The 112797-nt window shown below is 66.2% G+C and carries 105 protein-coding genes, 1 tRNA gene and 1 other RNA gene (1 of these 107 cut by a window edge); 63 read left to right on the top strand and 44 right to left on the bottom strand.

Annotated features, from left to right (window positions below; translation table 11 throughout):
* The 5 genes from G6N77_RS02190 to G6N77_RS02170 form a co-directional block, all read left to right on the top strand.
* Nucleotides 1-220, top strand: partial view of an ABC transporter substrate-binding protein gene (locus G6N77_RS02190; protein WP_165180359.1) — the 3' portion only. The gene continues 1061 nt to the left of window position 1, outside the view; only the last 220 of its 1281 coding nucleotides appear in the window; its start codon lies off the left edge, out of view; its stop codon occupies nt 218-220.
* A gap of 93 nt (nt 221-313) precedes the next feature.
* Nucleotides 314-1249, top strand: coding sequence for a carbohydrate ABC transporter permease (locus tag G6N77_RS02185; protein WP_240901600.1), 936 nt, complete (start codon nt 314-316; stop codon nt 1247-1249).
* Nucleotides 1250-2122, top strand: coding sequence for a carbohydrate ABC transporter permease (locus tag G6N77_RS02180; protein ID WP_165180358.1), 873 nt, complete (start codon nt 1250-1252; stop codon nt 2120-2122). It abuts the gene before it with no gap.
* A gap of 11 nt (nt 2123-2133) precedes the next feature.
* Nucleotides 2134-3285, top strand: coding sequence for a galactonate dehydratase (gene dgoD / locus G6N77_RS02175; RefSeq protein WP_165180486.1), 1152 nt, complete (start codon nt 2134-2136; stop codon nt 3283-3285).
* 46 nt (nt 3286-3331) lie between these two features.
* Entirely contained in the window at nt 3332-4324 is a 993-nt protein-coding gene (locus tag G6N77_RS02170; RefSeq protein WP_165180357.1) for a zinc-dependent alcohol dehydrogenase, read from the top strand.
* 60 nt (nt 4325-4384) lie between these two features.
* Here the strand turns inward: G6N77_RS02170 and G6N77_RS02165 are convergent, their stop codons facing one another.
* A complete protein-coding gene (locus tag G6N77_RS02165) occupies nt 4385-5053 on the bottom strand; it encodes a response regulator (protein WP_165180356.1) in 669 nt (222 codons plus the stop codon).
* Complete coding sequence (locus G6N77_RS02160) at nt 5046-6635, bottom strand: ATP-binding protein (protein ID WP_165180355.1); 1590 nt, start codon at nt 6633-6635, stop codon at nt 5046-5048. Before G6N77_RS02160 ends, G6N77_RS02165 begins: the two co-directional genes overlap by 8 nt.
* Nucleotides 6636-6862: 227 nt before the next feature.
* Between G6N77_RS02160 and G6N77_RS02155 the strand changes: the two genes are divergently transcribed.
* From G6N77_RS02155 to G6N77_RS02135, 5 genes are all read left to right on the top strand, one after another.
* Nucleotides 6863-7738, top strand: a complete 876-nt coding sequence (locus G6N77_RS02155) for an ABC transporter ATP-binding protein (protein ID WP_205677903.1) — start codon at nt 6863-6865, stop codon at nt 7736-7738.
* Nucleotides 7735-8607, top strand: a complete 873-nt coding sequence (locus G6N77_RS02150) for an ABC transporter permease (protein WP_165180354.1) — start codon at nt 7735-7737, stop codon at nt 8605-8607. Before G6N77_RS02155 ends, G6N77_RS02150 begins: the two co-directional genes overlap by 4 nt.
* A 66-nt stretch (nt 8608-8673) precedes the next feature.
* Nucleotides 8674-9762 (top strand): ABC transporter substrate-binding protein, encoded by a 1089-nt coding sequence (locus tag G6N77_RS02145; RefSeq protein WP_165180353.1) that lies wholly within the window; start codon nt 8674-8676, stop codon nt 9760-9762.
* 126 nt (nt 9763-9888) lie between these two features.
* Nucleotides 9889-10455, top strand: a complete 567-nt coding sequence (pyrE, locus tag G6N77_RS02140; protein WP_370875225.1) for an orotate phosphoribosyltransferase — start codon at nt 9889-9891, stop codon at nt 10453-10455.
* 161 nt (nt 10456-10616) lie between these two features.
* Entirely contained in the window at nt 10617-11240 is a 624-nt protein-coding gene (locus G6N77_RS02135; protein WP_165180351.1) for a thymidine kinase, read from the top strand.
* 122 nt (nt 11241-11362) lie between these two features.
* On the opposite strand, the gene G6N77_RS02130 is transcribed toward G6N77_RS02135, so the two are convergent.
* Nucleotides 11363-12157, bottom strand: a complete 795-nt coding sequence (locus G6N77_RS02130) for an HAD-IIA family hydrolase (protein WP_165180350.1) — start codon at nt 12155-12157, stop codon at nt 11363-11365.
* Between the two features lie 124 nt (nt 12158-12281).
* Here G6N77_RS02130 and G6N77_RS02125 point away from each other — a divergent pair, with 124 nt between their 5' ends.
* From G6N77_RS02125 to G6N77_RS02110, 4 genes are all read left to right on the top strand, one after another.
* Nucleotides 12282-12959, top strand: a complete 678-nt coding sequence (locus G6N77_RS02125; RefSeq protein ID WP_165180484.1) for a TrmH family RNA methyltransferase — start codon at nt 12282-12284, stop codon at nt 12957-12959.
* A gap of 134 nt (nt 12960-13093) precedes the next feature.
* Nucleotides 13094-15106 (top strand): S53 family peptidase, encoded by a 2013-nt coding sequence (locus G6N77_RS02120; RefSeq protein ID WP_240901599.1) that lies wholly within the window; start codon nt 13094-13096, stop codon nt 15104-15106.
* Nucleotides 15107-15335: 229 nt separating this feature from the next.
* Nucleotides 15336-16358: a class II fructose-bisphosphate aldolase gene (fbaA, locus tag G6N77_RS02115; protein ID WP_165180349.1), complete on the top strand. Its 1023-nt coding sequence runs from the start codon at nt 15336-15338 to the stop codon at nt 16356-16358.
* Nucleotides 16358-16783: a DUF3151 domain-containing protein gene (locus G6N77_RS02110; protein WP_165180348.1), complete on the top strand. Its 426-nt coding sequence runs from the start codon at nt 16358-16360 to the stop codon at nt 16781-16783. The genes fbaA and G6N77_RS02110 overlap by 1 nt, the downstream gene beginning before the upstream one ends.
* 81 nt (nt 16784-16864) lie before the next feature.
* Here the strand turns inward: G6N77_RS02110 and G6N77_RS20265 are convergent, their stop codons facing one another.
* On the bottom strand, nt 16865-17620 hold the full coding sequence (locus tag G6N77_RS20265) for a DUF2249 domain-containing protein (RefSeq protein WP_165180347.1): 756 nt from the start codon (nt 17618-17620) through the stop codon (nt 16865-16867).
* A 64-nt stretch (nt 17621-17684) separates the two neighbouring features.
* Between G6N77_RS20265 and G6N77_RS02100 the strand changes: the two genes are divergently transcribed.
* The 13 genes from G6N77_RS02100 (at nt 17685) to G6N77_RS02040 (ending at nt 30249) form a co-directional block, all read left to right on the top strand.
* The gene (locus tag G6N77_RS02100; protein WP_165180346.1) at nt 17685-18413 is read left to right on the top strand and encodes a helix-turn-helix domain-containing protein; all 729 of its coding nucleotides are present in this window, start codon (nt 17685-17687) and stop codon (nt 18411-18413) included.
* Nucleotides 18410-19606: a hypothetical protein gene (locus G6N77_RS02095; protein WP_262454064.1), complete on the top strand. Its 1197-nt coding sequence runs from the start codon at nt 18410-18412 to the stop codon at nt 19604-19606. The genes G6N77_RS02100 and G6N77_RS02095 overlap by 4 nt, the downstream gene beginning before the upstream one ends.
* A complete protein-coding gene (locus tag G6N77_RS02090) occupies nt 19603-22386 on the top strand; it encodes a multicopper oxidase domain-containing protein (protein ID WP_306987219.1) in 2784 nt (927 codons plus the stop codon). Before G6N77_RS02095 ends, G6N77_RS02090 begins: the two co-directional genes overlap by 4 nt.
* A gap of 201 nt (nt 22387-22587) precedes the next feature.
* On the top strand, nt 22588-22923 hold the full coding sequence (locus G6N77_RS02085) for a hypothetical protein (RefSeq protein ID WP_165180345.1): 336 nt from the start codon (nt 22588-22590) through the stop codon (nt 22921-22923).
* A 19-nt stretch (nt 22924-22942) separates the two neighbouring features.
* Nucleotides 22943-24214, top strand: coding sequence for an FAD-dependent monooxygenase (locus tag G6N77_RS02080; protein ID WP_165180344.1), 1272 nt, complete (start codon nt 22943-22945; stop codon nt 24212-24214).
* Between the two features lie 281 nt (nt 24215-24495).
* Nucleotides 24496-25785 carry an adenylosuccinate synthase gene (locus tag G6N77_RS02075; protein ID WP_165180343.1) on the top strand — a complete coding sequence of 430 codons (1290 nt, stop codon included), beginning with the start codon at nt 24496-24498 and terminating at the stop codon, nt 25783-25785.
* Between the two features lie 115 nt (nt 25786-25900).
* Nucleotides 25901-26707, top strand: coding sequence for a carbon-nitrogen hydrolase family protein (locus G6N77_RS02070; RefSeq protein ID WP_165180342.1), 807 nt, complete (start codon nt 25901-25903; stop codon nt 26705-26707).
* Between the two features lie 62 nt (nt 26708-26769).
* Nucleotides 26770-27288, top strand: a complete 519-nt coding sequence (locus G6N77_RS02065) for an SUKH-4 family immunity protein (protein ID WP_165180341.1) — start codon at nt 26770-26772, stop codon at nt 27286-27288.
* A 52-nt stretch (nt 27289-27340) separates the two neighbouring features.
* Complete coding sequence (locus G6N77_RS02060; RefSeq protein ID WP_165180340.1) at nt 27341-27757, top strand: CoA-binding protein; 417 nt, start codon at nt 27341-27343, stop codon at nt 27755-27757.
* Between the two features lie 19 nt (nt 27758-27776).
* Entirely contained in the window at nt 27777-28670 is an 894-nt protein-coding gene (locus tag G6N77_RS02055; RefSeq protein WP_165180339.1) for a polysaccharide deacetylase family protein, read from the top strand.
* A 37-nt stretch (nt 28671-28707) separates the two neighbouring features.
* On the top strand, nt 28708-29274 hold the full coding sequence (locus G6N77_RS02050) for a dihydrofolate reductase family protein (RefSeq protein WP_165180338.1): 567 nt from the start codon (nt 28708-28710) through the stop codon (nt 29272-29274).
* On the top strand, nt 29271-29678 hold the full coding sequence (locus tag G6N77_RS02045; RefSeq protein ID WP_306987222.1) for an MmcQ/YjbR family DNA-binding protein: 408 nt from the start codon (nt 29271-29273) through the stop codon (nt 29676-29678). Before G6N77_RS02050 ends, G6N77_RS02045 begins: the two co-directional genes overlap by 4 nt.
* Nucleotides 29662-30249, top strand: a complete 588-nt coding sequence (locus G6N77_RS02040; protein WP_306987223.1) for a DUF1990 family protein — start codon at nt 29662-29664, stop codon at nt 30247-30249. Before G6N77_RS02045 ends, G6N77_RS02040 begins: the two co-directional genes overlap by 17 nt.
* An 84-nt stretch (nt 30250-30333) precedes the next feature.
* On the opposite strand, the gene purL is transcribed toward G6N77_RS02040, so the two are convergent.
* Genes purL through purS form a run of 3 tightly spaced genes read right to left on the bottom strand, consistent with a single transcriptional unit; the run spans nt 30334 to nt 33659 of the window.
* Entirely contained in the window at nt 30334-32652 is a 2319-nt protein-coding gene (gene purL / locus G6N77_RS02035) for a phosphoribosylformylglycinamidine synthase subunit PurL (protein ID WP_205677902.1), read from the bottom strand.
* A complete protein-coding gene (gene purQ / locus G6N77_RS02030) occupies nt 32653-33405 on the bottom strand; it encodes a phosphoribosylformylglycinamidine synthase subunit PurQ (protein WP_165180337.1) in 753 nt (250 codons plus the stop codon).
* A 2-nt stretch (nt 33406-33407) separates the two neighbouring features.
* Nucleotides 33408-33659 carry a phosphoribosylformylglycinamidine synthase subunit PurS gene (gene purS / locus G6N77_RS02025; protein WP_165180336.1) on the bottom strand — a complete coding sequence of 84 codons (252 nt, stop codon included), beginning with the start codon at nt 33657-33659 and terminating at the stop codon, nt 33408-33410.
* A 330-nt stretch (nt 33660-33989) separates the two neighbouring features.
* On the opposite strand from purS, the gene G6N77_RS20090 reads away from it, so the two are divergent.
* Together G6N77_RS20090 and G6N77_RS02015 are read left to right on the top strand one after the other, a co-directional pair.
* Entirely contained in the window at nt 33990-36689 is a 2700-nt protein-coding gene (locus G6N77_RS20090) for an exo-alpha-sialidase (RefSeq protein ID WP_276609751.1), read from the top strand.
* An 84-nt stretch (nt 36690-36773) separates the two neighbouring features.
* Nucleotides 36774-37754, top strand: a complete 981-nt coding sequence (locus G6N77_RS02015; protein ID WP_165180335.1) for a GDSL-type esterase/lipase family protein — start codon at nt 36774-36776, stop codon at nt 37752-37754.
* A 158-nt stretch (nt 37755-37912) separates the two neighbouring features.
* On the opposite strand, the gene G6N77_RS02010 is transcribed toward G6N77_RS02015, so the two are convergent.
* The 3 genes from G6N77_RS02010 to G6N77_RS02000 are packed head-to-tail and all read right to left on the bottom strand — an operon-like array spanning nt 37913 to nt 39672.
* Complete coding sequence (locus G6N77_RS02010; protein ID WP_240901598.1) at nt 37913-38878, bottom strand: 3-methyladenine DNA glycosylase; 966 nt, start codon at nt 38876-38878, stop codon at nt 37913-37915.
* Between the two features lie 35 nt (nt 38879-38913).
* Nucleotides 38914-39402, bottom strand: coding sequence for a hypothetical protein (locus tag G6N77_RS02005; protein WP_165180334.1), 489 nt, complete (start codon nt 39400-39402; stop codon nt 38914-38916).
* Nucleotides 39403-39444: 42 nt separating this feature from the next.
* Nucleotides 39445-39672, bottom strand: a complete 228-nt coding sequence (locus G6N77_RS02000; protein WP_165180333.1) for a hypothetical protein — start codon at nt 39670-39672, stop codon at nt 39445-39447.
* A gap of 152 nt (nt 39673-39824) precedes the next feature.
* Here G6N77_RS02000 and G6N77_RS01995 point away from each other — a divergent pair, with 152 nt between their 5' ends.
* Both G6N77_RS01995 and G6N77_RS01990 read left to right on the top strand, forming a co-directional pair.
* On the top strand, nt 39825-41027 hold the full coding sequence (locus tag G6N77_RS01995; RefSeq protein ID WP_165180332.1) for a sensor histidine kinase: 1203 nt from the start codon (nt 39825-39827) through the stop codon (nt 41025-41027).
* Nucleotides 41024-41704, top strand: coding sequence for a response regulator (locus G6N77_RS01990; RefSeq protein ID WP_165180331.1), 681 nt, complete (start codon nt 41024-41026; stop codon nt 41702-41704). The genes G6N77_RS01995 and G6N77_RS01990 overlap by 4 nt, the downstream gene beginning before the upstream one ends.
* Here G6N77_RS01990 and G6N77_RS01985 read toward each other — a convergent pair.
* Nucleotides 41701-42171 carry a MarR family winged helix-turn-helix transcriptional regulator gene (locus G6N77_RS01985; RefSeq protein WP_165180330.1) on the bottom strand — a complete coding sequence of 157 codons (471 nt, stop codon included), beginning with the start codon at nt 42169-42171 and terminating at the stop codon, nt 41701-41703. The genes G6N77_RS01990 and G6N77_RS01985 overlap by 4 nt on opposite strands.
* Nucleotides 42172-42291: 120 nt before the next feature.
* Here G6N77_RS01985 and G6N77_RS01980 point away from each other — a divergent pair, with 120 nt between their 5' ends.
* Nucleotides 42292-42516 (top strand): hypothetical protein, encoded by a 225-nt coding sequence (locus G6N77_RS01980; protein WP_165180329.1) that lies wholly within the window; start codon nt 42292-42294, stop codon nt 42514-42516.
* Nucleotides 42517-42601: 85 nt separating this feature from the next.
* A complete protein-coding gene (locus tag G6N77_RS01975; protein WP_370875226.1) occupies nt 42602-42826 on the top strand; it encodes a hypothetical protein in 225 nt (74 codons plus the stop codon).
* Nucleotides 42827-42897: 71 nt separating this feature from the next.
* On the opposite strand, the gene G6N77_RS01970 is transcribed toward G6N77_RS01975, so the two are convergent.
* On the bottom strand, nt 42898-44184 hold the full coding sequence (locus G6N77_RS01970; protein ID WP_165180328.1) for an aspartate kinase: 1287 nt from the start codon (nt 44182-44184) through the stop codon (nt 42898-42900).
* Between the two features lie 298 nt (nt 44185-44482).
* Here G6N77_RS01970 and G6N77_RS01965 point away from each other — a divergent pair, with 298 nt between their 5' ends.
* Both G6N77_RS01965 and G6N77_RS01960 read left to right on the top strand, forming a co-directional pair.
* Nucleotides 44483-45421, top strand: coding sequence for an ABC transporter ATP-binding protein (locus G6N77_RS01965; protein ID WP_262454161.1), 939 nt, complete (start codon nt 44483-44485; stop codon nt 45419-45421).
* On the top strand, nt 45418-46626 hold the full coding sequence (locus G6N77_RS01960) for an ABC transporter permease (RefSeq protein ID WP_240901597.1): 1209 nt from the start codon (nt 45418-45420) through the stop codon (nt 46624-46626). The genes G6N77_RS01965 and G6N77_RS01960 overlap by 4 nt, the downstream gene beginning before the upstream one ends.
* A gap of 113 nt (nt 46627-46739) precedes the next feature.
* Here G6N77_RS01960 and ilvD read toward each other — a convergent pair whose 3' ends face one another.
* Entirely contained in the window at nt 46740-48638 is a 1899-nt protein-coding gene (gene ilvD, locus G6N77_RS01955; RefSeq protein ID WP_165180327.1) for a dihydroxy-acid dehydratase, read from the bottom strand.
* Nucleotides 48639-48715: 77 nt separating this feature from the next.
* Between ilvD and G6N77_RS01950 the strand changes: the two genes are divergently transcribed.
* Nucleotides 48716-49540 carry a helix-turn-helix transcriptional regulator gene (locus tag G6N77_RS01950; protein WP_165180326.1) on the top strand — a complete coding sequence of 275 codons (825 nt, stop codon included), beginning with the start codon at nt 48716-48718 and terminating at the stop codon, nt 49538-49540.
* A gap of 63 nt (nt 49541-49603) precedes the next feature.
* Here the strand turns inward: G6N77_RS01950 and recR are convergent, their stop codons facing one another.
* The 3 genes from recR to ffs form a co-directional block, all read right to left on the bottom strand.
* Nucleotides 49604-50203, bottom strand: coding sequence for a recombination mediator RecR (gene recR / locus G6N77_RS01945; protein WP_165180325.1), 600 nt, complete (start codon nt 50201-50203; stop codon nt 49604-49606).
* Between the two features lie 42 nt (nt 50204-50245).
* Complete coding sequence (locus tag G6N77_RS01940) at nt 50246-53569, bottom strand: DNA polymerase III subunit gamma and tau (protein ID WP_165180324.1); 3324 nt, start codon at nt 53567-53569, stop codon at nt 50246-50248.
* Nucleotides 53570-53653: 84 nt separating this feature from the next.
* Nucleotides 53654-53749: signal recognition particle sRNA small type (gene ffs, locus G6N77_RS01935), an RNA gene on the bottom strand.
* Between the two features lie 172 nt (nt 53750-53921).
* Between ffs and G6N77_RS01930 the strand changes: the two genes are divergently transcribed.
* From G6N77_RS01930 to G6N77_RS01920, 3 genes are all read left to right on the top strand, one after another.
* Nucleotides 53922-54134 (top strand): hypothetical protein, encoded by a 213-nt coding sequence (locus G6N77_RS01930; RefSeq protein ID WP_165180323.1) that lies wholly within the window; start codon nt 53922-53924, stop codon nt 54132-54134.
* Nucleotides 54135-54532: 398 nt separating this feature from the next.
* Nucleotides 54533-54617, top strand: a tRNA-Ser gene (locus tag G6N77_RS01925).
* Between the two features lie 139 nt (nt 54618-54756).
* Nucleotides 54757-55236: a glutathione peroxidase gene (locus tag G6N77_RS01920; protein WP_370875227.1), complete on the top strand. Its 480-nt coding sequence runs from the start codon at nt 54757-54759 to the stop codon at nt 55234-55236.
* Between the two features lie 21 nt (nt 55237-55257).
* Here the strand turns inward: G6N77_RS01920 and G6N77_RS01915 are convergent, their stop codons facing one another.
* Complete coding sequence (locus tag G6N77_RS01915) at nt 55258-56145, bottom strand: hypothetical protein (protein WP_165180322.1); 888 nt, start codon at nt 56143-56145, stop codon at nt 55258-55260.
* Between the two features lie 122 nt (nt 56146-56267).
* Here G6N77_RS01915 and G6N77_RS01910 point away from each other — a divergent pair, with 122 nt between their 5' ends.
* Both G6N77_RS01910 and G6N77_RS01905 read left to right on the top strand, forming a co-directional pair.
* The gene (locus G6N77_RS01910; RefSeq protein ID WP_165180321.1) at nt 56268-56567 is read left to right on the top strand and encodes a type II toxin-antitoxin system VapB family antitoxin; all 300 of its coding nucleotides are present in this window, start codon (nt 56268-56270) and stop codon (nt 56565-56567) included.
* Nucleotides 56560-57351 carry a LytR C-terminal domain-containing protein gene (locus G6N77_RS01905; protein ID WP_240901596.1) on the top strand — a complete coding sequence of 264 codons (792 nt, stop codon included), beginning with the start codon at nt 56560-56562 and terminating at the stop codon, nt 57349-57351. Before G6N77_RS01910 ends, G6N77_RS01905 begins: the two co-directional genes overlap by 8 nt.
* On the opposite strand, the gene G6N77_RS01900 is transcribed toward G6N77_RS01905, so the two are convergent.
* The 4 genes from G6N77_RS01900 to kynU form a co-directional block, all read right to left on the bottom strand.
* Nucleotides 57348-57971, bottom strand: a complete 624-nt coding sequence (locus G6N77_RS01900; RefSeq protein WP_165180320.1) for a TetR/AcrR family transcriptional regulator — start codon at nt 57969-57971, stop codon at nt 57348-57350. The genes G6N77_RS01905 and G6N77_RS01900 overlap by 4 nt on opposite strands.
* Nucleotides 57972-57986: 15 nt before the next feature.
* Nucleotides 57987-59282 (bottom strand): type II toxin-antitoxin system HipA family toxin, encoded by a 1296-nt coding sequence (locus G6N77_RS01895; RefSeq protein WP_165180319.1) that lies wholly within the window; start codon nt 59280-59282, stop codon nt 57987-57989.
* Nucleotides 59279-59485 carry a helix-turn-helix domain-containing protein gene (locus tag G6N77_RS01890; protein WP_165180318.1) on the bottom strand — a complete coding sequence of 69 codons (207 nt, stop codon included), beginning with the start codon at nt 59483-59485 and terminating at the stop codon, nt 59279-59281. Before G6N77_RS01890 ends, G6N77_RS01895 begins: the two co-directional genes overlap by 4 nt.
* A 287-nt stretch (nt 59486-59772) precedes the next feature.
* Nucleotides 59773-61038: a kynureninase gene (gene kynU / locus G6N77_RS01885; protein ID WP_165180317.1), complete on the bottom strand. Its 1266-nt coding sequence runs from the start codon at nt 61036-61038 to the stop codon at nt 59773-59775.
* A 112-nt stretch (nt 61039-61150) separates the two neighbouring features.
* Between kynU and G6N77_RS01880 the strand changes: the two genes are divergently transcribed.
* A complete protein-coding gene (locus G6N77_RS01880) occupies nt 61151-62443 on the top strand; it encodes an MFS transporter (protein ID WP_165180316.1) in 1293 nt (430 codons plus the stop codon).
* Between the two features lie 92 nt (nt 62444-62535).
* Here the strand turns inward: G6N77_RS01880 and G6N77_RS01875 are convergent, their stop codons facing one another.
* From G6N77_RS01875 to G6N77_RS01865, 3 genes are read right to left on the bottom strand one after another with little or no spacing between them, the layout of a single operon-like run.
* Complete coding sequence (locus tag G6N77_RS01875) at nt 62536-63318, bottom strand: carbon-nitrogen hydrolase family protein (protein WP_165180315.1); 783 nt, start codon at nt 63316-63318, stop codon at nt 62536-62538.
* Nucleotides 63319-63367: 49 nt separating this feature from the next.
* On the bottom strand, nt 63368-64711 hold the full coding sequence (locus G6N77_RS01870; protein WP_165180314.1) for an APC family permease: 1344 nt from the start codon (nt 64709-64711) through the stop codon (nt 63368-63370).
* Entirely contained in the window at nt 64708-65598 is an 891-nt protein-coding gene (locus G6N77_RS01865) for a carbon-nitrogen hydrolase family protein (RefSeq protein ID WP_165180313.1), read from the bottom strand. Before G6N77_RS01865 ends, G6N77_RS01870 begins: the two co-directional genes overlap by 4 nt.
* A gap of 96 nt (nt 65599-65694) precedes the next feature.
* On the opposite strand from G6N77_RS01865, the gene G6N77_RS01860 reads away from it, so the two are divergent.
* Nucleotides 65695-66441 (top strand): FadR/GntR family transcriptional regulator, encoded by a 747-nt coding sequence (locus G6N77_RS01860; protein ID WP_165180312.1) that lies wholly within the window; start codon nt 65695-65697, stop codon nt 66439-66441.
* A 47-nt stretch (nt 66442-66488) separates the two neighbouring features.
* Entirely contained in the window at nt 66489-66818 is a 330-nt protein-coding gene (locus tag G6N77_RS01855) for a hypothetical protein (RefSeq protein WP_165180311.1), read from the top strand.
* A 91-nt stretch (nt 66819-66909) separates the two neighbouring features.
* Here the strand turns inward: G6N77_RS01855 and G6N77_RS01850 are convergent, their stop codons facing one another.
* The 5 genes from G6N77_RS01850 to G6N77_RS01830 all read right to left on the bottom strand — a co-directional run bounded on the left by G6N77_RS01850 (nt 66910) and on the right by G6N77_RS01830 (nt 75153).
* Nucleotides 66910-68085: a Wadjet anti-phage system protein JetD domain-containing protein gene (locus tag G6N77_RS01850; protein WP_165180310.1), complete on the bottom strand. Its 1176-nt coding sequence runs from the start codon at nt 68083-68085 to the stop codon at nt 66910-66912.
* Nucleotides 68075-71449 carry an ATP-binding protein gene (locus G6N77_RS01845; protein WP_165180309.1) on the bottom strand — a complete coding sequence of 1125 codons (3375 nt, stop codon included), beginning with the start codon at nt 71447-71449 and terminating at the stop codon, nt 68075-68077. Before G6N77_RS01845 ends, G6N77_RS01850 begins: the two co-directional genes overlap by 11 nt.
* The gene (locus tag G6N77_RS01840) at nt 71446-72156 is read right to left on the bottom strand and encodes a DUF4194 domain-containing protein (protein WP_165180308.1); all 711 of its coding nucleotides are present in this window, start codon (nt 72154-72156) and stop codon (nt 71446-71448) included. The genes G6N77_RS01845 and G6N77_RS01840 overlap by 4 nt, the downstream gene beginning before the upstream one ends.
* Nucleotides 72153-73595 (bottom strand): DUF3375 domain-containing protein, encoded by a 1443-nt coding sequence (locus G6N77_RS01835; protein WP_165180307.1) that lies wholly within the window; start codon nt 73593-73595, stop codon nt 72153-72155. Before G6N77_RS01835 ends, G6N77_RS01840 begins: the two co-directional genes overlap by 4 nt.
* A 187-nt stretch (nt 73596-73782) precedes the next feature.
* Nucleotides 73783-75153 carry an FAD-binding oxidoreductase gene (locus tag G6N77_RS01830; RefSeq protein WP_165180306.1) on the bottom strand — a complete coding sequence of 457 codons (1371 nt, stop codon included), beginning with the start codon at nt 75151-75153 and terminating at the stop codon, nt 73783-73785.
* Between the two features lie 97 nt (nt 75154-75250).
* Here G6N77_RS01830 and G6N77_RS01825 point away from each other — a divergent pair, with 97 nt between their 5' ends.
* From G6N77_RS01825 to G6N77_RS01780, 10 genes are all read left to right on the top strand, one after another.
* Nucleotides 75251-75691 (top strand): OsmC family protein, encoded by a 441-nt coding sequence (locus G6N77_RS01825; protein WP_165180305.1) that lies wholly within the window; start codon nt 75251-75253, stop codon nt 75689-75691.
* A gap of 80 nt (nt 75692-75771) precedes the next feature.
* On the top strand, nt 75772-77031 hold the full coding sequence (locus tag G6N77_RS01820; RefSeq protein WP_165180304.1) for an amidohydrolase: 1260 nt from the start codon (nt 75772-75774) through the stop codon (nt 77029-77031).
* Between the two features lie 438 nt (nt 77032-77469).
* Nucleotides 77470-79170, top strand: a complete 1701-nt coding sequence (locus tag G6N77_RS01815) for a YhgE/Pip domain-containing protein (protein WP_165180303.1) — start codon at nt 77470-77472, stop codon at nt 79168-79170.
* A 159-nt stretch (nt 79171-79329) separates the two neighbouring features.
* Entirely contained in the window at nt 79330-80499 is a 1170-nt protein-coding gene (locus G6N77_RS01810; RefSeq protein ID WP_165180302.1) for an ABC transporter substrate-binding protein, read from the top strand.
* 41 nt (nt 80500-80540) lie between these two features.
* Nucleotides 80541-82304, top strand: a complete 1764-nt coding sequence (locus G6N77_RS01805; protein ID WP_165180301.1) for an ABC transporter permease — start codon at nt 80541-80543, stop codon at nt 82302-82304.
* Nucleotides 82297-83421 (top strand): ABC transporter ATP-binding protein, encoded by a 1125-nt coding sequence (locus G6N77_RS01800; RefSeq protein WP_165180300.1) that lies wholly within the window; start codon nt 82297-82299, stop codon nt 83419-83421. Before G6N77_RS01805 ends, G6N77_RS01800 begins: the two co-directional genes overlap by 8 nt.
* Nucleotides 83422-83473: 52 nt before the next feature.
* Nucleotides 83474-84694 carry an MFS transporter gene (locus tag G6N77_RS01795; protein ID WP_165180299.1) on the top strand — a complete coding sequence of 407 codons (1221 nt, stop codon included), beginning with the start codon at nt 83474-83476 and terminating at the stop codon, nt 84692-84694.
* A 25-nt stretch (nt 84695-84719) separates the two neighbouring features.
* Entirely contained in the window at nt 84720-86405 is a 1686-nt protein-coding gene (locus G6N77_RS01790; protein ID WP_165180298.1) for an ATP-binding protein, read from the top strand.
* Nucleotides 86402-87088, top strand: a complete 687-nt coding sequence (locus tag G6N77_RS01785; protein ID WP_165180297.1) for a response regulator — start codon at nt 86402-86404, stop codon at nt 87086-87088. Before G6N77_RS01790 ends, G6N77_RS01785 begins: the two co-directional genes overlap by 4 nt.
* Before the next feature lie 156 nt (nt 87089-87244).
* A complete protein-coding gene (locus tag G6N77_RS01780; RefSeq protein WP_370875228.1) occupies nt 87245-88927 on the top strand; it encodes a ribonuclease J in 1683 nt (560 codons plus the stop codon).
* Nucleotides 88928-88979: 52 nt separating this feature from the next.
* On the opposite strand, the gene G6N77_RS01775 is transcribed toward G6N77_RS01780, so the two are convergent.
* From G6N77_RS01775 to G6N77_RS01765, 3 genes are all read right to left on the bottom strand, one after another.
* Nucleotides 88980-89447 carry a UPF0158 family protein gene (locus G6N77_RS01775; protein ID WP_165180295.1) on the bottom strand — a complete coding sequence of 156 codons (468 nt, stop codon included), beginning with the start codon at nt 89445-89447 and terminating at the stop codon, nt 88980-88982.
* A gap of 285 nt (nt 89448-89732) precedes the next feature.
* Nucleotides 89733-90194: a hypothetical protein gene (locus tag G6N77_RS01770; RefSeq protein WP_165180294.1), complete on the bottom strand. Its 462-nt coding sequence runs from the start codon at nt 90192-90194 to the stop codon at nt 89733-89735.
* Nucleotides 90195-90434: 240 nt separating this feature from the next.
* Nucleotides 90435-92069, bottom strand: coding sequence for an ABC-F family ATP-binding cassette domain-containing protein (locus tag G6N77_RS01765; RefSeq protein ID WP_165180293.1), 1635 nt, complete (start codon nt 92067-92069; stop codon nt 90435-90437).
* Between the two features lie 179 nt (nt 92070-92248).
* On the opposite strand from G6N77_RS01765, the gene G6N77_RS01760 reads away from it, so the two are divergent.
* Nucleotides 92249-92791 carry an OsmC family protein gene (locus G6N77_RS01760; RefSeq protein WP_165180292.1) on the top strand — a complete coding sequence of 181 codons (543 nt, stop codon included), beginning with the start codon at nt 92249-92251 and terminating at the stop codon, nt 92789-92791.
* Between the two features lie 101 nt (nt 92792-92892).
* Here G6N77_RS01760 and G6N77_RS01755 read toward each other — a convergent pair whose 3' ends face one another.
* From G6N77_RS01755 to G6N77_RS01725, 7 genes are all read right to left on the bottom strand, one after another.
* Complete coding sequence (locus G6N77_RS01755) at nt 92893-93747, bottom strand: amino acid ABC transporter permease (protein ID WP_165180291.1); 855 nt, start codon at nt 93745-93747, stop codon at nt 92893-92895.
* Nucleotides 93744-94388 (bottom strand): amino acid ABC transporter permease, encoded by a 645-nt coding sequence (locus G6N77_RS01750; protein WP_205677900.1) that lies wholly within the window; start codon nt 94386-94388, stop codon nt 93744-93746. Before G6N77_RS01750 ends, G6N77_RS01755 begins: the two co-directional genes overlap by 4 nt.
* Nucleotides 94389-94435: 47 nt before the next feature.
* Nucleotides 94436-95380, bottom strand: coding sequence for a glutamate ABC transporter substrate-binding protein (locus G6N77_RS01745; RefSeq protein ID WP_165180290.1), 945 nt, complete (start codon nt 95378-95380; stop codon nt 94436-94438).
* 66 nt (nt 95381-95446) lie between these two features.
* On the bottom strand, nt 95447-96208 hold the full coding sequence (locus G6N77_RS01740) for an amino acid ABC transporter ATP-binding protein (RefSeq protein ID WP_276609754.1): 762 nt from the start codon (nt 96206-96208) through the stop codon (nt 95447-95449).
* Nucleotides 96209-96249: 41 nt separating this feature from the next.
* Nucleotides 96250-97125, bottom strand: coding sequence for a MurR/RpiR family transcriptional regulator (locus G6N77_RS01735; RefSeq protein ID WP_165180289.1), 876 nt, complete (start codon nt 97123-97125; stop codon nt 96250-96252).
* A gap of 10 nt (nt 97126-97135) precedes the next feature.
* Nucleotides 97136-98050 (bottom strand): isoaspartyl peptidase/L-asparaginase family protein, encoded by a 915-nt coding sequence (locus G6N77_RS01730; protein WP_165180288.1) that lies wholly within the window; start codon nt 98048-98050, stop codon nt 97136-97138.
* A 220-nt stretch (nt 98051-98270) separates the two neighbouring features.
* A complete protein-coding gene (locus G6N77_RS01725; protein ID WP_165180287.1) occupies nt 98271-98960 on the bottom strand; it encodes an NADPH-dependent F420 reductase in 690 nt (229 codons plus the stop codon).
* 62 nt (nt 98961-99022) lie between these two features.
* Between G6N77_RS01725 and G6N77_RS01720 the strand changes: the two genes are divergently transcribed.
* Nucleotides 99023-99538 carry a MarR family winged helix-turn-helix transcriptional regulator gene (locus tag G6N77_RS01720; protein ID WP_165180286.1) on the top strand — a complete coding sequence of 172 codons (516 nt, stop codon included), beginning with the start codon at nt 99023-99025 and terminating at the stop codon, nt 99536-99538.
* A gap of 28 nt (nt 99539-99566) precedes the next feature.
* Here the strand turns inward: G6N77_RS01720 and G6N77_RS01715 are convergent, their stop codons facing one another.
* On the bottom strand, nt 99567-100595 hold the full coding sequence (locus G6N77_RS01715; RefSeq protein WP_165180285.1) for a LacI family DNA-binding transcriptional regulator: 1029 nt from the start codon (nt 100593-100595) through the stop codon (nt 99567-99569).
* 206 nt (nt 100596-100801) lie between these two features.
* Here G6N77_RS01715 and G6N77_RS01710 point away from each other — a divergent pair, with 206 nt between their 5' ends.
* The 6 genes from G6N77_RS01710 (at nt 100802) to G6N77_RS01685 (ending at nt 107153) form a co-directional block, all read left to right on the top strand.
* Nucleotides 100802-101986 (top strand): Gfo/Idh/MocA family protein, encoded by a 1185-nt coding sequence (locus G6N77_RS01710; RefSeq protein WP_205677916.1) that lies wholly within the window; start codon nt 100802-100804, stop codon nt 101984-101986.
* Nucleotides 101987-102030: 44 nt separating this feature from the next.
* Entirely contained in the window at nt 102031-103260 is a 1230-nt protein-coding gene (locus G6N77_RS01705) for a sugar ABC transporter substrate-binding protein (protein WP_165180283.1), read from the top strand.
* 60 nt (nt 103261-103320) lie between these two features.
* On the top strand, nt 103321-104286 hold the full coding sequence (locus tag G6N77_RS01700; RefSeq protein ID WP_165180282.1) for a carbohydrate ABC transporter permease: 966 nt from the start codon (nt 103321-103323) through the stop codon (nt 104284-104286).
* Between the two features lie 60 nt (nt 104287-104346).
* The gene (locus G6N77_RS01695) at nt 104347-105156 is read left to right on the top strand and encodes a carbohydrate ABC transporter permease (protein WP_240901616.1); all 810 of its coding nucleotides are present in this window, start codon (nt 104347-104349) and stop codon (nt 105154-105156) included.
* 72 nt (nt 105157-105228) lie between these two features.
* Nucleotides 105229-106017 (top strand): ThuA domain-containing protein, encoded by a 789-nt coding sequence (locus G6N77_RS01690; RefSeq protein WP_165180280.1) that lies wholly within the window; start codon nt 105229-105231, stop codon nt 106015-106017.
* Nucleotides 106014-107153 carry a Gfo/Idh/MocA family protein gene (locus G6N77_RS01685; protein WP_240901595.1) on the top strand — a complete coding sequence of 380 codons (1140 nt, stop codon included), beginning with the start codon at nt 106014-106016 and terminating at the stop codon, nt 107151-107153. Before G6N77_RS01690 ends, G6N77_RS01685 begins: the two co-directional genes overlap by 4 nt.
* Before the next feature lie 71 nt (nt 107154-107224).
* Here the strand turns inward: G6N77_RS01685 and G6N77_RS01680 are convergent, their stop codons facing one another.
* Entirely contained in the window at nt 107225-107878 is a 654-nt protein-coding gene (locus tag G6N77_RS01680; RefSeq protein ID WP_165180278.1) for a GntR family transcriptional regulator, read from the bottom strand.
* 130 nt (nt 107879-108008) lie between these two features.
* On the opposite strand from G6N77_RS01680, the gene G6N77_RS01675 reads away from it, so the two are divergent.
* Nucleotides 108009-109016: a 1-aminocyclopropane-1-carboxylate deaminase gene (locus G6N77_RS01675; protein ID WP_165180277.1), complete on the top strand. Its 1008-nt coding sequence runs from the start codon at nt 108009-108011 to the stop codon at nt 109014-109016.
* Nucleotides 109017-109089: 73 nt separating this feature from the next.
* Here G6N77_RS01675 and G6N77_RS01670 read toward each other — a convergent pair whose 3' ends face one another.
* Genes G6N77_RS01670 through G6N77_RS01660 form a run of 3 tightly spaced genes read right to left on the bottom strand, consistent with a single transcriptional unit; the run spans nt 109090 to nt 112600 of the window.
* A complete protein-coding gene (locus G6N77_RS01670) occupies nt 109090-110049 on the bottom strand; it encodes a sugar-binding transcriptional regulator (protein WP_165180276.1) in 960 nt (319 codons plus the stop codon).
* A 50-nt stretch (nt 110050-110099) separates the two neighbouring features.
* The gene (locus G6N77_RS01665; protein ID WP_205677899.1) at nt 110100-111308 is read right to left on the bottom strand and encodes an ROK family protein; all 1209 of its coding nucleotides are present in this window, start codon (nt 111306-111308) and stop codon (nt 110100-110102) included.
* A 14-nt stretch (nt 111309-111322) separates the two neighbouring features.
* Nucleotides 111323-112600, bottom strand: coding sequence for an FAD-binding protein (locus G6N77_RS01660; RefSeq protein WP_165180274.1), 1278 nt, complete (start codon nt 112598-112600; stop codon nt 111323-111325).
* Nucleotides 112601-112797 lie beyond the last annotated feature (197 nt).

Raw genomic sequence — 112797 nt, 5'->3', positions numbered from 1 at the left:
TCCGGCCGGCACGTCCACCTACCCGAAGGACCTGGGCGAGGCCATCGCTTTCAGCGCCGAGCACGGCATTGGGCACGACCGTCCACTGGTGATCGCCGTGGCCAAGGCCCGTGAGATTGTGGGCGAACCGATTGTCACCGCCATCACGGGCGGCGATTCCGCGGGGGCCGCCGCAACGGCCAACACCGCGTTCCAGAAGTTCCTGGATACCGACAAGTAACCACCCGCAGGGCGGGGCGCAGTGAGCTGCCCCGCCCTGCACCTCCCGGGCCCGCCGGGCACTGCCCTCCTATGACAACTCCCTAGGTGAACCATGTCTGTTTCCGTAAAAACCCCGGTGGACACCCCCAAGGTGACTGCCGCACGGTCCTTCTCCGACTGGGCCAACAAGCACCGAAAATGGCTCTTTGCCGCCCCGGCCATGATCTTTGTGGGCGTGCTGATCATCTTCCCCCTCGGCTGGACGCTCTACCTCAGCCTGACCGATTCGCACGGCTCGGTGCGGGCGTCGTCGGACTTCATCGGCCTGGGCAACTACACCACCGTCTTGTCGGACTTTGACAGGTTCTGGCCGGCGGTGGGCCGCACGGTGTACTTCACGGCCACCGCGCTGGTGGTTGAAATGGTGCTGGGAATGATGATTGCCCTGCTGCTGTGGCGCCCCTTCCGCGGCGAAAAATGGGTCAGGGTGGCGATCCTGCTGCCCCTCGTGGCCACCCCCGTGGCCGTCGGCATGATGTGGCGGCTGATCTTTGACCCGAACATGGGCTTCGCCAACCAGATGCTGTCCTGGGTGGGCATTCCGCCGCAGCCCTGGCTGTCCGGCCAGGCCACGGCACTGCCCACCACCATCTTCATGGACATCTGGCAGTGGACCCCCATGGTGGTGCTGATCCTGCTGGCCGGGCTGACGTCCCTGCCGGAGGAAACCGACGAGGCCGCCCGCGTTGACGGCGCCAACGCCTGGCAGCGCTTCTTCCTGGTCACGCTGCCGCTGCTGAAGGCAACCGTCATAGTGGCTGTGCTGCTGCGCAGCATTGACGCCCTGAAGACCTTCGACATCCTGTATGCCACCAAGGGCAAGGGCGGCGGGTCCTTCCACGAGGTGGAGACACTGAACGTGTACGCCTATGGGCTCAGCTTTGACTACAACGAATACGGGATGTCCTCCGCCGTCCTGATTATCTTCTTCCTCATCATCATTGGGTTCATGTGGATCCTGACCCGCCGCCGGAAAGGACAGAACTAGATGTCACATCTGTCGCTGCAAGCAGAACATGCCAGGCCCGTGGCCGCACAGCGCCGCAAGCCGGCAGGGGTGCGGGCCTACGGCTGGTTCCGGGTGGTGGCGCTGGCCGTCGTCGTGCTGGCCCTGCTGGCGCCCCTGGCCTGGCTGGTGGCCTCCTCCCTGAAGACCAACGTGGACATCTACGATCCCACCAAGACCATCATCTTCAAGCCGACGTTTGAGAACTACGTCAACGTGCTGACCCGCAACAACTACTTCATCTACATCTTCAACAGCTTCTGGGTGGCGTTTGTCTCCACGGGCCTGTCGCTGCTGCTGGGGGTGCCGGCTGCCTACGCCATGAGCCGGTTCACCATGCACCGCTCGGCCCTGGTGGTGCTCATGGCCAGGGTCATCCCCGGCATCACCTTGCTGGTGCCCTGGTACTACGTGTTCTCCAACATGCGCATGGTGGGCGGTTTCACGGTGCTGATCATGAGCCACATGTTCGTGGCGCTGCCGCTGATTGTGTACATCATGATCAGCTACTTTGACTCCATGCCGCTGGAGCTGGAGGAATCGGCCCAGGTGGACGGGCTCACGCCCATCGGCGCCTTCAGCCACATCACCCTGCCCCTGTCCATTGGCGGCATGGCGACGGCGGGAATCCTGGCGTTCATCTTTTCCTGGAACAACTTCATGTTTGCCCTGGTGCTCTCCGGCTCGCGCACCAAGACACTACCGGTGGCCATCTTTGACTTTGTCTCCTACGCCAGCATCGACTGGGGCGGGCTCATGGCCGCGGCCACCGTGGTCACCGTGCCCATCATGGTTATTGCCCTGTTCACGCAAAAGTACATTGTCTCCGGCATGACGGCGGGGGCCATCAAGTGACCGGCGGCAGCATGGACACCCGGATCACCAGGGTTGAAACATTCATGGTGCCCCCGCGCTGGCTGTTTGTCCGCATCGAAACGGCCGGCGGCATTGTGGGCTGGGGCGAGGCCACGTGTGAGGGGCGCAGCGAAACCGTGCGCACCGCCGTCGAACAGCTCGCCGAAGTGCTCCTCGGCGCCGATGCGCTGCGGATCGAGGACCACTGGCAGGTCATGACCAAGGGATCGTTCTACCGCGGCGGCCCCATCCTTTCCAGCGCCGTCTCCGGCCTGGACCAGGCGCTGTGGGACATTGCCGGGAAGCACTTCAACACTCCCGTGCACCAGCTGCTGGGCGGGCACGTCCGCGACAGGATCCGCGTCTATGGCTGGGTGGGCGGGGATGAGCCGGACCAGGTGGCGGACTCCATTGCCGCCCAGCTTGAGGTGGGGCTGACGGCCGTGAAGATGAACGCCAGCGGCCGCATGTCCCGGCTGGGTACGGTTGCCGAGCTCGACGGCGTGGTGCGCCGGGTGGCTGCCGCGCGGGAAGTGCTGGGCGAACACCGGGACGTCGCCGTGGACTTCCACGGCCGCTTCACGCTGGCCAACGCCCGCAAGGTGGCGCCCCTGCTGGAACCCTTCCGGCCGTTCTTCCTGGAGGAGCCCGTGGTGCCTGAGAACTCGCACCTGCTGCGCGAATTCACCTCCAGCACCACCATCCCCGTGGCCACGGGGGAGCGGCTGTACAACCGGCAGGAATTCCTGCCCGCCCTGCAGGCCGGCATTGCCGTGGCCCAGCCGGACCTTTCCCACGCCGGCGGGATCACCGAGGTGCGCAAGATCGCCTCGCTCGCGGAGGTTTACGACGTGCAGCTGGCCCCGCACTGCCCTCTGGGGCCGCTGGCGCTCGCCGCCTGCCTCCAGGTGGGCTTTGCCACGCCGAACTTCCTGATCCAGGAACAAAGCATCGGCATCCATTACAACAAGGGCGCCGAGGTGCTGGACTACGTGCTGGACAAGGAGCCCCTGAAGTTCGTGGACGGCCACTTTGAACGGCTGCTGGGCCCGGGCCTGGGCATCGAGGTGGACGAAAAGGCCGTGCGTGCGGCCGACAAGCGCGGCCATGCATGGCGCGGCCCCGTCTGGCGGCATGCGGACGGCTCATTTGCCGAGTGGTGAGGCGCGGCGCCGGCAGGGGGCCGGCCCGGCACGCGGAGGAGGAACCATGCAAGGACTGGCCAAGATGGCAGCCGGCGCCGCCGGCGTGATGCTGGCGGCGCGCCCGGAGCCCGTTGCCGGGCCGGGGGAGGCGGTGGTGGACGTGGCGGCCGTGGGCATCTGCGGCACCGACCTGCACATCATGCACGACGAGTACCCCTCCCGCCCGCCGGTCACCATGGGGCACGAGATCACGGGCACGGTCAGTGCCGTGGGCAGCCCCTCGGACAAGGCCTGGCTGGGCCGGCGCGTGGCCGTGGAGACCTACTTCCGCACCTGCGAGCGGTGCAGCATGTGCCGGGCCGGGCGCCGGAACCTGTGCGCCCGGAGGGATTCCCTCGGGTCCATGGTCGACGGCGGATTTGCCCGCCAGGTGCTTGTCCCGGCCATCAACCTGCATGCCGTCCCAGCAAATGTCAGTGAGCTGGCCGGCGCGCTGGCGGAACCGCTGGCCTGCGTGGCCCAGTGCCTGGTGGTGCAGTCGTCCGTGCGGGTGGGGGACACAGTGCTGGTGGTGGGCCCCGGACCCATGGGCTTTTTGGCCGCCCAGGTAGCCCGCGCCCAGGGCGCGGCGGTCACCGTGAGCGGCCTGCCGGCCGACTCGGCCCGGCTGGCTGTGTGCGCCGCAGCCGGTTTTGACGTCCTTGATGCAAGGCCTGCGGAGGATTCCTTCGACGTGGCCGTGGAATGTTCCGGTTCGGGCGGCGGTGCCACGGTGGCCATGCGCAGCGCCCGGCGCGGCGGCCACTATGTGGGCGTCGGCATCTTTGGCCGGGACGTCACAGTGCCGCTGGACCTGCTGCTCTACAAGGAGCTGGTCATGTCCAGCGGCTTTGCCTCCACCCCGCAGTCCTGGGAGACAGCCATCCGGCTCATGGCCTCCGGCGCCCTTGACCTGGACGCCGTGGTCACCGGGTCATATCCGCTGGAGAGGTGGGAAGAGGCTTTTGAAGTGCTCAAAAGCGGCTCGGCCATGAAGGTCATGCTGGACCCCCGCTGAGCGTGGCTTCCACGCGCACCGGCGGATCCCGCCGCACCCGCTGAGCGCGCAACGCGGCCCCTAAATGATGGTGTAGGAATTGAGCGGCCGGCCCGTGTTGCCGTAGCTGAGCTCAAGCGCCACCAGGTTCTTGCGCTCCAGGGCGCCCAGGTAGCGCTGGGCCGTGGGCCGGCTGACCCCAAGGCTTTCGGCGATTTCCGCCGCACTGATGGGCCCGCCCGCAGCACGGACGGCGTCGAGCACTTTTTGCATGGTGGGCTGGAGCCTGGGGCCGGGCGCAGCGGGGCGAACCGCGGCGGACCGGGTGTGGTACAGGCTGTCGACAACTGCCTGGCTGGCCGACGGGGCCGAGTCCAGCTCCTGGCGCCACCTCTGGTAGGCCTCCAACTGTGTGCGCAGCTGCTCAAAGCTGAACGGCTTGACCAGGTAATAGACGGCGCCGCTGCTCATGGCGGAACGGACCGTGGCCAGGTCCCGTGCGGCGGTGATGATGATGCAGTCAACCTCCGTGCCCGCAGCCTGCAGGGACCGCAGCAGGGACAGTCCGTCCTCATCCGGCAGGTGCACGTCGAGGAGGAGCAGGTCGGGGGACAGCCGGGCAATGGCCTCCCGCGCCGCGGCGGCGCTGTACACCTCCCCCACGCATTCAAAGCCCTCCACCCGGGCCACCCTGGCGGCATGGATGCGGGCCACCCGGAAGTCGTCGTCGACCACCAGTGTCTTAATCATCGTCGGTCCCTGTCTGGTTTGTGGCGTCCGGGGCTGCCGGCAGCCATACCTCAAAGTTACCGCCCGGACCCGGGAAAATGTCGAGGGTGCCTCCTGCCCCGTGGACAATGCGCGCCACCAGTGCCAGCCCGATGCCCCTGCGCATGCCCGGCCGGGTGTCCTTGGTGGAGTAGCCGTCCACCACCACGGCGTCGATCTGGTCCGCCGGGACGCCGGGGCCGTTGTCCCGGACCGAGATGAAAACGCCGACGGCGTCGTCCAGGTGGATGGTGACGGTGCGCGGCCGCGGCGTGTTGGCCAGCGCGTCAATGGCGTTGTCCAGCAGGTTGCCCACAATCGTCACCACCTCCGTGGCCAGGGCCGGCGGCCGTTCCAGCCGGGAGTCGGAAGTCACCTCGATCTCCACGTCCTGCTCGGCAGCAACCGTGATCTTGGCCAGCAGCAGCGCGGCCAGTTCCGGCGGCGCGATCCGTGAACGCAGCCCCTCGCCCAGGGAACGCGAGGTGGTGGAAAGCTGGGCAACATAGCTCTTGGCCTGCTCCACCTCGCCCAGCTCCAGCAGCCCGTCCACCACGTAGAGGCGGTTGGCGTACTCGTGTTCCAGGGCGCGCATGGCCTCCATGAGCCCCTGGACCGAGTGCAGGTCCCTGACCAGTCCCTCGATTTCGGTGCGGTCGCGCAGGGTGATGACCGAGCCTATGCTTCGCCCGCCAACCGAGACTGGCATGCGGTTGACCACCAGGAGGGCGTCCTCCGTCAGCACCACCTGGTCGACGCCGTCGAGCGTGCCGGTGAGGAGCTGGCGCAGCCGGCCCTCGGGGACCAGCTCGGCAACAGGCGTGCCCAGGGCCGTCTCCTCCACCTTGAGCAGCCGCCGCGCCTCCTCGTTGATGACCGTCACCTTGCCGTCGTCGTCCAGCCCGACGACGGCCTCCCGGATTCCGTGCAGCAGGGCCTCGCGTTCCTGCAGCAGGAAGGCGATCTCTGCCGGTTCGAGGTTGAAGGTGACGCGCTTGATCCGCCTGGACAAAAGCAGCGAGCCGCCCACGCTCAGGAGCAGCACCAGCGCCGAAAAGCCGGCGATAAGCCACATGGTGGCCGCCTGGTCGTCCTGTTCCCTGGTGTCCAGGATTCCCACGGACACTTCGCCAATCACGGCGCCGTCCGTGCCGAAGATTGGCGCCTTGGCGTTGGCCGACAGGCCCAGGCTGCCCTGGTCAAAGCCAAGGTGTGACTTTCCGTCCAGGACGGCCACCGGCTCCTCCAGCTTGTGGCCGATCAGGGCAGGATTCGGATGGGAATAGCGGATGCCGTTGCGGTCGGTGACCACCACATAGGACGGATTGGCGGCCGCCACGATCTGCTTGGCCAACGCCTCAATGTCATGGTGGGGATCCCCCGCGGCCAGTGCCGTGCGGACCTCCGGCATGGCAGCTGTGGTGGTGGCGATGCCCAGCGCCCGGAGCTGGTACTGCCGGTCCAGCGTCCCGTTGCTGACCACGGTGAAAAGGACGGCGCCCAACACCACCGCGAGGACCAGCAGGGAGAGCATGCTGAGCAGGATCTGGGTGGTCAAGGTCATGGACCGGCGCCGGAATCGGCGGGTGGCTTGCGAGGAGATCCGGCTCACCGGAGACCTGCTCCAACCCGCAGCGGGTGCCCCTTGCAGAAAATGCACAAAACGTGCACTTTTGCGTTTAAGTTGCACAACTTACTGAAGTCTTTTGCCACTGACCATCACTTTCTAAGCTCGTCATAGTTTATGTGATCCGACTCACGTACGCGAGCCAATGGCAAGGAAGGGAAACAGTGACAACGGTGTCAGAATTACAACGAAGGGGCGGCACGCCCACGGACCAAGGCGGGGGCGGCGGAGACGACCGGGCCCGAATTGAAATCCACGGCCTGACCAAGCGCTACCTTACGCCGAAGGGGGAAACATTCACGGCCATCCGTGACGTCTCGCTCACGGTTGAACCGGGCGAGTTTTGCGCCATCGTGGGGCCCACAGGCTGCGGGAAGTCCACCACGCTGGCCCAGGTCTCCGGCCTGGAACACCCCAGCGCCGGCTCCGTGACCGTAGGTGGAAACATTGTTGAAGGCATCACCAACGGCGTCAGCTACATGTTCCAGGCGGACGCACTCTTCCCCTGGAAGACTGTCCTGAACAACGTCCTGATCGGCCCGGTCCTGCTCGGCACCCCGCGCAAGGAAGCCACCAAGCTTGCCATGGACTGGCTGCGCCGCGTTGGCCTGGCCGGCTTTGAGGACCGCTACCCCCACCAGCTCTCCGGCGGCATGCGCAAGCGCGTGGCCATGGCTGCGGCACTGATCAACAACCCGCGGATCCTGCTCATGGACGAACCGTTCGGTGCCCTCGACGTCCAGACGAAGGCCATCATGCAAAACGAGCTCCTGCAGCTGTGGGAGGGCCTGCGCCCCTCGGTGCTGTTCATCACCCACGACCTCGACGAGGCCGTGGCGCTTGCCGACAAGGTGGTCATCATGACCAGCAGCCCCGGCTCCATCAAGAACGTCTTCAACATCGACCTGCCCAGGCCGCGCGGGGATGTACAGCAAATCCGGCACGAGAAGCGCTTCCTGGAGCTGCAGGGGCAGATCTGGTCGTCCCTGAAGGATGAAGTGGACCGGGCCTACAAGCAGACGGCAGGTGTGTCAGCATGACCTCAATAACGCATAACGCCCCCCTGGTACAGGAGCAGGAGGCCGAACTGAAGGCCGCGGCCCACCGCGCCGTGACGCTCCGCAACACGTGGATCTGGATCGGCCGGATCATGCTCGCCGTCGTCGTTCTTGGCGGTTGGCAGTGGTTCACAGCGGTTGGCTGGGTGGACAAGTTCTTCTTCGGCCAGCCAACTGAAGTCTGGAACAGCCTGGTCAAGCTCTTCACCGACGGCACGGCCTTCGGCAGCATCTGGGAGAACCTGTGGATCACGGTGCAGGAGGCGCTGCTAGGCTTCCTCGGCGGCACCCTGGCCGGCGTCATTCTGGGGATCCTGCTGGGCTCCAACCGGTACCTGTCGGACGTTGTCGGCCCGTACATCCGGATCGTCAATTCCATTCCCCGCATCGTTCTGGGCTCGATCTTCATCGTGGCCTTCGGGCTCGGCATGGGCCCGAAAGTGCTCCTGGCCGCAGTCCTGGTGTTCTTCGTGGTGTTCTTCAACGCCTTCCAGGGTGTCCGCGAGGTGGACCAAAACCTGGTCTCGAACGTGCGTGTCCTGGGTGCCTCGCCGCTCCAGGTGGCCATGCACGTGACTATCCCGTCGGCCATGACCTGGATCATCGCCAGCCTGCACACGGCCTTCGGCTTCGCGATCATCGGTGCGCTGGTGGCAGAGGTGTTGGGTGCCCAGCACGGCGTGGGGCTGATCATCAGCCAGGCCCAGGGCACCTTCGACCCCAACACGGTCTTCGCCTGCATGGTGATCATCGCCGTGGTCACGCTGGGCGCGGAATACCTCATCAGCCTGTTGGAGTCCACCCTGCTGAAGTGGCGCCCGCCGAGCCGTTCCGAGGCACAGGCCATCTAAGGTCCGCAGCTTCTTTTTTCGCCAGCCAATTCTTTTATTCTTCGCATCAACCAAAGGAACAAAACCATGAACAAGAACAAGATCTATGCCGTCGCCGCAACCGGCGCACTGGCGCTCAGCCTGGCGGCCTGTGGCGGCGGCAGCACCGCAGGCGGCAGCAACGGTGCAGCAGCCTCGGTTCCCACCGTCAAAATGATGGTGGGCGGCATCGACAAGCAGATCTACCTGCCCTACGAGCTGGCCCAGCAGCTGGGGTACTACAAGAAGTACGGCGTCAACGTGGAGCTTTCCACGGAGCAGAACGGTGGCGTCGGCGCCGAGGACGCCATGGCGTCCGGGCAGGTTGACATGGCCGGCGCCTGGTACGTCCACACCGTGGACTTCCAGGCCAAGGGCAAGGACGTCATCAACCTGGTCCAGCTTTCCGGCGCCCCGGGTGAGCGTGTCATGTGCGGCACGGACAGCGGCGTCCACTCCCCGGCGGACTTCAAGGGCAAGACCATGGGCGTCACGGACCTTGGCTCCGGCACCGACGAACTGACCCAGTTCGTGGCCTCGCAGGCCGGCATCACCAAGAAGGACTACCACACCCTCGCCGTCGGCGCAGGCTCCACCGCCATCGCCGCCATCCAGCGCAAGTCCGCGGACTGTGTCATGACCACGCAACCCACCGTCGGGGCGCTGGAGAGCAAGAAGCTGGCCTACACCGCCGTCGACCTGGCCACCTCGGCCGGTGCCACGAAGGCGCTGGGCGGCGACTGGCCTGCTGCCGGGCTGCTGGCCAACGCCAGCTGGGTTAAGGACCACGAGGACGCCGCGCAGAAGGTGGTGGACGCCCTGGTCGCGACCATGCACTGGATCAACACGCACACCGCAGCGGACATCGCGGACAAGCTGCCGTCGTCGTACGTCCAGAACAGCACCATCAGCAAGGACCAGTACGTTGCCGGGCTGACCACGGACAAGGGACAGTTCCTGCCTGACGGCATCATGCCTGCAGGCGGCCCGAAGGTCATCTTCGCCATGGAGAAGGGCAACGGCGTGGACACCTCCAAGGTCACCATTGCCGGCACCTTCACCAACAAGTACGCGATTGCCGCGAACAAGCTGGAAGGCTTCACCACCACCACAACCCCGGCCGGTGCCGACGGCTAGAAGCGATGCTTCATTGATCCAAGGGGACGGCCTGCGCGTTACATTGCGCGGGCCGTTCCTTTGCGTCAGCGTCCGCGTCCGCCGGCGTGCCGCGGGCGTGCCCGGCAACCATTTAGAATGGAGGCCATGACCCAGACTTTTGCCGCCGACCGCGCCCGCCTGCTCGAACTCATCAAGGAACTGGCCGTGGTCCGCGGCAAGGTGATCCTCTCTTCCGGCAAGGAAGCCGACTACTACATCGACCTGCGCCGCATCACCCTCCACCACGAAGCCTCCCGCCTGGCCGGCCGGGTCATGCTGGCCATGCTGGACGACGCCGGCATTGAGTTTGAGACGGCAGGCGGGCTGACGATGGGGGCAGACCCCGTGGGCACCGCCCTCATGCATGCCGCGGCCGACGCCGGCCGGGCCGTCGATGCGTTCGTGGTCCGCAAGGCGCAGAAGTCCTATGGCATGGGCCGCCAGGTGGAAGGCCCCGGCGTTGACGGGCGCCGCGTGGTGGTGCTCGAAGACACCTCGACCACGGGCGGTTCCGCACTGGCCGCCGTCGAAGGCGTGCGGAAGGCTGGCGGCAACATCCAAGCCGTCGCCGTCATCGTGGACCGCGACACCGGCGCCAAGGAACGCATCGAAACAGAGGCCGGCGTCCCCTACCTGTTCGCCTTCGGCAAGGACGAACTCGGCCTCGAGTAGCACGCCCCGCGCGGCGCCTCCGCCGGAGGGGCCGGCATTTTTGTAGTCCGGCGTAAAGGAGACGCCCAAGGCCGCCTGCGGCCGACGCGTCGGACAGCCCGATGGAAAATGGCGGTCCTCCGGCACCGCCACCGGACCCTGCCACAATTTGAAAGGCCGTTTTGTCCAAGCTTTACTTCCGCCACGGCGCGATGAATTCCGGCAAGTCGACCGGGCTGCTGCAGGTTGCCTTCAACTATGAGGAGCGCGGCCAGCGGGTGCTGCTGGCCAAGCCGGGGATCGACACCAAGGGTGCCGGGGAAATCGTGTCCCGGCTTGGCATGACCCGCAACGTGGACTTCCTCATCCAGCCGGACGACGACGCCCGGGCCGTCTTCGCTGCGCAGGCGGCGGGCGACGACCCCGATGCCCTGCTGGAGCACGTCCAGGTGCCGCCGGTGGCCTGCCTGCTGGTGGACGAGGCCCAGTTCCTGACGCCCTCGCAGGTTGACGACCTGTTCCGGATTGCCGTCCTGGACCGCGTGCCCGTCATTGCCTACGGGCTGCGCACGGACTTCCGCACCAGGGCGTTTCCGGGCGCCGCCCGCCTGCTGGAGATTGCGCATTCGCTCGAGGAGCTGAAAACCATCTGCCGGTGCGGGCGAAAGGCCCTGTTCAACACCCGGCGCGTGGGTGAGGACATAGTGTTCGACGGCGACCAGGTCGCCATTGATGGGGCGGACGTCTGGTACGAGTCCCTGTGCGGAAGCTGCTACTTGGAAGCGTCCGGCGGAAAGCTCCTATAACAGCCGGTGGCCCGCGATCCGGCGTCGGGTATCCATCACCCCCCCCTCGCGCCAACGGGCACTTAACGGGCATGTTGCGGCGCAACATCCACGTTAAATGCCCGCTCGGCGAAGGGGTGGGCTTAGATTTCCGGGATGAGGTCCGCCACGGAGCCCAGCGCCTGGTCCGGCCGGAACGGGAAGGCGTCAATGTCCTCCGGCTGGGTGATGCCCGTGAACACCAGGACGGTGTGCAGCCCCGCCTCCATGCCGGCAATGATGTCGGTGTCCATGCGGTCGCCAATCATGGCCGTGGTCTCCGAATGCGCCTGGATCCTGTTCATGGCGGAGCGGAACATCATCGGGTTGGGCTTCCCCACCACGTACGGTTCACGGCCGGTGGCCTTGGTGATGAGGGCGGCGATGGCACCCGTGGCGGGCATGGGACCCTCGGGCGACGGCCCGGTGGCGTCCGGGTTGGTGGCAATGAACCGGGCACCCTCGCCGATCAGCCGGATGGCCCGCGTGATGGCCTCAAAGGAATAGGTGCGGGTCTCGCCCAGCACCACATAGTCCGGGTCCTGGTCGGTGAGGATGAAACCTGCCTCGTGCAACGCCGTCGTCAGTCCGGCCTCGCCAATGACAAAGGCACGCCCGTGCGGCATCTGGGACTTGAGGAACTGGGCCGTGGCCAGCGCCGACGTCCACAAGTTTTCCTCCGGCACCTCCAGCCCCGACGCGCGCAGCCGGGCGGCCAGGTCGCGCGGGGTGAATATGGAATTATTGGTCAGCACCAGGAACCGCCGGGACGTGTCCACCCACCGCTGGATCAGTTCCGCGGCGCCGGGGACGGCCTGGTTTTCATGGACCAGCACCCCGTCCATGTCTGTGAGCCAGCATTCGATGTCGGCTGGTTTGCGGTGGTTCAGCTTGCTCATGGCGACTCCTGAGGTTGGCCCGGGTTGGTCCCAGTCTTCCAGACTCGCGCCCGGGGAGAAACAGGGCCCCGATTCAGCGCCACCGGCAAGCGGCTAAAGTTGAAAGGTGAACAATCCCCCCGCCATCCCCGTCACAAACGCCCAGGAAACTGCCGGCGCCATAGAGTCCCACGAGCCGCACCACGAGGTGGGCGTGGGGCCGTGGGAGGGTGAATGGCCCGACGGCGACCACTGGGACAAGGAGCTGCTGGCCGGGGGTGACCGGCGCAATGTGCTGGACAAGTACCGCTACTGGACCATGGACGCCATTGTGGCCGAGCTGGACACCCGCCGCCATGACTTCCACATTGCCATTGAGAACTGGCAGCATGACATGAACATCGGCACCGTGGTCCGCACCGCCAATGCGTTCCTGGCCAAGGAAGTGCACATTATTGGACGACGGCGCTGGAACCGCCGGGGTGCGATGGTCACCGACCGCTACCAGCATGTCCGCCACCACCCCACGGTGGACGACTTCGTGGAGTGGGCCAACTCCGAGGGCCTGGCCATCATCGGGGTGGACATCTTCCCCGACTCCGAAAAGCTGGAAAACTACGACCTTCCCCGGAACTGCGTGCTGGTATTCGGCCAGGAAGGCCCGGGGCTGAGCCCGGAAGTGCATGCCGCCGCGGCGGCCACGCTGTCCATCGAACAGTTCGGCTCCACCCGTTCCATCAATGCGGCCTCCGCCGCAGGCATCGCCATGCACGCCTGGATCCGACGGCACGTTTTTAATCAAGCTGTGACACCGGGCACTTAATACGCCACGAAATTACTTGCCCCAAGCATCTAAGGTGAGCGGGTTTGCCGGGTTTAGGCTCGGGCATGTGCGGGCGCACAGGGTGCCCGACCGGTGAAAGAGTTCATATGGGAACTTTGTTCAAGTCACGACCAATGATTCGAAGAATCCTGGCGACAGCCGCGGCCACCGCCTGCGTTGCCGCCATGGGCACCACGGGCGCCATGGCTGCGCCGGTGTCCCCGGACACGCCATTTCCGAGCGCCGTGCCCAGCTGGGCACAGCCGGCAAATGACGCCGGGGCGGCCCCGGCCGACACCTCGGTGGAAGGCGAAATCTACCTGCCGCTGCGCAACGCGAAAGGTGCCCAAGCCCTTGCCGCGGCGGTGTCGGACCCCGCAAACAGCCACTACCGGGACTGGCTCAGCCCCGCGCAGTGGATCAACGCGTACTCGCCCACCCAGGCCGACTACACCGCCGTCGTCAATCACCTGACGGGGCTGGGCATGACCATCACCGGCACCCCGGACAGCCGGCAGTACGTGGTTTTCCGGGGCACGGCGGCCCAGGTCAACGCGGCATTCAACACTGACCTCCACAGCTACCACTACAAGGGAGCCACGCTGGTGGGGCCGTCCAAGGCGCCCAGCCTGCCCCGCGCGATTGCCGACAAGGTGGCCGGCGTCTCCGTGGACCAGGGCAGCCTCCTGACCCGCCCCGACTCCATCCGCCAGGGAGACGGACTCCCCGCATCGCCGCAGGCCCGCTTCGCCGCCCCGAAGGCCCCAAACGCACCGAAGTCGCCAAACTCCCCGCAGGCGAATTCGGCGGCGTGCTCCTCGTATTTTGGGGAGAACACCACCACCATCCCGGCGGCGTACGGCCAGACCACGGCACCAACCTTCATTTGCGGCTACACCCCCGCCCAGCTCCAGTCCGCCTACGGCAAGAACACCGTGGTCAAGGCGATGCCGGGCAGCAGCGGCAACCACGGGCATGCCCCGGACGGGCGCGGCCAGACGGTGGCCATCATTGACGCCTACGCCTCGCCCAGCATGCTCTCCGACGTCAACGCCTATTCCGCGAGCTACGGGCTGCCGGCGATGAATTCATCCAGCTACCGGGAAATAGTCCCCTCACCGGCCCAGTTCCAGGACCAGCAGGCGTGCGGCTACCCGAGCGGCTGGCAGGGCGAACAAAGCCTCGACGTCGACTCCGTGCACGGCACCGCACCCGGCGCCAACATCCTCTACGTGGGCGGCTTCAACTGTGGCGGCGGGATCGACGTGGCCATGTCCCGGATCCTGGACCACAAGCTGGCCAACATTGTCAGCAACAGCTACGGCAACGTGGGGGAGGCCCTCCCGGCAGACGCCATCACTGGCCAGCTCAACCTGGAACTGCAGGCGGCCGGGGAGGGAATCGGCCTGTACTACTCCAGCGGCGACAACGGGGACCAGGCTGCCGCCCTCGGCTACGCATCCCCCGACTTCCCGGCGAGCTCGCCGTGGGTCACCGCAGTGGGCGGCACCAGCCTGGCCGTGAACAAGGACGGATCCTACAAATTTGAGACCGGCTGGGGCGGGGTCCTGGACAAGATCGTCAACGGCGCCTACACCTCCGGGCTGCCCGGTAACCTCTACGGCGGAGGTGCCGGCGGCGGGGTGAGCGCCCTGTTCGCCCAGCCGGACTACCAAAAAGGCACCGTCCCGGCCGCGCTGGCCAACGGCATGCGGGTCTCGCCGGACATCTCCTCCCTGGCCGACCCGTACACCGGCTATGTGATCGGCATCAGCCCCATCACCGACAACACAACAATGGCCACGGGCGCCTACACCACCGAAACCTACGGTGGCACCTCGCTTGCGTGTCCGCTCTCCGCGGGGCAAATGGCCGTGGCGCAGCAGCTCAGCGGCACCACGCTGGGCTTTGCCAACCCGGCCATCTACGCAACCGCCGCGTCGCACCCCACGGCGTTCACCGACGTCGTGCCCCAGGCGCAGCAGCCGGTCCTGGCCTACACCAGCGCCCGCAGCGGCAGCCAGTACCTGCTGACCATGGACACTGACACGTCCCTGTCCACGGCCCAGGGGTATGACGACGTCACCGGGGTGGGGAGCATGAGCTACCGCTTTGCGCTCGCCGTCAGCCTGTGGGGGCGCCGCTGACGCCGGCTTCCACCGGACAAGCACCATGAAGCACGACGCCGGGCCCCGGCTTGGGTGCCCGGGCCCGGCGTCGCGCTGTGCACGTTGCGCTGTGCGCTGACAGTCCGCCTGCTGGAAGCCGCTTCATCTTCTTCGACACCGCGGCGCCAATCGCTAAGATGGGCAATAGCCATACGAGGGCGGCGAAATTGCCCGCCACTTTGTACCGTTACGCCCCAAGGAGCTCTTAATGCCCATCGCAACACCGGACAAATATGCCGAAATGATTGACCGCGCCAAGGCCGGCGGATTCGCCTACCCAGCCGTCAACGTCACGTCCTCGCAGACGCTCAATGCGGCACTTCAGGGCTTCGCCGACGCCGGCACCGACGGCATCATCCAGGTCTCCACAGGCGGTGGCGCCTACTGGTCCGGCGCCAGCGTCAAGGACATGGTTGCAGGCTCCCTCGGCTTTGCCGCGTTCGCCCGCGAAGTGGCCAAGAACTACCCCGTCAACGTGGCCCTGCACACCGACCACTGCCCCAAGGACAAGCTGGACGGCTTTGTGCTGCCCCTGCTGGCGGCGTCGGAGGCCGAGGTCAAGGCCGGCCGCGACCCGATCTTCAACTCCCACATGTGGGACGGCTCCGCCGAGACCCTCGAGGAAAACCTGCGCATCGGCCGCGAACTGCTGGCCCGCACCTCCGCCGCCCACATCATCCTGGAAGTGGAGATCGGCGCTGTTGGCGGCGAGGAGGACGGCGTGGAGAACGCCATCAACGACAAGCTGTACTCCACGGTTGCCGACGGCCTGGCCACGGTTGAGGCCCTGGGTTCCGGCGAAAACGGCCGCTACATCACTGCGCTGACGTTCGGCAATGTGCATGGCGTTTACAAGCCCGGCAACGTCAAGCTGCGCCCGGAGATCCTCAAGGACATCCAGGAGCAGGTTGGCGCCAAGCTGGGCAAGGCCAACCCCTTTGACCTGGTCTTCCACGGCGGTTCCGGCTCCTCCGCACAGGAAATCGCCGACGCCGTCTCCTACGGTGTCATCAAGATGAACATCGACACCGACACCCAGTACGCGTTCACCCGCCCCGTGGTGGACCACTTCATGAAGAACTACGACGGCGTCCTGAAGGTCGACGGCCACGTGGGCGTCAAGAAGGCCTACGACCCCCGCGTGTGGGGCGCCCTGGCTGAAAAGGGACTTGCCGACCGTGTGGTGGAAGCTGCCCAGCAGCTGGGCTCCGCCGGCAAGACCAACGCCTAGTGAGCGAGGAATTCCGCCGGAATCTCCTCGGCCCGGAGCCCACGCTGCTCCCGGCCGAGGAGGACGTTGACGCACGGCTGGCCGCCGGCGATGAGGCGGTGGACCTGGCCGCCAAGCACCCGACGTCGTCGCTGCTCTGGGCCATTTTGGCGGACGAGGCGTATGCGGAGGGCCGGACCATTGAGTCCTATGCCTACGCGCGCACCGGCTACCACCGCGGCCTGGACGCCTTGCGCCGCAACGGCTGGCGTGGCACAGGCCCCGTCCCGTGGTCGCATGAAGGCAACCGTGGCTTCCTGCGCGCCCTTTATGCGCTGGGCCGGGCCGCCGGTGCCATCGGTGAATCCGACGAGGCAGCCCGCATTTCCACGTTCCTGAACGACTCCGATCCGTTGGCGTCAGCCGCGATCGAAGCCGCCCTCTAACAACTGTGAGTCAGAAACTGCACGGAATTCGCCAAAATACGGCCCATTCGATGCGGTTTCTGACTCACAGTTGGGGGAGGGTCAGTTGCGGACCATGCTCAGCTTCCAGGTCTCCGGGCCGTCCTCCACGTAGCTGACGGTGAACTTGCCCGCGGAGCGCTGCTCCAGCTGGGCCAGCAGCGGCAGCGGGTTGTGGTTGGCCACCAGCAGGATGCCCTTGCCGGCCGACAGCCCCTCGAGGGCGCCGAAAATGGTGGCGTGGCGGATGGCGTGCGGGATGACGCGCGTGTCGAGCTCGGACAGGCCGGGCTCGTCGTGGCCGCCGCAGGCGCAACCGCCCTTGGCAGGAGCCGCGGCAGCCGCGTCAACCGTGCGCTGGGGCAATATGCCGGTCAGCTTCAGTGCCGGGTTCTGCGCCAGGGCCGGGACGATAAGCTCCGTGGCGTGGTCCAGGAAGGCAGCGGCGGCCTCCTGCAGGCGGGCCCCGGCGTACAGCACTTTCACCGGCGCCTCCTCGACCTCAAGGCTCTTGGTGGCGTCAACCAGGCGTGCACTGTGGCCAGCGGCCACGGCCGCCAGCACCTTTTCAGCACTGTTTGCGCTCCCTGCGAGGGCGGCGGCAAAGGCTGCGGCCACGGGAAGCAGTTCCTGCTCGGCAAAGTCCACCAGCTTGGTCTGGTCGGCTCCGGCCAGCTCGCCGCCGGGTTGGCCGGCGACGGCGGAGAGCAGGTTGAGCGCCAGCGTCCCCAGCGTTCCGCCGGCCTCCGCGAGACGGGTCTTGGCGGCTTCGAGCGCCTCTGCCTCCGTGGACGAGGACGCAAGAACAAGATTATTCACAATGGCAACCTATCGTGTGGCAATTGAATGGAGATTGTGCGTTTATATTACTACAATTAATTCCGTGGAAAATAATATGTCGGAACAGCCGCTGCGCGGACCAAGGCCGGGCGGCACGGAGCCCGTCGCCCCGATTTCCAAGGCCCGTGCAGCGGTGCTGGAGCGCCTGCGCGCCGCCGAAGGGACACTGAGCGTCGAGTCCCTGGCGGAACAGAGCGGCCAGCATGCCAACACTGTCCGGGAGCACCTGGACGCGCTCGTGGACTCCGGCTTTGCCACCAGAACCGCGGCGGCGCGCGCCGGACGCGGCCGGCCCGCCTCGCTTTATGCGGCCGCCATGCCGGAAACTAGGCCGGCGGGCTACGCGGCGCTGGCCGCTGCCCTGGCCCGGCACATTGCCGCGACCAGCAGCGATCCCGCCGCAGCCGGGGACCTCGCGGGCAGGCAGTGGGCCCATGTCATGAGCGAGTCCCTGGCGGCCCCGCCGGCAGCCGTCGGTGCAGCCGGGCCCTCGAAGCGGGCACAGCTGAAGGTCCGGCGCCGTGTGGCGGATGAACTGCGCGACGCCGGATTTGGCATCGACGGAAACGCGGACGCCACCGACTTCAGGCTGACCACGTGCCCCATCGTGGCGGCCGCCCGGGAAAACCCGGACGTGGTCTGTGCCGTCCATCTGGGGCTGGTCAAGGGCCTGCTGGAAGGCAGCGGCATTCCCGAGGACGGTGTGGAGCTGGTGCCATTCGCCGGCCCGGGCGTGTGTACGCTGCACCTGCCTTTGGTTTCCGCCCCGTGACGGGTGTCAACAGGCCAGCTGTCAATAAGCCGGGCGCAAATAAGCCGGGCGCCGATGCGACAGGCTCCAAGCCGCTGACCAAGGCGGCCAGGGAGCGTCGGAACAAGGCGTTTTTGCGCAAGCCGGCCTTCAGGATGCTGTTCCTGCTCCCGGCGGGCGCGGCCCTGCTGGTGGGCCTGAATGCCGGCCTGCAGCTTCTGGGCGCGGACGCCCCCGTCAAGCTGGACAGGTTTCCGGAAATCCACGGCATGCTGCTGGCCCTGAGCTTTGTGGGCACCGTCATCGCGTTGGAGCGCACGGTGGCCCTGGGCAAGGCGGCCGGCTACGCCTCGCCGGCCCTGCTGGGCATTTCCGGCCTCCTCATGATCTCCCCGCTCCCGTTGTGGATTGGCAAGGCCGTTCTGCTGGCCGGCACCATCGCCATGGTGCTGGTCTATCTGCCGCTGTGGCGGCGCCAGCGGGACAACGTGGTGCTGATCCAGATCATGGGCGGGATCACCGCGGTGGGCGCCGCGGCCCTCTGGCTGCGGATTCCCAGTGTTTCGGTGCTGCTGCCGTTCCTCATCAGTTTTGTGGTGCTCACCATTGCAGGGGAGCGCCTGGAACTGGCCCGCATCGGCATCTCCAGCCCGCGCGCCGAACCGGTCCTGACCCTCCTGGCCTTCGCCATGACGGCGGCCACGGCGGCCACGCTGCTGTGGCCCGCCGTCGGCTACCCGCTCTTCGGGCTGTCGCTGCTGGCGATGGTGGCCTGGCTGGTGGGTTACGACGCCGCCCGGAAAACCATCCGCTCCGACGGCCTGCCGCGCTACATTGCCGCGTGCCTCCTGGCCGGATACGGCTGGCTGGCGATTGCCGGCGTCGTGCTTGCCCTGCATGCCACCACGCTGACGGGCGCCTCCTATGATGTGGTGGTGCACGCGGTGTTCCTCGGCTTCACCATTTCCATGATCATGGCCCACGCGCCCGTCATCCTGCCCGCCGTGCTGCGCAAGCCGCTGCCGTACACGGAATTGTTTTGGGTGCCGGCCGTCCTGCTGCACGGCTCGCTGCTGGTGCGGCTGGGCCTGGGCGACGCGGCCGGCGTGCACGGCGCCTGGGTTGCCGGCGGCGTGTTCAACGTCATCTCCCTCCTGCTCTTTGCCGTCATGGCCGTCTGGCAGGCCACCCATCCACCGAAAGTCGCAGTGTGAACATCAACCTGACCCCTCCGGGCGCGAATGGCGGCATCGGTGAAAACGGCGCGAATGGTTCCAGCGGCGGGGGAGGCACCATGCGCCCCGGCGCCCGACCGCCCGCTCCCGGCCCCATGAACCGGGCGGGCTGGCACCTGCGCGCCAACGCCCCCGCCGTGTTTTGGCTCGTGGCGCTTGTCGTGGTGGTGCTTTTCCACCGCAGCATCCCGGCGTCGGCGTGGCTCATGGTGCACCTGCTGCTGCTTGGCGCGGTGACCAACTCCATCCTGGTGTGGAGCTGGCACTTTGCCCAGGCGCTGCTGCGCGGCCCCAACCCGAGCTCCCGCGGTATGGTGCTGCGGCTGGTGCTGCTCAATGTGGGCGTGCTCTCCGTGGTGGTGTCCATGGTGGCAAACATCTGGCTCCTGACGCTGATGGGCAGCATCCTGGTGGGCGCCGTGGTGGCCGCGCACGCCGTGGTGCTGGGGCTGCGCGCACACAAGGCCCTGCCCTCCCGCTTTGGCGCCTCGGTCTGGTACTACGTGGCGGCCTGCCTCCTGCTGCCCGTGGGTGCCGGCGTGGGTGCGGCCCTGGCCGCCGGGCTGGAAGGGGAGGCCCACGCCCGGCTGCTGCTGGTGCACATGGCGGTGAATGTGCTGGGCTTTGTGGGGCTGACGGTGCTGGGCACGCTCACCACGCTGCTGCCCACCATGCTGCACACCCGCGTGGCAGACGGCGCCGAGTCCGTGGCCCGGCACGGTGCCTGGCCACTGCTGGCCGGCGTCCTCATGGCTGCCGCCGGTGCCGCCGCCGGCGTGATGTTCCTGTGCACCGCGGGCCTGCTGGTGTACCTGGGCGGCGTGGTGTACATCTGCATCCCCCTCGTGAAGGTCGTCAGGTCGAAGGTGCCCGTCACTTTTGCCCCGCTGTCGGCGCTCGCGGCCCTCGCCTGGCTGGCGGTCTCCCTCGTCTGGCTGGCCATGCTGACCCTCACCTCCGGCGGTTGGGAGGGGCTCCACGGCGGGCTGGAGGTGGTGGGGCCGGTGCTGGCCGCCGGTTTTGCAGCCCAGGTGCTGCTGGCCGCGCTGAGCTACCTGGCGCCCGTGGTGCTGGGCGGCGGCCCGGCCGCAATGCGGGGGCGGGTGGCGGCCCTGGACAAGGCAGGGCTGTTCCGCGTGGTGCTGACCAACGTCTCGCTGCTGGTCTCGCTGCTTCCCCTGCCCAGCCTGGTCCGCGTGGGCACTAGCTTCCTGGTGCTGGCCGGGCTGGCCTGGTTCCTGCCGCTGCTGGGCCTGGCGCTGCTGCGCAAGCCCGCCGCTGCCGGGGAAGGCACGACGCCGGCTGCCCGCCCGGGTGCCGCAGCTGCCAGTTCCGCAGCCGCCGGTTCCGCGGCTGCCGGTGCCCCGTTTGACCCGGCCCCGGGGCGGCGGTGGGGCATGGCAGCGGCCGGGCTGGCCGTCGTCGTGCTTGTTATTGTGGCAGGCATTGTGTCGGATCCGTCTGCGCTGCCGGGCCTGAACCAGGCCGGCGCACAGGCGGGCGTGGTGGCCACCGGACAGACCACCACGGTGGAGATGACCATGAAGAACATGCGCTTCCACCCGGACAAGGTGGAGGTGCCCGCCGGCAACAAGCTGGTGATCAAGCTGGTTAACCAGGATTCCATGGTGCATGACCTTGTCACGGCCGACGGCGCCGAATCCGGGCGGCTGTATCCGGGGGAGAAGGCCACCGTGGACGCCGGCGTGGTCGGTGCCTCGATGGACGGCTGGTGCAGCATTGCCGGGCACAGGCAGCAGGGGATGGTGTTCACGATTGTGGCGACGGGCGCGCCGCTTGCGGCACCGTCAGCCTCCCCAGGCATGGGCGGGATGCCCGGCATGAACCACGGCACGACGGCGGCCACCGGGCCCAGCGCCGCCGCCCAGCTGGACTTCATGAAGGAACCGGCTGCCGGCTTCGCGGCGCACAACCCCGTGCTGCCGCCCCTGCCCGCCGGCACCGTGCATGAGATTGCCATGAAGGTGACAGAACAGCAGCAGGACGTGGCCGTGGGCGTGAAGCAGACGCTGTGGACGTTCAACGGCACGGCGCCCGGCCCCACCCTGCGCGGAAAAATTGGCGACAAGTTCAAGATCACGCTCACCAACGACGGCTCCCTGGGCCACTCGATCGACTTCCACGCCGGAGCGCTGGCACCCGACCAGCCCATGCGCACCATCAACCCGGGCGAAACGTTGACGTACACCTTTACGGCCACGAAGGCGGGGATCTGGATGTACCACTGCAGCACCATGCCCATGAGCCTGCACATCGCCAACGGCATGTTTGGCGCCGTGGTGATTGATCCGCCAAACCTGCCCGTGGTGGACAAGGAGTACGTGCTCATCCAGTCGGAGCTGTACCTGGGCCCGCAGGGCGGCATTGCCGACCTGGCCAAGATCCAGGCCGACAAGCCGGACGCCGTCGTGTTCAACGGCTTCGCCAACCAGTACGATTTCCGCCCCCTGGCGGCCAAGGTGGGCGAAAAGGTGCGGGTCTGGGTGCTCGACGCCGGACCCAACCGGGCCACGTCCTTCCATGTGGTGGGCGGCCAGTTCACCAAGGTGTGGAGCGAGGGTCGCTACCTGCTGGACGGCTCGGACCCCACGGCCGCCTCCCAGGCCATGGCACTGGCGCCGGCGCAGGGCGGTTTTGTCGAATTGACGTTCCCGCAGGCCGGCAACTACCCCTTCGTCTCCCACTACATGGTCGATGCCGAGCGTGGGGCCCACGGCGTGTTCAAGGTATCCGGCTGACACACCCCTCCCCCCCTCCCTCCCTCCCTCCCTCCCTCCCCGACGCTCCATCACCTTTTGCGGCTTTTTCCCCGACGCTCCATCACCTTTTGCGGGTTTTTGCGGGACGCCGCATCACCTTTCGCGGCTTTTTGCGGGACGCGGCATCACCGTTGGCGCCGCCTCTCGACGGCCGGGCCGAGGGCAGGGCATGATTCAGGCATGGAGAAACTTGTTCCCTCGCCCGCTGCCGTTGCCGCTTTTGACACCCTCGCCGCTGATGTTGCGGATGCCGGGGTCACCGTCGGCAAAATGTTCGGCGCCACGTCGCTGATGGTGGGCAGCAAGGCCATCGGCTGCCTTCACGGGGACGCCGTCGCGTTCAAGCTGGGCCGCGATTCAACGGGGCACACCGAGGCCCTCGCCCTCCCGAACGCCGTGCTGTTTGATCCCTCCGGAATGAAACGGCCATTCAAGGACTGGGTGGTGGTGCCGCTAGCCTCCGTCGAGCACTGGCCGGCGCTGGCGGACGCCGCCCTGGCGTTCACGGCAGGCTGAGCGCGCCCAGCCGGTTGACGTGATCGAGAGCGGCGAAAGTGGGATGAAAATGGCCGGGGACGGCATCCAGGACAGACAGCCCGTGGTCATTGCCGGTGCCGGCCCGGTCGGGTTGATGCTTGCCTGCGAGCTGGCCGCCGCGGGCATCGCCTCGACGGTCCTCGAGCAGGCCGCCGAGCCCAGTGCCATGCCGAAAGGCAACGGCCTGGTGGGCGAGATCGCAACCGTGCTTGCGAAGCGTGGCCTGCTGCGGGGGCAAAGGGGCCTCCACGCCATCCCCGCGCCCCGCTACTCTTTCGGCGCCCTCCCGCTGCGGCTCAACCCGCTCCGGCCCAATGCGCTGAAAATCCTGCCGATACCGCAACGCCGGCTGGAACAGCTGTTGGAAGCCCGCGCCCGCGCCACCGGTGTTGACATCCGCCGCGGGCACACCGTTACCGGCTTCCAGGACGACGGCGAACGCGTGCTCGTGGAGGTTTCCTCCGCCGGCGGCAGCTACACCCTCGGCACCGGATTCCTGGCCGGGTGCGACGGCGCCCACAGCTTCGTCCGGCACCAGCTGGGCATTGACTTTCCGGGGACCACGGGGAACCAGCTGGTGCGGATCGGGCACGTCACGGTTCCCCCAACTTTAGTCAGCCGGACCCGGAATGCCGTGGAGCTTCCCGGCGGCCAGCGGCTGGCATTGTTCCAGCCGAACCACACGCCAACAGGTTCGTTCACGATTGCCCCCCTGTCGAAACTGGACCGCGGCGCCCCAAAGGACCTGTACATCGTCGCTTCGCAGGAGCCACGCGGCACGCAGGAAGCTGCCGCGCAGATTTCTCTCGAGGAATTGCAGGCCAGCATCAAGCGTGTGCTGGGCGCAGACCTTCCGGCCAGCGGCGGCGAATGGCTGCGCTCCACGGTGGCCAACAGCCGCCAGGCCGCGCGGTACAGGGCGGGCAGGGTGTTCCTTGCCGGCGACGCCGCCCATGTGTTCTCCGCGGGCGGTTCCTCGCTGAATACGGGAATGCTCGACGCCGTCGACCTCGCCTTCCGCTTGGCCGCCGTGCTCGACGGCAGGGAACCCTTCGACTCACTCGAGGACTACCACGCCGTTCGCCACGCGGCGGGTGAGGTGACGTTGCGCCAAACACGGGCACAGGCCGCGCTGTCCGCCCCTGGACCCGACGCCGAAGCACTCCGGCAGGTGCTCAGTGCGGCGTTCCGCAGCCGCAATCCCCACCGCTACCTGGCCACGCTGCTCATCGGCAGGCCTCACCGGGAGCGGCGGGCAGACCGGCCGTGATGGAGCGTCGCGGGAAAACCCGCCAGAGGTGATGGAGCGTCGCGGGAAAACCCGCCAGAAGTGATGGAGCGTCGCATGGGAGGGGGCTTAATGTGCGCCCGCCTTTCCATTCCGGTAAACTTGGGACGCAAGACCCCCTTGATTGCCTGCCGGGGTACAGCAGCGCTGGAGACGGATGGCAGTTTGCAAGGGGCATTTTCGTGTCCGGACGGTGTACGGCGGAACGTTCCGCCGACCCATGCAGCGACCGGCTCAACTTTATGAGCAAGGGGGAGGATCCCATGCCAGCAATCGTGATCGTCGGCGCCCAGTGGGGCGACGAGGGCAAGGGCAAGGCCACTGATCTTTTGGGCGGCCTGGTGGACTATGTGGTGAAGCCGAACGGCGGCAACAACGCCGGGCACACCGTGGTGGTGGGCGGTGAGAAGTATGAGCTCAAGCTCCTTCCCGCAGGCATTTTGAGCCCCAACGCCACCCCCATCATCGGCAATGGCTGCGTGGTGAACCTGGAGGCCCTGTTTGAGGAAATCGAGGGCCTGCAGGCCCGGGGCGCTGACACGTCCAAGCTGCGGATTTCCGCCAACGCACACCTGGTGGCCCCGTACCACCAGGTGCTGGACAAGGTCACCGAGCGTTTCCTGGGCAAGCGTGCCATCGGCACCACAGGCCGGGGCATCGGCCCGGCCTACATGGACAAGGTGGCCCGGCTGGGGATCCGCGTCCAGGACGTGTTTGACGAGTCCATCCTGCGCCAAAAAGTGGAAGGCTCGCTCAAGCAAAAGAACGAGCTCCTGGTCAAGGTCTACAACCGCCGCAACGTGGAAGTTGACGAGATTGTGGACTACTTCCTGGGCTTCGCCGAACGCCTCCGCCCCATGGTCATTGACGCAACCTATGTGCTCAATGAGGCCCTGGACCGCGGCGAAGTGGTGCTCATGGAGGGCGGCCAGGCCACCTTCCTGGACGTGGACCACGGCACCTACCCGTTCGTGACCTCCTCCAACCCGACGGCGGGCGGCGCGTCCGTGGGCTCGGGAATCGGCCCCACCCGCATCACCCGCGCCGTGGGCATCATCAAGGCCTACACCACGCGCGTGGGCGCCGGACCGTTCCCCACGGAACTGTTCGACGACATGGGCATCTACCTGCAAAAGACCGGCGGCGAGTTCGGCGTCAACACCGGCCGCCCGCGCCGCTGCGGCTGGTACGACGCCATCCTGGCCCGCCACGCCTCCCGCGTCAACGGCTTCACCGACTACTTCGTCACCAAGCTGGACGTGCTCACCGGCATCGAGCAGATCCCCGTCTGCGTGGCCTACGACGTGGACGGCGTCCGCTTCGACGAAATGCCCATGACGCAGACCGACTTCCACCACGCCCAGCCCATCTTCGAGTACTTCCCGGGCTGGACGGAGAACATCACCGGCGCCCGCACCATGGAGGAGCTGCCGGAAAACGCGCGCAATTACATCCTGGCGCTGGAAAAAATGTCCGGCACCCGGATCTCCGCGATCGGCGTGGGCCCGGACCGCGACCAGACCATCGTCCGGCACGACCTCATAAACGACTAGGCCGTTCCTTCCAAGGCGGGACGACGGCGGAACTTAAGTTCCGCCGTCGTCCCGCCTTTTTAACACCCCGGAAGGCTACGCTGGAGGTAGGTAAACGAACGGTTGAGGAGTTGCCATGAAGGTCAGTGTTGGACAGTTCAACCCGGGCGGCGACGTCGCGGGCAACCTGGCGGTCATGCGCAGCTTGGCGGCCTCGGCACGGGACGGCGGCGCGCGGCTGATCGTCTTCCCCGAGGAATCCATGTTTTCCGTGGGCCGGGTGCCCGGTGACTTCACCGCCGCAGTGGACGCCCAATGGACCACGTTTGTCCAGGGCCTGAGCCACATTGCGGCCGACGTGGGCATTGCGGTGGTTGCCGGCGGCTACGAGTCCAGCGGCGAGGCACGCCCGTACAACACCCTGGTGGCCGTGGATGACGACGGCGGCATCCTGGGCACCTACCGCAAGCTGCACCTGTATGACGCGTTTTCCTACCAGGAGTCCAAGCGGATCAAGCCGGGCAACAGCGGCATCACGCTGGTGGACATTGGCGGATTCAGGGTGGGCATCATGACGTGCTACGACATCCGCTTCCCGGAGCTGGCCCGGGCCCTGGCACTGGAAGGGGCGGACCTCATTTGCGTGGCCGCGGCCTGGTTCAAGGGCGACAACAAGGTGGACCACTGGGAGACGCTGCTGAAGGCCCGCGCCATTGAAAACACGGTGTGGATTGCCGCGGCGGGCACATCCAGCGACCACTGCATCGGGCATTCGGCAATCCTGGACCCCATGGGCATTCCGCAGGACTTCCTGGACGACGAGCCCCAGGGCGTGGCCACGGCGGATGTCACACACAAGCGCATCGAGGAAGTGCGCGAATTTTTGCCCGTGCTGCGGAACCGGCGCTTTGGCGAAGGCGCGGTGTTGGCCGGAGCCAGCTGATTTATTCATTGACGGCCGGGCCACAGGGTGGTTAGTGTCGGGATTAAGGGCAGGAGGAAGTCATGAACGATTCCAAAATATGGGCGGCACTTGAGCCGTTGCACCCCTCGGCGCTGGATGACATGCCGATGGATGGGAACTGGCTGAAACCGCCATTTGCCAACGATCCATCCGGACGCGCCATCGTGTGCAATGACGGCGACTTCCAGTTTGTGGTCGTTGACCGCAAGAGGGGCTCCGTGCTGTTCGTGTGCGAGGACGACGAATCCGTGGTGGCCTCGAGCCTGGAGAGCTTTGTGAAGATTGTTGCCGCATGGGGTTCCATCGACCGTGACGCCCCCGGACCGGAGGACGACGCCGATTTTTCCGAGGTGAAGAAGTCGTTCGAGCAGCAGCTCAAGTCACTGGACCCGGTGGCTGCCGGCTCCAACGAGTTTTGGGCGCTGTACACCGAAGAACTGACCAGCGACGACTATGTGGACATCGACGACGAGCTGGACGACGATGACGACGAGGAGCAGGAAACCGACACGGGTGACAATGACCGCCCCGGCGCCGACGAATCCTTCAGCCTCGCCTAGTTCCCCGCATTCCCCGCATTTCCCGCAGCACGCAGCACCTAAGCTTGAGAACATGACCCATGTAAACGACCCTGCCGTGATCCGCCGGCTGCTGGCCACGCCTGCCCGCTGGGCCGTGGTGGGCCTGTCCAACAACCCGCTGCGCCCCGCCGTCGGCGTGTCCCTCTACCTGCAGCAGCACCTGGGCCAGGAGATCATCCCGGTGAGCTTGAAGGGGGACGACGTCCACGGCGCCAAGGGGTACAAAACATTGGCAGAAATACCCGGAAACATAGACGTTGTGGACTGTTTCGTGAATTCGGCCAAAGTAGGATTGGTGGTGGACCAGGCCATTGCGGCCGGCGCCAAGGCCGTGTGGCTGCAACTTGGCGTGATCGATCAGGACGCCGCCCGGCGGGCAGCGGATGCCGGCCTGGACGTCGTCATGAACACCTGCCCCAAGATCGAGGCCGCGGTTTTGGGCCTTTAAGTCCCAACGGAGAATATCCATGCCCCGCCACCTCCACACGGCCCCCCATGTTGCCCGCTGGATCACGCTTGCCCTGGTGGCCGTGGTCCTGGCCGCCGCGGCCTTCGGCGCCGTGCGCCTCGCCTGGGGAGGCTCGACGCCGGCTGGCACCGACACGGCCGCCGCACTCCCGGCTCCCGCCGCCCACAGCACCACTGCGGCAGCCGGGACTCCCAGCGCAACTGGCCCAACGGCGTCGTCCGCGCCGCAGGGCCCCGTGGACCCCAGGACCGGGCGGCACAGCACCCTGGACGGACTGGTGCCCGACTTTACCCTCCCACCCGTTGAAAACGGCCTGGCCCCCGTCATCACCAGGATCCCCACGGAGCAAAAGGTGGTGTTCCTGACCATCGACGACGGCGCCGTAAAGCGGGCTTCGGACCTGGCCCTGATGGAGCAGCACGGGATCAAGGCGTCGCTGTTCCTCGCGCACAACTTCATCGCCGGCCATGCCAGCTTCTTCACCGCCCACACGGCAGCCGGGTTCCTCATTGAAGACCACACCATGAGCCACAACCTGGGCTTCATCCACCTCAGCTATGAGCAGCAAAAGGCCGAAATTTGCGGCATGGCGGACTTCGAGGAAAAGAACTTTGGCCGCCGGCCCGTGCTGTTCCGCCCGCCGGGAGGGCCGTACACCATGTCCGTGCAGAGGGCCGCGGCCGCCTGCGGCATGAAGGCCATTGTGGACTGGGAGGCGAAGGCTAGCGCCGGCAGGATGGACTACCAGGTGGGCCATGCACTGCGGCCGGGCGAGATTGTCCTGATGCACTTCCGGCCGGAATTCCCGGCAGACCTTGCAGCCTTCGTGAAAGCGCAAAAGGCGGCAGGGCTGAAGGTTGTGCTGCTGGAAGACTATCTGGGCGTGAAATAGCTGCTGTGCCGCAGGGAGCCAAGGTACCGTTGAGCCCATGACCCGCATTGTGTACTACACAGCCAGCACGCTCAACGGCTTTCTGGCTGACGAGGACAACTCGCTGGCCTGGCTGTTTGCCGTGGACGATTCCGGCGGGCCCGACATGGCCGCCTTCATGGCCGGCATGGGCGTGTTTGTGGAGGGCTCCACCACCTATGAGTGGGTGTTGCGGGAGGAGAAGCTGCTGGAAAACCCGGCCAAGTGGCAGCAGTATTACGGGTCCAGGCCAACGTATGTTTTTTCTTCCCGTGAGCTGCCCGTGCCCAGCGGCGCCGACGTCCGCTTTGTCCGTGGCCCGGTTGCGGATGCCCTGCCGGCCATCGTGGCCGCAGCCGGGGATGGGGATGTGTGGGTGGTCGGTGGCGGAGACCTTGCTGGGCAGTTCCTGGACATCGGCGCCCTCGACGAACTGGTGGTGACCATGGCCCCGGCCGTGTTGTCCGGCGGGGCGCCCCTGCTGCCCCGCAATGTGGGCCCGGACAGGCTGGAGTTGCGCAGCGCCGGCATGTTTGGGCAGTTTGCCCAGCTCACGTACGGCGTCAAGAAATCGGAGGCGCAGTGAGCATCTCAGCAGCCGAATTCCGTGCCGCCGCCCTGAAATTCCCGGGCAGCTACGAGGACTTCCCCTTTGGCCCGGAAACGTCCGTCTTCAAGGTCAGGGCTCCCAGCAGCGGAGGGGACAAGTGGGTGGGAAAGATGTTCGCCGCGGGCCGGCTGGACAGCGCGGAGCTGTCCGTGAGCCTCAAGTGCGATCCGGAGCTGGCCCCGCAGCTGCGCGCCGCCAACCCCGCCATCACACCCGGCTACCACATGAACAAGAGGCACTGGAATACGGTGGACTGCACCGCGGCCGAAGCGCAAACGGTGCTGGACCTGCTGGAGGATTCCTACGACCTGGTGGTGGCCGGGCTGCCGAAGAAACAACAAACTGCCCTGGAATGGAGCGCCCGTGTTGCCAAGGAATAGCCGGTCCGGCCAGGGGAAGCCGGGCCTGAACTACCCGGAGATGGGCAGGACCCGCCTGAACGCCGGGCTGCCCACGGGAACCGGCGCGTGGCCGGACGGCTTTGACCATGTGGACAGGCAACTGCGGGTGGGCACCGGGGACGCCGCCTTCACGGCACTGGCCGAGGGCATCCTGACGTGGCAAATCCAGCGCCGCGCGGGCCTGCGGGTGTCGGCACCCCCGCGCGCCGTGGTGGGTGCCCGGGTGGTCAGCGGCTTCGGTGTCGGTGACCTCAGGCTGCCGGTTCCGTGCGAGGTGGTCTGGGCGCTGGAGCCCGCGGGCGTGCTGCGCAGCGACGGCACCGAGGTGCAGCTGGCCGGGTTTGGCTACGGCACGCTCCCGGGACACCCGGCCCTTGGCGAGGAGGCATTCCTGGCCATGAAAACGCCCGACGGCGGCGTCTGGTTCAGGCTCCTTGCCTTCAGCAAGCCCTCGGGCCTGCTCTTCAGGCTGGGCTCCCCGGTCACAAAGCTGACCCAGCGCAACGTGACAATGGCGTACCTGCGGGCGGCCCAATCCCTCACCGCTTAAGCAACTGTGAGTCAGAAACTGCATCATGATCAACCTGTTTTGGTTGATTCCCGTGCAGTTTCTGACTCACAGTTGCGGAGGGGGTTAGCCGAAGTGCTTGGTCAGCGTTCCCTCATGCGCCTCGCGGAGCTGGTCCAGCGGGGCGCTGAACAGGCCCTGCAGGTCAAGGGCGCCGCCGGCGGCGTCCACCACGCCGATCCGGGAGACCGGGAAGTGGCGGGCGGTGCACATATCGTTGAACCTGACCTCTTCGCTGCGCGGGACGGATACGATGGCCCGGCCCTGCGTCTCGGAGAACAGCAGCGTGAAGATGTCCACGCCGTCCCGTGCGGCCACCTCGTCCAGCGCCACGCGGGCGCCGGTGTTGTTCCGCAGCGAAGACTCCACCAGGGCGGCGGCAAGGCCGCCCTCGGACAGGTCGTGGGCCGAGTCAATCATGCCGTCGCGTGAGGCATTGATGAGGATCTCACCCAGTTCCCGCTCGCGCTTCAGGTCAACCGCGGGTGCGGCGCCGCCCAGGTGCCCGCGGAGGTTGGCCCACTCGGAGCCGTCCAGTTCGGCGGCCGTGGTGCCCAGCAGGTAGATGGCCTGGCCGTCCTCGGCCCAGCCCGACGGCGTGCGCCGGGCAACGTCGTCGAACTTGCCCAGGACCGCCACCACGGGGGTGGGGTGGATGGGGGTGGTGCCCGTCTGGTTGTAGAGGGAGACGTTGCCGCCGGTGACCGGGATGCCCAGTTCCATGCAGGCGTCGGACAGGCCGCGGATGGCCTCCGCCAGCTGCCACATGACGTTGGGGTCCTCGGGGGAGCCGAAGTTCAGGCAGTCGCTGACGGCCATCGGGATGGCGCCGGAGGTGGCCACGTTGCGGTAGGCCTCGGCCAGGGCCAGCTGCGCGCCGTGGTACGGGTCCAGGAACGTGTAGCGGCCGTTGGCGTCGGTGGCCAGGGCAACGCCCAGCCCGGTTTCCTCGTCCACGCGGATCACTCCGGCGTCGTCGGGGAAGGCCATGGCGGTGTTGCCGCCCACGTAGCGGTCGTACTGGTTGGTGATCCAGTCCTTCGAGCACATGTTGGGGGAGGCCATGAGCTCCAGGACGGCTGCCTTGAGCTCTTCCGCGGTGGCGGGGCGGCCGGCGTCCTGCACGGAGCCGGTGAAGGTGTCCGCCTGCAGGGCGTCCTGCCATTCCGGGCGGGCGTAGGGGCGGTCGTAGACCGGGCCGTCGTGCGCCACGGTGCGGGGATCGACGTCGACAATCACCTCGCCCTCCCACTTGATAATGAGGCGGCCGGTGCCGGTGACCTCGCCCAGCCAGGAATACTCCACGGCCCACTTGTCCATGACGGCCTCAAATGCGGCCACGTTCTCGGGGGAGACCACGGCCATCATGCGTTCCTGGGACTCGGACATGAGGATTTCGCCCGGTGTGAGGGTGGGGTCGCGCAGCAGCACGGACGTCAGCTCGACCTCCATGCCGCCGTCGCCGTTGGAGGCCAGCTCCGACGTGGCGCAGGAGATGCCGGCGGCGCCCAGGTCCTGGATGCCCTCCACGAGGGAGCCCTTGAACAGCTCCAGGCAGCACTCAATGAGCACCTTTTCGGCGAAGGGGTCGCCCACCTGCACGGCCGGGCGCTTGGAGGGCTTGGTGGAATCGAAGGACTCCGAAGCCAGCACGGAGGCGCCGCCAATGCCGTCGCCGCCGGTGCGCGCGCCGAACAGCACCACCTTGTTGCCCAGGCCGGAGGCGTTGGCCAGGCGGATGTCCTCGTGGCGCATCACGCCCACGGCCAGCGCGTTGACCAGCGGGTTGCCCTGGTAGATCGGGTCGAAGACCATCTCGCCGCCAATGTTCGGCAGGCCCAGGGAGTTGCCGTAGCCGCCAATGCCTGCCACGGCGCCGTGCATGACGCGGGCCGTGTCCGGGTGGTCGATGGCGCCAAAGCGCAGCGGGTCCATGACGGCCACGGGGCGGGCGCCCATCGAGATGATGTCGCGGACAATGCCGCCGATGCCGGTGGCGGCACCCTGGTAGGGCTCCACGAACGACGGCGAATTGTGGCTTTCGATCTTGAACGTGACGGCCCAGCCGTCCCCCAGGTTGGTGACGCCGGCGTTTTCGCCGATGCCCACCAGCATGTCCTTCTTCATCTCCTCGGTGACCTTTTCGCCAAACTGGCGGAGGTGGTTCTTGGAGGACTTGTAGGAGCAGTGCTCGCTCCACATGACGGAGTACATGGCGAGCTCAGCGCCAGTGGGGCGTCGCCCCAAAACCTTCACGACGTCGTCGTACTCGTTTTGCTTCAGGCCCAGCTCGGCCCAGGGCAGCTCGACGTCGGGCGTGGCAGCGGCGTTTTCAACCGTGTCGATGTTGAACTTTTGGGCGGACTCGGTGGAAATCTCAGCCATTTATTTGCCTCCAAGCAGCGTGTTCAGGACGGATGCGAAGAAACCCAGGCCGTCGGTGCCGGTGTGGCCCGGGCCGTAGCCGGTCTCCACGGCGTGCTCGGGGTGCGGCATGAGGCCCACCACGTTGCCGGCGGCGTTGGATATGCCTGCGATGTCGCGGCGTGAGCCGTTCGGGTTGCCGCCCATGTAGCGGAACGTCACAAGGCCCTCGGCCTCCAGCGCGTCCAGGGTCTTTTCGTCGGCGATGTACTGGCCGTCCTGGTTCTTCAGCGGCACCGTGATGTCCTGGCCTGCGGCGTACGCGTTGGTCCAGGCGGTGGTGTTGTTCTCCACGCGCAGCACCTGGTCGCGGCACAGGAACTTCAGGTGGTCATTCTTGATCATGGAGCCGGGCAAAAGGTGCGCCTCGGTCAGGATCTGGAAGCCGTTGCAGATGCCCAGCACCGGCAGCTTGGCGTCCGAGTTCGCAGCGTCAACAATCTTGCCCATGAGCGGGGCAAAGCGGGAAATGGCCCCGGCGCGCAGGTAGTCGCCGTAGGAGAAGCCGCCGGGGATGATGACGGCGTCAACGTCGGCAAGTTCGGTGTCGGCGTGCCACAGTTCGACGGCGGTGGCCCCGGACACCCGCACCGCACGGGCCGCGTCGCGGTCGTCCAGGGTGCCGGGGAAGGTGACAACGCCAATGCGGGCACCTGCCAGGGGGGCGCCGGCCGGGCCCGACGGGTAGGAGCCGATCAGGGGGGTTTCAGTCATGGCTAGTCCGCCACCACTTCAACGTTGACCACGTCTTCAATGACCGGGTTGGACAGCATGGACTCGGCGGCCTCGCGTGCCTGCGCCAAAATCTCCTCGGTCACCTCGCCGTCCACCGTTAGTTCAAAGCGCTTGCCCTGGCGGACAGCGGAGAAAGCGGTGAAACCCAGGCGGGGAAGGGCGCCAACAATGGCCTTTCCCTGCGGGTCGAGGATTTCGGGCTTGAGCATGACATCGACAACGATCCGGGGCATCCGTTGGACTCCTGTTTAAAAAGGGGGTGGCCACGGATTGCCGTCTTACGCCGTCTTTGGCCAGGCCGCAGCGGCCTGAAAACCGGTAGATGAAGCGCTCCGCGAGCTTGCCTTTCCATTCTACCGAGTCTTTGCAAACTCCCGGAATCGGCGGACGGGGGAAAGATGACGACACATTTGGACCCGAACCGCGGGGGACTATCAATGTGATCCATCGCATAGTACCGTGATACCACATCCCACCTCCCAGGACGGAGGACTGGCACCTTGGGTGGGATGTGCATTCGTCGAATTCCCTGCGGCCGTGCTGCGGCCCCGTGAAAGGAACACATGAAGTCCACCAACACAATGAACCGCTGGAAGGGCGCGCCAAGGATGGCCGCCGCCGGGGTTCTCAGCGCCGCGCTGCTCGCCGCCGCGGTGTCCCCGGCCCTTGCCGCGGTGCCTGCCACCGCCGGGTCTGCCGCCACGGGGCCCGCCACCGTGGCGGCGCCGAGCTACACGCAGCAAGTTCTGGCCAGCAATGGCGACAACGCCATTGACCCCGTCCTGGGCAAGTACTACCGCATCGTTGGGCTGGCCGACCTGGGCAACGGGGTGCTGCTGGCAGCCTATGACGGGCGGCCCGACGGCGGGGACTCGCCGTCGCCCAACTCCATCGTCCAGCGCCGCAGCACCGACGGCGGCAAGACGTGGGGCGCGCCAACGTACATTGCCCGCGGCCAGCTCGCAGCCCCCGGCGTGCTGCGCTACGGCTTCAGTGATCCCAGCTATGTGGTGGACAAGGAGACCGGCACCGTCTTCAACTTCCACGTCTACTCCAAGGACCAGGGCTTCGCCGGCAGCACCTTCAACAATGACGACGCCGACCGCCAGGTCATCAGCACCGAGGTCTCCGTCTCCACCGACGGCGGGCTGAGCTGGTCCACGGACCCGGCCAACATGCCCACGCTGCCCGTCCCGGCCGGTTACGCCACCGGCTCCGCCTACGCCGGCTTCGCGGGCCCGCTGGTCACCTCCGTGGCCAAGCCCGCAGGCGCCACTGTCAACGGCGTGGCCAATGTGGGCGGGGTTGCCGGCATGTTCGCCTCCTCCGGCGAAGGCATCCAGCTCAAGTACGGCCCGTACAAGGGCAGGCTCATCCAGCAGTACGCCGGCAAGGTCAAGCAGGCCGACGGCAGCACTATCATTCAGGCCTACAGCGTCTATTCCGACGACCACGGAAAAACCTGGCAGCGCGGGGCGTTCGTCGGCACCGGCATGGACGAAAACAAGGTGGTGGAGCTTTCCGACGGGCGCGTCATGCTCAACTCACGCGACAGCGCCAACGGCGGCGGGCGCAAGATCGCCATTTCCACCGACGGCGGCGCCAGCTACGGGGCGGTCAGCTACGACTCAGCCCTGACGGACCCCACCAACAATGCCGGCCTGACCCGCATGTTCCCCGACGCCGCCGAAGGCACCCCGGCAGCCAAGGTGCTGCTGTTCTCCAACGCGAACAACCGCTCCAGCCGTACCAACGGCACCGTCCGCTACTCCTGCGACGACGGGGCCACCTGGAGCGCGGGCAAGCAGTTCAAGGCCGGCACCATGAGCTACTCCACCGTCACCGCGCTCTCCGACGGCAGCTTTGGCATCCTGTATGAGGGCGACTCCAACACCATCACCTTCGGCAAGTTCAATGCCGCCTGGGTCGACGCCTTCTGCGACGCCAGCCTCGCCGCCGCCCCCGTCACTGGTGACAACGGCGCCACGGTTTCGGCCTCACTGACGGTCAGCAACACCTCAGCCGCAGCCATTGACGGGGCCACGGCAACATTTGCGCCGCAAGCCGGATGGGCCTTTGGTTCCGTGCAGCTGCCCTCCATTCCGGCCGGCGGGAAGGCAACTGTCCAGGTCCCCGTCACCATCCCGTCCTACGCCAAGGCAGGCAGCACCAGCATCAAGGCGCAGGCCACCGTGCTGGGCCACGTGCTCAGCGCCGCCGTCCCCGTGACCATCACGGGCGGCTCCACGGAAACCCTGGTGGGGGCGGCCATCACCGGCTCCCGCAATGACGCCGGCCGCGACCTGGCCGCCAACCCGTACGCCGCCGGCGACTCCGTGCCCTACTCCTTCGCCGTCGCCAGCACCGGCAACATCAGCGAGGCAGTGGTGCCCCAGTCCGGAAACGTGGCACCCTTTGTGCCGCCGGGAGCCGGCAACTGCCGGTACATGGTGCTGCCGGTCTGGGGCAGCTACAACTGCACCACCCCCAAGCACGTGGTCACAGCAGAGGAAGCCGCGAACGGCTTCTTTGTCCCGGTGACAACATGGCAGGTGACGGGCACCGGCGCGGAAACGCAAAACTACACCATCACCGGCGACGAGGTGGACCTCATGGTGCGCAACCCCCAGCTCAGCGGCACGGCCTCCACGGCCTGGAACGACGCCGACGGCAACGGTTTCGCCAACACCGGCGACACCGTCACCACCACGGTCACCGTGACGAACTCCGGCAACGTGCCCCTGACGGACGTTGCCGCAGCCGGCGTCGGCTCCCCGGTGGCCGCGCTGGCACCGGGCCAGTCCGCGAGCTTCACCTCCACCCGTGCCGTGACAGCCGAAGAGCTGGCGGCCGGGCAGGTAACGGCGTCCACCATTGCCGCTGCGGGCCACAATGGCGCCAGGACGGCCGCCGTCGACCTTGCGGCAGCAGCCCTGACGCTGCCGGTGGTCCCGCCGATGCCGGCGGGCAGCCCCGCCGTCGACCGGGCCAATCTCAACGGGCAGCCGCCGGTTGACCTGGGCCTGCAGGACGGCAAGTACCGGGTGGGCGACACCGTCACGGTTCACGGCGCGCCCGCCAAGCAGTGGGCGTATGTGTACCTGAACCAGCACGGCCAGCGCTTCGGCTGGTTCCTGGCCGACGCCGAAGGGACCATCACATTCACGGTTCCGGAAGGCACCAAGAACGGCCTGGACACGCTGGTGCTGCTCGACAGGGACGGTGCGCAGGTCTCCTTCGGGGCCTTCCACGTCACGCCATAGCAGCCCGGCTGCCGCAGAGGCACAGCATTAATGGGGCCGCCGCCCCGTTCGGGCGGCGGCCCCACCATCGATAGGATTTGTCCCATGGTTTTGGTTCCCGCGCAGTGGTCCGGCATGTTTTCCGTGGACACGGAACATGACGGCGCCCAACGCTTCCTCAGGCTGGACCCGTCCGGCTTCCTGCCGCCGTCCACCGACAGCCTGGCCAACAGGGCCGCCATGGCCGCCGGCGTCCGCGCAGGCTGGCGCACGGGCAGCGGCACGCTGGTGCTAGAGGGGGAAGGCGCCGCGGATGCCGCGCCGTATGACGTCCTGGTGGACGGTGCCCTGGTCCACCGGCTGCCCGCCGCGGGCAGCCATCGCCACGTGGTGCGGGTGGATGCGCCCTCCGCAGGCTCCCTTGTGGAGGTTTGGCTGCCGCACTTTGGCGACTTCCGGCTCAAGACTGCCACGTTCGACGGCGACGGGACGGCGCCGTCCGCCCCGTCCGGGCCGCGGTGGCTCGCCTACGGCAGTTCCATCACACACTGCCAGCAGGCCGACGGCCCTACGGAGACGTGGCCGGCCCTCGTGGCGCGCAGCAACGGCTGGCAGCTACGCAACCTGGGACTGGCCGGCGAATGCCAGCTGGACCCCGTGGCTGCGGACACCATCGCCCAGACGCCCCTTGACATCATCAGCCTGTGCGTGGGGATCAACAGCTACAACGCGTCAGCGTATTCCGAACGGACATACGCCGGGGCCGTCTTCAGCTTCATTTCCACAGTCCGCAGGGCACACCCCCAGGTGCCGATCGTGGTGATCATGCCCGTGCTGTCGCCGCCGCGCGAAAACAAGCCCAACAACGTCGGCTGGACCCTGGTCGATTACCGGGCGGCCACTGCGGATGTGGTTGCGGAGCTGTGCCGCCGCGGCGACACCCGGTTGCATTGCATCGACGGCGCCTCCGTTTTGACCGCGCAGGAGGCGATTGACCGGCTGCCCGACACCCTGCATCCGGACAATGCGGGCTACGCCCTCATGGCGAAACGCCTGGCACCCAAACTCGCCGCCGCCCTCACCTGAGACGCTCCCTCATGTTTGGCGGCGTTTTTCCCGACGCTCCCTCACCATTTGGGGTGTTTTTCCCGACGCTCCCGCGGAATGCTCGGAGCGTTCCCAAATAGTGCCCCGGTTGCAACCGAGCGTCGTGGAAAAGTGCCCCGGTTGCAACCGAGCGTCAGTTAGGAGGTGGCGGTGGCGGCGTCCAGGGCTGCGCTGAGCCGGCCCCTCAGCACTGCCGATTCCGCCGCAAAGCCGCGCTGTTGCGCCACATAGTCGGCCTTGCCCGCCGCGGTCTCGATCTGGATCGGAGGATAGCCCCACGCCGCGAGGTCGTACGGCGATGCCTGCATGTCCATGGCCCGGATCCGCCACGACAGCTCAAAACAGTCCATCACCAATTCACTCGGCAGCAGGGGCGACAGCTTGTACGCCCACTTGTACAGGTCCATGTTCGCGTGCAGGCAGCCGGGCTGTTCCATGTCCCGCTGATTTTCCCGCGTCGGCCTGAGTTCGTTGAGCCCGACGGCCTGCGGGGTGTAGAAACGGTAGGCGTCAAAGTGCGTGCAGCGGATCCTGTTGCCCTCCACCACCCCATCCGTGCCGGCGGAACCCAGCCGCAGCTGCAGGTATTCGTGCCGGACCTGGTTGGCTTCCTGCTTGTAGACCATGGCCCATTCGTGCAGCCCAAAGCAGCCAAATTGGGCCGGCCGCAGCGCAGTCCGGCCCAGGATGATCCGGGCAAAGTCCACGGCCTCCCGGCGCTGCGCCAGAAACTTTTCCGTGTCAAGCACGACGCCGGCACCCGGGTGTGGTGCCTCCGGAACCAGGGTGCCGCCGCAGTCCGCGGGGCGGTAAAACTTCCAGCCCAACCGTTCCTGGGCGCCCTGGCCATGCAAAACGACGCCGGCGCCGGGATGCCAGCGGCGCAGCTGGCCCGGCTTTTGAGTGTAGTAGGTGAACAGGAAGTCCTCGACAGGGTGCTTTTGGCCGGCGGAACGCCGCGCCAGGTAGGGCAACGCGTAGCGGTCCACGCGTTCCTGGTGCGCCGCCTCGAGGGCCCGCCAGTGCGCCTCGGCCAGCCGTACGGGGTCCGCCGGCTGGCGCGTCTCCCCATGGTCCGGCAGCAAGGGCTTTCCTGTGGTCATGAGTCCATTATCCGCCGTCGGGTACGGGGGTGGGGTCAGTCTCCGCCGCCTCCCGACGCCGCGCAGCTCCCCAGGTTCAGCGAGACGAGGCCTGAACCAGTCAGCCGCTCAATGGTGCTGACGCTACCAAACTGCCCGCCGTCGGCCCGGAGGACTGTGAATTTGACCCGGCTCCGCCAGCGCACATTGGAGATGCCGGCGGCGTCCACGGAGACTCCGGAAAAACTGCTGGTGCCCACAATTCGATACGATGCCCCGAACTGGTCCCGGGCCGTGACGTCGCTTGCAACGTTGGTTCCCTCATAGTGGAACAGCCCGGCGCCGTCGGTTGATTCGTTGAACTCTCCAATGAGCCGGCCCCCTGTAACGGTCAGCGCGGCCGCGCCGCAATCAAGTCTCGCGCCAGTGGCGGGGAAGTCAATCCGTTGGTGGTAAGTTGTGGCATTGGCTCCCGTTGCGCCGGTGGCCAGAGCGGCTGCGACGGCCGCGGCCACGGCCGACATGCGCCATGTGCTCGTGTGCATTGTGGATCCTTTCTCGATTGGGCCGCCCAGCGGCCCCTTGTTTCAGCGGGTTGCCCGGTGGCGCAGAAGTGCCCTGGCTGCCGTGGTGCAACCGACCACTGCCAGCGCGATGAGGCTGAGCAGGAGGCCGTACCAGGAAATGTTTCCGACAACAGCTCCAAAGCCACTCGTGGCGGACTTGGACAGGGATGCGACGACGAAGAATACGGCGGCCATTCCAGCCAGTGACATGGCAATTTGCGCCAGTGCAGGCACTCGATTCTTGGACATTGTTTCCTCCTATGGGCATTGCCGAATGTGATGTTCCATCTTGGGCACGGTTGCGGTCCTGAGTCGTCGGCCTCGTGGTCCGTCGACACCCTTCGCTCGGACGAAAAACGGCCGGGCATTTTCATCCTCCGGAACGAGGACGGCCACCGTCTTTGGGCGGACAATGGAATAAAGTTCCTGGGAGGCGTGGAATGGGGATTGGTGGACGTTTGACCGAAGTGCATCCGGCAGTGGCGCCTGCCATGCTGTGGGTGTTGCTGATCGCCGAACAGCTGGCCGTGCAGCCACCTGGAATGCCGGTGGCTGTGATCGGCGCCTGCGTGATTGCCGCGGGACTCATGGCCAGGAGACGCCATCCGCTGTTTTCCGTCCTTGCCGTTGCCGGCACGCTCGCTGCTGAAGCTCCCCTGGGCGTGAGCACCCAGGATACCTCCGTTCCCATCATCCCGGTGTTCTGGGTTGTATTTCTTACATTTGCCGCGCTCCACGGTCGTCGCAGGGGGATCGCGGTGGTGGCGCTCATTGTCGCCATTGTTGCGGGAATGCTTCTTGAAGGCGGCCGGTTGGACGTTGCCAACCTCCAACACAGCTTCCTGTTCACACTGGCACTGGCCGTTCCCCCGGCGATCGCTGGACTATACAGTGATTCGCGCCACCGCTACACCTTGGCGCTTGAGGCGGAGGCGCGCGCCAGAGAGGCGCTCAGGGAGGCCGAAACTGAAAAGGCCCTCATCGAGGAGCGGTTGGGCATTGCCCGCGAACTGCATGACGTCATCGCACACGGCGTGGGCGTCATGGGCATCCAGGCAGGAGCAGTGCGGCTCCGGCTCCAGCCCGGACAAGACGAACTTGCAAGGGTTCTGGGCAGCATCGAGGAAACCGGGCGCTCTGCCATTGCCGAGCTGGCCCGCGTCTTGGGCATCTTGAGGGCAGAGGCTACGGACATGGCCCCCCAACCGACATTGGCCGATCTGCCCGCCCTCGTGTCCGAGGCGCGAACTTCGGGTCAAAACGTTGCCTTCACCCTAGAAGGCCGCGGCGGCCTTGTTCCGGCCGGAATTGCCGTGTCCACCTATCGGATCGTGCAGGAACTACTCACCAATGCGCGCAAGCACGCACCTGAAAGCAGCGTCGAGGTGAAGGTGGAAATCAATGACAGTGCCGTCCATATAGCCGCGCGAAATGCCTTTCATACCCGGGACGCCTCTTCAGGGGGGACGGTGGGTGGGTATGGACTCGCCGGAATTCGCGAACGCGTGGAGGCCTACGGCGGCGGCCTTGAGCTGTCCCAGGGGGGCGGACTTTTTACAGTCGATGCGAGCCTGCCCGTGGGGCAAGTGCAGAGGGCCGGATGACAAGCGTGGCCATCGTCGACGACCAGGAACTAGTTCTCGCCGGCTTCAAAATGATTATCTCCGCAGAACCCGACCTGGTGGTGTCCGGCGAAGCCCGGTCCGGGACTGAGGCTGTGCAGATGGTGCGTCGGATTCGGCCCGACGTTACGCTGATGGACATTCGGATGCCCGGACCGGTGGACGGGCTGGAGGCGACCCGGGAACTCACGCGTGGAGGAGCCGCAACGAAGATCGTCATGCTTACGACCTTTGACACTGACGATTCTGTGTTCGCAGCCCTTGACGCTGGGGCAAGTGGATTCCTGCTGAAGAATTCGCCTCCTGAACGGATGCTGGAGGCCATTCGCATCGTTGCCGGTGGGGAAGCTCTGCTTGACCCTGCCGTCACAACCCGCGTCATATCAGAATTTGGCAACCGTCGCTCGCGAACGGCAGGCAATCATGGCTCCTGGCGGCTCACGGAGCGGGAAGGGGAGGTCCTCCGCGGCGTTGCGTCTGGATTGTCAAACGCTGAAATTGCCAGAATGCTTTTCCTGAGTGAGACCACGGTAAAGACGCACGTGGCCCATGTGCTCGCCAAAGTTGGTGCCAGAGATCGTGTCCAGCTGGTGGTGCGGTGCTATGAATCAGGATTCGTCCGCCCGGACCAGCCAGATTGGGCTGTTCGAGGCGACTAGGTCGAACGCCCAGACCCCACCGCGCTGTCGGCCTGGGCTGCCGCCGTGATCAGCGCCATCATGGACTGGTGGAGCGCTGTTGCCGACTGCCGGTCCAGGCCCAGCCGGGCCATCATGGTGCCGGGGACGGACAGAGCCTGTTCCCGCAGGGCGGCCCCGGCGGGGGTGAGGTCCACGGCCAGGGCGCGCTCGTCAGCCTCCGAGCGGTGCCGCGTGACATAGCCCGCCGCCTCCAGCCGCTTGAGCAGGGGCGAAAGCGTTGCCGGCTCGAGCAGCAGGGCCGCGCCGATGTCCTTGACCTTGCGCGGGGCCTCCTCCCACAGGGCCAGCATGACCAGGTACTGCGGGTGGGTCAGCCGGAGCGGGGCAAGCACCGGCTTGTACGCCGCAATGACGCTGCGTGAGGCAACGCTCAGGCCAAAGCACAGCTGCCGTTCAAGCAGCAGGTCGTTGTCCTTGGCGGCCACTCTATAACTCCCGGGATCGGTGTGGAGGGACGGGAAAACAGCCCGCCCCTCAATTAGTTAGTGCACTAACTAACAGGCTACTATGGATCTCACTCTTACCTTCTATCCACGGGGAACCCCATGTCAGACGAGCGTTTTGTCCACCGGTTCATGCGTTTCACCGGACGCTTGCGCATGATTTTCGGCCCCGCCCACAGCAGTCCGCTGGACCATGAAATGACGCCGGAAAACAAGGCCCTGCTCAGCGCGCAGCAGGCCGCCACGGAGCAATGGGCCACCATCACGCGCCCGGACGGCACCACCTACCTGGTGCCCAAGGACCCGAACGACCAGTCCCTTCGCTGACGCCCGGCCAGGCGCCTTTCGGGCGTCGCCGGCGTAAACTGGTGAGATACGGCTCACACCGCATCCAGCTGGAGAGGGGGTGTTGATGATGACAGGGAACGACAAATTCATCACCAAGTTCATGCATGCCACCGATAGATTCCGGACAGTCTTTGGCCCGGCGGACCAAGGCGACATGGATTCCCCGGTGGTCCACCGGCACGACGCCATTGAAGATGAAAGCGACCAGACACTGTCCCAGATCGAGGTTGGCACCGATTCGGAAGGCCATCACTACGCCATCCGGAAGGATGACCAACCGTCCGCGTAGCCCGCGTCCGCCTGCCCGCGTCCTGCTGCTCGCGCCGCACCGAACCGGCTGGCACCGTTGCGGTGCCGGCCTTAGCGGCCGGTGCCGCCGTACACGGTAGCCTCGTCTTCGCCGTCGAGCCCGAATGCCTGGTGGACGGCGCGGACTGCCGCGTCCAGCCGGTCCGCCCGGGTCACCACTGAAATGCGGATTTCCGAGGTTGAGATCAGGTCGATGTTCACCCCGGCGTCGGAGAGCGCCTGGAAGAAACGGTGTGACACGCCCGGGTTGGATCGCATGCCGGCGCCAATGAGGGAGAGCTTGCCGATCTTGTCGTCATAGATCAGGTCCTCGAAACCCACCTCAGCCTGCTGGGCACGGAGGGCCGCCAGGGCGTCCTCGCCCTCCACCATGGGCAGGGTGAAGGAGATGTCCGTCTTCGCGGTCCCCTTGGTGGAAATGTTCTGCACGATCATGTCGATGTTCGTGTGCGCGCCGGCAATGATGCCAAAGATCATGGCCGCCTTGCCGGGAATGTCCGGCACGCCCACCACGGTGACCTTGGCTTCGGACCGGTCGTGGGCCACGCCGGAGATGATTGGCTGCTCCAAGGCAACTCCCTCTGAGATCTTGATTTTGTCGTCGGGGCTGGGCAGGACCCAGGTCCCTTCATGGTCGCTAAAGGATGACCGGACATGGATGGGCAGGCCAAAGCGCCGGGCGTATTCCACGCAGCGCAGGTGCAGGATCTTGGCCCCGGAGGCGGCCATCTCCAACATTTCCTCGCTGGAGATCTTGCTTATTTTCTGCGCCGTAGGCACCACGCGGGGATCGGCGGTGTACACGCCGTCCACGTCGGTGTAAATCTCGCAAACGTCTGCATTCAGGGCCGCGGCGAGTGCCACGGCGGTGGTGTCGGAGCCGCCGCGCCCCATGGTCGTGATCTCGTGAGTGGTGCGGCTCATGCCCTGGAAACCGGCCACAATGGCGACTTTGCCCTTGTCGAGGCAGGTCCGCACGCGGTGGGGGTCCACGTCGATGATGCGGGCCTTGCCGTGGATGCCGTCGGTGATCATGCCGGCCTGGCTGCCTGTGAAGGACTGTGCCACGCCGCCGTGGGAGCTAATGGCCATGGCCAGCAGCGCCATGGAAATGCGTTCGCCGGCGGTCATGAGCATGTCCAGCTCACGGGCCGGCGGGTGCTCGGAAACCTGCGCGGACAAGTCCAGCAGTTCGTCGGTGGTGTCGCCCATGGCGGAGACCACCACCACCACTTCATGCCCCGCATTTTGCGTTTCCACCACACGCCGGGCAACACGGAGGATGCCCGCGGCGTCTGACACGGACGATCCGCCATACTTTTGAACAATCAAGCTCATGGGTGCACACTCATCGGCTAACCTAACGCAACACAAACAAATGACTGGGGAATCTGGGCTGCCGCTCGCTCCGATCCACGCAAGCGCAGCGGCCGGTGCGGCTCTTTTGGCGCGGATGGCAGTAAGGCCCAGTTTAGCGCGGCGCCACCGCCAAGATGGAATTGGCGAGTCCACATGACGGACAGCGGCGCCATCCAAAGATACGACGCCGGGATGATGCCTTCCGCTGCCGGCCCACCCTAGGATGGTGCCAAGGCCGTGCCGGGCCCGGTGCGGCAGATGACATTTGGGGGCAGTGGTGGAAGCAGAAACAGAACCATTCACGGGGCTGGCCGCCGTGGGCATTTCGCGGCGCTTTGGCGCTGTCCAGGCGGTGGCAAACATGGAGCTGCATGCACCGGCCGGTGAGGTGACCGCGCTGATTGGCCCCAACGGCGCCGGGAAAACCACGCTGCTGCTGGTGCTGGCCTCCCTGCTGGCCCCCGACAGCGGCACCGTGCGCGTCATGGGAATTGACCCCATGAAGGAGCCGGCCGCCGCGCGGGCCCGAATAGGCTGGATGCCGGACACCTTGGGCGTGTGGGAGTCCCTGACTGCCCGCGAAATCCTCACTGTCATGGGCAAGTTCTACCGGATGCCCAAGGGCCGGCTGCCGGCCCGCGTTGACGAATTGCTGGACCTGGTCAACCTGGCTGAGCTGGCCGAGCAAAAGGCGCGCGTCCTTTCCCGCGGGCAGCAGCAGCGCCTGAGCCTGGCCCGGGCACTGATCCACGATCCGGACGTGCTGCTGCTGGATGAACCGGCGTCGGGCCTGGACCCGGGCTCGCGGGTGTCCCTGCGGCGTATCCTGCGCGGGCTGGCGGCGGACGGGAAGGCCGTCGTCGTCTCTTCCCATGTCTTGGCGGAACTGGATGAAATCGCCGACAGGGCTGTTTTTGTCAACGCCGGCCGCACAGTCCTGGTCCAAACAGTTGGCCAGGCCGCCGCGCAGGGCCGCCGATATGCCATCTCAGCGCTTGACCCGGCAGCCCTGGCCGCGGAATTGACCCGCCTGGGCGTTTCCTTTGACGCGGGGAAGGGCCGCCGGGATTCCGTCTCCGTGGCCCTCGGCACGGAAGCCCAGGGCGCGCAGCTGTTGGCGGACCTGGTGCGGGCAGGGGTTGCCGTCACCGCATTTGCCCCGGCGGCCGGCGCCCTGGAAGAGAGCTACCTGGGATTGGATGTGGAACAGCGATGACCATCATGGAGAACGGAACCGGCCCCGCGCCCCGGACTGATGCGGGGCCGTCGGGCCTGGGTGCCTACGCGGCCGGGGTGTGGGCTGTGGTGGGCATGGAATTGCGCCAGCGGCTGCGCGCCCGGGGCTGGTACATCATGCTGGTGGTCTGGTTTGGCCTGATCTGGCTGGTCACCGCGCTGACGTGGGCAAGCTGGAAAGTCCAGAGCTCCGCCCAGGGGGACTTTGGCGGCGTGGCGGGCTCCGCGGCGAACGGGCCCGGTCCGCTCATCTTCGAGGCGGTGCTGGCCTTCGTGCTGCTTTTCGGGCTGCTGGTGGCTCCGGCGTTGTCCGCCAACGCGATCAGCGGGGACCGGGCGGGCGGCACGCTGGCCATCATGCAAGTCACCCTTTTGCGGCCGGGCCAGCTGCTGTGGGGCAAATTCCTGGCGTCGTGGTGTGCCGCCCTGGCGTTTTTGGTGGTGAGCGTGCCGTTCCTGGTGTTCGGCATTCTGCAGGGCGGACTGGGGGCAGGCCACATCCTCGTTGCCCTGCTCATGCTGGCCATCGAACTCGGTGTGGTGTGTGCCCTGGGCGTGGGAGTTTCAGCGCTGGCCAACCGCCCGCTGTTCTCCATTGTCGTCACGTACCTGGTGGTGGCCGCGCTGACGTTTGGCACGCTCATCGCCTTCGGACTGGGCATGATGGTCACCGACGGGACCGTGCAGGCGAACCAGGTGTATTACAAGAACAGCTATGTAGCGACGGGGCCTGACGGCACGGTGGACCCCTCCCAGCCGTCTGGCCAACCGGAACTGCCCCAGGACATCACGGACCAGAACGACCAGTTCGCCTGCTATGGACCGATGCAGGACCAGAGGGCGCCACGCACAGACCGGGTGGCGTGGCTGCTGGGCATGAATCCCTTCGTGGTGGTGGCGGACGCCATTCCGTACCCCGACCGCACCAGCGCCGCCCAACAGCAGTATGCCGTGGGGGCGTTCGAATCAATCAGCCAGGGAGCCCGCTCCGCCCAGGCCGGCCCCGAGGCAACGTACCAGTGCGCCAACGGCAAGGTGGCGGCGTCGTACCTTTCCCCGCAGGCTCCCTTGTGGCCGCTGGGCCTGGGACTCCAACTGCTGCTCACGGCCGGCGTGCTGGCACTTGCCTGGCGGGCGCTGCGCACACCCGCGGGCAGGCTCGCCAAGGGCACGCGCGTCGCGTAGGCGGCGGGCTCCCCGCCGACAATACAGCTCTGGTGGCCCGGCGAATCGCCAGGCCACCAGAGCTGCACACTGGGTGCGGACCGCCCGGAACTCCGGCTGACCGCGTCTCCGGCTTACCGCGCCGCGGCGGCCAGCGTTGCGGGCGCCGTCATCAGCACCACGTCATCCGGGATGTGCCGGACGGCGCCCTTGTCGGCGCTGGTGGCCATGGAGGCATAGGCGCGCAGGGCAGCGGAAACCACGCGCTGGCGGGTGGCCGGGCGGTAGCCGGTGGTGGCCTCGAGGCGTTCGCGGCGCTCATCGAGTTCAACCGGGTCCACCACCAGCTCCAGGGACCGGTTGGGGATGTCGATGCGGATCAGATCGCCGTCCTCAACGAGGGCGATGGTGCCGCCGGCCGCGGCTTCGGGGGAAATGTGGCCAATGGAGAGGCCTGAGGTGCCGCCGGAGAAGCGCCCGTCGGTGATCAGTGCGCAGACCTTGCCCAGTTTCAGGCCCTTCAGGAAGGACGTGGGGTAGAGCATTTCCTGCATTCCGGGGCCGCCGCGCGGGCCTTCGTAGCGGATCACCACCACGTCGCCGGCCTTGACCACCTGGGAGAGGATCTTCTCCACGGCCTCGTCCTGGGATTCGCAGACCACGGCCGGGCCCTCAAACGTCCAGATGGATTCGTCCACGCCGGCCGTCTTGACCACGGCGCCGTCGATCGCGATGTTGCCGCGCAGCACGGCCAGGCCGCCGTCCTTGGAGAAGGCGTGCGCAACATCGCGCAGGCAGCCTTCCGCGGCGTCAGTGTCGAGCGATGTCCACTCGGCCGACTGCGAGAACGCCGTGGAGGAGCGCTGGCCGCCGGGGGCCGCGGTCCACAGCGCCTGGGCTTCGGGGGTTGCCTTGCCGCCGCGGATGTCCCAGTCGTCGAGCCAGTCCTGGAGGTTGGGGGTGTGCACCGAGGTGACGTTCGTGTGGAGCAGTCCGCCGCGGTTCAACTCGCCCAGCAGGGCCGGAATGCCGCCGGCGCGGTGCACGTCCTCCATGTAGTATGTCTTGTTCCCTGCAACGTTCGGGGCCACCTTGGCCAGGCACGGCACCTTGCGGGACTTCGCGTCGATGTCGTCGAGGTCGTACTTCAGCCCGGCCTCCTGCGCTGCGGCGAGCAGGTGCAGGATGGTATTGGTGGAGCCGCCCATGGCGATATCCAGGGCCATGGCATTGTCGAAGGCCTCGAAGCTGGCGATCGCGCGCGGCAGCACGGAAGCGTCGTCGTCCTCGTAGTAGCGCTTGGCCAGTTCGACGGCGGTTGCCCCGGCGCGCTGGTACAGCTCCTTGCGCGCGGTGTGGGTTGCCAGGAGGGATCCGTTGCCCGGCAGGGACAGGCCGATCGCCTCGGTCAGGCAGTTCATGGAGTTGGCAGTGAACATGCCGGAGCAGGAGCCGCAGGTGGGGCAGGCGTTGGCTTCGATGAGGTCGATGTCGGCGTCGGAAATCGAGGAGTCCACGGCGTCGGAAATGGCGTTGACCAGGTCCAGCGAGCGGATGGAGCCGTCGGTCAGCGTGACCCGTCCGGCTTCCATGGGGCCGCCGGAGACAAACACCGTGGGGATGTTCAGGCGCAGGGCGGCCAGGAGCATGCCGGGGGTGATCTTGTCGCAGTTGGAGATGCACACCAGCACGTCGGCGCAGTGGGCGTTGACCATGTACTCGACGGAGTCGGCGATCAAATCGCGCGAGGGCAGCGAGTAGAGCATGCCGTCGTGGCCCATGGCGATGCCGTCATCCACGGCAATGGTGTTGAATTCGCGCGCGATGGCGCCGGCTTCGTGGATGGCTTCGGAGACGATCCGTCCCACGGGTGCCAGGTGGGTGTGGCCGGGAACGAACTCGGTGAAGGAGTTGGCGACGGCGACAATGGGCTTGCCGATGTCGGATTTGGCAACGCCGGAGGCCATCATGAGGGCGCGGGCGCCCGCCATGTTGCGGCCGTGGGTGACTGTGCGTGAGCGTAATGGAGGCATAAAACCAGTCAAGCAGCAGCTGGCGTCCGGCGGAAGACGGTCTCAATACTAGTAGTGGGAGTGCTAGTTTTAGAACAATGAATGAAGAACGACGGCGGGAACTCGGCCAGTTCCTGCGCGACAGGCGGGGCAACCTGGTCCGTGCCGAGCTGGGGCTGCCGCCCATTGGCCGCAGCCGTACCGTGGGATTGCGCCGTGAGGAGATCTCCTCCTTCGCAGCAGTCAGCGTCACCTGGTACACGTGGCTGGAACAGGGCAGGGACATCAACGCCTCCCGCCAGGTGCTTGAATCCATCGCCCGGGTGCTGCGGCTGAGCGCGGCGGAACAGTCCTACCTGCTGGCCATGGGCGGGTATGCCCCTGTTCCCGCTGCCGAGGTTGCCCTGATTGAGGCGGCGCCGCCCCACCTGCAGGGGCTGCTGGATGCCCTGGGCTTTCCCGCTTTTGCCGTGGCCCCGGACTGGGGGATAGCAGGGTGGAACAGTGCCTATGCGGGGCTTTATTCGCGCATTGCCGGCGTCGACCCGGCGGACAGGAACCTGCTGTGGCTCATCTTTACCGACCCGCACCTGCGTGAAATGCTCCCCGACTGGGAGGAGACGTCCCGGCACTTTGTGGCCGAGTTCCGCGCTGAGGCCGGCCCACGGCTTGGATCGGGTCCGCACACAGCGCTGGTGGGCCGCCTTCTGGCCGCCAGCCCCGACTTTGCGCAGGTCTGGGCCGACCGCGGCGTGGAGGGATTCGCCTCCCGGCGGCGTGTTTTCCTTCATCCGCATGTGGGCGAGCTGGTGTTTGACCAGCACCGGCTGGTGCCTTCGGACGCACCGGAACTGCACTTTGTCCTGTACGTTCCAACGCCCGGCACGCCCACGCAGGAGCGCCTGGCCCGTCTCGGCGGCTGACGGGGCCCGACTTTACGGCTGACGGGCGCCGCGCCGTTACGTCAGCGCGTTACGCCCGCGCCGTTACGTCAGCGCGTTCCGGCGGCCCTCAAATGCCCGGCCCAGCGTCACCTCGTCGGCGTACTCCAAGTCGCCTCCCACGGGCAGCCCGGAGGCCAGGCGAGTCACGGCAATGCCGATGGTCTTGAGCATCCGCGACAGGTACGTTGCCGTGGCCTCGCCCTCCAGGTTGGGGTCGGTGGCGATGATGATTTCCTGGATCTGGCTGTCATTGAGGCGGGTGAGCAGTTCGCGGATGCGCAACTGGTCAGGACCAATCCCGGCGATCGGGTTGATGGAGCCGCCCAGCACGTGGTACCGGCCCCTGAAGGCGCGGGTGCGCTCCACCGCCAGCACGTCCTTGGATTCCTCCACAACGCAGATGACCGTCGGGTCGCGGCGGGGGTCGCGGCAAATATTGCACAGTTCCTCCTCCGTCACGTTGCCGCAAACGGTGCAGAACTTCACGCGTTCCTTCACGGTGACGATGGCGCGGACCAGGCGCTGCATGTCCTCGGTGTCCGCCTCGAGAATGTGGAACGCGAGCCGCTGGGCCGATTTGGGCCCGATGCCCGGCAACCTGCCCAGCTCGTCAATGAGCTCCTGAACTGCTCCCTCGTACACATTTCCTCTTGTCTATTGGTTCCTGAAAATCATCGGCGCCGGCTAGCGCCCGGCGTTGAGGTCGCGCTCTTCAATCAATTGCCCGCCCAGAATCCGCTCCACCGCAGCCTGGCCCACCACGCCCGACTCCTCAATGGTGACGTCATCCTCGCTCGGCACGTCCTCCACCTGTGGAGCATTCGCCGCCGTGGGGGCAGGGCGGCGGGCCGTTGCCTCAGCACTGTGGGACAGCCGCTGGTACATGCTCAGCTTTGCCCCGCCCGGTTGCTGCCCGCTTTCCACGCTCGACGCCGGTGCCCCGGACACGTCCGTCCCGCCCCCGGTGTGTGGTGCGGCAGGAGCCGCTGGGGTGGCGGCCGCGGCAGTGCCGGACGACGGCGGCTCGCCTGAGGTGGCGTTGCTTGCTCCGGCCGGGACGGGGCCGTCTGCCGGGGCCACTGTGGTGCCGACGGCGTCGGGGTCGGTTGCGGCTGGCGCCTGCGCCCAGTCCGGGGCGCTGGCCGGTGCGCCCCAGCCGGGGTCGGCCACTCGGTTGCGGGAGGTGGCGCCCAGGGAGACGCCCCAATCCTGGGGTGCATCCTGCGTGGTGTTTTGCGCCAATTTGGCCGCCAGCAATTCGCTGCGGCGTGGCCCGGCCGGGGCCGCCGGGGCCGGTTCGGCGGGCTTGGTTGATTCGTCGGGCATGTCCCAGCCGCTGGTCCACGCCGAAATGGGCGACACCGTGGGACGGTAAGGCGCCGGCTCCTGGGACGGGCTCTGGGCCGGGCTCTGGGCCGGACGCTGTAACGGGTCGTGGGCCGGGGCTTGGCCTGGCTGCCGGGCGGAATCGTGGGCATCGGCGGGTTCGGGCAGCGCGGCGGCCGGTTCGCCCTGTGGGACGGTGGTCGGCTCAAGCCATTGGGAGTTGGACGGTTCCCGCCCCTGCTGGGAAATTGGCGCGGCAGGGAGCTCGGGAGCCCAGTCGTCATGGGGTGGTTCGTCGTCCCACGACGGTTCTTCCGGGATGGGCCCGTCCCATTCGGAGGCGGGCGTGGGCCGTCGTGAAGGTGAGGGCTGTGGGGCTGCCGGGGTTTCGGCTGCCGGAGCGGGCGCAGCTGCACCGGAGGTGGTGGCTGTCGGTGCGGGTGCAGTGCCCTGGACCGGAGCCTGAACGGCGGCGCCCTGGGTGGGAGCCTGAACGGCGGGTCCCTGGGTGGGAGCCTGAGCCTGAATCGGGGCCTGGACGGAAGCCTGAACCGGGGCCGGGACGGAAGCCTGGACGGCGGTGCCCTGGACGGGAGCCTGAACTGGTGCTTGGGCTGCGGGCGCGAGGGGCGTTACGGGCGCAGGGTGGTGCCCCTGGCCGGAAGGCCGCCGGTCAGCCGAACCTTTTGGGTTTGGCTCAGCGCTGCTTTCATGGGCCGGCGCATCACCTGTGACAGGGTCAAGCTGGCACGTGATGCCCAGCGTGGTGTGGATGGCCTGGCGCAGATTGTCCGCGTGGCCGCTGTTGCTGAACGCCTGGATCAACGCCGTGGTGGGCAGTGCCACGCGAAGCGTTTCCCCGTCGAAGGCGCGGGGCACCACGTTTTGGTTCACCATGGCCCACGACACCTTGCGGATGTTGCTGAGGTTGGCGAGAATTTCCGGCCACGCGCGCCGAATAACCTCGATCCCGGTGCCGCCGGGAGCCTGCTGTGCCAGTGGCTGTTCCTGGGCGGTTGGAACCGCTGCCTGCCGCGCGGAGGGTGATGCGGTCTCTAGGCTGTCCCAGCTCGGTGCCGTGTCGGGTGCCTGCGCTGCCGGGGCCTGCGGACCGGCCTGGGAGGTGGGTGCCGGGGCCGCGGGTGCCTGGGCTGCGGGTGCGGAAGTGGCATGCGTCTGCAACGGCGGAGTTTGCGACGGCGGACTGGCCGGGGCAGCAACAGGCGCCGCTTGCGCGACAGGCGAGGGCGCGGAGGGGGCGGCCTGCGCTGCCGGTTCCACGGCGGTGGCGGCGTGGCGGCTGGCGACCTGGGCTCCGGCGTCGGCCTTGGCTTTGGCCAGCTGCGCCCGCACTGCTGCCAGGCCACCGCCAGGGGCAGGCGGCGTGGCGGGGGCGAAGGCGGGCGTGGTGCCCGGGGCGAAGGAATCCCCGGCACCAGGGTTGGTCCCTGCCGAGCCGGCGGCGGCGGGGGCACCGGCGGCGACGGGGGCACCGGCGGCGACGGGGCCGCCGCCATAGTTGAGGCGCCGTTCCATCTGGTCCAGCCGGGCCGCCATGCCCCGCGCTGTGGTGTCGGCGCCGGGCAGCAGGAGCCGGGCCCCGAGCAATTCCAGGTGCAGGCGCGGGGAGGTGGCTCCGGTCATTTCATTGAACGCGGAGTTGGTGACGTCGGCTGCGCGGGAAAGCTCGGCAGCGCCAAGCTGCGCTGCCTGCGTCTGCATGCGGGCGATGAGCTCATCCGGGGTGCCGCGCAAAATGGCGTGGGCGCTTTCGGGCATGGCCTGGACAATGATGAGGTCGCGGAAGCGCTCCAGCAGGTCCTCAACAAAGCGGCGGGGATCGTGGCCGGTCTGGATCACGCGGTCCACGGACTTGAAAACGGTGGCGGAATCGCTGGCGGCCAAGGCTTCGACGACGTCGTCCAGCAGGGAGGCGTGGGTGTAGCCGAGCAGGTCCACGGCAAGTTCATAGTCCAAGCCGGAAGGACCCGCGCCGGCCATGAGTTGGTCCAGCACGGACAGCGAATCGCGGACTGAGCCGCCGCCGGCGCGGATCACGAGGGACAGCACGCCGGGGGCTACAGGCACGTTTTCCTGTTCACACAGGCGGGACAGGTACGCCATGAGCGGTTCCGGCGGGACCAGCCGGAATGGGTAGTGGTGCGTGCGGGAGCGGATGGTGCCGATGACCTTGTCCGGCTCCGTGGTGGCGAAGATGAACTTGATGTGTTCCGGCGGCTCCTCCACAATTTTCAGCAGCGCATTGAAGCCGGCGGACGTGACCATGTGGGCCTCGTCAATGATGAAAATCTTGTAGCGGTCCCGGATGGGGGCGAAGGTGGCGCGTTCGCGGAGGTCGCGGGCATCATCAACGCCGCCGTGGCTGGCGGCGTCAATCTCAATGACATCCAGCGAACCGGATCCGCCACGGGCCAGCTCAACGCAGCTGTCGCAGCTGCCGCAGGGATAGGAGGTGGGTCCCTTTGCACAGTTCAGGCATCGGGCCAGGATGCGGGCAGAGGTGGTCTTGCCGCAACCACGCGGGCCGGAAAAAAGGTAGGCGTGGTTGACGCGGTCCTTGTCCAGCGCAGCCATCAGGGGAGCCGTGACATGCTCCTGGCCGATCACGTCCGCGAACGAATCGGGGCGGTACCGGCGATAAAGGGCTGTTGGTGCACTCACAGATGAAACCCTATCTAATCTGCCTGACAAAATGCCGGTCGATGCCGCGGATTGGGCACATCTGGGGATAAGTTCACGGGGCAAAGTAAAGACCCCCCATGCACCCGCCAGAGCCCGCTTACCCTTGCTACCTTCCGGTCCTGGGGGAGTTCACAGGGTGACGCCACATGAGGGGCCGTCCAACAGCTTACCTGAAGGAGCGGGGGCGGGCGAATTGGCGGGCACCCCGGCCATTCCCATTGGCAGGCAACGGTGGTAGCTTCACGTCAAGGGGTAGTGCTGTTCACCCACATAGATGCCCGGGAAGCTTCACCCCTTGGGTTGCCCGGGGCTTGAGGAGCTGACGGTCGTCATGATTTACGGACTCTTTCAATGGGCATTCCTGGTCCTCGCCTTCGTCTGCGGGATTTCCGCACTGCTGCGGCTGGAAGTGTTTTCCACCAACACCAGCCAGCGGGCCCACCACCATTCCGACCAGCAATTCCTGCTGTGGATTCTTTGCGTGCTGTTCATGGTGGCCGGCTTCGTCGCGGCCGTGCTGGCTGCCAACCACGGATTGAGATAGCGGCAGCTGCACCGCACACAGAAGGGTGGGACCAAGGCGTCTGCCTGCCCGGATGGGCTGCCGGCGGCGGTCCTTATTGGTTATGCAGCAAATTGCCAGAAAAATAATCAAGTGCGGAATATCACAGCGACGTGACAATGTTGTAAAGTTGTTCTTGTGCACGGAGTTGCGGGGGGAGCGCCGCACCCGGGCACGGGGGAATTGGGAACCTGCGGTTCCCGGTCCCGCGCATTATGGTCTGCCTTCCGATGGACCGTGTTGGAGATGGGGGTAGTAGGGCTTGAACGGGGCCCTACTACCCTTATTTTCTGCCGTTTTCCGCCCTGCGCGGCAATCGATTCGTGACTTGGGCGTTTCGTCAGGTACTCTTGAACCTGCCGTGTTCACCACGGCAAGCTGGAGGATTCGCCTAGCGGCCTATGGCGCACGCCTGGAACGCGTGTTGGGTTAACGCCCTCGGGGGTTCAAATCCCCCATCCTCCGCACAACTGGAAGCGGCCCCGGACTGTGAAAACAGTGCCGGGGCCGCTTTTGTTTTCCCTGGGCCTCTCGGCCCCATTGTGACCCAACGCGACCCGTCGCGATCGAATGTGACCCAACGTGCCGGGGCTAGAATCGGGCTGTGAATAAACAGAAGCTAAAGTCCCTTTCCATTGCCCTGAACGATGGCACCGAAACTACGCTTGGTGCCGTGGCCAAGGGGGCCGTGCTGGTGGTCAATGTGGCATCGGCGTGCGGGTTCACCAAGCAGTACGCCGCACTCGAGGCGCTGTATGAAAGCTACCGGGCCCGCGGCCTGGAAATCCTGGGCATCCCCTGCAACCAGTTCGGCGGCCAGGAGCCCGGCACGGATGAGGAAATCGCGGAATTCTGCCAGAAGAACTTCGGAGTGACATTTCCACTGGGGACCAAGGTTGACGTCAACGGCACCGGTGCGCACCCGCTCTTTGCCGAGCTGACCGGTCACGGTGCCAGTCCCGTCAAATGGAACTTTGAAAAATTCCTGATCAGCGCAGACGGCAGCTTGCTGGCCCGCTTTGCCTCCGCCGTCACCCCTGACGCCCCCGAGCTGGTGGCAGCCATCGAGGCCGCCCTCGCATAGACCCTCACACAGACCCCCGGGTCAGTCCGCCGTCACCGCCGCAAGCCACGCCTGCAGGAACGCCGCGCCGGCGTCGTCGTGAATGACGTCGGCACCCAGGCCCAGGTCGGCCGATGTCAGGACCGGGTATGGCTTGGCGGGGACGCCGTCGGCCGGGCGCACATCCACGTGCTTGACGCGGTGGTCCTGGTGGTGCAGCCAGTCGGCCATGGCATAGTCGGTGCGCGAGTCGCCCACGGTGCGCCACGCTTCCGGCACAATGCCCTGCGCGGCCAGCAGTTCCACGGCCCGGCTGGCACCGAGGTCCTTGCCCAGCCGGACCGATTCAATGTCCGTGGAGATGATGGTCGGGTCCACCCGGTAGTCCACGCGGCCGCCGGCCGGGTAGCGGTGGTCCAGGCGGGCGGCGCCCAGCTGGTGCCGGGCCAGAAGTGCCAGGGCGTCGGCGTCGAACAGCCCTTGCTGCACCAAATAGTCGCTGTTGGACACCGCCAGCTGTTGTTCCACGGACACCATGGCCCGCTTGGTTTCGTCAAAAAACATGTGCTCGGCGTAGCGCGCCTGCACCAGTGCCCTGACATCGTCGGCGAAGGCCGCGGGCATGGCCAGCTCGCGGTCCAGGTGGATGGCGCCGGGCCCCTGCGCCGTGAAGCTGAACCAGACGGCGCCCTTTTCGCAAATCGCGTGCACCACGGCCCGGGCCGGTATTCCGGCGTCGATCATGGGCGCCATGACCTGTTCCGCAATGAACGAATCGGAGCGGCCGGTATTGAAGATGACGGGAATTTCCTCGTGGAGCAGGCCGATCAGGCTGTCAATGATGCCGGGGGCCACCTGCCGGCTCTCGGGACTGGCAATGGGGCCGTCCACGTCAAGCAGCAGGGCCAGGGGCGGGGTAGCAAGCGTCATGAACCCATGATCCCAGCCTTCCCCGCTGCCCGCGTGCACCCGAGGTAACCATTTGGCAACACACCCGGCGGCGCGCAGGCGAGGCAGTTCCCTTGGGGCCCTCCAGTCCATAGTCTGAGGGGGTGATCTTCAAAGCAGTAGGCGACAAGCGGCCCTATCCTGACCATGGCTATGTCACGCCCAAGGACTGGTCCGCCGTGCCGCCGCGCCAAGTCCGGCTGGCCGATTTGGTGACAACCAAGGCCCAGCTGGACCTCGAGGCGCTGCTGGCCGAGGACTCAACATTCTTTGGCGACCTCTTCCCGCATGTGGTGCAGTGGCATGGGACCCTCTATCTGGAGGACGGCCTGCACCGGGCAGTGCGCACGGCCCTGCACCAGCGGACCATCCTGCACGCCCGGGTGCTGGTGATCGATGACTGACACGCCCGACGGCGGCCGGGACCACGGCGGCCGGGACGACGACGTCCTCCTGACGGCGGGGCAACAGCGCAGGGCGGCGCGGGAGGCTCGGCGCCAGGCCAAGGACGCGGCCTACGAAGAGCGCCTGGCCCGCAAGAAATCCAAGGACGTGCAGTTTTGGCACGGGCGCCAGGTCATTGACGCGCAGGGACTTGCCGAGGCGTTTCCCGAGCAGGAATCCCCTGAATACGAACCAAGCATGGTCCGGCGGCGCATCACCCACGCCGTCACCCTGGTTCTGCTGCTCGCCCTGGTGGTGGCCGGCGTGGTGCTGGCTGGAATGGTGCAGCGCGGCGAGCTGGAAATCAAGTTTGGCTTTCCGAAAGCCGCCGCGCCGGTGGTCAGCTGTCCTGCGGAGACCCTGGACTACCCGGCCAACAAGAAGGTGGCCGTCAATGTCTACAATGCCGGCAGCCTTGAAGGGATGGCCACAAAGGTGGCGGCCGAGCTGAAAAAGCGCGGCTACGTGGTCAAGGCTGTGGCCAACCGGACCACGGAATATTCGGCGCCCGTGGTGGTGGTTTCCGGCGCCGCCGGCCATGCCTCGGCGTTCAACCTCCAGCGCAACGTGGCCGGCTCGGAATATGTCCAGGACGGCCGCAAGGATGCCAGCGTCGACTTCATCGTCACCAACACCTACACCACCCTGGTCGAGGCGCCCAAGGTTGACCAGACGCCCGGGCGGCTGTCCTGCCCGCGGCTGCAACCCACCACTGCACCGCCGTCGGCCAAGCCCACTCCCTAGCGGATGGTGACCGGCCGGCCGTCGTCGTCGAAGGCGGCGCCCACCCCGGCCTGGATGAACCGGACGGCGGCGGCCACGCGTTCCTCCTCGGCGCCCGAGGTGCGGCGGGACGCGCTGGCGGTCAGGGAGCCGTGGATCAGCTGCACCAGCCCCTCCACGTCGGCCTCGGGCAGGAACCGCTGGTCCATGCCGTCGCGCAGGATGTCCTCCAGCAGCCGGTTCAGCTCGCCCACATGCACGGCCAGCTTGGCGAACGATTCGCTCGAAAGCACCGAACGCATGGCGGGGCCGGGGGGCAGGTGGCGGCGCGTGAGGTCCTCCAGCTGGGCCCGGACGTACAGCGAAAGCCTGTCCACGGGATTTTCCAGCCCGTCCAGCCTGGCCTTCAGCTCGCTGACAAACCGTCCGGTTTCATCGAGCGCAAACGCCACCAGGAGCTGTTCCAGGTCGGCAAAGTAGTTGTATACGGCGGTGCGGCCAACGCCGGCGCTGCGGGCAACGTCCGTCATGGTCAGGCCCGGCAGGCCGTGGCTGAACAGGAGTTCACCGAAGGCGTCAAGTATCTTGCGCTGCGTCTGCTCGCGCTGCGCCGCGTTGGTTGGGGCGGCTATTCGTGGCATGGCACCATTTTAGCGTCAATTCGTCAGTAAAACCCCATTGTGCCGCGGCTGCGCGGCCATCGCCGCCCGCCGGGTGTCCAGGACGCGGACGACGGCGGCGCTCACCTCACGCCCAAACGGCAGTTCCGCCGGGGTCAGGGCAGAGGCGGCCAGTGCCTTGTCGATGCACTTGGCGGACAGCCGTTCGGGCAGGTGGAGGGTCCGGCCAAAACGCAGCCAGTCGTTGCGCGCCAGTGCCGTCCTGCTGCCCGCGCTGCCGCCGAGGGGCAGCGCCATGCCAGGGTCGCGGGAGGGGTCGCCGTCGGTGAGCTCGGTGACAATGCCGCCGGGCACGCCGGCGGCCAGCCCCTGCTCAATTTCGGCGGCCAGCGTGCATTGGAGGTCGTAGGCCGGGGCCACGAACCACTCCCCGCCGGCATGCTGCACCACGGAAATATTTTTGGCGTGCAGGTTGCCGTTGCCGGTCAGCCAGCCAAACAGGAACTGCAGGAACACGTTGCGGGCGGCCAGCAGGCGGGCCGGACACGGGGCCACAATGGCCGCGGCCACGGCTTCGGTCGGGACGCCGTATTTGCGCGACGGCGGCAGCCCCAGCAGCTGGGCGCCGTCCTCCACCGCCAGCGGCCCTGCCGGGGACCGGTCAAAACGTGAGACAAGCAGCGCGGCTTGCCCGGCGCCGTCGTGCACCAGGCGGGCGGCCGCCACCGGGATGCCCAGCTTCCTGGCCTTGGTCAGCAGCAGGTGCTCGGTCTCCACCTGGCGGGCGTGGCTGCCGTCGTTGAACTTGAGGATGTACGCCCGCGAGGGGTCCTTGTCGTGGACGTAGGAGGCAGTGACCTTGTCCTGGAAACCTGCCAGGGAGGACTCGTCAACCGGCCCGGGGACCGCGGCGAAGTCGGCAAACCGGATGCCTCCCATGGTCTTGGTGACGGCCAGCAGCGGGGGCAGCTTGGCCAGCGGTTCCCCGGCCGGGACAATTTGGACATCGCCCACGGGGTTCAAGCCGGCTGCCAGGAGCAGGGAGAATTCATCGGTGATGGTAGTTTTCACGGCCCAGCGCAACTTGGCCAGGCGCTCGCCCTCCGGCAGCAGCCCGGCAAAAAACGCAGGCACGCTGCCGTGCCCCAGCGTCACCGGGACGTCCAGGACCGGGAGGGTGGAGGCGATGGCGGGCCCGCCGGAACTGAGGTAGGCGGGCAGGTAGGAAAAGACCACGCCGACGCCGGCATGCCGGGTGAGCGTGGCTGCGGCACGGCCCTTTTTGTACACCACTGCGTGGTGGATCCGCTTGGCGTCCTCGGGGTTCTTCACGGCCGCTGAACGCTCAGGCCCACGCTGAGTCCCAGTGCGTTGGCCACGGCGTGGAGGATGTCCAGGCGCACTGTCTCGCGGCCGTTCTCCAGGTCGCTGAGCACCCGGGGGGAGACGTCCGCGAGGTCAGCTGTTTCAATCTGCGTCAGCTCAAGTTCGCGGCGCCGCGCTCTGACGGCGGCGCCCAGCTGGGCTGCGTCCACGTAGGGCCTCCTGTCGCCGGACTTCGTGGTTACATCCTACGCGTTGACGGGAAATTTCTGCACGATCCTGCCGATACGCATCCACGTTCTGGTGGCATCCCCGCGCACCTCCGCCGACCCCCGCGCATCCCCGCACCTTCGCCGAGACAGCGGATCCGCGCCGAGATCCCCCAAAAATTTTGTGGGGTTTCGGCGCGGTACCGCTATCTCGGCGGGTGGAGTGGATTAGGGGGGGCGGCGGGGCGTGCGTGAGCCGGGCGCGCGGAGGGCGGAGTGAACGCGGTGCGTTAGGTGACCTGCAGCCGCTCGCGGAACTCGGGCGCATCCCACAACCGGTTGTCCAGGATGTCGAACAGGGCGTCCACGGCATCCCAGACGTCCGTGCACCCCAAATATAGTGGCGTGATGCCAAAGCGCAGCACGTGGGGTTCCCGGTAGTCGCCGATCACCCCGCGGGCAATCAGGGCTTGCATGATGGCGTACCCCTCCGGATGCGCATAGCTGACGTGGCTGCCGCGGCGGGCGTGCTCGCGGGGCGTGACGAGTTCCAGCCCGTGGCCTGCCCCCCGCGCCTCCACGAGGGAGATGAACAGGTCCGTCAGGCGCAGCGACTTTTCCCGCACCGCCCCCATGTCCGCGGCCAGGCTGACGTCCAGCCCGCATTCCACCAGGGCCATGGAGAGCATGGGCTGCGTTCCGCACAGGAAGCGGCCAATTCCGGTGACGGGTTCGTAGGAATCCTCCATGGCAAACGGCCGGGCGTGCCCCCACCAGCCGGACAGCGGCTGCCAAAAGCGGTCCTGGTGCCGTGCGTTGACCCAGATGAACGCGGGGGATCCCGGCCCGCCGTTGAGGTACTTGTAGGTGCAGCCCACGGCAAAGTCCGCGCCGGCACCGCGCAGGTCCACGGGCACGGCCCCGGCCGCGTGGGCGAGGTCCCAGACCGCCAGGGCGCCGGCGCGGTGCACGGCGGAAGTGGTCGCCGCCATGTCCCACATGGCCCCGGTCCGGTAGTTGACATGGGAAAGCGCGACGGCGGCCACGTCGCCTCCCAGCGCGGCCTCCAGCGGAAGGCCTTCGTCAATGAGCCGGACCGAGTAGCCCTGGTCCAGGAAGTCCACCATGCCCTCGGCCATGTAGATGTCGGTGGGGAAGTTGTCGCGTTCGGTCACGATAACCTTCCGCTCCGGTGCAGCCTCCCTCTGGATGCGCAGGGCGGCGGCCAGTGACTTGAACAGGTTGAGGGAGGTGGTGTCGGTGACCACCACTTCGCCGGGCCCCGCGCCCAGCAATGCCGCCAGTTTGTCCCCCAGCCGGCCCGGCAATTCAAACCAGCCGGCCGTGTTCCAGCTGCGGATCAACCCGGTGCCCCACTCTTGTTCCAGCACGCGGGTGGCTGTGGCCGAAGACGACCGCGGCCGTGGTCCCAGCGAGTTGCCATCCAGGTAGATGACGCCCTCCGGCAGCGCGAACTCCTTGCGAAATCGGCGCAGGGGGTCGCTGGCGTCTGCGGCCAGGCAGTCGTCCCGGGTGGTGGGCAGTGTGGCTTCCATGGGCGTCCTTGCCTTTGTCGGATGCAGTCCAATCCCCAATGTATGGCCGCAATTTCGCCCGGTCAAGGACCCGCGGCACTCCGGTGGCGCCCCGAGTGGCTACTGTTGTCGGATGAGCAATTTTGCAGTGAAAAGGCCGTGGACCGGGCGCCTGGGTTCCCTGTTGGGCATCATGGTCATGGCGCTGAGCCTGCGGACGGCCGTTTCCGTGGTGCCGCCGCTGCTGGGCGAATTGCGTCCGGAGCTCGGGTTCGACGCCGGCACCATTGGCCTGCTCGCCATGCTCCCGCCGCTCATTTTCGCCGTGTTCGGCCTGCTCACCCCGGCCCTGATCCGCCGCTTCGGCCTGGAACGGGTGCTGGTGGCGGCCGTGGTTCTGGCCGTGGCCGGCCAGTTGGTGCGGGCCGCCAGCGATCATGTGTGGCCGTTCCTGGGCTGGTCCGCAGTGGTCATGGCCGGTTACGGCATTGGCAATGTGGTGCTGCCGCCGCTGGTGAAAAAGTACTTCCCCGACCGCGTGGGCGTGGTGACGGCCGGGTACGTGACGCTGCTGGCCGTGGGCACCGCCGTCAGCCCCCAGCTGGCCGTTCCGGTGGCCGGGCTGAGCAACTGGCGCGTGTCCATCGGCATGTGGGCCGCCGTAAGCCTGGTGGTGCTGCTGCCGTGGGCCGCGCAGGCGCTGCGGGACCGCCGCGGGTCCCGGCTTGCCGACGACTCCGGCCACTCCTCGCCTGCCGCCGTCGGCCGTCCCGGCGTTTCCGGTGCCGTACAGAAGCTGGTGCCGTGGCGTTCCCCCGTGGCCTGGGGCCTGGCGATCTTTTTGGCGGGCAACTCGGCGCAAACCTATGTGTACTTCACCTGGCTGCCGCCGTATTTGTCCGGCCAGGGCGTTGACGCCGCCACGGCCGGTTCCGCACTGGCATATTTTGCGATCCTGGGCCTGCCCGTGAGCCTGCTGGTGCCTTTGTGGGTGCCGCGGATGAAGAACCCCATTATTGCCATCGGGGTCTTTGCCGTGTGCTGGAGCGCCGGGCACCTGGGCCTGTACCTTTCGCCCATGCATGGGACGTGGCTGTGGGTGACATTCTCCGGGCTGGGCCAGGGCACCTTCGCGACGGCCCTGCTCATGGTGAACCTGCGCTCGCGGACCACGCACGGCTCTTCGGTGCTTTCCGGTTTCAGCCAGGGCGTGGGCTATGCGGGGGCAGGCATCGCGCCGCTGTTCTTTGGCACCATCCACGACGCCACGGGGTCTTGGACGGCGTCCTTCGCCATGCTTGGCGCCTGCCTGCTGGTCATGCTGGCAGGTGCCGTGATGATCAACCCGCGGCGCTACATTGAGGACTCCGCCGCAGATGCGCCCGCAGCCGTGACGGAGGGAACCCCGGCAGCGAAAACGGAATAGCCGCACGGCCGGAATCCCCCTCCCCTCCCGACGCTCCCGCACAATCGGGGCGTTTAGTCCTTACGCTCCCGCACCGTGCCCTTCCCAGCCGCCTAAAGGTAGCGCCGCTGGCTGCGCGTGGGGAAGTGCGCGCGGACCGAGGCCAGCTCTTCCGGGGTAATGTCCGCCGCCAGCACGCCCGGCTCCAGCCCCAGTTCGGCCAGCACGTCCCCCATGGGGCCGGCCAGCAGCGAGTTGCCCACGGATACAGGGGGCGCCTGGCAGATGCCGGCCACGAACAGGCTGTTTTCAATGGCCCGCGCCGCCAGCAGGGTGCGCCATTGCTTGGTCTTTAGTTCACCCGGCACCCAGGACGAGCAGGCCAGCAGCACGTGAGCACCGGCGTCGGACAGGGCCTCTGCCTGCCGGGGGAAGCGGACGTCGTAGCAGGTCATGAGGCCAAAGCGGACGCCGTCCACGTCAAAGACCACCGGATCGGTGGTCGGTGCGGGGGCCACGTAATCCGATTCCCGGAAGCCCTGGGCGTCGAACAGGTGGATCTTGCGGTAGGCGGCCAGCAGCGCGCCGTCGGGGCCAAATGCGGCGAGCGTGTTGTAGGCGCGGGAGGGGTCGGGGGAGGATTCCACCAGGCCCGCCACCACGGCAATGCCATGGTGGCGGGCGATCCGGGAGAGCTCCCGGCCCACCTCACCGTCCAGCGGCTGGGCCACTGTGGGGAAGGTGGAGTCGATCATCTTTTTCTCGTAGGTGGCGTACTCGGGGAATGCCGCCAGGGCGGCGCCGTCAGCCGCGGCCCGCGCGGCGTACGCGTCGATGGTGCGGAGGTTGGCGGCGGTGTCCGTGCCGGACGCCAGCTGGCCCATGGCGATGCGCACTGGTCTGGCCTTTCCTGAATGGTGGGTGAACGGGGCTGTAATTCTGCGCCTAGACTACCGCTTCCTCCAGCGTTGCCATCTCCGGCGGTGCCTTGCGCAGGCCCTTGGTGATGAAGACCAGCACCACGATCCCCACGGCCAGCCAGGACAAGCCCAGGGTGACGGCGTTGATGTCCAGCTGGGAGAGCAGGTAGCCGCAGATCAGCGCCCCGACGGCAGGGACCACCACGTAACTGACCGGGTTGAGGAGGTTTCCGGCCCGGCGTTCGCGGACATAGTGGAAGATGACCGAGATGTTGACCATGGTGAAGGCCGTGAAGGCGCCAAAGTTGATGAACGAGGTGGAGGTGGCCACGTCCAGGAAGATGGCGATCAGCCCGATGATTCCGGCGATCACAATGTTGGCAACGGGCGTGTGGTACTTCGCGTTGAGCCGGCCGAACACGGCCTTGGGGAGCACGGAGTCGCGGCCCATGGCGTACATCAGGCGGGAGGCGCTCGCCTGCGCGGCCAGGCCCGAGGCGAACTGTGCGGCAACCAGACCGGCCAGGAACACGGCGCCGAAGAAGGTGCCGCCAATTTGCAGGGCGATCTCGCTGGCGGCGGAAGCGGAATCCGCGAAGGCACCGCCAGGGTGGACCAGCTGGGTGAAGTAGGCAACCACTATGAAGATGCCGCCGCCAATCAGGGCGATGAGCATGATGGCCCGCGGCATGTTCTTCTTCGGTTCAATGGTTTCCTCCGTCAGCGTGGTGACGGCGTCGAACCCCAGGAAGGAGTAGGCGGCAATCGCGGCCCCGGCGCTGATGGTGCCCAGGCTGGAACCGGCGTTGAAGAACGGCGAGGAATTGGCCAGCCCGCCGGCGCCCGAGGTGTGCACGATGTGGCCGATCGACAGCGCCACGAAGAAGACGATCACCAGGATCTGGAAGGCCATGAGCACGTAATTGGCCTTGTCCGCCACCTTGATGCCCAGGATGTTCAGGAAGGTGGTGATGACGATGAACAGCAGGATCCACACGGCAATCGGGATGCCCGGGAACTGTGCGCTGAGGAAGGAGCCGCCAATGAGCCAGATGACCATGGGCAAAAACAGGTAGTCGAGCAGGATGGCCCAGCCCACCAGGAAGCCCACCCGCGGATCAATCGACTTGCGGACGTAGGTGTAGGCGGAGCCGGCCACGGGGTATGCCACGGACATGCGGCCGTAGCTGTGGGCGGTGAAGAGCATGGCCACCATGGCCACGAGGTAGGCGGACGGGGAGGCGCCGCCGGTGGTCTCGGCGATGATGCCGAAGATGCCCAGCACAATGATGGGGGTCAGGTAGGCGAGTCCGAACAGGACCAGGGACCTGAGGTTGAGCGTGCGGATCAGGGTTGCTTGCGGGTTCATGCGATGCTCCTCGATGAGCGGAGAACGGGGTTCCAGGATTCCGGGTCGATCCGGCCCTGGTAGACGGGGAGCTCGATGGCGGGCTCGCCGGGGCGGAACTGGGACCACATGCGGTTCAGGCCTGCGGTTCCGTGGTTTCGGACATGTTCGACGGCGGACAGGTCCAGTTGGGCGGTGAGCACGGCGGGTTCCGCCGAGGGCGCCTGGGTGACCACCCCGCCTTCGGGGTCAACGATGATGCTGCGGCCCTGGCCGGTGGGTCCGGCACAGTTCACACTCACCATGAACACCTGGTTGGTGATGGCGTTGGCCCGGGCCAGCACCAGTTCCTGCTCACGGTCCGGGGTGGTGGTCTTCACCACGTTGATGATGACCTCCGCTCCCATCCAGGCCAGCTGCCGGGTGACTTCCGGGAACCAGGCGTCGTAGCAGATGTTCAGCCCGGCCCGGCCATATCCCTCCAGGTCCACGGTCACGAATTCGTGCCCCGGATCGTAGGGTTCGAAGGGCCGCCACGGGAAGATTTTCCGGTAGGCGCCGGCAATGTCTCCGCCGGGGGAGAGCACCAGCTGCGTGTTGAACAGCTGGCCGTCCTCCCCGCGCTCGCAGACACTCCCGGGCACCAGCCAGATGCCCAGTTCGGCGGCAATGGCCCGGAGCCCGTCAACCCTTGGTCCGTCCAGGGGTTCGGCCGAGGCCTGCAGCGCGTCGGCGCGCTGCTGGTCCGGTGTTCCGTCGCCGAAGAGGTGCAGCTCCGGGAACACCACCAGCTTGGCGTTCGGCTGGTGCGCCAGGGTGGTGCGCAGCTCCCGGGCAAAGCCGGCCAGCGGTTCGCCAATGAGCCGTGGCGGGGCTTGAGCTGCGATGAGGGGCAGAATGCGGGACATGTGACGCTCCATGCTTGGGGTTGTGACTTAATTCATAATAGATCATATTGATCCCTTAGCAACAGGCTTGGGAAAAAATCCCCTACAGTGATCTTTATGAGCCACGAATCAGCTGCGGACACCTCCCCCATCGGGGATGCGGCGCTGGCGGGACTGGAACGCCGCAGCGCCATCGAAGCTGTGCGGCTGCGCATTGGCACTGCCATCTTCCTGGGCCTGCTCAAGCCGGGGGAGCGCCTGCCTGACAAGCACGACGTGGCCTTGGGGCTTTCGGTCAGCCCCATCACGGCCCGGCGGGCCCTGACCACCCTGGCCGACGAAGGCGTTGTGGTACGCCGCCGCGGGCGCAACGGCGGGACGTTTGTGGCGGATGCGCCCCCGCGCGATGTCCTGGCTGCCCTGGCGGCGCCGGCCGGCGAGTTCAACCGCGTGCACCGGCTCGTGGACCGCAGGGTGCTGGGTGAATGCGCTGTTACGCACTTCGCGGCCGTGAACATTTCCGAGGACCAGCTGGGGGAGTTGGAAGCCTTGACCGGGAGAATGGCCCAGGCTGAGAGCTGGTCCGGCTACCACCAGCTGGATGAGGAATTCCACCGCCTGGTGGCCGGCGCATCGGGGCTGGAGGGCGCCGTCGAGGCTTACCTTGAGGTCCTGAGCGAGCTGTACGAATACTTCATCCCGTACCCCATCGAGAGCCTGCACAGCTCCAACCAGGACCACATCCAGCTGGTGGCAGCCTTGAGGGAAGGCCGTGTCCAGGCGGCCGTGGAGATTTCCCGGCGCCATGTGGACACGCTCCACCGGACCATGTTCATGGGCCTGGTGGACGGGACCGCGGAATAGCCGGGCATCCGCAGCGGGGCTGCCGGTCTCGGGTGGATGATGGATGCATGGATGAGATTGAGCTGGCCGCGTGCCGCAAGGAATTGGAAGAGGCCACCTCCGGGCTCCGGGAATTGTGCGAGGACGTGGCGGTTCCCATGCAGGCGAAGCAGTTCGTGGCGTATTTTTGCGGCACGGGTGGCCAGGCTGCGAAGGACAAGGAGCCGCGGCGCCGCGCCTTTTATGCCGCGATTGGCCGTTTCCAGCAGGCGTTTGAGGCACTTCACACGGATTTGGCGGCAGCCGGCTACGTGCCGCGCGAGGTGGCCAGCATTGAGAAGGAAAGTGCCAGGTTCGCGGAGCTGGGCCAGGCGGTTGGTGCCGCAGCCGGAGACTGATGCCCCGTCACAGGGGCCGGCGTCGGAGCCCCGGGCGCCCAAACGATCCGCCGTGGGGCGCCCAAACGATCCGCCGTGCTGCACCCGCCGTTCAGGGCAGCCGGGCCAGCACCCAGTCCCAGCGCAGCAGTTCCTGTTCCAGGCGCAGCTGCGGAGCAAAGGTGCCATTACGGAGGGCTGCATAAAGGGCGCCTTCCTCAGCCGTCAGGTGCGTCAGCACCGCCCGGGTGGGGGTGTCCTCCCGGCCCCAAAAGTCGCGGTGGGCCAGCAGCGTCCCCTCATCCATCAGGATGCTGCGCACGTGAGGGTGGTGGGCGCGCAGCTGGTCCAGGATGTGGAAGCCGTGGGTGTCGAGGTCGCCCCAGTAGAGCACCTCGGTGCCGCGCAGCCACGAGGCTTCCCGCAGACCCTCGAAGCCGTATCCGCCGCCAAATACGGCCAGCGTGCGCGGTGCGTTGGGCAAGGCCAGAAAGTTGACCAGGTTTTCCGTGGTGATGACCCTGTCCACGCCCAGGTCCAGGGCGGCAAATCCGGCAGCCGTCACCTCCACGTCCGTGAGCCCCGGTGCGGGTGCCAGGGCCGGGTCCAAAAACCGCAGCCTGACCCGGTCCGGCGCAGCCAGGAAGCCGTGGCGCCGGGCATAATTCTTTCCCGAGACCGTCCGTTCAGGGTCCAACGTCACAAGCATGTCGTCGATGAGCCGGCGGTGTGTCTCCACAAACTTGGTGTGCACGCCTGCGAGCGACAGCTGGCGCAGGTAGATCCCGGGATGCGGGTTGGCGGCCAGCCAGAGTGCCACGCGGGCAGCTGTCACCGCGTCCGCGCCCTGATTGAGCAGCTCGAGCGGCCGGCGCAGGGCCCACGCCGCCAGGCCGGCGTCGAGCCCGCCCAGGAGCCGGGCAAGCTCTGCAAACCGGGCTGCCTCACGGCCCAGCCCCAGCAGGGAAATCTCCTCGGCGGCAGTGGCAAAGACGGCGGCCGACGGCAGCATGTTGGCGCCGATGGTGTTGGCCCCGACGGAAACGTGCTCCAGCACCGAACCCCGGGGCTCCGGATCCCACAAGGCAGCCCAGGCCGCTGCCTCAGCATAATTGCTGCGCAATTGGGTGGCGCTGGGGTGCCGGATGGCGCGGCGGCGGGGGTGCAGGCCCGACGGCGCCGCCGCCTCGCGCAGCAGCTCCCCGCTGTTCCATGACCGCAATGCAGACGCACGCAGGTCCGCGGGTGTGGTCCAGCCCCGTCCGCCGGTCCGTGGCTCAGCTGCCACGCTTGTCCCGTTCGGCCCGGTACTCGTGGATGGTCATGTTGCGCAGCTGGGAATCGTCCCCGGCTTCGTTGGCCACAAATCCCACATTGGCCACGAACGGTTCAATGACGTGGATCTTTTGCAGCGGCGTGACAATGAGGAGCTGGAGCTTGAGCCGCTTGAACAGTTCCAGCCCGTACCTGGCGGACTCGTCGGAGCCGCGGCCGAAGGCCTCATCAATGACCACGAAGCGGAAGGAGCGCTGGTTTCCCGGGCCGGCCGCAATGCCGAACTGGAAGGCCAGGGCGGCGGCCAGGATGGTGTAGGCCAGTTTTTCCTTCTGCCCGCCGGACTTGCCGCCGGAGTCAGTGAAGTGCTCGTGCTCCTCGCCTGTCTCGGTCCACTTTTCCGAGGCGGAGAAGGTGAACCAGTTGCGCACGTCCGTGACCTTGGCCGTCCACCGTTCGTCCAGGTTGGTCAGGCCCGGCCGGCCGCGGAAGCGCTCCACGAGGGCCTCCACCTGGAGGAACTTTTGTTCCGAATACTGCTCCTGCGCACCAATGGAGCCTTCGGAGCAGGCCCGAAGCTCGCTGCCGAACTCGCGCACCTCGGCATCTGAGGTGGCCTGAGGCTCCAGCTGGATGTGCCGGCCGGGGTTGTATTCGATCCGGGCCAGCGACTCGTTGATTTCGCCGATGCGGGAGACGATGTCCTGGCGGCGGGAATCCAGGAAGGCATTGAACGCGACAATCTCGTGGATGGTGTTTTGCGTCAGCGACTCCTTGAACCGCTCGGCAAACCTCGGGAGGTCGTTGTCAACCAGCTGCTCCAGGATCCTGTTGAACTCCCCGGCAGCCTCCAGTGACGCGTCCAGCTCGGTGGTTTCCGCAGGGTATTTGTTGCGGAAGTCGGCCATGAACCGGATGGTGGTCTCCGCCGCGCGGCCCGCCCGCAGCTGCAGGGCGTCGAGGGTGGCCTGCAGTTTCTCCCGGACCTTGCCTTCCGTCTTCACGGTGTTCTTGTAGCTCAGTGCCTCGGACTCAAGTGCGGCCTGGGCGAGCCTTCCCAGCTCAGCCAGCAGGCCGGCGTCGTCCGTCAGCGGCGCCCCGGCGAGCGATTCCCGGCAGTCCGCGATCTGCTCGGTGATGTCCTGGCTGCCCTTCTTGTTGGCGCCGACGCGCTCCGCCAGGGTGGTCAGCTTTCCGGTGGTGCGATCCAGCCTGTCCCCCGTGGCGTTCTCCCGCTCGGTCAGCTCGCGCAGGATGTCGCTGGAGGATTCCAGGGCGGCTTTTTCCTGGGCCAGGTCCTCCTTGGTGCGGGCCGTGGCGCGCCAGTCCAGGCTGGCAAAACTTACGACGGCGGCAACCGTGCCGATGAGGCGCTGCTGGCGTCCCAGGTTGCCCAGCTGGGCGTCGATGCGGCCCAGCCCGTCGGAGGCGGTGCGCATCCGGCCGTCGGCTTCTTCCAGGGCGGAGCGGAGGCGGGCAACCTTGTCGTGGTTGTCCCAGCCCAGTACGTAGCTGGACCGGTCGGAGAGTTCCTTGCGGTCGTCCTTTTCGTGGCGCCCGCCTCCGCCCTTGAGCTGTCCGTTGAGGGTCAGCGCCTTGGGATAGCGGCGGAAATCCTCCATGGTTTCGCAACACTGGTGGTCAAAGCGGCGGCCCAGTTCCTCCAGCAGGAATTCCCGGAACGGCGTGCCAGGCTTGATGCCGATCTTGCTGGCCAGGGTGCCGGCAGCGGCGGGACGAGGGGCAGGGTTGCCGCCCACCCGCAGGTAGACCAGCCGGGCCCGCAGGTTGTTGGCGTCCACCCAGTCGCTGACGGCGCCGTAATGTTCCCCGGTGACCAGCAGGGACAGGGCAAAGCCGTGCAGTGTGCGCTCGGCGGCGCCTTCCCAGGCGGCCTCGGATTCGCGCACCCGCAGCAGCTCGCCCGCAAACGGAAGCCCGGCCTCGGGAATGCCGGTGCCGTCGCAGAGACGCTTCCGCAGGGCGATCAGCCAGCCGGGGAGCAGGTTTTGGCGGTTCAGCAGGCTCTTCAGTTCCGCCGTGTGGTCCCCGGCCAGCTCGGAAGCTTCGGAGCGCTGCCGGTCCAGGGCGGTGCGCCGGGCTTGCAGCTCCGCGTTGCTTTCGCCCAGCCGCTTTTCGACGGCGGGCAGTGCGGCGGCGTTGGCGTCAAAGGCCACCTGGTCCACCGGATCAAACAGTCCCAGCACCTCCGCGGCCTCCGAATACGAGGCGTAGCGTTCCCGCTGGGCGCCCGACTCGATGGCCAGCCGGGCCAGTTCGCCCTCGATGGCGGCGATCCGGCCCCCGCCGCTGTTGCGGATGTCATCCCGGAGCTCGGCCAGTTCCCGGTTGAGCCGGCCCACCTCGGCCGTCAGGGTGTTTTGTTCCGCGGCCATCCGCACGGCGGCCCGTTCCAGTTCCAGCAGGTGTGCCTCACTGAGTTCCAGCTTTTGGGTGGTGAACCAGGGGGAGAGCTGTTCGCGCTGTTCGTGGGCCCGGTCGTAGTCGGCAGTCAGCGTCTGGTGGCGGGCGGCGTTGTCGCGGACGGGTTCCAGCATGCGGATCTGGTCCTTGGCGCGGAGCACGGCGTCGTGGGCTTTTTTCAGGTCGTCAAAGTGGTGCAGCAGGTTCTTGATCCGCGTGTCGACGTCGTCCTCTTCGAGCATGTTGGTGCGCACAAAGTGGGTGATGTTTTCCACCTGCTTCATGGACACCGTGCGGTGGAACAGGTCCATGGCCTGCGCCGAGCCAATGCCAAAGTGGCGCTTGAACGCGGCCGCGTACTTCTCAAACACGTCAAAGACCGCCACTCCGTCGTTGCGCAGCCGGCGCTTGAGCTTGGCCATGTCGGTGCCGAAGCCGGAGAAGTCGGCCTTGATGCCCTGTTCGCCCTCGGCAATGGAGTAAAAGCGGGTGGGCTGCCCTGCCTCCTGCGTGGCCCACAAGGTGATGGCCAGGGTGATGGTCTTGTCCAGGGCCGCGTTGTGGAAAACGCCCAGCACCACGGTAAAGGTGCCCGGGCCGCGCAGCGCCACCGGCCGGGAAGTGTCGCCCAGGCCGCTCCGGGCGCTCTTGTGGAAGCCGCGCACATAGGACATGAGGCTGCGTTCCTTCTTTTGCGCCCCGGCTGCCTTGTTGTACTCGATCCTGTTCGCGGGCAGCAGCAGCGTGGTGATGGCGTCAACGATGGTGGATTTGCCGGAGCCGATGTCGCCGGTCAGCAGGCTGTTCTCGCCGTCGAGCCTGAAAGTGCGCACGCTCTTGTTGAAGGTGCCCCAATTGAGCAGTTCCAAGCGGTGCAGCCGGAAGCCCGGCCGCGTGCCGGCGTCGTCCAGGGTGAGGTCATCCAGGCTGAAAAGCCCTGCCTGCGTGCTCATGCCGTGGCCTCCTTCGGGGTGCGTGGCGCCTTGCCAGGGGAAGGCTCGACGCCGGTTGGCCGGCCTTGGGCGTCCGTCCCGCCCAGCGCGGCGCGGTAGTCGGCGAGCCGGGCATCGAATTCCTCCAGCCACTGCGCATCCACGTAGGCCTTGAGGATGCGGGCCACCTCGAAGGTCCCCTCCTGCCCGCGGAGCTTGCGCAGGAACCCCAGTTCGGTGACTTTCTTGATGTTGGTGGCCAGCTGGTCCTGAATGCGGGCCTCATTGCTGGATTCGGGCAGGAACACGGACACCATGTCCCCGATCTGCTCCGCAGTCATGATGAGCCGGGTTTCGCTGTTTTGCGTATCAAATTCTGCCAGCCGGGCCCGCAGCAGGGCCAACAGCAGGCTCACGTTGAAGGTCAGCTGGCGGCGGGGGATCAGCCGGGGCAGCTCGGGGTCGGCGTCTGGGCTGGAGCGCAGGAACGCGTAGCCCTCGGTGTCGTCGAGCACCAGCTCCAGTCCCAGCACTGCCACATAATCCCGGGCCTGGGCCGACAGTTCCGTGAGCCGCTGCCACAGTTTCTCGTCCGACTCGCGGTACACCACGCCCTTGAACAGTTTCGTGATGGCGAGGGGGAGGCCGTCGGGGGCGGGGCCGGCGTCGGGCAGGGCGCTGCCGGTGGTGCCGGCGTCGTCGGTGGCGCCTGTGGCGAAGGGGGTCATGATGGCCTCACAAAAATGATTTGGTCAACGGTGGCCTCGCGGAGGCTGCCGTCGGGCAGGGCCCAGGACAGTGTTTGGGACCGCTCGGAGTCGATGGTGGCCCAGGTGGATTCGGTGGCCAGCTGGAAGTACGCCACCAGCTCGGCCAGCCCCTGGCTGAGCGGGAAGGCATCCGTGACGTCGGCCAGGGTGGCCTGCCCGGCTTCCGCCAGGACGGCGTCAATGTTCCCTTCCAGCCGGTGCGGGTCGACATGGAACTGGGTGAACAGGGCGTTGGCGTCCACGTCCAGGTCTTCGGTGACATCAACGTCGTCGTCGATGGCAACTTGCCGGCTGGGCTCATACAGCGGCCGTTCAAAGGGCAGCGCCACGGGGATTTCATGTCCGGACAGTTCCGCGAAAGCGCCAGGCGGAGGCGCGGCCCGGACAGCCACCGCGCTGGATTCGATGCTGCGGATCAACGCCATGATGCGCTTGTTTTCCAGAAACACCTTGTCATCGAGCAGGCGGCGGATTTGCGCCGAGAGCTGGCGGACGGTGGCCTGGGTTTGTTCCACGGCGGGCAGCCAGTCGTTCTGCATGGACGTGATTTGCTGCAGCCCGTCCTGTGCGGACAAGGCCTCAATCCGCGTGGCCCGCTCCAGGAGTTCATGCAGTTCGGTGCGCAGCTGGGGGGACATGAGGTAGTCCCAAAACCCCTGGAAGGTGCGGCCCTGCAGCGATCCGCTGATGTCCTGCTGGGAGGAGAAAATCGATTCCAGGAGGTCGCCCTGGCCGCCCTCCCACATGGAAATTTGCTCGCGCAGCCGGCGGTCCAGCTTACGGAAGTTCGCCTCTACCTCCCGGAAATCGGCCAGCAGGTCCTTGGCCTGGGTGGTGAGCTGGTGGAAGTGGTCCACGGCTTCCGGCCCGCTCATGACGGGGACCTCGCCGGAACGGATCTGTTCCATTTGGGCGTCAATGCCATCGCGCTGGCGCTGCAGTTCGGCCAGCCGGGCCTCGGGGTCCGTTTCCGAGCCGTGGACCAGGGTCTTGAGCAGGTTGAAAATGCTGGAAAGTCGCGACTGCGTGGGCACAAAGTCGCGCCCGCGCAGGGCTTCGACCCAACGGATTACGTCCTCCGTGGCGGCGGTGAGGTCGTAGACGGGCTCATCGCGGCCCTCCGTGTAGAACTTGCGCAACCACGCCTTCTCCGGTTCCGCCCAGTCGTCTAGGTACTCGGCGGCGGAGCGCGGAAACCTGTCCGCTCCCAGGGAGTCCCGCAGGCTGAACAGGACGTCGTCCAGCACGTCGATGAGGTCCTGGCGGCCCAGGTTGCGCTGGTTGGGGTCGGTGAACGCCGTCATGAAGAACGTCAGGGCCAGGGGAGCGTTTTGCGCGCGCAACAGGGACCAGCCCGCGTGGGTTTCACGCAGGGAGTTGATCGAAAAGTAGTCCACTGCACCGCTCCATTGGCTTCAACTGCTTCCAAGGACAATCGTAGGCGCAGGCGCTGACAAACCTGGAACTTAGTGGGGTAGAGGCCTGAATTGGCGGCCTGCATTCACGGCGGAGGTCGATTCGGACTTTTGATCCTGATATATCGGCCTCGATTGTCCGTTTCGACCTCCGTACCGGGCCCGGGGGTCAAATCCCCTTTCCGGGGTTCAGGATGCCCAGGGGATCGAAAACCGCCTTGATCCGGTGTTGCAGGTCCAGGGAGAGGGAGCCCACCTCCTCCTCAAGCCAGTCCTTCTTCAGCAGTCCGATCCCGTGTTCGCCCGTCAGGGTTCCGCCCAGCCGCCTGGCCAGATGGAACATTTCGCCCAGGGCCGCCTTGGCGGGGCCCTCGGTGATGGACTCGTCGGGGCCGACCACCACCATGGGGTGCAGGTTGCCGTCCGCGGCGTGGGCGATGACGAAAATTTTCACCCCGGTCCGCTCCGAAATGTCGGCCAGGCCCGCCACGGCTTCGGCCAGCCGCTTGCGAGGCACGCCGATGTCCCCGATGGAGACCCGGCCCAGCAATTGCAGGGCGGGGATGGCATTGCGGCGTGCGGAGACCAGCTCGGCCGCCCGGTCGCCGTCGTCGGTCTGTTCAATGGACAGCGCAAAGGGGGTGATCGCCTCCACCAGCACCTGCTGTTCCAGCAGCGCGCCGTACCCGTCCGTCTGGGCCAGCAGGAAGGCATTGCCACGGCTGCTGTGGTCAGTGCCCATCATGGCGTCGACGGCGGCAAGCGTCCCGCCGTCAATGAATTCGAGAATGGCAGGCTGGATCCGGGCCGCGATGATCGCCGACGCTGCCTGGGCCGCCGCCTCCGCGTCCGCGAAGTAGGCGGCCACGGTGGCCGTGTGCAGCGGCTTGGGGCGCAGCCGCAGCGTGGCCTCGACCACCACGCCCAGGGTGCCCTCCGAACCGATCATGAGCGCATTCAGGTCGTAGCCGCTGACGCCCTTGATGGTGTTCCGGCCGGTTTTCAGGATGCGGCCGTCCGCCAGCACCACCTGCAGGGAGAGTATGGATTCCCGGGTCACCCCGTACTTGGCGCACCACATCCCGCCCGCGTTTGTGGCCACATTCCCGCCGATCGAGCAGATGGCGGTGCTGGCCGGATCCGGGGCGTAGAAGAGCCCGAATTCGGCGGTGGCGGCATTGACCTCGGCATTGAGCACCCCCGGCTGCACCACGGCCTGCTGCTCCACCGGGTCAATGGAGAGGATCCGGTTCATCCGGCTGACGTCCAGCACCACATTGCCTGCCGTGGCGGAAGAACCGGCGGCGAGGCCCGTGCCGGCGCCGCGCGGCACAATCGGCACGCGGTGTTGCGTGGCCAGCTGCAGCGCCTGCACCACATCCCCGGTGGTCTCCGCCCAGACAATCCCGTCCGGAATGCCGCCGGGCACGTAGCCTGAGCGGTCGACGGCGGCAAGGGCCCTCTCCTGCGGGTCGGTTGAGGCGAGCCGGCACGCGGCCAGCAGGGCACGGGCGCCGCTGTCAGCGGGGAGCGCAGTCATGCTCCCACCCTTGTCCATGCCGGCGCCGGCCGCAAGGGTTTCAGCCGATACCGGGCCTGCCTGCCCGAAGCCGGCCCGCCGGTGGCATGATGGGCACATGAGCGAAAACGAAGACCCCACACTGCGTTCCATCGAGCTGGTCCGCACCGCCACAGCCCGCTACACCGTGCGCAACGCCGACGGTGCCGAAATCGAGTTTGGGCACGGCGAAGGGCTGCTGAGCCCGGTGGAGCTGCTGCTGGCCGCCATCGCCGGCTGCTCGTCCATCGACGTCGACACGGTGACGGCGCGCAGCTGCGAACCGAGCAGCTTCCGGGTCGAAGCCAGCGGCCACAAGGTGGTTGAGGACGGCGCCAACCGGATGGACGGGCTGCACCTGTCCTTCAACGTGGCCTTCCCGGACACCGAGGACGGGCGCAAGGCAGCCGGCATGGTGGACCGCCTCGCGGCGCTGTCCCATGACAAGTACTGCACGGTTTCGCGGACGGTGGAGCGCGGCACGGCCGTTTCACACGAGGTCAACGTCACCGTCGAATAGCCTGCTGCCCGGCTGGCAGCGCTGAGCGAATGGCCCACCGGCCTCTTCTCGGCGTTGCCCGCCCGGAGTAGGGTGGGCGCATGCCTGATGCCAACGCTCTTCGTGCCGCCCTGGACCTGGAACTGGGGTGGCAGCGCGAACTGTACATGCACTTCCACAGCCACCCCGAGCTGAGCCGGCAGGAGTTTGCCACCGCGCAAATCATCGAGGACAAGCTCGCCGGCTGGGGGTTCACGGTCCAGCGGATCGGAGGCACCGGCGTCGTGGGGGTCCTGGAAAACGGGCCCGGCGCCTGCGTGCTGGCCCGCGCGGACATTGACGCGCTCCCCGTCACCGAGGCCACCGGCCTGGACTACGCCTCCACGGCCACCGGCACGGATGGCGACGGTTCCACGGTGGGTGTCATGCACGCCTGCGGCCACGACATGCACATCACTGCCCTCCTGGGCGCCGCCAAGCTGATGGCGGATCAGCGCGATGCCTGGTCCGGAACATACCTGGCGCTGTTCCAGCCCGCCGAGGAGACCGCCGACGGCGCCAGTTCCATGCTCGACGGCGGCCTGCTCGCCAAGGTGCCCCGGCCCGACGTCGCGCTGGCCCAGCATGTGATGGCCACCGAGGCCGGGACCATCGGCACCACGCCCGGGCCCATCCTCTCCGCGGGGGACTCGATCAAGATCACTGTCCACGGCCGCGGCGCCCACGGATCCATGCCGCACAATTCCGTGGATCCGGTGGTGCTGGCCGCCTCGATCGTGCTGCGCCTGCAGACCATCGTCTCGCGCGAGACCGTGCCGGGGGAGTTTGCCGTGGTCACGGTGGGTGCATCCAATGCCGGGTCCAAGTCCAACATCATCGCGGACCGCGCCGTGCTGCTGCTGAACATCCGGACCTACGACACCGAGTTGCGCGGGCGCGTCCTGGCCTCCATTGAGCGTATTGTGCGCGGTGAATGCATGGCAGCGGGTTCGCCCCGGGAACCCGAGTTTGAGTACTACGACCAGTACCCGCTGACCACCAACGACGCCGGCGTGAACGCCAAGGTGACAGCGGCCTTCACGGCCCACTTTCCGCAGGGGACGGTCTACCACACGGCCCCACAGACGGCATCGGAGGACTTCAGCCGGCTCCCGGATGCCTTCGGGATTCCCTACACGTACTGGACCGTGGGCTCCGTGCCCCCGGACGTGTACCGCAGGGCCGTCGCGAACGGCACCGTGGCGGCGGACATCCCGGCGAACCATTCCCCGTTTTTCGCCCCGGACATCGACCCCACGCTGGGCGTTGCAACGCAGGCCCAGGCCGTTGCAGCGCTGGCCTTTCTCGGTGCGGGCGGCTGAATTTCGGGTGCTCCTTTCGGGGGCTGGAGACATTGTCCGTTCGGGTGGATGATGGGAGCAGGCGGACACCAGCCGGCACCTCTTCGGAACCGTCCGCCAGCAGGATGCGGCGCCGGCGTGGACTAAGGAATTGATTCGCCATGGACATGTTGACACTTGGCTACATTGGTCTCGGGATGATCGTTGTAACAGTGATTATGAGCATCATTGCCATCTATGGGGGCCGCCACACCCACGTCCATTAAACGTGGCGACGCGCCCGGGCAGGTGCCCAATACAGGCCGCCGGCAGCCGTGATAATCACGGCTGCCGGCGGCCTTTTTCGGTGGTTTTTTACGAAATAGGTTGACGCGGGCTCTTTGCGATGCTGTAAGTTACTCGTCAGTAGGTTTAAATGTTAGCCAAATCACAATGCCGTGAAACCGTGAGGAACCGCCCATGTCTTCGAGCACCTTAGGCACCCCCGTGCCCAGATCCGTCAAGAAGCATTACATCGCCCACCTGGTCCTGGTGCTGGTGGTCCTGGCCCTGGTGGTTTTTTTCGCCCTCACCACCACGAAGATCGCCAACGGCGCCTCCCAACTCCAGGACGGCACCAAGCTCACCTCGGCCGGCGCCCTGAAGCTTAAGGACGGGGCAAAGCAGCTTCATGACGGGGTCAAGGACCAGCTGGCACCCGGGATCTCGGCAGCCAATGCCGGTGCCGAATCGCTGGCAGCAGGTGCGGCCAAGACCTCCACCGATGTCCACAACAAACTCGCCCCGGGCGTTTTTGCCGTGGCGGACGGCGCCACCCAGGTGGCCACCGGCGGCGGCGCCCTGAACGACGGCGCTGCCAAGATCGCCGACGGCGTAGCCAGCCAGCTGGCCCCCGGCGTCACCGCCCTGAACAACGGTGCTGCCGCGCTGGCCACCGGCGCGGGCCAGGCCAATGACGGCGCCCAGCAGCTTGATGCCGGACTGGCCACCGCGGCCGACGGCGCCGCCCGGCTCGGAACCGGTGCCACCGCAGCGAACGCGGGTGCGCACCAGCTGGCCGCCGGGGCACAGAGCCTCGCAGCCGGTGCCACCCAGCTGTCCGCCGCCCTGACGCCGTCGTCCTCGGGAACCGACCCGCAAAACCTGGCTGACGGGGCAAACCAGCTGGCCGCGGGCACGGCAAAAGTGGCCGACGGCGCAGGGAAGGTCAATGACGGCACGCACCAGCTGCTGGCCTTCGCCAAGGCGAATCCGCTGGTGCCCGTGGGCCTGATGCTCCAGCAACTCCAGCAGCTCGCGGACGGCAGCCAGCAGCTGTCCGACGGCAGCCAGCAGCTCAATGCCGGGGGCCACGCCCTCAGCGCCGGCTTCGGAGTCCTGGACGTGAAACTGAACAGCACCGACCCCGCCAACCCCGGCGTGGTCCTCGGCACCCAGCAGCTGGCGGCCGGATCGCAGCAGCTGGCCGCAGGCACGCAGCAAATCGCCGCGGGCCTGAACGGTGTGCCGAACGATGCATCGCAGCCGGGCCTGGTGGGCGGCACCCGGCAGCTCGCCGACGGCGCTACGAAACTGTCCGCCGGGACCAAGCAGCTGGCCGACGGGTCCACGGCACTCCATGCCGGGACCCAGCAGCTGGCTCTGGGCGTCTTCGGAGTCCCGAACGACCCTTCCAACCCCGGCCTGCTCAGCGGCACCCAGGCCCTCGCGGCCGGAACGGGAGCCCTCTCCACCGGCAGCGGGAAGCTCTCCGACGGGGCACAGCAGCTGGTGGTCGGCATGAACGGCGTCCCCGGCGACCCTGAGCACCCCGGCCTGCTGTACGCCACGAAGCACCTGGAGGACGGTTCGGCCAAGCTTGCCGACGGCACGAAGCAGCTCAACGACGGCGTGTCCGGCACCCAGGCCCTCGCGGCCGGAACGGGAGCCCTCTCCACCGGCAGCGGGAAGCTCTCCGACGGTGCCGCGGCCCTGGCGGACGGCAACACCAAGGTGGCCAGCGGCACCACGGAGCTGTACGACGGCGTCTCCGCAGTCACCCCGGCGCGGGCCGTGTCCTCGACGTCGGTGCTTCCTCTGCTGGCCATCCTGGGGGCCATCGTGATCGGCTTCTTCACGGTGCTCCTGCTCCGGCGCCGGGGTGGTCGGCGGGCGCTGTAGGCCGTCCGGCCCGCAGGCAAAAGGGGCCCAAATCCTGACCAATACGACCAAAAGCCCCCCGGCTTTTACCAATACGACCAAAAGATTGATGACCCTCCGCCGTGATGTGGAACATGAACACAGCACCAATTCGTGTTCCACATCACAAAGGAGTGAATCATGTTCCGTTCTTCCCCGCTCACCTCCCCTCTCGTGAGCCGCCGCCGGGCGCTGGGCTTTGGCGTCCTCGGAGCGGCCACGCTGGCTGCGGCCCTGACGGGCTGCGGCAGCACCACCCCGGCGGGGAGTGCGGCGCCGGGGGCGGCCTCCGCAGGCACCCCCAGCTATTACCCCGCCGACTACTCCAAGCTCCTCGATGCGTCAAAGGTGGAGGGCGGCAAGCTCACCATCTACTCCAACACCGACCAGGAGAACTGGGCCCCCATCCTGCGGGACTTCAAGGCCAAGTACCCGTGGACGAAGGTCTCCGCGGACAACCTTGACAGCGACGAAGTCTTTCAGCGCCAGCTCAGCGAGATGGCCACCGGCAAGGCACCCGCGGACATGCTGGTCTCCAACGCCGTGCAGGCCTGGGCCAGCTACGCCGGCAAGCCGGACACACTCATGGCCTACGACTCCCCGGAAACCAAGCAGCTGCCGGACTACGCCCAGCTGATGCCCAATGTGTGGGCCATGTCGCTGGACCCTGTCGGCATTGCCTACAACTCGGCCCTCATGAAGGAAGCCCCCACCAGCATCGCAAGCCTGGCCAAGGCCGTAGCCGCCGACCCTGCCAGCTACAAGAACAAGATCACCACCCGCGACGTGAAGGGCGCCTGGGGATTCTCCGTTTCACACGCGTTTGCCGCAGGCGATGCCGGCGCCTGGACGGGCCTGGACGGCATCCTGCCCTCCGCCCGGCCGGAATCCTCCTCCGGAACGCAGAAGGAAAAAATCATGGCCGGGGAATACCTGGCCGGGTTCTTCATCAGTTCCGCCGTGGGCTATCCGGCCGAGAAGGCCAGCGGCGGGCTGGTCAAGTTTGTCCTGCCCACCGACGGCACGGTGGTCCTGGGCCGCGGCATCGGGATCACGCCGAAGGCCCCGCACCCGGCCACGGCCAAGCTTTTCCTTGACTTCGTGCTCTCCGAGACCGGCCAGAACGCAGTGGCTGAGGGCGGGTTGAGCTCCTACCGCGACAACGTGCAGCTCACCGAGGGCCGCCACACCTACCAGGAAGTGGAAAAGCTGGCCGGGAAGGACGGCATCATCCGGGTGCCCTACAAAGTGGTCCCGGACGCCGAAGTCACCGCCTTTGTCTCCAAGTGGAACGCCAAGCTCGGCAATTAGCACCCTTACGCTAGATCGACTGTGACCAGGCAGGCCAATCAATGACCATCACACGCACCGAAAGTGCAACCCAGCGGCCGGCTGTCCGGTCCACCCTGCCGGCGCCGAAGTACCCCCGGGTCTTCGGCGCCGGGCGGGGCCGGATCGTGCAGTACGGCGTCTTCATCCTCTTGGCGCTCTTTGTGCTCGCGCCCATCGTGCCCATCCTTTACCAATCCTTCCGCGACCGGCCCCTCTATGAGGCCGGCGGGCTGCTGACCCCCGGCAACTACACCAGGCTGTTCACCGACGCCGGCTTCGGCCAGGTCATCCTGAACACGGCCATCTTCGCCGTCGGCACCACCGTGCTCACACTTGTCATAGCCATCCCCATGGCGGTGCTGGTGGTGCGCACCAAGCTGCCGTTCGGGCGGCTGCTGGGCCTGTCCATGCAATGGCCGTTCTTCATCTCCACCCTGATCCTGGGCTTCGGCTGGATCACCCTCTACGGCCCGGCCGGGTTCATCAGCGTCCAGGTCCGCCAGTTCCTGGGCTTCCTGCCCTGGAACCTGTACTCCCTGGGCGGCATGGCCGTCACGGAGGCCGTGGGGCTGGCCCCCATCGCCTACGTGTTCTGCGCGAACGCCCTGCGGCAGTCGGACGCCTCGCTGGAAAGCGCCGCCCGCGTCTGCGGGGCCGGGCCCCTGCGCATCCTGTTCAAGGTGGTGGTGCCGATGCTGCGCCCGCCCATTGTCTACAGCTCAATCCTGGTGTTCAGCATGTCCCTCGAAACGCTCAGCGTGCCGCTGCTGTACGGCACCCCCGTCCGCATTGAAGTGTTCTCCACCTTCCTCTACACCAACGGGCTGCAGTCCATCCAGCCCGACTACGGCATCCTCGGCGCGGCCTCCACCCTCATCCTGGCCGTGACCATCGGCACCGTCGCCATCCAGGCCAAGGTGCTCAAGAACGCCCAGCGCTTCATCTCGGTGAGGGGCAAGGCAACCCGCCCCCGCCTGCTGGACCTGGGCAAGTTCAAGTGGGTGGCCGCAGCGGCCATTGTCATCTACATTGTCTTCGGCGCCCTGCTGCCCATCCTGGGCCTGGTGTTCCGCTCCTTCACCATGATCTTCACGCCCCTGGCGAACCCCTTCAACACGCTGACACTCTCCAACTACGACCGCGTCTTCACGTTCCCGGTCTACGTCCAATCCATCACCAACAGCGTGGTGGTGGCCGCCGTGGGTGCAGTCCTGGTGAGCATCCTGGCCCTCCTGGCCGTCCTGGTGGCACGCCGCTCGCCGTTCAAGTTTGCCCGCAGCGTGGAATACCTGGCCCTGATTCCGCAGGCCATGCCCGGCATCATCGTGGGCATCGGCTTCTTCTGGGTTTTCGCCCTGATGCCCGGAGGCGGACTGGTGCAGGGGACCCTGGTGGCAGTCATCATCGCCTTCGGCCTGCGCTCGCTGCCCACCGCGTTTGGCTCCATTGCCCCTGCCATCATGCAGATCGGCCGCGAGCTCGACGACGCCGCCCGCACCTCCGGCGCCGACTGGTTCGGCACCTTCTTCCGCATCCTGCGCACCCTGCTGAAGCCGGCCTTTGTGGGCGCGCTCATCCTGGTGTTCGTGACCATGATGAAGGAATACTCCGCCGCCCTGTTCCTCTCCTCAGCCAACACCGGCGTCATCGGCACCACCATGCTCGACCTCTGGGTCCAGGGCAACACCGGCTCCGTTGCCGCCCTGGCCACCATCCAAATTGCCATAACCGCCGTGTTCGTCGCCGTGGCGAACATGTTCATGAAGGGACACTCCGATGCCTGAAGTACACGTCAGCGGCCTGCACAAGAAGTTTGGCGACGTCACCGTGCTGGACAACATCAACTTCACCATCAAGGAGGGCGAGTTCTTCACGCTCCTGGGACCCAGCGGCTGCGGCAAGTCCACCACGCTGAACAGCATCGCCGGGCTGGAAACGCCGACGTCGGGCTCCATCACCGTGGGCGGCGTGCCGTTCGTGGACACGGAGAAAAAGCTGTACATGCCCACCGAGGAACGCAACCTGGGCATGGTGTTCCAGTCCTACGCACTCTGGCCGCACATGACGGTGGAGCAAAACCTGGTCATGCCGCTGGCCATCCGCAAGGTCTCCAAGGAGGAGAAGGCGTCCCGGATCCACGAAGCCCTGGACACTGTGGGCCTGGCACACCTGAAGGACCGCTTTCCGCACCAGCTCTCCGGCGGCCAGCAGCAGCGTGTGGCCCTGGCCCGCGCACTGGTGTACTCGCCGTCGGTCCTGTTGCTGGATGAGCCGCTCTCCAACCTGGACGCCAAGCTGCGCGAGCAGTCCCGGGCCTGGCTCAAGCGCCTGCAGGTGGAACTGGGCATCACCACCGTCTACGTGACCCACGACCAGGACGAGGCCCTCTCGCTCAGCGACAGGATCGCCGTCATGTTTGAGGGGAAAATGACGCAAATCGGCACGCCCGCCGAGATTTATGAAAAGCCCGCCACCGCCGCCGTCGCCGCCTTCGTGGGCAGCTGCAACTTCTTCACCGGCGCCCTGGAGCAGATCAGCGGCGGCACGGCGCACGTCCGCCTCGACAACACCGGCCTGGTGGTCAAGGTGGCCAGCACCCTGGACTTGAAGCCCGGCGACGCCGTCACGGTGGCCGTGCGACCCGAACGCCTGCGCATCACCCCGTCCGCCAACGCCGCGGGCGCCAACGTGCTCGAAACCACCGTGCTGACCCGCTCCTATGTGGGCTCCCGGTACGAGTACGGCCTGAAGCTGGGCAGCAATGTGGTCCAGGTGGTCTCCCCGGACGGAAACCTCGACGGCGGCGTCCGGCTGGTGTTTGAACCGGAAGATGCCCTCCTCTACGCAGGCGCCAGCGTGCCCTCAGCCGAGGCCCAGGAACTCATGACGGTGGCCGCATGAGCTGCCGGGCGTGATGGCTCCCAAGTCCTTGGCCGGCCCGGCGGGAAGGCGGGTGGCGCTGGTACTGGCGCACGCCGTCGTAATTCAGGCCATCACCTTTGGCATGCGGCCCACACTTTCCTACGCTGTCCTGGACGTGGGCGGTTCGCAGGCGCTGCTGGGCGTGGTGGTGGCGGCGTTCGCCGTGCCGGCCCTCATCCTGGCGCTGCCGGCCGGGCATGTCATTGACCGGACGGGCGAGCGGCTTGCCCTGCTCACCGGCGCCGGGTCCTTGATTGTGGCCGCCCTGCTGGCCATTTTTGGCGGCGGCTCCGTGGGAGTTTTGCTGCTGGCCACCATGTTCCTGGGCATGGGCCACCTGCTCTCCGTCATTGGTGAGCAGGCCATCGTGGCCAACACCACCAACCGCGGGCAGTACGACTCCAAGTTTGGCCACTTCACCTTCGCCTCGGCACTGGGCCAGACTGTTGGCCCGCTGCTCCTTGCCCTGCCCGGCGGCACCGTGGAGACGCCGCCTGTCCTGCTCATTTTCACGGTGTGCGGCGCGCTGGCCGTGGTGCTGCTGGGAATCTCCTTCCTGGTCCGCAGTTCCGCCCGGCCCGGCGCGGACGGGGAGCGGGTCCGCATGCTCCCGGCGGCGGCTGGCCTGCTGCGCACCCCGGGCCTGATCAGGGCCCTGGTGGCCGGCAGCATAGTCCTTGCCTCGGTGGACCTGTTCCTGGCCTACCTGCCGGCCCTCGGGCACGAACGCGGCATTGCCGCCGGCATGGTCAGCGCCATGCTCGTGGCGAGGTCCCTGTTCTCCATGTTTTCGCGGCTGTTCCTGGGCCCCATGGTGAAACTCTTCGGACGGCGCCGGCTCATGGTGTGGACCATCGCCGTCTCCGCCGTGGCGCTGATGCTCTTCGCCCTGCCGCTGAACCTTGCCGTACTGCTCTTGCTGGCGTCGGTTTACGGCTTCGCCATCGGCACGTGCCAGCCCATCACCATGTCGTGGATTGCGGAGCTGGCGGATCCCGGCACCCGCGGGCTGGCCATGTCGCTGCGCCTGGCCAGCAACCGGCTGGGGCAGACCATGCTGCCGTCGCTGCTGGGGATGCTGTCCGCCGCCGCGGGGGCCGGGGGAGTCTTCGCGGCCACGGGCCTCCTGCTGGTCGGGGGCGCCTGGTCCGGTGCCGCCGTCGGGCAGGCCGCAGGGGCCGCCCCTGGCGGGCAGGCCGCCGTCGGGCAGGCCGCCGGGAAGGATGAATCCGATGCGCAGGCCCGCCCGTAAGGCCGCCTTCTGGCAAAATGGGGGCATGCGACGACGGATGACACTGCGGGCCCAGCTCCTTCTCCTGCAGGTGGTCATTGTGCTCATCACCGTGGTGGGTACGGGCGGCGTTGCCATTTTCACGCAGCAACACCAGCTGCGGGCCAACTACCGGGACCGGATGATCGGCGTTGCCCAGTCGGTGTCCACGAACCCGGCCATCATCCACGCCTTTGGCGACGCCGATCCAAGCCAGACCATCCAGCCCATCACCGAGCTGATCAGCAAGTCCTCGGGAATCGCCTACGCGGTGGTCATGAACACGGACGGCATCCGCTATTCCCACCCCGACCCTTCGCTGATCGGCAAGCATGTCTCCACGGACCCCTCGGAAGTGCTCTCCGGGGACACCTTTGTAGGGACGCAGACGGGGACGCTGGGCCAGTCCTGGCGTGTCAAGGTGCCCATTTTCAACGAGGCCCATGCCGTGATCGGAGCCGTGTCGGTTGGCGTGCTGGAATCTGACCTGCGCGATGAATACCTCTCCAATGCCACCTGGCTGTTTGTCACCATCGGCATCGCTGCCCTGTTCGGCGTGGTCGGGGCAGCCTGGGTCACGGGGGTGATCCGCAAGCGGATATTCGGCCTGGAGCCGGAACAGATTGCCGGCCTGCTGGAGGAACGCGAGGCCATCCTGCACGGCGTGCGCGAAGGGGTGGTGGCCGTTGACGACCAGGGGAGAATCGCCCTGGTCAATGACGCCGCCGTGCGGCTGCTGTCCCTTGAAGGAGAGCCGGACCTGGTGGGCACGCTGGCCCGGGAGAACCTCGATGGCGCCCTGGTGGACCTGCTGGACGACGGCGGCGCAGAGCAGTCGCTGGTGCTCTCCGGGGAGCGGGTGCTGCTGGTGCGCCGGGACGTGGCGAAAATCGGCAGCCGCGAAATAGGCTCCATCCTCATCCTGCGCGACAACACCGAACTGCACACCCTGATGCGGGACCTTGACGGCGTGCAGGGCCTCGCCGACGGCCTGCGCGCCCAGGCCCACGGCTTCGCCAACAAGCTCCACGTCATTTCCGGGCTGCTGGAACTGGGCCGCGTGGAGCAGGCAGTTTCCTTCATCTCGCACGAGCGCACGGGCGGGGCGCTGGCGCAAGGGCCGGGCCGCACGGGAATCCGCGAACTGGAGGTTGCCGCGCTGCTGCTCATGAAGCAGGCACGGGCCGAAGAACTCGGCATCAACATCACCATCGAGGAGGATTCGCAGCTGCCGGTGCTGGCCGCGGGCAGGACGGCGGAAATCCTGCGTGCGGACCTCTTGACGATAGTGGGGAACCTGATTGACAATGCCGTTGAAGCCACAGGCGCGGGCGGACGAATTTCCGTGGTGGTCACAGCTTCGGCCGGCCCGGGTGAATTGATAGTTTCCGTGGCCGATTCCGGTGAGGGCATTGCGCCGTCGCTGCGGGACCGGGTCTTTACGGCCGGCTATTCGTCCAAGGCTGCCCTGCCGGGGGCCGTCTCCACGGGGCGCGGAATTGGCCTGACGCTGGTCAAGCGGATCGCCACCCGGCACGGCGGAACCGTCCGGATCGGCAGCGGGCTTCCGTCCACGGCGGCATCGGCGACGTCGGCCGGCTCCGGCGCCCGGATCACCGTGGTGCTGCCTGTCGGCGCCGGGGAGTTCCTGGCCCGGGAGTCCGCGGACGCCGGGGCGGTGGAGCCGGCATGAAGCCAAAATTGAGGGTCTTGATCGTCGAGGACGACATTGGCGTGGCGCTGATCAACCGCGAGTTTGTCTCCTCCCACCAGGGCTTCACGGTGGTGGGGGAGGCGCACAACGGGACGGACGCCGTCGTGCTTATTGAACGGCTGAGGCCCGACGTGGTCCTGCTGGACTTTTACCTGCCGGACTTCTCCGGCCTGGAGGTGCTGTCCCGGCTCAGCCCGGACCTCGGCGGCGCCATGGAAGTCATTGCCGTCACGGCCGCGCGGGACGTGGAAAGCGTGCGTGCGGCCAGGGCGCGGGGAGTGCGGCACTACCTGGTGAAGCCCTTCATGGCGTCCGCATTGTTCGAAAGGCTCGAGGAAGTGGCCCGGCAATTTGACACCGTGCGGCGGACGTCGCGGGGCAAGCTGCTGGACCAGCGCAGCGTGGATGCCATCATTGCAAGCGCGTCAGGGCGCTACGCCCCGCCGCCAAAGGGCCTCTCGGAAGTCACGCTGCAGCGGGTCCACCTGGCGCTTCAGGCAGCGGGCACGGATGTCTCGGCCGCCGAACTGGCCAAGCTGGTGGGCATGTCCCGCGTGGGTGTCCGCCGCTATTTGGAGCACCTGGTGGATGTGGGCCGGGCCACCCTCACGCCGCGCTACGGCGGCGGCCGCCCGGAGAACCGCTACAGCAGTTCCTCGTAGGGCGGGCCCGGGCGGGTGCGGTGGTAAAATCGTACACAAGTACGCCCCCACAAACTTTTTTGCGACATCAGGCCGGCCCCTGGCCGCACGCCGTCGCGCTTTAGGGCAGCACAACATCGCCAACCGGCGCCGCCTGCCACCACCACCCCACAGAGAATGGAACCCATGAGAAGAACTCCTCGCCAGACCCCGCCCGCACTGGCAAATGGCGCACTGCGCATCGTTGCCCTTGGCGGATTGGGGGAGATCGGCCGCAACATGACCGTCTTCGAATACGGTGGAAAGCTGCTGATTGTCGACTGCGGCGTGCTCTTCCCCGAGGAAAACCACCCCGGCGTCGACGTCATCCTGCCGGACTTTTCCTACCTGAAGGGCCGCTGGCAGGACGTGGAAGGCCTGGTGCTGACCCACGGACACGAGGACCACATTGGCGGCGTGCCGTACCTGCTCAAGCACCGCGCCGACATCCCCGTCATCTCCGCCAAGCTGACGCTTGCCTTCCTGAAGACCAAGCTCGAAGAGCACCGCATCAAGGGCAAGATGGTCCAGGTCAAGGAAGGCGACCGCCGCAAGTTCGGCCCGTTCGACGTCGAATTCCTCGCCGTGAACCACTCCATCCCGGACGGCCTGGCAGTTGCCATCCGCACGCCCGCCGGTCTGGTGCTGGAAACCGGCGACTTCAAGATGGACCAGTTCCCGCTGGACAAGCGCATCACCGACCTGGCCGGCTTTGCCCGCCTGGGCGAGGAAGGCGTGGACCTGTTCATGCCCGACTCCACCAACGCTGAAGTTCCCGGCTTCCTGGCCGCCGAGGCGGAGCTGGCACCGGCCATCGACAATGTCATGCGCACGGCCCCGCGCCGCGTGGTGGTCTCCAGTTTCGCAAGCCACGTGCACCGCATCCAGCAGATCATTGACTCGGCGCACAAGTACAACCGCAAGATCGCCTTTGTGGGCCGGTCCATGGTCCGCAACATGACCACGGCGCGCGAGCTGGGCTACCTGAAGATTCCGCGCGGCATGCTGGTCGATTCCCGGGAGCTGGAGAAGATGGCCCCCAACAAGGCGGTCCTGATCTGCACCGGTTCGCAGGGCGAGCCCATGGCGGCACTGGCCCGCATGGCCAATGGCGACCACCAGATCAACCTGACCGAGGGCGACACCGTTCTGCTGGCCAGCTCGCTGGTGCCCGGCAACGAGTCCTCGATCTACCGCCTCATCAACGACCTCACCAAGCAGGGTGCCAACGTTGTCCACAAGGGCAACGCCAAGGTCCACGTTTCCGGCCACGCCAGTGCCGGCGAACTGGTCTACTGCTACAACCTGGTCCGCCCCAAGAACGTCATGCCGGTGCACGGTGAATACCGCCACCTGAAGGCAAACGCGGAGCTGGCCGTGCGCACCGGCGTCGACCCCAAGCGCGCGCTGATCGTTGAGGACGGCACCGTCATCGACTTGAAGGACGGCCTCGCCAAGGTGGTGGGCAGCGTGCCCGCAGCCTATGTGTACGTGGAGAACATGGTGGCCGGCGCGGCCACCGAGGAGTCCCTGCAGGACCGCCTCCGCCTGGCCGAGGACGGCGCCGTGACGGTGCTGCTGATCGTCAACCCGGACACCGGGAAGATCGAGGAAGACCCCGAGTACTTTGCCGTGGGCTTCAACCTCACGGACAAGGACATCGAGAAGGCCACGGGCATCGTGGGGAAGACCATCGACGGCCTCCGAGGCGAAAAGACCGGCCCGGGTGCGGAGAAGGCGATTGGCGAGGCGCTGCTGCGCTGGTCCGACCGCGCGCTGCGCCGCAAGCCGGTTTACACGGTCATCATCGTCGAGGCCTGATTGGACGAAGCCTGAACGGCGCCGGCCCCGCTCCTGCCGGGTCCGGCGCCGTTCATGCGCTCCGGCGCAGCTTCAGGACGGCGGCCTCAGCTTCTGTGCGTTCCACCACGTCCCAGTCGGCCAGCCAGTGGATGGCCCGCTGCTTCATGACATTGTCGTGGAATTCGTACCATTGCGTTTGCTGCTGCGGGAATTCGTAGAGGGCGTCCTTGAAGTGCCGGAACGGGCTGCTGCGGTCGATCGAGCGCTGAAGCCGGGCCCGGCACTTGGCATCCTGGACCCCGGCGATGAAGTCCTCCATGTCGCGGAATCCCTCCGAGGGATCGACCGGCTCTATGCGCAGGCCGCCGCGCCCGTCAACGTCCCAGCCTTCCGTGTCGGCCTCATCGGCGGCCTCCTCGCCCCACAGTTCAATCCGCCCCGTCCCCGGGTCCAGCCAAAAGAACGTGTCCTGGTCCATGTAGTGGTTCTCGAGGGCCATCACAAGGGTGTCAAGGTCAATGACATTCAAGGGGAGCATGGGAACGCCTCCAGCTAAAACATCGGGCAGGCACCTGCTGTCCACTTCCCATCTTTGCGCGCCGCGCCATCTCAGGCAAGGATGCGTTGGGCCACCCCGACTCGCGCGCCGCCCTTACCCCACCCCGCGTGCCGCCCTCACCCCACCTCGCGCGCCGTCCCACCCCTCCTCGCGCGAACGGACACTTAACGTGGATGTTTTTCGAAAACATCCACGTTAAGTGTCCGTTCGGCAGGCGCAGCGGCCGGTGGTTTGGCCGCATCCGGTCCTTTAGGGTGGGCCGGCCTACTTCATGCCGCCATGGAGGATCCCCGGCTTCGTGTAGCTCCGGGCCAGGACGGCCAGGGCCAGGGCCGCAACCAGCAGGCCAAAGTCACGCAGGGCCACGTCGTAGAAGCCGGAGTAGGTGACCAGGTTGATGATGATGCCCGCCAGCCAAATCGCCACCACAAAGGCTGCATAGCGCGGGCGAAGGATCATGGCGATGGCCGCGATGATCTCGATGACGCCAATGACCATCATGGTCCCGTGGGGGCTGAACGGGGAAATGTTTGCGATCCACGGGGCAAGGTAGTCCACCCAATTGGTCAGGACGTTGCTGAACTTGTCCAGGCCCATGATCAACGGGATCGCGATGAAGCCGATCCACAACATCAGGAAGGCTCCGTAAGCGGGTTCGGCCTTGGCGCGCTGCAGGGCGTGCGAGGTCCATCCGGTCGACGAGGCGTGAATTGAACTGGCAGCCATGGCTCCTCCATCTAAAAACAATACTTATGTTTTTAGAATGCTCCTCGACCGCCCGGTTGTCAATCCCCAAGCCCCATCCCATGCCGCCCGCCTCGCCCTTACCTCTCCTCTCAGCCCCCTCTCACTCCGCGCGAACCGGCATTTAACGTGGATGTTTCGCCGCAACATCCACGTCAAATGCCCATTCGCGCGAGGTTTTAAGGGGGTTCGAGGGGTCGCGCGGGGCCGGCCGGGTAACCGTTAGAGCTCCGTGACGCGCCCGTTGCTGACGTCCCAGCGGATGTCGAGGCGGACGTTTTCCAGGAGCCGGCGGTCGTGTGATACCAGCAGGAGCGTTCCCTCGTATCTGTCCAGCGCCTCCTCCAGCTGTTCGATGGCGGGCAGGTCCAGGTGGTTGGTGGGCTCATCGAGCACCAGCACGTTCACACCGCGCGCCTGCAGCAGCGCCAGCGAGGCGCGCGTCCGCTCACCGGGCGAGAGCGCGCCGACCGGGCTGGTCACCTGGTCCGCCTTCAGGCCGAATTTCGCCAGCAGCGTGCGCACCTCGCCCTGGTTCATTTCCGGCACCAGGGCCTCAAACGCCGACCCCAGCGGTACGCCCTCCGGGAACTGGCCGCGCGCCTGGTCGATCTCACCGATGGCGACGTTGGCGCCCAGGGAGGCCACGCCGCTGTCTTGGGCAGTGCGGCCCAACAGCAGCCCGAGCAGCGTGGACTTGCCCGCGCCGTTGGGTCCGGTGATGCCTATCCGTTCGCCGGCATTGACCTGAAGCGAGACCGGGCCCAGGGTGAAGGAGCCCTGCCGGACGACGGCGGCATTGAGGGTGGCAACCACGGTGCTGGAACGCGGCGCCGCACCGATGCTGAACTGCAGCGCCCACTCCTTCCGCGGCTCCTCCACCTCGTCGAGGCGGGCAATGCGCGACTCCATCTGCCGCACCTTTTGCGCCTGCTTCTCCGAAGATTCCGAGGCGGCTCGACGGCGGATCTTGTCGTTGTCGGGGCTCTTTTTCATGGCGTTGCGCACGCCCTGCGAGCTCCATTCGCGCTGGACGCGGGCCCGTCCAACGAGGTCCGCCTTCTTCTCGGCAAACTCGTCATAGGCCTCGCGGGCATGCCGCTTGGCGATGGCGCGCTCCTCCAGGAACGCGTCGTAGCCGCCGTCGTACACGGCCACCTTGTTCTGCGCCAGGTCCAGCTCCACCACGGTGGTCACGCAGCGCGACAGGAACTCGCGGTCGTGGGACACCAGCACCACGCCGCCGCGCAGGCCCTTGACGAACTCCTCCAGGCGCGCCAGCCCGGCCAGGTCAAGGTCGTTGGTGGGCTCGTCCAGGAGCACGACGTCGAACCGGCTCAGCAGGAGCGCGGCCAGGGCCACCCGTGCGGCCTGCCCGCCCGAGAGCCCGGTCATGAGCGCGTCCGGGCCCACGTCCAGGCCCAGCTCGGCGAGGGTTGCGGGGATGCGCTCGTCGAGGTCCGCAGCGCCGCAGGCCAGCCAATGGTCCAGGGCTGAGGCGTAGCGGTCGTCGGCGGCGCTGTCCGTGCCCAGTTCCCCGGCGGAGGATTCCATCTCCTGGGTGGCCTGCGTGCAGCCCGTGCGGCGGCCAAGGTAGCCGGCCACCGTTTCGCCGTCCACCCGCTCGTGTTCCTGCGGCAGCCAGCCGACGAACGCGTCCTGGGGTGCGGTGCTGACTGTGCCGCCCTGCGGTGTATCGGCCCCGGCCAGCAGGCTGAGGAGCGTTGACTTGCCGGCCCCGTTGGCTCCGACGACGCCGACCACGTCGCCGGGTGCCACGGTGAAGGAGAGGTTGCTGAACAGGGTGCGGTGGGCGTGGCCTCCGGAAAGGTCCTTGGCCACGAGTGTTGCGGTCATGGGTCCATCTTATTTTGATTCCGGGGACGGGCAGGACGCCGCCAAGGTGCCGCCGTCGTGCCTTCAGGGGATTGTTGCGGCAGGTGACAAAATCCTTGGGGCCGGGGTGATGCTGCGGGGAAGCTTGTGTCCACGGAAGACGGCGGGGCAATCGGCTCCGGCATGCGACAAGGAGCATCATGACTGAAACGACGACGGCCACCGACCTGGCCTCCATCCGCGCGGACAGGCTGACCGGCGCAGGGGAGTTCTGGGCCGCCAAGATCGCCAAGAGCGCCGACAACGCCAGGCTGACGTACAAGGCGGCCGGGGTGGCGGTGGGTTCGGTGGCGTCCCGGATCAGCGCGGGCAAGCACCAGTTCCTGGTGGACGAGCCCGCAGGATTGGCCGGAGATGACGCGGCCGCAAGCCCCGTGGAGTACGCGCTCGGGGCGATCATTTCCTGCCAGGTGGTGGTGTACCGCCTGTACGCCCAGCAGCTGGGCCTGGTCATCGACGAACTCACGATCGAGGCCGAAGGCGACCTGGACGTCCGCGGCCTGTTCGGCATTGACGAGTCCGTGCGGCCGGGATTCACTGACGTGCGGCTCACGGTGAACATTGCGGGCCCGGGAACGCAGGAAGAGTATGAGGAGCTGGGCCGGCTGGTGGAGACCCGCTGCCCCGTTCAGGACCTGTTCGCGAACCTGACGCCCGTCAGCGCCGTGGTGGCGAAGGTTTAGCCCGCCTCAGGCGCCGAGTGCGCAGCAATGGCGGCTTCCCGTGCGTGGAAGCCGCCATTGCTGCGCACTCAATGGCTGCGCTGGAGACTTGGCCGCCAAATCTAGTGGATCGCGGCCGCGGAATGCCCCATGGTCGGAGCCTTCAATGGGTCCGTCGGGGGCGCAGCCTTGCGCCGCGGACGCCTTTGCAGTCGAGACGCGATAGCTGTCAAGCTCCCACTGACCACCAAGTAAATCAACGTGATGACGATGTAGGTGGGAATGAGCTGATGGAGGTACGAAGTGAGCAGTTGTCCCCTGTAGAGCAATTCCGTAAACGCAACGATGTATCCCAGGGTTGTGTCCTTGAGGAGGCTGACAAACTGGCTCAGCAGAGATGGGGCAATGTTGCGCAGGGCCTGCGGTAGCACCACGTGGAACATGGTTTGCCAGGAGCTCATGCCCAAGCTGAGCGCCGCTTCCGATTGACCTTTGGGCAAACTCTTGATGCCGGCCCGGACGATTTCTGCGAATACAGCGGAATTGGAGAACACGAGCGGAATTGCCAGCTTCCACAACACCGGCACGTTGATGCCCAGCTGGGGAAGTCCGAACAACATCAGGTAGATCAGCAACAGGACCGGGACCGTCCTGGCCACCTCAATGTACGCCGTGCAGAACCACCGGGTGGGCCGGAAGTGGCTGAGCCTGCCAAGGGCTAAAAAGACGCCGATGACCGAACCGAGGACGGCCACAATTCCTGCAACTTCCAGGGTGCCCACCAACCCGGTGAGCAGGTACTTCCAGATGGCCCATTGTGTAAACGGCGCCCATACTTCGGGGGCGAGCTGGCCGTGGGAGCCGAACTGCCACAGGGCCAAGGCGACAACGCCAGCAATGGCCATGACGCTGAGAACGGACCCGATCAAAATGTTTCGCCGGCCGCGTGGTCCGGGCTGGTCATAAATGAAACTCATCGGACTATAGCCACCTTGCGTTCGACCCAACCTGTGGAAACCCCAATAACCAGGGCGATGGCCATGTAAACCAGTCCCGCACTCGTGTAAAAGAGAATGGGCTGTGCATAGACCAGATTTACGCTGTTGACGCGCGACGTCAGCTCAAGGACTCCGACGACGGCGGCCAGCGCCGTGTTCATGGCCAGGGCAATCATCACGTTCCCGATTGGCTGGACGACCGCGCGGAAGGACTGCGGCACAATGACGTGGCGCAGTGATTGCACCAAGGTCAGTCCCAGGGCCCGGGCTGCCTCAATTTCACCCTTGGCAACTGTGTTTACTCCGCTTCGCAGTGCCTCTGCCACGTAGGCGGCCTCGTAGACGATGAGGACGATTGTCACCGTGGGGACCAGTGGCAGGATAAATCCGGCCGCCGGCAGGGCGAAGACCGCAAGGATCAGCAATGCCAGGAGGGGGACGTTGATGAAGAACTGCACGTAGGCAAAGGCTGCGCCGCGGAGCACTGGAATGGGGCCCACCCGTGCGGTCGTGACGAATACGCCCACCAGGATTGAACCAATCCCGGCGATGACAGCAATCATGATTGTGGTGCCGAGCCCCTGAAGCAACAGCTGGAAATTCTCCGGAGAAATGATCATCGTTGTTCACTCACTTTTGTGATCCTGGCTTTCGCTGTGAGGGTCGATCAGGAGCCCGGCACGGAGCCGATGGCTGGCGGCGTGGGTGCGGACGAATCGCTGACGGAGCCAAGCGTTGTCTTCCATGATTCTGCCCACTGGCCGCCGTCCTCAATGGCCTTCAACCAAGTGTTGATGAAGTCCTTGAATTGCTTGTCGTCGCGCTTGAGCCCGATTCCGTAGGGTTCGTGGGTGAACGGCTGGCCGACGATCTTGATGTCCTTGTTCGAGGATGCCTGGCTGGCCAGGAGAACGTAGTCCTGGACATAGGCGTCTCCCCGGCCCTGGACGAGGGCCTGTACACCTTGGGGAGTGGTGGCAAACGGCATGAGATTCGCCGTCGGCTGCTTCTCCGGCATCTGGGTCACCCCGGGCGAGCCGGTCTGGACGATGACGTTCTTTCCTGCCAGGTCCTCAACGCCCTTGATGGAGGTGTTGTCGCTCTTGACGGCAACGGCCAGGCCGGACATGAAGTAGGGGCCGGCGAAGGAAATCTGCAGGGCCCGTTTGGTTGTAATCGTGTAGGTGGAGAGGACCACGTCGACCGTTCCGTTGGCGAGCATCGCTTCCCGGGTTTCAGCCGCGGAGGGCACCCACTGGACGTTTGGTTTGCCGAAAATATAGGTCGCCAGCAGTTTCGCCATGTCGGCGTCCAGGCCTGTCACATTGTCCGGGTTGAGCGGATCCTGCTGTGAGACCAAGGGGGCATCCAGCGCCGTGGCGACAATGAGCTTGCCGCGCTTTTTGATGGCTTCCATGGTGGACCCGGGCAGGATCAATCCCGCTGCGGCGACCGGCGCGTTCTTCAAGAACGTGTCCGATAAGCCCTTGGATCCTGCCCCCGAGAGTTCCGCCGGCAGGCCTGCACCGCCAGAACATCCGGCCAGTGCAAATGCTGTGGAGGCCAGGACGGCACTGAGAAATGGGCGGCGGCCAAGTGATTCCTTGAACATGGTGGTGCCTTTCAAAGGTGTGCAACGTGTGGGGGCAGGCAAAAATGTAAGTAGGTGAATCGTGGGTCAGTGCGTGAGAACGGAGGCAAGAAAGGCTTGCGCACGGTCCGTTTGGGGAGAATCGAAGAACGCTGCCGGTGTGTTTTCCTCGACGATTTGGCCCCGGTCCATGAAGACCACGCGGTCGGCGGCCCGGCGGGCAAACCCCATTTCGTGGGTGACCACCAGCATGGTCATGCCTTCGGCCGCCAAGTCGGTCATGACGTTGAGGACTTCATTGACCATTTCAGGGTCCAGGGCCGACGTCGGCTCATCGAACAGCATGACTTTTGGTCGCATGGCCAGAGCCCGGGCGATCGCGGCACGCTGTTGCTGTCCGCCGGAAAGTTCCGCCGGGAACTTGTGTGCCTGGGCGGCGATGCCAACCCGGTCCAGTAGTTCCATGGCTTCAACTTCGGCCTGCTTGCGCAGGGTCCGGCGAACCTTGGTGGGCGCCAGCATGATGTTTTCCAGGATGGTCTTGTGGTCAAACAGGTTGAAGGACTGGAACACCATGCCTACATCGGCGCGCAGTCTGGCCAGGTGTGATCCTTCGACGGGAAGCCTGTTCCCGTCGACCTTGATCTCTCCCGAATCGATCGTTTCCAGGCGGTTGATGGTTCGGCAAAGTGTCGACTTGCCGGATCCCGAGGGGCCGATAACCACCACCACCTCTCGGGGCATGACCTTCAGATTAATGTTCTGCAGCACATGGAGGGCGCCAAAATGTTTCTCGACGCCGGCCAGGCTGACCATGGGCACAGCAGCGTGCCCTTGCTCGGGCGCCATTCCTGTGGTGGTGGCGGCCTCGTCCCGGGTATTCAGCGGACTCATGATTCCTCTTCAGGGTGTGGGGTGGCTGCGAATGCGCGGTAGGCGTGGATGTTTTCTTCCCAGTTCTTCATCCGTTTCAGGCCGGAGTCCCGGGTTTGCCGGAACGTTGCCTCGACGATGGCTTCGACAAGCACCATCAGGCCGATAAATGAGTCAAAGGGAATGCCGTCGACTGGCACCGGAAGGACGATGTCTGCGTCCGCCGCGCTGGGTGAGAGTTCCTGGTCGGTGATCACAACGACGGTTGCCCCGCTTTGCTTGGCCTGTTGGGCCACCTTTGTGCTGGCCATTTCATGGCGGCGGAAGTCAAAAATAATGACGACCGCATTCTTCTTCAAGTCCAGGTACTTCCCGCTGTCACGGCCAAACGGCTCCCGGGCCAGGCTGACATTGGGGATGATCTGGTCCAGTTGGAGGGCCAGCAACTCCGCCAGATTGACGGAATAGTAGCCGCCGGAGATCAACACGGCCCTGGGCTGGGCAGCCAGCAACTTGACCAAGCGGTCGAATTCGGAAGCCGGGACCATGGAGACCATTCGTTCGAGTAGCTCCCGTCGCGGCAGGACGAAGGCGTTCAGCTCCGCGTTGATGGCCGGATCTGGTTCTCCGTGCTCTGCACGGTGAACGGGGGACCTGCTCTCGAGAGTGATTTCCTCTCTCAGGCGCGCCTGGAACTCGGGATACCCGGCCAATCCCAGCCTGGTCACGAGGCGCAGGACCGTGGGGGAGCTTGTTCCGGCGGTCTTGGCCAGGCTGGCCGCACTGGCGAGCCCTGCGCTGGGATAGTTTGCAAGCAAGGCGCGGGCAACCTTGCGCTCTGCCGGCGTCATGCCGTCCATGCGGCTGTGGATTTCCGCTTTGATGGGTGTCATCTTCGTTCCCCTACACCCAGGTGGTGAGTTTGCCGGCGTCCTCAAACGCGGCAAACATGTCGGGGGAGTTGTGGGCCACGCAAACCCGGCCGTCGGCGCCGACGGCAATGATGCCGCCGTCGGCACCGCGGCTATCAAGTTCCGCGATCATGGTGGCCTGAACCGCGTCCGGCAGGTTCGTGCCGGCATAGCGCATCCTGGCATGGATTTCGTGGGCAACGGCGCCTTCGATGAATGCTTCCCCGGTCCCCGTGCAAGAGACTGCCACAACGCCGCCGCTGGCAAACGTGCCGGCGCCAATGATGGGGGTGTCTCCCACCCGGCCCTCATGCTGGTTGACCATTCCACCCGTTGATGTTGCCGCAGCGAGGTTGCCGAGGTGGTCGACTGCGACGGCACCGACGGTGCCGTGGCGCGAGCCCGTCAGTTCCTTTGATTGCACTGCGGCAAGCTGCTGCAACCGGGCTGGGGTTACAAAGTAGTCGGGTTCGACAGCTTCGAGCCCCCAACCGGCAAGCAGCTCCTCGCTTGGCGACACGAGAAGGACGTGCTCGCTTTCCTCCAAGACCTTGCGGGCCAACTGGATCGGATTGCGTGCATGGCGTGAAACTGCCACCGCTCCGGCATGGCCGTTTCCGGTCATCACGGCGGCGTCAAGTTCAGCGGTGCCTTGCGCCGTCAGGGCGGCACCGCGCCCGGCGTTGAAGAGCGGGTTGTTTTCAAGTTGCTCTACCGTTGCGCAAACAGCGTCCAGGGCGGTTCCCCCGGTTTTCAGGACGGCCGCACCGGCTTCGTAGGCCTCGGTTAGGCCGTCTGAGTATGCGGCCTGTTCCTGGGCCGAAAATTCTTTCAGGCGTCCACCTGCCCCGCCGTGCAGCACCAAGGTGTAGTCCTTGCCGCTTGTGGGGATGTCTATCAAGCGCATCTGTAGTCCTTTGTCGAAAAGTACGGTTCGTGAGCTGTGTCACGCTTCGAACGTCTGACTACAAGATATATTAAAAAGTACAAAATGCAAATAGATTTAGAATTTGTAATATTCGATACAAGTTTGGCGACTGTCCTCCCGAGTCATCGAGAGCGCAGAAGTGGCGGCCTTCAAGGTAAGAAGGCCGCCACTTTTGGGCTTTGGTGGGCCGCGACCGGGTTTAGCCCGCCTCGGCGAACTCCAACTGCTCGACGGCGGCGCGGCGGGCGGCAAGCTGGGCCTCCAGGCCCGCGCGATTATACGAGCCTGTGAAGACAGGCGTGTCGGTTTCCAATGCTGCGCCGTTGGCCAGCGGGCCGGCGTCCACGGCGTCGAAGCCCAGCCGCTCGATGAATTCGAGCACCAGGGCACGTGTGCCGTCGTCGTCCGTGGCAACGGCCAGCGCGCGGCGGTCCGGGGCGCCCGCGAGCCTGGCGTCGAGCTCCAGCTCGTGGTAGCCGATGTGGTTGAGGGCCTTGGCAAGGCGAGCCCCGGGGAGGTGCGACTGGACCATTTCCGAGCTCGACGGCGCATCCTCCAGCTCGGGCATGTCGCCGTTGGTGTCGCGCCAGTAATTCATGGTGTCGATGACATGCTTGCCGTCCAGGCCCGCCGGATCCAGCGTGCGGAACTTGTGCAGCGGCACGGACAGCACCACCAGCTCCGCCTCCTCCATGAGTTGCGCGGCGGACACGGCGACGGCCCCCGGGGCCATGATCTGCACAATCAGCGCGATGTCCTTCGGGTCCCCGGAGGCGGCAATCAGCACCCTGTAGCCTGCCAGGAGGGCCTGGCGCGCGACGCCGGTCCCCACCTTCCCGGCGCCGAGGATGCCGATGGTCTGTGGCTGGCTTCCCGCATACGTTGTCATACAGACGATCTTACTCAAATATGATCTGTTGTAGAGCGGAGTGATGCTTTATGATGGATGTCATGAGCAACGGTTCCGCCCTTCACATCCTGCCCGCCGGCCCGCAGGAGGACTTTGGCTGGACGCTGGGCGTGCTGGTGCGCAACTACCAAAATTCCTCCGGCGCCGTCATGGGCGGGTTCCCGCACGGCGCCCGCGGCTACCAGGTGCTGGTCGCGGTGGCCGGTGGCGAGCTGCCCAACCAGTTGGCACTGGCGCAGCACCTCGGGATCGACCGCACTGTCATGACGTACTTGATTGACGACTTTGTGAAGGCCGGCCTGGTGGAGCGCCAGCTCAATCCCGCCGACCGCCGGGCCCGGATCATTGTGGCCACGGCCCGCGGCGGGGAAATGCTGGCCGAACTGCAGCGCAGCATGGCCCAGGTTGAGGACGTGGTCCTGGCCGCCCTGGAACCGGACGAACGCAAGGTATTCCGTGCCTTGCTGAGCCGCGTGGCCTGTGGGTCCCCGGAGGCGGCCGGCTCCGAGCTCGGAGCCTGCGAGGCCGTGGAGCAGATGCTTGGCGGCGGGGCGTAACTTTCGGCTGGTGAAGCTGGCGTTGAGGTTACCGCGTTCGCTTTTTTGGCGCGGGACCAACCGAGTGGCCGGGCGAGTAAGAACACTGGACGAGTTGTTGGGGCAGCGGCTTGTCTCTCTCATCAATACGCTCAATGAGGGCATCGACACCGAGACGGCCCAGCTCGTCGGCAGGCGAGATCAATACTGCAAGCTCGGGGTCCGCCATACTGGCAATATCGACGGATGAGGCTATTGAGATGATGGATATATCTTGTGGTATGGCGTATCCGACAGTCTTTAACTCGGCTACGAATCCCGGTGCCGAATGCTCATTCATGAGTAGCACGCCTGTAACGTCAGGATGCTCGGCCGCGAATTCCCTTGCAAGTGCCCGCCCGCCAGCGGGAGTTTCCAAGCCGCTCATGACCGAGCCGACCAGCCCGCGTTGCAAGGTGACTTCCCCAAAGGTATTTCTGGCCCTTGCCACGGGGCCGTAGCCTCCGAGTAGCTGGCTACCTATGCCGCCGTCGATGAGGACAAGATTGGTGTGCCCACGCCGGCTAAGCCGGTCGATTGCATTCTCCACCGTAGTCTCGAAATCTACGTCCACAAAGGATATTCCCTTGGTGTCGCGAGTACGCCCAATCAGGGCAAAAGGGACCGCTCCGCCCGCAAGTTCTACAACCCGGGGGTCGTCGAGCTGGACCTCCATGAGTAGGACGCCGTCCACGAGCCCGGATGCCGTCAATTCAGAAACGGCCTCTGCTTCGTTGCTCATCGGCCACAGGACCAGGTTGTAACCGCGGAGCCTGGCCTGGTGGGCGGCGCTGGTAAAGAACCGGACCGATGTAGAAGAAAAGCGATGCTGGAGCGCAGGGTACAGCAAGGCCAGCACATGGGTCCGGCCTCTAGCCAGGGCACTTCCGACAGCATTGCGCCGGTATCCAAGGTCTTTCATGGCCTTCTCGACCTTGGCGCGCGTCTTGGATGAGACGGGCTTTGAATTATTTATGGTGAATGAAACAGTCGCCAGTGACACGTTTGCCAGATTGGCCACATCCTGCATCGTTGCCATGGCACTCCTCCCAGTTGCTCTTGGTCAAAGTTACCTCACCGGCTTCCCATTATTGTGGACCAATGCCGGCGAATAGTAAAGCGCTTTAAAAAAGTCTTGACAAGGCCGCCAAGTCACGGCAAGATCGATCGCATTAGCAAAAAAGTTAAGCGCTTTACCGGCCAAGTCCCATTCAAAATGAAGTCAGGAGCAGAGCAATGAAGCAGATGCACTCTCAGGCCCCAAGCCTCCGGGTGGCACTGATTGGCCATTCATTCATGGGCACCATCCACGCTCAAGCCTGGCAGAGCGCCCCGAGATTCTTTGAGCTGGGGTTGAAGCCGGAAGTGGCCGTGGTTTGCGGTCGAAATGACGACGCCGCATCCGTCTTCGCAACGAAATTCGACATCCCGCAAGTGGAAAACGACTGGCGGAAAGTCGTGGCCGACCCGTCCGTCGACGTAGTGGACATTTGTACGCCAGGGCATCTTCACAGCCCAATCGCGCTGGCTGCCCTCGCCGCGGGCAAACATGTTCTCTGTGAAAAGCCACTGTCCAACTCCCTTGGCGAAGCCGAAGAAATGACTGCAGCGGCTGAAGCCGCGCAGGAGCGGGGCATCCAGTCGATGGTTGGCTACAGCTATCGGCGCACTCCGGCCCTGGCCCATGCGCGCCAGCTGGTGTCTGAGGGGAAGATTGGCAGGATATTTCATATCAGGGCGGTTTACCTTCAGGACTGGATCGTTGACGAAGAATTCCCGCTGGTCTGGCGCCTGCAGCGAGAGCACGCCGGGTCAGGAGCCCTTGGTGACATTGGGGCACATGTTGTTGACCTGGCCCAGTACCTGACAGGGCATCACATCACTGGCGTCTCGGCCCTAACTGAAACCTTTGTCAAAACCCGGCCATTGGTGGCCTCGTCAGACGGACTCAGTGCTACCGCAAGCGACGAACGAGGGTCCGTCACGGTTGACGACGCCGCCGTTTTCATTGCCCGCACCGACAAAGGTGCACTCGCAACCTTTGAGGCCTCCCGCTTCGCCACGGGCCGCAAGAACGCCTTACGGATCGAGATCAATGGCGCCCGGGGGTCCCTTGCCTTCGATTTTGAGTCGATGAACGAACTTTGGGTCCAGGACAACACCGGCTCCCGCGCGTCCTCAGGGTTCTCGCGCATTCTTGTGACCGAGCCGGAACACCCCTATATGGATGCATGGTGGCCGGCTGGTCACGGGCTTGGCTACGAACACACGTTTGTTCACGAAATTGCAGATTTTGTGCGCAATATAGCGGCAGGGACCCAGCCGTCGCCTTCGTTCCGCGACGGACTTGCAATCCAGCGGGTACTGGCGGCCGTGGAAGCCAGCGCTCAGGCCAATGCCGTTTGGACCGCGACCAACTACGAATTCTAGACCAGAACAAACACCCCAACAGAACCAAAGTAAAGGAGCTACCCATGAATATTCGCACCAAGAAGCACATGTACAAAGTTTTGGCGCTTGCGGCCGTCGCCCCATTCGTCCTGAGCGCCTGTGGTGGCGGGAATGCCAGCAACAGCGGTGGGGACGCCAGCAAGTTGACGCTCCTCGACTACTACAACAACGAACCGGACAACACCATAATGAAGGGCGCAATTGACAAGTGTGCCGCTGAAGTCGGCGTGAGCATCAGCCGAGAGGCCGTGCCAGGCAAGGACCTTATCCAGAAGGTGCTGCAAAAGTCGTCGTCCAAGACGCTTCCCGATGTGTTGATGCTGGACAACCCGGACCTGCAGCAGATTGCCGCCACGGGCGGCCTGGCCCCGCTCAGTGATTTTGGCGTGGACACCTCGGGGTTTGCCAAGGGCATGCTCGAGGCCGGCAGCTACCAGGGCAAGGTGTACGGACTGGCACCCACGGCGAACACGCTGGGCCTGTTTTACAACAAGAAGCTGCTGGCCGCAGCAGGGCTGAAGCCACCCACCACGTGGGCCGAGTTGAAGACCACCGCCAAGGCCCTGACCAAGGGTAGCCAATACGGTGTGGCATTCTCCGCGATCGCCACCTATGAAGGGGCGTGGCAGTTCCTGCCGTTCATGTGGACCAACGGCGGCGACGAGACCAATCTCGACTCACCGCAAAACAGGGAGGCCCTGCAGCTGTGGAAGGACCTGGTTGACAGCGGATCCGCGTCCAAGGGCGTCATCAACTGGTCCCAGGGCGACGTCAAGGACCAATTCATGGCTGGCAAGACGGCCATGATGATCAACGGGCCGTGGCAGATCCCGGCGCTCGATGCGGACAAATCCCTTGAGTGGGGCTCGGTGCAGGTGCCCATCAACAAGCCCGGGCAGACGCCCGTGGCCCCCCTCGGCGGTGAAGTCTGGACGGTGCCGCAAACGGGCAACAAGGCCAAGCAGGCCAAGGCGGCGGAGTTCATTAGTTGCTTCACCAAGGACAGCACGCAATTGTCCCTTTCCGAGGCCCGCTACACGGTCCCGACCAAGCCTGCCCTGGCCAAGGAATTCGTTGCGAAGATGCCGACCATGGAGTCCTTCACCGAGCAAGTTGCCAATGCCCGCTCCCGCACAGGAAAACTTGGCGACGGCTGGCCCAAGGCCGCGACAACCATCTACACGGCCATCCAGCTGGCGCTGACCGGCAAGGCGAGCGTGGGCGACGCCTTCAAACAGGCTGCCAACGGCTAACGCCCAAACCATCCCCGTGGGTTCCGTCGCGACAGCGGCGGAACCCGCTGAAAGGTCACCATGACTTCCCAATCCCTGCAAACAGCGGGAGAAACCAAGATACGGTTCGCCGGCCCTGCCAAAAGTCAACCGCGCCGGCCGCGTGTCCGCTTCGACCGGGAGACGACCACAAAGGTCCTCTTTGTGGTCCCTGCAGGGCTCTTTATGGTCCTGTATTTCGGCTACCCGGTGGTCAAGAACCTGACAATGAGTTTTCAGGACTTCACGACCAAGACGTTCTTTACGGGTGAGGCCCCCTGGATCGGCGTGCAGAACTATGTAACGGTTATCAGCTCAAACCTGTTTGGCCCGGCCATGCTCAACACGGCATTGTTTACCATTGGATCGATCCTTGGCCAGTTCGTCATTGGCATGGCATTGGCGGTGTTCTTCAACAAGAAGTTCCCGCTGAGTGGGTTCCTGCGTGCCATGCTGCTCCTGCCCTGGCTGCTGCCACTGATTGTTGCCAGCGCCACCTGGCGCTCCATTCTCGACCAGGACTCCGGGATCCTCAACCAGTTCCTTGGAACTTTTGGCATTCCGGCAGTTCCGTGGCTGACCAGCCCGTCTGTGGCACTCATTGCCGTCATTATTGTCAACATCTGGATCGGCATACCCTTCAACGTCACCTTGCTGTACGGCGGCCTGCAGGATATTCCGGCAGAACTGTACGAGGCCGGGGCACTTGACGGCGCCACCGGCTGGAAATCTTTCTGGCACATCACCTGGCCCAACATGCGTCCCGTGGTCAGCGTTGTCCTGGTGCTTGGGGTCGTTTACACCATCAAGGTCCTGGACATCATCCTGGGCCTGACCAACGGAGGGCCGGCCAACGCCACCCAGACAATTGCTGTGCGCTCCTACCAGGAGTCCTTTGTGAACTTCCAGTTCGGGGTGGGTGCGGCGTTCTCCAATATCCTGATCCTCATTTCCCTTGTATTTGCCATCATCTACCTGCGGGCCAACCGCCGCGCCGTTGACGAGTAGGAGGGCACCATGGCTACAACACAGCTCACCGCGCCCGTGAACCACGCTGCGGCGCAGCGGATGAAGAACATCCGCACAAGAAGCTCCACGGTGCTGGGCATCATTTTCCTGATCATCATGCTTTTCCCGATCTACTGGATGATCAACGCCTCCCTGCAACCATCAGGCAACACGTTGTCGGCGAGTTTTCTGCCCTTGAACCCCAGCTTTGCCGGATATGAAAAGGCCATTGCTGACCAGGGCAAGAACTTGGTCACTAGCCTTGTCATTTCGCTCGGCACCGTGGTGGTCACCCTGGCCATTGCGGCACCGGCCGCCTATGCGCTGGCCCAGTTCAAGTTCCGCTGGATCAGTTGGGCGCTGCTGGCGATCCTGATCGCCCAGATGATTCCGGGTGTCGTCATTGCCAACGCCCTCTACGCGGCCTACAACGACCTTGGCCTGTTGAACACTTACACAGGCCTAATCCTTGCCGACGCAACCAGCGCCATTCCGTTCGCAATCTTGATCATGCGGGCGTTCATGATGAGCATCCCGCCCTCGATCATTGAGGCGGCCCGCGTTGACGGTGCGGGGCAGGTTAGGGCCTTTGTTTCCATAGCCCTTCCCATTGCCAAGAACGCAATCATCACGGCTGCACTCTTTGCCTTCTTGTTCTCTTGGAGCGACTTCCTCTTTGCCCTGACGCTGACCACGACGGATGAAATCAGGCCTGTGACATTGGGCATTTACCAATACCTCGGCACGCAAGTCTCCAACTGGAGTGCCGTCATGGCCACCGCGGTTCTGTCCTCGCTGCCGGCGATTGTGCTGCTGGTCATTGCCCAAAAGTACATCGCTGCCGGGGCGACCGGCGGTGCCGTCAAATAGCCCGGACCGTCGCCCGCACGCGCAAGCTACTTCAAAATCGTCGAACCAAAACGAAACAAGAAAGTGAACCCCATGTCTGGAACCACCAGCCCCGCAACCCCCATCAAAGTAGTTGTCTGGGGTGAAAACCGGCACGAACAAGTTGAACAAAAGGTGCGCGACATCTATCCCACTGGCATGCACACCACCATCAAGGAAGGCATTGAGGAAAACCTTGGCACCGGGGTCGAAGTGAGCACCGTAACCTTGGATGATCCGGAGCACGGGCTCACCGAGGAAGTCCTGGCGGCCACAGATGTCCTCGTCTGGTGGGGCCACGCCGCCCATGCGGAAGTTTCGGACGAAGTGGTGGAAAGGGTGCACCAGCACGTGCTGGCAGGCATGGGGTTGGTGGTCCTCCACTCCGCGCACTGGTCCAAGATTTTCGGCAAGCTCATGGGTACCACGTGCACCCTGCGCTGGCGTTCCGAGGAAGACCGGGAGATTGTCTGGACAGTGGACCCCACCCACCCCATCGCCCAGGGTGTCCCGCACCCTTTCATCATTCCGGCCCAGGAGATGTACGGCGAATTTTTCGACGTGCCTGCTCCCGACGAACTGATCTTCCTCTCCACCTTTACCGGCGGCGAAGTGTTCCGCAGCGGCATGACGTACAAGCGCGGCTTAGGCAAGATCTTCTTCTTCAGCCCCGGCGACCAGGACTACCCCGTCTATCACCAGAAGGAAGTCCGCAAGATCATCGCCAACGGTGTCGAATGGGCCAGGACGTTGCGCCCCGGGCGAAGCGTTCCTGTGCTGCTCCGCTACGAAACCGAAGACTTCTACAACGGCCGCAGCTACCAGGGAGCCATGGAAAATTGAGCACTTTCACCACAGTGAGCGCTGTCGGGCCGCTGCGCCTGATCCAGGTCGGAGCCGGCGGCATGGGCCAGGCGTGGCTCGACACCATCACCGCCAACCCCGACGTGGAATTGGTCGGCCTCGTCGACCTCAACACCGACACGGCCCATGCCGCACTCGCAGCCCGCGGCCTGCAGGACATCGTCGTCGGCACGAGTGTCGGTGAGGTGGCGGCGGCAACCGGGGCACACGCCGTCGTCAATGTCACCGTCCCCGTGGCCCACCATCCGGTCAACGTCGAGGCCTTGTTTGCCGGTCTTCCGGTGCTCTGCGAGAAGCCGGCAGCACCCACCGTGGCGCAGGCGCTGTCGCTCGCTGCTAGTGCCGAGGCCAGCGGGCAGCTGCTGATGATCAGCCAGTCGCGGCGCTACTTCAATTCGCTCACGCAGCTCAAGGCTGTAGCGGGGGAGTTGGGCGACATCGGCGTCATCACAACTGAGTTCTTCAAGGCCCCGCACTTTGGCGGCTTCCGCGAGGAGATGGACCACGTGCTGCTGCTGGACATGGCCATCCACCCGTTCGACGCCGTCCGGCACTTGACGGGCCAGGATCCCGTGAGCGTGTACTGCGAAGAATTCAACCCGAGCTGGAGCTGGTTCCAGGCCGACGCCGCTGCCACCGCCATCTTTGAGTTCGCCGGCGGGCTCCGCTACGTGTACTCAGGCTCATGGTGCGCCGACGGTGCGGAAACCTCCTGGAACGGCAGTTGGCGCGTGAACGGCGCGCGGGGGACCGCACTGTGGGACGGAGACAACGCACCAACTGCGGAGGGGATCGAAGGCGCAGCGCTGGAGGTTCCCGCTTCCGACGGCGGACCGGAGGAAATTGCCGGATCGCTGGCCGAGTTTGTGGCTGCGGTCCGCAGCGGGGAGGTCCCCGACGGGGAAATCCACTCCAACGTCCACTCGCTGGCAATGGTGGAGGCGGCCGTACAGTCGGCCGGGACCGGACAGCGGGTGCGCATTGACGATGTCATCACGGCCGCATATGCGCAGGCACTGGATGTCGAGAAGAACGTGGACGTGTTGGCTGTGCTTGCCGGGTGGGAATCGCCGCTCGCGGCGCTCTCCGGTGCCGGGCGGGACGTTCGCGCGTAGAGCGGCCGCATGAATGAAGGGTGGGGTGCAGCGCGGCGTCGCGTTGCACCCCACCCACGTTGCCCGTCGGCTCAATCTTCGGCTCCGGCACCGAGCGAAAGCCAGTTCTCCCGGGTTGCGAGGGCGGCTGCGTCGGCGTCGCCCATGCCTGCCAGCCGGATGATCTCGGCATGCGCGGTGACGGAATGCCGGGCTGAGCGGGAGCTGAAACGCTGCCGCTCCACCCGGCGCAGCAGGGGCAGCGCCTGCTCCAGGATGTCCGGGATCATTCCATTGCCGCAGGCGTCGAGGAAGACTGCGTGGAAGTCGTCGTCGGCAGCCAAGGCGAGTTCGACGTCGTCGTGCATCAGGGCGTGCTCAAAGCGTGCGTTGGACTCGGTCATGGCGGCCAGCTGCGGACCGCCCAGCTGTGGAACCGCCAGGCGGGCGGCCAGCTCATGCATGGACGCCACCACCTGCTGCGCGTTCACGGTGGACGCCGGGTCCAGGGGCGCCACGATGGTGGCCCGGCCCGGCTTCGCGATGACCAGCCCGGCGCGCTCCAGCCGCAGCAGGGCCTCCCGGATGGGTGTGCGGCTGACGCCCAGCCAGGCCTCCAGCTCAGGATCCCTCAGGCGTTCGCCCGCGGCAAAGGTGCCGTCAACGATGGCGTCTCGGATGGATTCGTAAACGTCGTTGCGCAGCAGCGAACGCTTGTGGATGCCTTGGGGGGCTGGTGTGGGCATGGAACTTATGGTAACCCGGCGCGGGGCCGTGTGGCGCAATGGTTGACAGTGGCGTTTATGGCATGCAATATATTGCATATCGACCTGCGATGTGATCCGCAGCACCCGCCCACCATTGAGGACCGCCACCATGGCAATCACCGACTTTGAGCGTTACCCCCTGACGTTCGGCCCGAGCTCCATCCACGACCTCCCCCGCCTGACCCAACACCTGGGCGGCGCCAAAATCTGGGCCAAGCGCGAGGATTGCAACAGCGGGCTGGCCTTCGGCGGCAACAAGACCCGCAAGCTCGAATACATCGTCCCCGACGCCATCGCCCAGGGCGCCGACACGCTCGTCTCCATTGGCGGGTACCAGTCCAACCACACCCGCCAGGTGGCCGCCGTCGCCGCGAAGCTCGGCATGAAGGCCCGCCTCGTGCAGGAAAACTGGGTCGACTGGCCGGACCCGCTCAGCGACCGCGTGGGCAACATCCAGCTCTCGCGCATCATGGGCGCCGACGTCCGCCTGGACAAGGCCGGCTTCGACATCGGCATCCGCAGCAGCTGGGAACAGGCCATCAAGGAGGTCAAGGACGACGGCGGCAAGCCCTACCCGATCCCGGCCGGCGCCTCCGAACACCACCTTGGCGGGCTGGGCTTCGCCAACTGGGCGTACGAAGTCCAGGCGCAGGAGGAGGAGCTGGGCGTCTTCTTCGACACCATCGTGGTCTGCACCGTCACCGGCTCCACCCACGCCGGCATGATTGCGGGCTTCGCCGGGCAGGACCGCCCCCGACGCGTAATCGGCATCGACGCCTCCGCCACGATCGAGAAAACACGCGCACAGGTTGCCCGGATCGCCCGCCACACCGCTGGGCTGATCGGCCTGGGACGCGAGCTCCGCGACGATGAAATCACCGTCATGGAGGGCTGGGCCGGCGACTTCTACGGCATCCCCGTCCAATCCACACTCGACGCCATCCGCCTCACCGGCTCCCTCGAAGGCATGATCATCGACCCCGTCTACGAGGGCAAGTCCATGGCCGGGTTGATTGACCTGGTCCGCTCCCGGGACATTCCCGCCACCAGCAACGTGCTTTACGCGCACCTCGGCGGACAGCTCGCCCTGAACGCCTACAGCGGACTGTTCCGCTGACTGGCCTCCGCCAGTGCCCGCACGCTGACTGGCCTCCGCCAGTGGCCGCAAACGTAGCTCCGTACCAGCGGGCCTAGCCGAAGGAACGCAGCAGCTCCCTGGCCGTGGACTCATCCGTGACCAGTTCGTTGACGAAGCCGCCGCGGATGGCCGCCGCCAGCGGGACCACCTTGGCCGGGCCGGCCGTGACCATCAGCCGGCGCGGGATTTTCAGCAGGTCCGGCAGGGTGATGCCAATGAGCCTGTCCGTCACCTCGGACTTCACCTCGCGTCCTTCGGCATCGAAGAAGTGGCCGCACAGGTGGGCTGCAGCCCCTGCGGCTTCCAGCTCGGCCAGCGCCCCGGGGGAGACGGGGCTGTAGGTGCCGGTGCCGTCAAAGCGCTGCATGGACCCCACCCCGATCAGGGCCAGGTCGCTCCGCGGCCCCAGCTCCAGTCCATGGGCCACTTCTGGGGATTCCAGGGCCTTCAGGCGGGCCGCCGGGTCTCGGTAGAGGAAGTTGGCCGGGACGGGGATGAAGTTCCCGCCCAGCTGCTGGCAGATGTGTTCACCCACGTGGATGCGCTCGTCGCCCGAGCGGTCCAGCCGGGACGGGCACGCCAGCAGGTCGATCACCGTCAGGCCGGCATGGCGGCCGGGGCTCAGGGACTTGGCCACGGAGGACAGGGTGCGGCTGGCAGCCACCCCGAGCTGCCTCACGCCCTCGAGGTGGGTTTCCAGGTAGCGGGCAGCAACGTAGCCGAGGCGGTTGTTTTTCTCATACAGGGAACGGGGCCGGTCCATGGAAATGACGGCGCTTTCGAGCCCGAACGCCTTCCGCACCGTGGCCTCGAGGGACGGCATCCTGTCAACGGGCGGGCCAATGCGGATCTGCACCACGCCGCGCCGCTTGGCCTCGGCCAGCAGCCGGGAGACCGTGGCCCGGGAGAGGTTCTCGGCGGCGGCGATCTCCAATTGGGTGGCGCCTGACATGTAGTACAGGTGTGCCACCTTCTGCACCAATTGGTCATGGCGCACTGCGGGGTCCGTCACCAAGTGGGCGCCCCTCTCCGTGGTTGCTGCGTGGATGCCTACCCATGATTCTAGGAGATGGCCGGCTGCTCCCCGAAGTAGCCCACGGGATCGGCCAGAAAACCGGCAAAGGCGAGCTCGGCTGCGCCCACCATCATCAGGTCCGTGCCCAGGGAGGCGGGGGAGATGAGCACCTGGGATGCCGGCTCCCGCATGGACTGGGCGCGCACGGCGGATTCCAAGGCGTCCGGTGCCGCCGCATGGAGCGCGGCCAGGAAGCCGTCCAGCACAATGGCCCCCGGGTTGAAAATGTTGACGACGTTTCGCAGGGCGATGGCCAGGAAGCCGATCTGCCGTGCCACCTCGGCCGCCACGGCAGGGTCGGTGCTGGCGCACAGCGCCGGTCCGATGGCGGAAGGATCGTCCGTGGCCAGCTTGAGCAGCTCCACCAGCGGTGCCTGCCGCACCTCCGTCTCCAGGCAGCCCCGGGAACCGCAGTGGCAGGGCAGTCCGTCGCTGCGGACAAAGGTGTGCCCCAGTTCGCCAGCGTAGCCCGACGCCCCGGCCAGCAGGCGGCCCTCGCTGATGATTCCGCCGCCAATTCCGCTGGCCCCGCCGTTGAGGTACACCAAGTTTTTGATCCCGGTCCCCGCGCCAAAGACCATTTCCGCCTCCGCTGCCAGGGAAGCATCGTTGGCGACGAAGGCCGGGTAGCCCGTCAGGCCGGCAAACATGTCCGCCAGCGGTTCGCTGTCCCACCCCAGGTGCGGGGCGTAGCGGACCGTGCCGTCCGCAGACGTCACCAGTCCGGGGACGGCGATGCCCGCCCCAACCACGCGGTAATTGGCCTCCAGTTCGCCGCGCATGCCGTCAATGACGGCAGCGGCAATGTTGACGGCCTCGGCGGCGGTCGGGATGCGCCCGGTGCTGTAGCGGATCTTCTTGATGACCCGCCCGCCGAGCCCCACCAGCCCAATCGTGACGGCGTCGATCTCGGGGTTGACTGCCAGCGCCACCAGGCCCGGGTGCGGGCTGACCTGCGGGCTGGGGCGCCCCACCTGGCTGCCGCCAACCGGCGCCGACTCCACCACCAGCTGCTGGGCCGTGAGGTGGCTGATCAGCACGCTGATGGTGGACCGGTTCAGCCCCGTCAGCCTGGTCAGGCTGGCCCGGCTGAGCTGCCGGTTGTGGTGCACCAGGGTCAGCAGCCGGGACGCGCTGGTGGACCGCGAAGCGTCCGGCCCGGCTGCTTTGGCGTTTGTCGGGATGGAGGGGGCCATGGCCTTATTTTGCCTCATTCGGCGAAAATGCTGCGCTGCAGGAAGGCATTGCGGAACTTGCCGGCCGGGTCCATGCGCAGCGCCAGCGCCTTGAAGTCGGCAAAGCGCGGGTAGAGGGGGGCCAGGGAGGAGGCGCCGGCGTCGAACACCTTGCCCCAGTGGGGGCGTGCGGCGAAGGGGGCCAGCGCCGCCTCAATGACGCGGACCACGGACTCCACCGCCGCCTGGTCCCGGACCCAGGTGAAGTGGAAGGCCACGCTGTCCCGGCCGTAGGCGGTGCTCAGCCAGAGGTCGTCGGCCGCCACGGAGCGGATTTCCGAGACCTGCAGCAGAGGCGTGATGGTGCCGGACAGGGCGCGCAGGGCGTTGATCGCCGGGACGGCATGTTCGCGCGCCACCAGGTATTCAGACTGGATTTCGGCGCCGCTGCTGGGCAAAAAGTCCATCCGGAAGTGCGCCAGCCGGTCCTCCCACGGGCCAACCGCGCCCAGCTGCGTGGTGCAGTTGACGGCCGGTACGCCGGGCACGGGGTGGACCGATTCCCGTGCTGCCTTCCCGCCCAGGTGTGACGCCGGAAATTCCGTTGGGCGGCCATCGCCGGGCCGCTGCTTGAACCAGGCTTGGCCAACGGCGTCCCCGCTCCAGTCGGTGAACAGGCTTACGGAGTAGGCCCGGGACGTGACGGCGCTGTAGTCGGCCAGGACCCCGTCCCAGGGGATGCCGAGGTAAACATGCTGGGCCACTTGGAAGGCCGGCTCAATGGCCAGGGTGACTTCCGTGGCGATGCCCAGGGCGCCCAGCCCCACCACCTGGCCGGCGAAGTCCGGTGTCTCGGCGCGGCTGAGCTGGTGGACATCCCCTGCCGCATCCACCAGGCGCAGCCCCTGGACGGCGGCGGCCAGGTTCGTGTTCGCGTCCCCGGAGCCGTGCGTGGCCGTGGCAATGGCGCCGGCCACGGAGATGTGCGGCAGGGAGGCCAGGTTTGCCAGCGCCCAGCCCTGGGCCGCCAGCTCGACGGCGAGGGACCCGTACGTGCGCCCGGCGTCGACCGTCACGGTGGCGGCGGCAGCGTCAATGGCGGCCTTCCGGGGCATGCGGGCCAGCGAAACCTGCACGCCGTCCGTGTCGGCAATGGCGTTGAACGAGTGCCGGGAGCCCAGCGCCTGCAGGGAATCTGCCCCGGCTGCTACGGCCTGCAACTGCGCTTCCGATTCAGGGAACACAATGGCGTCCGAGCCGTACCGGTAATTGCCGGCCCAGTTGTATTCGGCGGTTTTCTGCTGCGCGGTCATGTCCAGCTTTCTTCACGGATCGGAAGGGAGAAGTGCTATTTGCTGCTCAAAACAACATAACAAGCAATTCGGCCTACCGCTAGGGTGATACGGAGTGTTTCGGTCAAACGTGGCAGGGAAGAAAACTCTTGACAGCAAGGAAATTCCGTATATGTTTGATCACAGAACTTATTTGACAGTGACGCCCGACACCTTCC

This window comes from Arthrobacter silviterrae (assembly GCF_011045165.1).
Lineage (GTDB): Bacteria > Actinomycetota > Actinomycetes > Actinomycetales > Micrococcaceae > Specibacter > Specibacter silviterrae.
The sequence above is the reverse complement of the archived record's forward strand: the minus strand, read 5'-3'. Positions and strand labels throughout refer to the sequence as shown.

Excerpts from the sequence above, each read along its gene's own strand:
- G6N77_RS02185 (WP_240901600.1), top strand. The coding sequence starts at position 314 with ATGTCTGTTTCCGTAAAAACCCCGGTGGACACCCCCAAGGTGACTGCC.
- G6N77_RS02180 (WP_165180358.1), top strand. The coding sequence starts at position 1,250 with ATGTCACATCTGTCGCTGCAAGCAGAACATGCCAGGCCCGTGGCCGCA.
- dgoD (WP_165180486.1), top strand. The coding sequence starts at position 2,134 with ATGGACACCCGGATCACCAGGGTTGAAACATTCATGGTGCCCCCGCGC.
- G6N77_RS02170 (WP_165180357.1), top strand. The coding sequence starts at position 3,332 with ATGCAAGGACTGGCCAAGATGGCAGCCGGCGCCGCCGGCGTGATGCTG.
- G6N77_RS02165 (WP_165180356.1), bottom strand. The coding sequence starts at position 5,053 with ATGATTAAGACACTGGTGGTCGACGACGACTTCCGGGTGGCCCGCATC.
- G6N77_RS02160 (WP_165180355.1), bottom strand. The coding sequence starts at position 6,635 with ATGACCTTGACCACCCAGATCCTGCTCAGCATGCTCTCCCTGCTGGTC.
- G6N77_RS02150 (WP_165180354.1), top strand. The coding sequence starts at position 7,735 with ATGACCTCAATAACGCATAACGCCCCCCTGGTACAGGAGCAGGAGGCC.
- G6N77_RS02145 (WP_165180353.1), top strand. The coding sequence starts at position 8,674 with ATGAACAAGAACAAGATCTATGCCGTCGCCGCAACCGGCGCACTGGCG.
- pyrE (WP_370875225.1), top strand. The coding sequence starts at position 9,889 with ATGACCCAGACTTTTGCCGCCGACCGCGCCCGCCTGCTCGAACTCATC.
- G6N77_RS02130 (WP_165180350.1), bottom strand. The coding sequence starts at position 12,157 with ATGAGCAAGCTGAACCACCGCAAACCAGCCGACATCGAATGCTGGCTC.
- G6N77_RS02120 (WP_240901599.1), top strand. The coding sequence starts at position 13,094 with ATGATTCGAAGAATCCTGGCGACAGCCGCGGCCACCGCCTGCGTTGCC.
- fbaA (WP_165180349.1), top strand. The coding sequence starts at position 15,336 with ATGCCCATCGCAACACCGGACAAATATGCCGAAATGATTGACCGCGCC.
- G6N77_RS02085 (WP_165180345.1), top strand. The coding sequence starts at position 22,588 with ATGGAGAAACTTGTTCCCTCGCCCGCTGCCGTTGCCGCTTTTGACACC.
- G6N77_RS02075 (WP_165180343.1), top strand. The coding sequence starts at position 24,496 with ATGCCAGCAATCGTGATCGTCGGCGCCCAGTGGGGCGACGAGGGCAAG.
- G6N77_RS02070 (WP_165180342.1), top strand. The coding sequence starts at position 25,901 with ATGAAGGTCAGTGTTGGACAGTTCAACCCGGGCGGCGACGTCGCGGGC.
- G6N77_RS02065 (WP_165180341.1), top strand. The coding sequence starts at position 26,770 with ATGAACGATTCCAAAATATGGGCGGCACTTGAGCCGTTGCACCCCTCG.
- G6N77_RS02060 (WP_165180340.1), top strand. The coding sequence starts at position 27,341 with ATGACCCATGTAAACGACCCTGCCGTGATCCGCCGGCTGCTGGCCACG.
- G6N77_RS02055 (WP_165180339.1), top strand. The coding sequence starts at position 27,777 with ATGCCCCGCCACCTCCACACGGCCCCCCATGTTGCCCGCTGGATCACG.
- G6N77_RS02050 (WP_165180338.1), top strand. The coding sequence starts at position 28,708 with ATGACCCGCATTGTGTACTACACAGCCAGCACGCTCAACGGCTTTCTG.
- purL (WP_205677902.1), bottom strand. The coding sequence starts at position 32,652 with ATGGCTGAGATTTCCACCGAGTCCGCCCAAAAGTTCAACATCGACACG.
- purQ (WP_165180337.1), bottom strand. The coding sequence starts at position 33,405 with ATGACTGAAACCCCCCTGATCGGCTCCTACCCGTCGGGCCCGGCCGGC.
- purS (WP_165180336.1), bottom strand. The coding sequence starts at position 33,659 with ATGCCCCGGATCGTTGTCGATGTCATGCTCAAGCCCGAAATCCTCGAC.
- G6N77_RS20090 (WP_276609751.1), top strand. The coding sequence starts at position 33,990 with ATGAAGTCCACCAACACAATGAACCGCTGGAAGGGCGCGCCAAGGATG.
- G6N77_RS02015 (WP_165180335.1), top strand. The coding sequence starts at position 36,774 with ATGGTTTTGGTTCCCGCGCAGTGGTCCGGCATGTTTTCCGTGGACACG.
- G6N77_RS02010 (WP_240901598.1), bottom strand. The coding sequence starts at position 38,878 with ATGACCACAGGAAAGCCCTTGCTGCCGGACCATGGGGAGACGCGCCAG.
- G6N77_RS02005 (WP_165180334.1), bottom strand. The coding sequence starts at position 39,402 with ATGCACACGAGCACATGGCGCATGTCGGCCGTGGCCGCGGCCGTCGCA.
- G6N77_RS02000 (WP_165180333.1), bottom strand. The coding sequence starts at position 39,672 with ATGTCCAAGAATCGAGTGCCTGCACTGGCGCAAATTGCCATGTCACTG.
- G6N77_RS01990 (WP_165180331.1), top strand. The coding sequence starts at position 41,024 with ATGACAAGCGTGGCCATCGTCGACGACCAGGAACTAGTTCTCGCCGGC.
- G6N77_RS01980 (WP_165180329.1), top strand. The coding sequence starts at position 42,292 with ATGTCAGACGAGCGTTTTGTCCACCGGTTCATGCGTTTCACCGGACGC.
- G6N77_RS01975 (WP_370875226.1), top strand. The coding sequence starts at position 42,602 with ATGATGACAGGGAACGACAAATTCATCACCAAGTTCATGCATGCCACC.
- G6N77_RS01970 (WP_165180328.1), bottom strand. The coding sequence starts at position 44,184 with ATGAGCTTGATTGTTCAAAAGTATGGCGGATCGTCCGTGTCAGACGCC.
- G6N77_RS01960 (WP_240901597.1), top strand. The coding sequence starts at position 45,418 with ATGACCATCATGGAGAACGGAACCGGCCCCGCGCCCCGGACTGATGCG.
- ilvD (WP_165180327.1), bottom strand. The coding sequence starts at position 48,638 with ATGCCTCCATTACGCTCACGCACAGTCACCCACGGCCGCAACATGGCG.
- G6N77_RS01950 (WP_165180326.1), top strand. The coding sequence starts at position 48,716 with ATGAATGAAGAACGACGGCGGGAACTCGGCCAGTTCCTGCGCGACAGG.
- G6N77_RS01930 (WP_165180323.1), top strand. The coding sequence starts at position 53,922 with ATGATTTACGGACTCTTTCAATGGGCATTCCTGGTCCTCGCCTTCGTC.
- G6N77_RS01915 (WP_165180322.1), bottom strand. The coding sequence starts at position 56,145 with ATGACGCTTGCTACCCCGCCCCTGGCCCTGCTGCTTGACGTGGACGGC.
- G6N77_RS01905 (WP_240901596.1), top strand. The coding sequence starts at position 56,560 with ATGACTGACACGCCCGACGGCGGCCGGGACCACGGCGGCCGGGACGAC.
- G6N77_RS01900 (WP_165180320.1), bottom strand. The coding sequence starts at position 57,971 with ATGCCACGAATAGCCGCCCCAACCAACGCGGCGCAGCGCGAGCAGACG.
- kynU (WP_165180317.1), bottom strand. The coding sequence starts at position 61,038 with ATGGAAGCCACACTGCCCACCACCCGGGACGACTGCCTGGCCGCAGAC.
- G6N77_RS01880 (WP_165180316.1), top strand. The coding sequence starts at position 61,151 with ATGAGCAATTTTGCAGTGAAAAGGCCGTGGACCGGGCGCCTGGGTTCC.
- G6N77_RS01870 (WP_165180314.1), bottom strand. The coding sequence starts at position 64,711 with ATGAACCCGCAAGCAACCCTGATCCGCACGCTCAACCTCAGGTCCCTG.
- G6N77_RS01865 (WP_165180313.1), bottom strand. The coding sequence starts at position 65,598 with ATGTCCCGCATTCTGCCCCTCATCGCAGCTCAAGCCCCGCCACGGCTC.
- G6N77_RS01860 (WP_165180312.1), top strand. The coding sequence starts at position 65,695 with ATGAGCCACGAATCAGCTGCGGACACCTCCCCCATCGGGGATGCGGCG.
- G6N77_RS01855 (WP_165180311.1), top strand. The coding sequence starts at position 66,489 with ATGGATGAGATTGAGCTGGCCGCGTGCCGCAAGGAATTGGAAGAGGCC.
- G6N77_RS01845 (WP_165180309.1), bottom strand. The coding sequence starts at position 71,449 with ATGAGCACGCAGGCAGGGCTTTTCAGCCTGGATGACCTCACCCTGGAC.
- G6N77_RS01840 (WP_165180308.1), bottom strand. The coding sequence starts at position 72,156 with ATGACCCCCTTCGCCACAGGCGCCACCGACGACGCCGGCACCACCGGC.
- G6N77_RS01830 (WP_165180306.1), bottom strand. The coding sequence starts at position 75,153 with ATGACTGCGCTCCCCGCTGACAGCGGCGCCCGTGCCCTGCTGGCCGCG.
- G6N77_RS01825 (WP_165180305.1), top strand. The coding sequence starts at position 75,251 with ATGAGCGAAAACGAAGACCCCACACTGCGTTCCATCGAGCTGGTCCGC.
- G6N77_RS01820 (WP_165180304.1), top strand. The coding sequence starts at position 75,772 with ATGCCTGATGCCAACGCTCTTCGTGCCGCCCTGGACCTGGAACTGGGG.
- G6N77_RS01815 (WP_165180303.1), top strand. The coding sequence starts at position 77,470 with ATGTCTTCGAGCACCTTAGGCACCCCCGTGCCCAGATCCGTCAAGAAG.
- G6N77_RS01810 (WP_165180302.1), top strand. The coding sequence starts at position 79,330 with ATGTTCCGTTCTTCCCCGCTCACCTCCCCTCTCGTGAGCCGCCGCCGG.
- G6N77_RS01805 (WP_165180301.1), top strand. The coding sequence starts at position 80,541 with ATGACCATCACACGCACCGAAAGTGCAACCCAGCGGCCGGCTGTCCGG.
- G6N77_RS01800 (WP_165180300.1), top strand. The coding sequence starts at position 82,297 with ATGCCTGAAGTACACGTCAGCGGCCTGCACAAGAAGTTTGGCGACGTC.
- G6N77_RS01790 (WP_165180298.1), top strand. The coding sequence starts at position 84,720 with ATGCGACGACGGATGACACTGCGGGCCCAGCTCCTTCTCCTGCAGGTG.
- G6N77_RS01785 (WP_165180297.1), top strand. The coding sequence starts at position 86,402 with ATGAAGCCAAAATTGAGGGTCTTGATCGTCGAGGACGACATTGGCGTG.
- G6N77_RS01780 (WP_370875228.1), top strand. The coding sequence starts at position 87,245 with ATGGAACCCATGAGAAGAACTCCTCGCCAGACCCCGCCCGCACTGGCA.
- G6N77_RS01775 (WP_165180295.1), bottom strand. The coding sequence starts at position 89,447 with ATGCTCCCCTTGAATGTCATTGACCTTGACACCCTTGTGATGGCCCTC.
- G6N77_RS01770 (WP_165180294.1), bottom strand. The coding sequence starts at position 90,194 with ATGGCTGCCAGTTCAATTCACGCCTCGTCGACCGGATGGACCTCGCAC.
- G6N77_RS01765 (WP_165180293.1), bottom strand. The coding sequence starts at position 92,069 with ATGACCGCAACACTCGTGGCCAAGGACCTTTCCGGAGGCCACGCCCAC.
- G6N77_RS01760 (WP_165180292.1), top strand. The coding sequence starts at position 92,249 with ATGACTGAAACGACGACGGCCACCGACCTGGCCTCCATCCGCGCGGAC.
- G6N77_RS01755 (WP_165180291.1), bottom strand. The coding sequence starts at position 93,747 with ATGAGTTTCATTTATGACCAGCCCGGACCACGCGGCCGGCGAAACATT.
- G6N77_RS01750 (WP_205677900.1), bottom strand. The coding sequence starts at position 94,388 with ATGATCATTTCTCCGGAGAATTTCCAGCTGTTGCTTCAGGGGCTCGGC.
- G6N77_RS01745 (WP_165180290.1), bottom strand. The coding sequence starts at position 95,380 with ATGTTCAAGGAATCACTTGGCCGCCGCCCATTTCTCAGTGCCGTCCTG.
- G6N77_RS01740 (WP_276609754.1), bottom strand. The coding sequence starts at position 96,208 with ATGGCGCCCGAGCAAGGGCACGCTGCTGTGCCCATGGTCAGCCTGGCC.
- G6N77_RS01735 (WP_165180289.1), bottom strand. The coding sequence starts at position 97,125 with ATGACACCCATCAAAGCGGAAATCCACAGCCGCATGGACGGCATGACG.
- G6N77_RS01730 (WP_165180288.1), bottom strand. The coding sequence starts at position 98,050 with ATGCGCTTGATAGACATCCCCACAAGCGGCAAGGACTACACCTTGGTG.
- G6N77_RS01725 (WP_165180287.1), bottom strand. The coding sequence starts at position 98,960 with ATGACAACGTATGCGGGAAGCCAGCCACAGACCATCGGCATCCTCGGC.
- G6N77_RS01720 (WP_165180286.1), top strand. The coding sequence starts at position 99,023 with ATGAGCAACGGTTCCGCCCTTCACATCCTGCCCGCCGGCCCGCAGGAG.
- G6N77_RS01715 (WP_165180285.1), bottom strand. The coding sequence starts at position 100,595 with ATGGCAACGATGCAGGATGTGGCCAATCTGGCAAACGTGTCACTGGCG.
- G6N77_RS01710 (WP_205677916.1), top strand. The coding sequence starts at position 100,802 with ATGCACTCTCAGGCCCCAAGCCTCCGGGTGGCACTGATTGGCCATTCA.
- G6N77_RS01705 (WP_165180283.1), top strand. The coding sequence starts at position 102,031 with ATGAATATTCGCACCAAGAAGCACATGTACAAAGTTTTGGCGCTTGCG.
- G6N77_RS01700 (WP_165180282.1), top strand. The coding sequence starts at position 103,321 with ATGACTTCCCAATCCCTGCAAACAGCGGGAGAAACCAAGATACGGTTC.
- G6N77_RS01695 (WP_240901616.1), top strand. The coding sequence starts at position 104,347 with ATGAAGAACATCCGCACAAGAAGCTCCACGGTGCTGGGCATCATTTTC.
- G6N77_RS01690 (WP_165180280.1), top strand. The coding sequence starts at position 105,229 with ATGTCTGGAACCACCAGCCCCGCAACCCCCATCAAAGTAGTTGTCTGG.
- G6N77_RS01680 (WP_165180278.1), bottom strand. The coding sequence starts at position 107,878 with ATGCCCACACCAGCCCCCCAAGGCATCCACAAGCGTTCGCTGCTGCGC.
- G6N77_RS01675 (WP_165180277.1), top strand. The coding sequence starts at position 108,009 with ATGGCAATCACCGACTTTGAGCGTTACCCCCTGACGTTCGGCCCGAGC.
- G6N77_RS01665 (WP_205677899.1), bottom strand. The coding sequence starts at position 111,308 with ATGGCCCCCTCCATCCCGACAAACGCCAAAGCAGCCGGGCCGGACGCT.
- G6N77_RS01660 (WP_165180274.1), bottom strand. The coding sequence starts at position 112,600 with ATGACCGCGCAGCAGAAAACCGCCGAATACAACTGGGCCGGCAATTAC.